This is a genomic window from Alphaproteobacteria bacterium, assembly GCA_024244705.1.
In the GTDB taxonomy this organism is placed as follows: domain Bacteria; phylum Pseudomonadota; class Alphaproteobacteria; order JAAEOK01; family JAAEOK01; genus JAAEOK01.
On record JAAEOK010000045.1, the window covers coordinates 1 to 115,343 of the forward strand.

A 115,343-nucleotide genomic window follows, 5' to 3' on the forward strand; every position below is an offset into this window, starting at 1 on the left:
CAGACAGATATTCCTGGGCAACTTGGCGCTTGAAAGCGATTGAATAGGTGCGATGCCTTGCCATGAGCTTCTCCTCTGAAGCCCGGACACCATAGTCAAAAATCACCAATCCCGCCTGTCCAGCCCCTGGGGGTCACTCCAGTTGATCGGTGAACTTGTCGTGGCGCGGTCAAGCGCCCCGCAGACCCAGTTTTTGTCGCGCTTCGTCCGGGCCGATGACGCGGGCGCCGAGCCGCTCGACTATTTCGACCGCTCGTTCGACCAATTGCCCGTTACTCGCCAACACGCCGCGATCGAGATAGATGTTGTCCTCGAGGCCGACCCGCGCATTGCCGCCGAGCAGCACGGCCTGCGCCACCATCGGCATTTGCATTCGTGAAATACCGAAGCCGGCCCATTGCGCGTTGGGCGGTAGCGAATCACGCATCGTCATCATCGATTTGGTATCCGCGCCTGCGCCCCATGTCAGGCCGAGGCAAATCTGGAACAGCGGCGGCTCGGCGATCAGCCCTTCGGCAACCATCTGCGATGCAAATCGGACGTGGCCAAGGTCGAAGACCTCAAGCTCGGGTTTTACGCCGCAGTCTCGGATCCGTTGCGCCATCGCTCGCAAATAGGCCGGCGGGCTGACATAGATGTCGGCGCCGTCGCTAAAATTCATCGTACCGCAATCGAGACTGCAAATGTCGGGCCGCAAGGCCTCGACGTGGGTAAGCCGTTCTTCCGGCCCCACCATGTCAGTGCCGGGGCCGCCGACGCTGGGATCGTCCTCGCTGGGCACCCAGTCGCCGCCCATGCCGGCGGTCAAGTTGATCACGACGTCGGTGCCGCTGGCGCGGACCAGTTCGACGGCCTGGCGAAAGAGCTCCGAATCGCGTGAGCCTTTGCCGGTCTCCGGGTTGCGGACGTGGATATGGGCGATCGCCGCGCCGGCCTGAGCGGCTTCGATCGCCGCGTCTGCCACTTGTTGCGGCGTGACCGGTACGCCCGGGTGCTTGTCCAAGGTGTCGCCGGCGCCGGTGACCGCGCATGTGATAATGACATCCCTGTTCATCGCCCCTCCAGGTCAAGCATCCGCATGTCCAAGGGATAAATTCTTGACGAAAATCCATGAACAGATTATTGGGTTTTCGCCGGATTTTGCGTTTTTTCGACGGATTCGCCCGATGCTCGTCCGTGACCGCGGTCGAGACCGCGCGGTCGGAACCAGATGACAACGGAGACGAGATTAGGACCATGGCAGCGCCAGAGGCGGAAACGCCACATCAAACCTTCGCTTTCGTATTGATCCCGCGATTCAACATGATGGCCCTGACGACCACATTGGAGCCACTGCGGATCGCCAACTATTTTCACGGACGGACGCTTTACGAATGGCGATTCCTGTCGGTCGATGGCGAGACCATAACCGCCAGCAACGGCATGTCATTGAAGACCGAGCCCTTGCACCACAACGACCGTCGTTGGGACGCGATTTTCGTTTGCGGCAGCTGGAACGCCCAACGTTACGAAAACGACAATCTATTGGGTTGGCTTCGCCGAATGGCACGATACGGAATTCCACTCGGCGCGATGGAGGTCGGCACCTTTATCCTCGCGCGGGCGAAGCTGCTATCCGGTTACCGTGTGACAACCCATCTCCATTGCATCCGTGCCTTTACCGAGGAATTCGCCGACACCATCGTCGAAGAGCGTTTGTTTGTGATCGACCGCGATCGGATGACCAGTGCGGGAGGCACTGCCGGGATCGATATGATGCTCGACGAAGTGCGGCAGCGTCATGGCCTTCAGCTCATGCTCCAGGTTGCCGAGCAGATCCTTCATTACCCGATCCGCGATTCGGCCACACCCCAACGTCGTACCGCCGGCGGTGCACCCAAGGTCCCGCATCCTGTTCTCCGTGAAGCGATCGCACTGATGGAAAACAACCTCGAAGAACCAATTGCGATACCCGACCTGGCGGACGCCATCGGCATCTCGCAACGCAAGCTCGAGCGGCTGTTCCGCAAGCATATGGGGGCGTCGATCATCGGGTTTTATCGGGTTATGCGATTGGAATTTGCGCGCGTCCTGCTGATGTACACAAACCTGACGATTCTTGAAGTGTCGGTGGCGTGCGGCTTTTCCAGCCTGTCCCATTTCGCCAAATCGTTTTCCGCTCAATTTGGCAAGCGGCCACGCGATCACCGCGAAGCCTGGCCCGAAGCAGAACCGATGCCGATCTGGCCGGGGACCAACGAACTGCTGGTCGAGGCCGCCAAAGTCGCCGCGCGCCGCGGCCGTCGGGGGCCACCGGTGGAACCGGGTGCGCCCGCCGCCTAATCGTCTTTCAGTGCCCGGGCGACGGCAACCAGAGCAGCGTCGCGTTCGCCGGCGAGTCGCGTAAAATCACGACCCGCAGCCTCGCGCAGACAGCCCGCGACCATGCGTTCGCGCAAATCCGAGGTAAGTTCAGGTGCCTCCAGTCGGGTCCAAGGCAACTTCAGGGCGGGCCCGAAATGGTCGAGAGTCGCGGCCATTCCACCTTCTCCGGCTGCCACATGAAAGGCCATGCAGGGACCCATGACCGCCCACCGCGGCCCCGGTCCGGTCGTGATCGCGAGATCGATCTGTTCGACGGTAGCCTCGCCATTGGCGACCATGTGCAGGGCTTCGCGCCATAGTGCCTCCTGCAGGCGGGTCGCAATGAAGCCGGGGATTTCCGTGTCCATTACCAAAGGCGCCTTGCCACTCAACCGGTAGAATTCGGCCAGCCAAACCACCGCTGCCGGGTCCGTCCTCGCGCCACCGACAATTTCGACCAACGGTAACAGATAGGGCGGGTTGAAGGGATGGGCGACCACCGTCCGCTCGGGTGATGGGCAGCGTGCCTGAATGTCTGTCATCGTCAAGCCCGAGGTGCTCGAGGCGATGACGACGTCATCGGGTACCAGGGTGCCGAGTTCGACATAAAGCGATTGTTTGAGTGCCAGGTTCTCGGGCGCACTTTCCTGGACGAACTCGGCATTGGCGACGGCCGCCGCCAAGTCGGAAGTGCACCGCAACGCGTTGGGCGATGCACCGTCGGCCAGCCCGAGCGATTCAAGGCTGGGCCAGGCGGTGTCGACGAATTGGCGCAGCGCTTCCTCCTCCGCGGCATCGTGGAGGTAGGTGGTGACCTGATATCCGTGGGCGAGAAAGTGCGCCGACCAGCCGCCGCCGATCGGGCCGGCACCGATGCAGGTCACGCGGCGGACGTCCCGTGGTTCTTTCCTGGCCATGTTCACTCCTAACGTCCCTTGAAAACCGGGTTACGCCGTTCGACAAAAGCGCGAATACCCTCTTCAGCGTCTTCCGAACGGAGCATTTGCCGGTAGACCGGCAGGTCGCCGGTGCGCATCGTCTGAAACGACTGTTCGATGGTGTTACCCTCGATAGCGCGCAACACCTCTTTCACTGTCTGCAGGGCGAGCGGCGCCGATTCGGCGAGTTGGTCGGCCCATTCCCGGGCCTTGTCGATCAATTCGCTGCCTGGAACAACCAAGTTGACAAGGCCATGATGGGCAGCTTCCGTCGCTGGCATCCGGCGGCCCAGGAGAAGCATCTCCATTGCCACGTTGTAGGGAATGCGTCGCGGCACGCGTTGAATGGCGCCGGCGTCGGGGACAATGCCGAGCGGCAATTCGGGCAAGGCAAATTCAGCGTGTTCGGCGGCGATGATCAGATCGCAGGCGATCGCCAACTCCAGTCCGCCGCCGATGGCCAGTCCGTTGACTGCCGCGATAACCGGCTTGTTGAGGTCCCACCGTTCGGTGATCCCGGCAAAGCCGCCCGGAGCCTGCTCGTCCTCCCACCATTCGTCCAACTTGGCATCGCCGCGTTCGACCTCCTTTAGATCCCAGCCCGCCGAGAAGATCCGATCGCCGGCCGCAGTCAAAATCGCGACGCGCAGTTCCGGGTCGTCGCGGAGCGTGTCGAAGGCGGCACCGAGTTGGCGGTTGGTCTCTTGACCGATGGCATTGACCTTGGGCCGATCGAGGGTGATTTCCAGAACATGGCCGCGCCGCACGACGCCTACCTCTTGCTTCATCGATCCGATCCTCCGCTGGCTTTCGGTGGTTTGTATGATCGGGGAATCCGCCTATCTCGGCATTACTGTTTCCGACAAAAACACGGTTAATTCGACATGCCGGCTGGGGCGGCGAAAACCTTTAAAAGATGTCGAATAGCTACAAATCCCGTGGCGTGAAATCCCCAATCATTAGGACGCGCTATTGCCATGACAGCGAGACCGGAGGCGCGCCATGGATTTTCACCTCACCGACGAGCAGCGCATTCTCGTCGGATCCTTGCAGGCGTTCTTGGAGGACGAAATTTATCCCCATGAGGCCGAAGTCGATCGTAGCGGCGAGGTCCCAGCGGAACTTGGCGAGCAGATCACCCGTAGGGCGATTGAGATGGGATTCTATGCGGCCAATCTGCCGGAATCGGTCGGCGGTGGTGGCCTCGACAATACGAGCTTGGCCTTGTTCGAGCGCGTGCTCGGCACATGCAGTCATGCATTGCACGGTTATATCGGCAGACCGACGGAATTACTGCTGGCCTGTGAAGGCGATCAGGTAGAACGCTACCTGAGACCCTGTGTGCGTGGCGACTTACGCGAATGCTTCGCCCTCAGTGAGCCCGGTGCGGGCTCCGACATCATGTCGATGACGACCCGCGCGGTGCGGGATGGTGGCGACTTTGTGATCAACGGATCGAAGCACTTCATCAGCTGCGTCGGCGTACCTGATTTCGCCATTGTGTTCGCCGCCACCAGCGTCGAGGACACGCCGAAGGGCGAGCGCAAACGGGCAACCGCATTCCTCGTCGATCGCGGTACCAAGGGCTTCGCCCTGGAACCGGGCTACGATTGCATCAGCATTCGCGGCTATAACAACTACCGACTGACCTTCGATGACTGCCGGGTCGGTTCCGGCCAAATCCTCGGCGAGGTCGACAACGGCCTCGATCTTGCGGAAACTTGGCTAAAGATGGGCCGGGTGTGGGTCGGAGCGACCTGCTGCGGCAAGGCCGAACGTCTGATCAATCTAGCGACCGAGTGGGCCGCGACACGCAAGCAGTTCGGCCAACCGATCGGCAAGTTTCAGGGTACATCGTTCAAGCTCGCCGACATGGCGACCGAGTTGCGGGCGGCCGATTTGCTGGTCATGAACACCGCCTGGAAGGCGGACCAAGGGGTCATGGAGCCGGCCGACGCGGCAATGGTAAAGCTTTATGGGTCGGAAATGCTTGGCCGCGTCGCGGACAATGCGGTGCAGATATTCGGCGGAATGGGGTTGATGTCGGAATTACCGATCGAACGCATGTGGCGCGATTCCAGGCTCGAGCGCATTTGGGACGGAACGTCGGAAATCCAGCGCCATATCATCGCCCGGTCGATGCTGCGCCCGCTCGGCGGATGACACCCGGCCAGCGCGATAATTTGCGCCGGTTGCTGGCCCCACGCCATGTTGCGTTGATCGGCGGCGACGACGCGGATGTCGCCGCGATTCAATGTGCGGCGGCCGGTTTCAAGGGCCCGATTTGGGGTGTCAACCCACGTCGCAAGGAACTCGGTGGCCGGCCCTGTTTCGCCCGGGTCGAAGACCTTCCCGAGGCCCCCGATGCGGTTTTTCTCGCCGTACCGAGGGCCGCCGTCGGCGACATCGTCGGGGCGCTGAGCCGCGTCGGTGCCGGTGGCGTTATTTGCTACACCGCCGGCGACCTCGCCTTGGTCGGCCCCAATTGCTACGGCTTGATCAACTACGTCCACGACGCCGTTCTCTGGCCGTATGGCCATGGCGGTACTCGGGTAAACCGCGGCGTCGCTTTGGTCTCGCAGAGCGGTATGTTGGGGACCAACCTGACGATGAACCGTCGATCGGTGCCCTTCGCCTATGTGATCAGCGCCGGCAACATGGCGATGCTCGGCGTCGAGGACTATCTCGAAGTCCTAATCGAAGACCCGGCGGTCGCCGCTATCGGACTCTACCTGGAGACGCTGCGCGACATCCCGCGTTTCGCCGATATCGCGGGCCGTACCCTCGAAGCCGGCATTCCCATCGTCGCGCTCAAGGCAGGGAGCTCCGAGATCGGCGCTCGCCTCACGGTCACCCATACCGGTTCCCTCGCAGGTGCCGACGATCTCTACCAGGCATTGTTCGACCGCCTCGGTGTCATACGCGTCGATACGCCCGTGACGCTGCTTGAAACGCTCAAGATGTTGATCGTTGCGGGTGCCCCTGCGGGTCGACGGGTGGCCGGTTTTACCTGCTCCGGCGGCGACGCGGCGATGCTGGCCGACGGCGCCGGCAAGGCAGGTATCTCATTCGACCAGCCGTCGCCGGGGGCGGCGAAGGACCTGGCGGACCGCCTGCCCAACATCGCCACCGTCTCCAACCCCCTCGATTACACGACCCCTTTGTGGGGCGACCCCGACCGCATGCCAGCGATCTTTCAGGCGCTGATCGGCGATGGCTACGACGCGGCGCTGCTGGTCCAAGATTATCCGGCGCCGGAAATCGACACCGATCGCGACAGCTATCTCACCGACGCCCGCAGCTTCGCGGCGGCGACCCGCGCGGCCGGGATTCCGGGGGCCATCTGCAGTGACCTGCCGGAAAACATCGACCGCAAGACACGCGATATCATGGTCGAGCTCGGCGTCGCTCCACTCCAGGGTATATCCGAGGCGATGACCGCAATGGCGGGCGCCGCATTCCTTGGTGAACGGCGCGCCGTGATGGCCGCCGCCGGCGGCGCGGCTGCATTCCGCCTGCGTACACCACCATTGCCACACGGTGATCTTGAAATCCTTGACGAATGGGCCGGCAAACAGCGGTTGGCGGCCGCCGGTATAGCGGTACCGGCGGGCCGACTGGTCGGCGCCGAGGCCGCACCCGCGGCAGCTGAGGAGATTGGCTTCCCGGTTGTCGCCAAATTGGCCGACCCGCGGATGCCGCACAAGAGCGAGGCCGGCGCGGTGCGGGTCGGCCTGAACAGTCCGGCCGCCGTCGCCGAAGCCGTGGCTGCAATCGCCAACTCGGTTGCCGACTATCAGCCCGGCTTCAATTGCGACGTTTTTCTCATCGAGCGCATGATAGTCGACGCGATCGCCGAACTCCTCATCGGTATTCGCCGCGATGATGTATTCGGGCACGTCATGGTGCTGGCCAGCGGTGGCGTTCTCGTGGAACTTGTCGGTGACGCCCGGGCGCTGCTGCTTCCAATCGACCGGGACGGCATTGCCAGGGCCTTGGCGTCGCTAAAGGTCTCAGAGCTGCTCGCCGGGTACCGCGGCGGTGCCGCGGCGGACATCGATGCGGTCGTCGACGCGGTGCTGAAAGTCGCTGAATTCGCGGACACCTATCGCGACAAACTCGAGGAACTCGACATCAACCCGTTGATGGTCCGGTGCGATGGCGTGGTGGCGGCAGACGTGCTGCTCCGGATCGCCAGGTAATCGAGCAACTCGAGGAAACGAGGCAGCCTGAGGCGATGGCGAAGGAACGCCCTATTTGAGAACCTCGGTTCTCTCCTGTGCGGCGCCTTCCAACGATTCGATCTCTTCCCGGTGCTCGGAGAGTTCACCGGCGAGAGAGCGCTCGACCGCATTGGCGACGGCCTTCGCGGCCTCGATTCTTTCGAGGTATACGAAGTCTGCACCGGCCGCATAGAGTCGCGGGATCTCTTCGATGGTGATCGCGTTTGCGATGATCGATGCCGTTGGGTTGAGCTGCCGAATCATGCGCACCAACTGGCGATTGGTGATGCCACGTAGAACATCGTCCGGAACCGTCGACACGACGATCTTGGCCCGGTCGATCCCGGCGTGCATCAATGTGTCCGAATTCGAAATGTCGCCGTATTCGGTGTGTACGCCGAGACGGCGTATTTCCCCATGCAGGCGCGCGTTGAAATCGACGACGAGGATCTCCTCCATAATCTCCGGATGCTTGCGGGCCACCTCGTGGAGCAATGACGACGAGACGCGATAGAAACCCAAGAGCGCGATCCGGAAACTCTTCGTTTCTTCGATGTCGGTGCCGCTCGGCGGTCTTATTCCCAAAGTCTCCAGCAAGGGGGAAAGGCGGTCGTGTAGCCAATAGGCGTGCTTGTAGATCGGCGGCGTCAGCAGTGCCGTTATCACAAACGCAAAGATGATGCTCGCGTTCAACCCTGCGCCGATATGCCCCAATTGAAATCCGAGATAGGCAATCACCAGGCCGAACTCGGATATCTGGGCCAAACGGGCCGAAGCGACAACCGAGGTCCGGCGATCGCAACCGGTGTAATAGAGTACCGGGAGGAAGATTGCGAAGCGGCAAAAAATCGCGAGCACCGAAATTAGGATCGCGAGGGTCAGAATATCCCAGTTTTCAATGGCCGGAATGGTCATCCCCACGCCGACGAAGAACAGCGTCACAAAGAAATCTTTGACGACGCTGACCTTCGTCAAAATCTCCTTGCTGTAAGGAAAACTAGCGATGCTGGCGCCGGCGATGAGCGCCGCCATCCCGGAACCGACCGCCAAATGCCAGTCGAAGCCGAAGGCCAATACCGTGAAGGTGTCAAAATGCAGACCAAGAAAGATGACCAGGAAGCACCACGAGACGGCGGCCAGCACGATAATCTCGGGTTTGTCCGCCATCGAACGGAAGATGGTGGACGCGACATATCTGGAAAACAGAATCGCCCCGAACGCCAAAATAACGATGCCCACCAGGGAGAGGACGACGGGGCCAATGCTCATACTTTCAAAGTCAGGCTGCACCGCCAGCACGATGACTGCCCAAATGTCTTGGAAGATCAATAGTCCAAGCGCGGCCCGCCCGGGTTCGGTATCGAGTTCGAGATTGGCCTGGAAGAGCTTGACGACCAGCAGTGTCGAGGAACCTGCAAGGACGATGCCGATATAGACGGCGGCGAACGGCGCATCGCCAAGGAGATCCGAGGCGAAACCCAGCCACAGGAAGATCTTCGTCATGACGACGCCGAATGCGACACAGAGGGGATATTGCAACAGTCCGGACGCGACCAATGCCTTGCCGCTCGACCTTACCTTCCGCAGATCGATTTCCAGGCCAATGATGAATAGCAGCAGGACGAAACCCAGCTGGGCGATCGTATCGATATTGGCCGGATCGGTAACAAGCCCCAGTCCGACGGGGCCGGCAATCATGCCGGCGACCAAGAAGCCGGCGATATCAGGGATCCGAATACGCGTGAACAAGACAGCGAGCCCGCCGGCCAACAACAGGCTGATCCCAATGTCGTTAACGAGCGGGGGGAGTTCTGCGCCGGCGGCCAAAGCCGATCGGCCGCCGAAGGACAAAATGCCGAATAGGCACAAGCCAGGGGCGACGGTTTTCGCAAGGGACCTAACGCGTGATACGGACATTAGTCGTCATATGATAATGGGGTGCCGTTCAATTCCAGATGCAGAGTTATTCTTTTCCAGTCGCGTGCAGTTTAGCCGCTTGTTTTTCTTAACAAAAGCCCGACAGAGAATGCATTTGACGTGTTCAGTGGAAAAGCGGGCCGCACTGAGGATGATTTCCAGCAACTGCCGGAGCTACAATTCCCGATCGGCAAGCAAGGGGTGGCCCTGAGATTGATATAGTCCCGTTCGAGACGCGGTATTGATGGCTTTGTGCGGACAGAGCGCTGGTGCTCACGGGTTTGCCCTAAAACCGCAGTCGCCAAACCAACGAGATGGTCATGCTTCGACCACGCTTTGATCCATGATGCGTCGCCGACGAAAGATGGCTGGTGTGCACTATGCCTGACAGATTTATTATTCGGGGCGGCCGCATCCTGGATGTCGCCACCGGTGTTGACCGTCCCGCCGACCTGCTGATCGACGGAACCACGATCGCGGAGATCGGGCCACCCGAAATGATCGCGCCCGTGGACGCAAAGCTGATCGATGCGACGGACCGGCTGTTGCTGCCGGGACTGATAAATGCCCATACCCACAGCCATGGTGGATTGGCCAAGGGCATGGTCGCCGATCGTGTGCCGCTCGAGGTGTTCCTGGCTTCGAGTGCCGGCCTTTACTGGGGCCGCACGCTCACGGACAAATATCTCAGCGCCCTGATCTCGGCGGTCGAGCTGGTCCGCAAGGGATGCACTGCGACCTACGATATGTTCGTCGAGATTCCGGTTCCCACCCGAGACGGCGCCGAAGCGGTTGCACAGGCCTATCACGATGTCGGCATGCGTGCCGTCGTCGCACCGATGATGGCGGACCGTACGCTCTATCAAGCGATGCCCGGGCTGATCGACGCGATGCCGGACCAAATTCGCCGGCAGGTCGAGAAAATCACCACCGCTCCCCAGGAGGCAAGTATCGAGGGATGCCGGACCATACTCAAGCACTGGCCGTTCGATCGCGATCGGGTGCGCCCTGCGGTGGCACCGACGATCCCGCTTCACTGTACCGACGAATTCCTTTCTGCTTGCGGAGATCTGGCCCGTGACTTCGATGTCGGAATGCAGACTCATCTCGCGGAATCCAAGACGCAGGCGCTGATCGGCCTGAGAAAGTACGGCAAAACCCTGACCGCGCACCTGTCGGACCTGGGTCTGCTCGGCCCGAGGTTTAGCGCTGCTCATGCGATTTGGGTTGATCGCGAGGATATCCTGCGCATGGCGGATGCCGGCGCCGGCGTCTCGCACAACGTTTTGAGCAATCTGCGTCTGGGCTCTGGAATGGCGCCGGTTCGGCTGATGATCGAAAACGGTCTACAGGTCGGTATCGGGACAGATGCGACCAATACATCGGATACGCAGAACATGTTCGAGGCGATGCGGCTCGCCGCCTATATTTCCCGTATCCAAGCGCCCGAATACGACCAATGGCTTTCGATCGAGGACGTGATCGCCATGGCGACAACGGGTAGCGCCGCAATTCTCGGATTTGCGGATCGTATCGGCCGCCTCGAGACCGGCTACAAGGCCGACATCGTATTCTTGAACCTCGCCGACATCACCTATGTGCCGGCCAACAACATCGCCCTCCAGCTCGTCAACGGTGAAAGCGGCGGTGCCGTTGATTCGGTGATGATTGGTGGCCGGATGGTCCTTGAGCATGGCCGAATGCTAACAGTCGACGAGGCGAAGCTGCGGATCGACATCGAGAAGGCGTCGGCCCGTCTGAACGTATCGAACGCGCGGAACGCGACACTCGCCCGGTCGATCGCGGATATCGTCGGGGCGTTTTGCGTCAGCCACTCGCGAATGCCGCTTCCCATCCATCGCCGGGCAGAGACCTGCGGTGCCTGAGGCGGCCGCAGGTCGGCACACGCCCTTTTGCGCTTGGCGGGGCGTGAATTCCGCTCCTCCGCATTATGGGCGCTCTTTTCTCACGGCAACGAACGACTCGTCATTGAACCATAGGCCGCCGTGGCGACGGAGGACGTCGGCAGTGGCCTCGAGATAGGTTCCGGCCTCCAGCGCCTTGGCCAGCCTACTATCCTCGATCTGCGCCACGTAGATGGCGGCATTCCATGCCGCGAGCAGGGTCGACGTGCCGATGCTTCCGCTGACCTCGGAAGGCAGCATGTACATATGGTATTGGAACTTGTACTCGGCCGCTGGGTCGGTGTGGAAATCGTAGTCGCCGGCGCTCTCGCCTAGTGCCTCGCGGAGGTCAGAAATCAGATCGGGGCATTTGTGCTCGAACGGAGTTTCGTCCGGCCAGATCCGGCGGATTATTTCCAACCCGGGATCGTCGCCGAAAGACTGCACGAGGAGCAGTCTGCCGCCCGGTGCCAGCGAACGGACCAACGGCTCGAGGATACGATCGACCTTGAAAGCGATCGACGCGCGGGCCCGGTACGGTTGCGAGACGATAACCAGGTCATAGGGAAACGGGACTTCGCCGCGGCGGGGTATGACGCGCTCGAGGGCGAACCGTTGATCGGCGCGATAGAGGACCAGGACCGACGGTTTTTCGTAGATCAGATTGTTTGTGGTTTTGCTCGGACGTACCTGCCAGCCGTCGGTAAGGGTCGTATGCAATTCTCGTATCTGGGCTGCAAACTCATGGGCGGAGGTCCCGTCAAGCGCGACCTCCGTCCAGTTGACGGATGACATATCGCCACTCTCGACGCGGAGCCAAGGAGCCTCGCGATAGAACATGTTGGTCGCGGTAAACACCATCTGCGGGTGTTCGAAAAAACGATCCGCCACTTTCTCGAGGGACATGCGCACGTCTTCCAGGCTGATTTCTTTGCCGACCACATGGAACGGCACCGTTGGAAACTGGGCATGGAGGTGACGCATCACGTTCGAAAGTACCGATCCATCGCCCATCCCGGCATCGAACACGCTGAGGCATGGGGGCGTGGGACGGAGATATGCAATCTCGCGACCGATCCGGCTGCCGATCACCCACTTCTCATCGCAGGTGGTCACGAACAGAAGATATTTCTGCCGATTGTCGTAGAATCGGAAGTTTCCCGAGCCGCCTCCGCCGTTTTCGTTTTCTGCGGCTTTTCGCATCGTTCACTCGTCTCTGCGGTCGCGTTGATCCATAGTATGCCGATTTCCGATATCGGTCGTCCATCGGACCATAAATCGTAATCGGTTCCCGGCTGACCAATTTTGCCCGAAGACAGATACGACGCGAGAATGGTCGCTCTCGCGAATTCTCAATGATGCAATCCAACCAATTCCGCTCCACCCCAGGAGGAGCGGACCCGGCGGACCGATTCCGGTAACCAGGACCGCTAAATTTGGGCCGCGACAGGCAGCTGATCGAAAAGGTATTACAAGCAATCGATTGTTTGAGTAGGTGCGGGGTACAAATCCATGACGGAGATGATGCGGGCGGTCTATCTGACCGGACACGATGGACTCGAATCAGTCGTTGTTGGTAAGCGGCAGAAGCCCGAGCCCGGACCCGGCGAGGTTTTGATCAAGGTCGCCGCCTCCAGTATTAACCGGGTCGATTTGTACATGGCTAACGATGGTTCCGGATTTCGTCATGAACTGCCGCTCACCTTGGGTGTGGATGGGGCCGGTGTCATTGAGGCGGTCGGACCCTACGTTCGAAGCCGCCAGCCCGGAGAACGAGTCGTCCTTTACTCGTCGCGATTCGGGCTCGACGAATTCAGCCGCCGCGGCGATCAGATGCTGTCCTACGCCCGCGAACTGACTGGGGAGAACATAGACGGGTGCATGGCCGACTATGTTGTGATGCCCGAAGAGTGTGCATTTCCGATTTCCGAAGCCATTAGTTTTCGTGACGCAGCGACCTTGTCGACCGCCTATTTGACCGCGTGGCGATCGGTGGTAACTCAAGGTCAAGTGACGCAGAAGGATTGGGTGCTCATACACGGTGTCGGCGGTGGCGCTTCCATGGCGGCACTTCAGTTCTGCGCCCTGCGCCGCGCGAAAACCATCGTTACGTCGTCCTCCGACGCGAAGTTGGAGATCGCCCGCGAACACGGCGCCACCCATGTCGTCAACTACCGCGAACAGAATGTATTGGAAGAGGTGCGGCGGCTGACCGAGAGGCGAGGTGTCGACGTCGTGATCGAGAACGTTGGTGCCGAGACCTGGGATACAAGCCTGCGCTCGGCGGTCGGTGGCGGCCGCATCGTCGTATTCGGTGCGACGACCGGCGCAAATCCGAAAATCGATCTGCAGCGCGTATTCATTCGCCAGCTGCATATCATCGGCGCGACGATCGGGAATTTTGAGGAATTCCGGACATTGATCGACGCGTTGGAGCGCAATCTGTTCGGTCCCCTTATCGATTCCGTTGTATCGCTCGAGGATGTGCCGAGGGGATTGGCACGCATGGCGGCAGGAGAACAGGTTGGTAAAATCAGTGTCCAAGTGAATGAATCTCTGGGACTCTAAGGCGGACGTCAAATTGGGACGGGAGCGAGTTACATGCGAGGTTTGGCGGACAAGAAGGTGATCATAACCGGCGGCGGCGGCGGAATCGGCCGTGCGATTTCGCTTAGATTGGCCGAGGAAGGCGCGGTTGTCGGAGTCCTCGATATCGACAAAGTGAGCGCGAACGAGACCGTCGAACAATTAGCCGGCTTGGGCGGAAACGCTTATGCGCACCAGGTCGACATCATTGATTACGATGCGGTCGAATCAGCGATCGCGGAATTCGAGGCCGCCACCGGGCCCGTCGACATCCTGATCAACAATGCCGGTTGGGACGAAGCACGCCCGTTTATCCGAACCGACCCCGAGCTGTGGCGCAAGATCATCGATATCAATCTCTATGGGCCCTTGAACCTCCACCATGTCGTGGTCAGGGGCATGGCCGAGCGCGGTCGCGGAAAGGTCATCAACATCGCTTCGGACGCCGGCCGCGTGGGATCGTCCGGTGAGGCGGTATATGCCGCCTGCAAGGGGGGAATCATTGCCTTTACCAAGACCCTGGCTCGGGAACTAGCACGGTCGAACGTTCAACTCAACGCGGTTTGTCCAGGGCCGACGGACACCGCTTTGTTCGCATCCTTCGCCGGCAACGACGAGGCGGGGCAACGGCTTGTCGAAGCCCTCAAGCGGTCGATCCCAATGCGGCGGCTCGGCCGTCCCGATGACATGCCGGGGATCGTAGCCTTTCTCGCCAGCGACGAGGCAGGTTATATTACCGGCCAGACGATAAGCGTTTCGGGCGGCCTGACGATGCACGGCTGAGGCAGCATTACGGGCGGTCGCCAGGCAATTGCCGACGGCATAATTGCGGTCGTCGATAGACCCGGTCATCGATGAACCATCGGCGGCAACTCAGTTTTGCCTTGACGCGATTGAACGGTTAGATTTTTCCGAGTGAGAGAATTCTCGCCCCGCCACATGGGAGGAATTATGGCCCTGGACCTTCCACCTGTTAGATCGAAGTATCGAGAGGTTCGATATGATAGGGGCCGCCATTGGCGGGCCAAGCTGGGCTTTGTCGTGCTGGAGATGGAGCAAACCGTCGAAGATGATGTCTTCCGTTTGACACCGCCTGGCGTCGGCGTGCATTTCAGCAGGCTCGCCATGTCCAACAGCGCCACGATCGAAACCTTGCGGCAAATGGCGCCCGGGATAGAGGCTTCGGCCCGGTCGATTCTGCCCGAAGATCGCCTCGATGTCGTTTGTTACACGTGTAACTGCGGGACGATGGTCATCGGCGAAGAGGCCGTCGCGGCGGCGCTGACCCGCGCCAAGCCGGAAGCCAAACCGACCACGGTCATGACCGGCGTCGTACGGTCGCTCAGGGCACTCGGCGCGAAGCGGATCGTGGTGGCGACACCGTATCTCGATGAAATCAACGCCTACGTATTGCAATTCCTTCAGTCGCACGGGTTCGATGTGCTGGAGCTTCAGGGTCTCAACATCGAGACGAACACCGATATCGATCTGGTCGATCCGGGATACATGCGCGAGTTCGCTGCCAGCCTCTACCGTTCGGATGCGGATGCCGTGTTCGTATGCTGCGGCGCACTGCGGACGCTCGATATCGTGGCCGCGCTCGAAGAAGATATCGGCAAGCCGGCCGTGGTCAGTAACCAGGCGATGATGTGGGACTGTCTGCGCAGTGCCGGGATCGACGACAGGATCGAAGGATTCGGCCGACTGTTTCAACTCGGCGTTCGTTCGGCCGACGCCGCCGCTTGAACGCTGGGCGGGTGGTGGCGCGGACCTATTCGGCCGCGGCCGGGATCTCACCCACATTCGCAATCAGATCGTCGATGAACGCATTGACGATCGAGTGGCGGGCACGGTTGCGGCGCGCGATCAATTCGATTTCGGCAAAGAATATCAGGGTATCCGGCCTGACCGCGCGCATTGCGCCGGATTTCACCCAGCGCTCCGCGTAGTGAGCGGGTAGGAATCCGAGGAATTGTCCGGATAGGACGAGAAGTGCGATGGCCTCGATATTCGAGGCCTGAGCGGTTGCATTGATCAATTCGCCGAACGGGTGGATGGAATCGGGAATGTAAGTGCGTTTAACGTGTTCGTATTGCCGCAACTGGTTCAGGTCGGAAAGCGTCTCAGCCGCTTCGTAGACCGGATGCTGCCGGCCGCAGTAAAGGTGAAGGCGTTCGCGGAAAAGCGTGAAGTATTCGATTCCGGTGGCCCGATTCGTGTATGTGCCCAGTCCGAGCTGAAGGCGCCCATCGACGATCGCGCGCTCGATGTCGTGCGGCGTTCCGACATGGATATTTATGCTTACGGCACTTTGCCGTCTCTTGAATCGGGCGATGGCGCTGCTGAGTGGAAAACGGATGTTGGTAATCACGTTATCGATGGTGCCAATATGAAGCTCACCGACCAACCGTCCCCTTAGCGCCTCGACCTCGGAAGTAAAGGTCTCGAGTGAGCGGAACACGCGCTGTGTGGCTTCGTAGACGTGTCGGCCGGTCTCCGTCAGCCGAAATCCGCTGCGGCCGCGGTCGCAAAGCCGCACACCCAATTTGGCCTCGAGGTCCGACATATGCGAGCTCACGGTAGACTGTCCGATACCAAGTTCGACTTGAGCAGAAGAAAAGCCGCCACAATCGACGATGGTCGCGAAAACACGCAGGAGACGAAGGTCGACCTGATCAAGCTTGGGGATCGGTATGGCCATTTCCGCCCTTCCGAAAGCAAATGCTATAAATCGATCATGATATTCTAATCATGCTGTTACATCAGGAGAAATCAATGTAAGAATCCTGACTTTGTTATTTTTCGAGTGCCGAAAAACTGCGAATATTTCTGCAGGGCGACCACCGAATTTCCGCGGTCGGGGTGAGATGATGCACGAAACCGTTCTCATGGCCGAGATATCCTGGGTCGAGTATGAACGCCGTCTGATTGTGGAGGACGCGATCGTATTGGTCCCGGTCGGCGCCGTTGAACAACACGGCCCGCATATGCCTTTGGGAACCGATGCCATCCTGTCGGGCGAAATGGCGCGCCGCGCGGCAGAGCGCGTAGGTGGCATCGTCGCGCCGACCCTCAGCTATGGTTACAAGTCGCAGCCGCGTACCGGTGGCGGTGATCATTTCCCGGGCTCAACAGGGCTCGATGGTGACAACCTCTCTCATCTGGTGACCGATGTCGTCGCCGAGCTCGGTCGCACCGGCGCCAAGAAAATTGCACTTATAGACGGGCACTATGAAAATCAATTCTTCCTGACCGAAGGTTGTGAACAGGCCATACGCAGGCTCGAAGCCAAGGGCATCGACGATGTCAAGGTCCTTAAGATGCGCTATCCGGAAACCGTGAAGCAGGAGACCCTCGATTATCTTGAGCAGTTCTATCCTGATGGGTATCCCGGTCTCGACCTCGAGCACGGAGGGATACTCGAGACTTCGATGATGCTCTATTTGTTTCCGCATCTCGTCGACATGAACAAGGTACCACAGGATCCACCGGCCTCTTTTCCGCCGTTCGACCTGTATCCCCACGAAGGGCGCGAGTGGGTACCGGAGTCCGGTGTGTTGACCCCGGCGACCAACTCCTCTGCCGAGATCGGCCGAATGCTGGTCGAAGAGTTCGTCGAGCTGGTGGCGGGAGCGTTGAGGTCGGCGTTCCGCTCAACCGATTCCTCGATGGTGGAAAGGCGAGTGTCGTGAGACGATTGCCGACCTAGCGGAATTTAAATGGAGGTACCAAATTGAGTTCGTCCGTCCCCGCCGATCCCTACGACTTTCCGTTTGACGGTGATCTCGGCGCCGAGAACACGGCGGTCATGGTCATCGATATGCAAAAGGATTTCTGCGATGAAGGGGGTTACTTCCATGCCATGGGCTATGACGTATCGGCGATGCGGGCATTGATCGAACCGATTGGCAAGGTCTTAGCGGCGGCGCGGACACAGGGCTTTCCCGTTATGCACACGCGTCAGGGAAAGCGACCGGACCTATCCGACGTCCCCGAGGTGGCACGATGGCGGAGCCGCAACGGCGGTGCCGAGATTGGTTCTCCCAGCCCCCTGGGCCGATTCATGATTCGAGGCGAGGCGGGATTCGAAATTGTCGATGAGTTGAGCCCGGTACCGGGCGAACCGGTCATCGACAAGGCTGGCGCCAGTGCATTCTTCGCCACCGATCTCGATCTCTTACTGCGCAGCCAGGGCATCCGGAACATCGTCTTCACCGGCATAACGACCGATGTCTGCGTTCACAGCACGATGCGGGCGGCGGCGGATCGCGGTTACGATGGATTGTTGCTGGAGGATTGCTGCGCCGCGACTGTCGCCAGCAATCACACGGCGGCCCTTAGCATGATCAAACAGGAAGGCGGCTATTTCGGTAGCGTCTCAAACGCGGCCGATTTCATTGGCGCGATATCGCTGGGTGATGAGGCCACGCGATTGGCAGGGTAGGGCAGGTTGGAATGATTGTCGTTCAACAACACACCAGAAGAGGGAGGCAAATGATGAAATTCACAAGGCGAATGGTTCTCGGTGCGGCGACGGTCTTGGTCGCCGCGTCAGCCTATGGCGGCGCAGCCAACGCGCAGGACAAGAAGGTCGCGATCGTGCTGCCCGGCAGCATCACCGACCAGGCTTTCAACCAGGTTCTTTATGAGGGCATCGTCCTCGTCGGCAAAGAGACGGGCATGGAGACCGCCTACAGCGAAAAGGTCAAGCAGGCGGATCAGTCCGAGCATCTGGAAGATTACGCCCGACGCGGCTATGGCTTGGTCTACGGTGCCGGCGGCGAGTTCGTCGATTCGACCAAGCGCGCGGCTCGACGCTATCCGGAGACATTGTTCGCGTGCCTCAATTGTTCTGCGGTCGAGGGTGTCGCGACGATCGGCTATGACAATGTGTCTATCGGCTACTTGCTTGGCTTTACGGCGGGCAAGATGGTTGAAACGGGCAAGATTGGGATCGTTGCCGGACAGAAAATCGCGCCGGTCCTGCAGCTTGTCGAGGGCATGACCGCCGGCATGAAGGATGCGATGGGTGGCGGCGAGGTGCTCGTGACCTATACCGAGGATTGGGACGACGTGGCCAAGGCCAAAGAGGCCACCTTCGGCCAGATCAGCCAAGGCGCCCAGGCCATTATTCCCTATCTGGACAACGGCATCGTCGGCGTCATGCAGGCGCTCGAAGAAAAGGGTATGTGGGGGCTTGGCGCAATCACCGATCTCGGTTCCAGCTGGCCGAAGACCAATCTCATCTCGGCCGTTCAAGATTGGCGCCAGGCTATTCTGTTCTATGCCAACGAGTACGAAAACGGCACCGCCGAGAAGAAGGTATATACCTTCGGCATCGGTACGACGCCGCTGAGCGTCGGCACAATGAACCCAGACATGCCGCCGAGTGTAAAGGCCGATGTCGAAAAACTCGTCGACGATATGAAAACCGGCAAGTTCAGCATGTAGCGAAACCTAACTCCCTGGGGCCCCGCGCGCTCGTGCGTGGGGCCCGTTCTTTTGCACCGCCGAACAGCCGGTGAGTCATGCCGACCGTGGCCAGTGAGCATCACCTCGTCGTCGACGGCGTAACCAAGACGTTTGGCGAATTGCGCGCCAATGACGACGTCAATCTTCATGTCCGAAGAGGATCGATCCACGCCATATTGGGTGAAAATGGGGCCGGCAAGACGACCCTCATGAACATCCTGTACGGGCTCTATCAACCTGATGAAGGGCGCATTCTGGTCGATGACCGCGAGGTCAAGATCGAGAGCCCGAAGGACGCGTTGGCCCAGGGCATCGGCATGGTGCATCAACATTTCATGCTGGTCCGGCCGTTGACCGTTACCGAAAACGTCATTCTTGGCATGAAACAGGGGAGGGTCGGCCTTGATCTAAAGGCCCATGCCACCCGGCTATCCGAACTCAGTGATTCATTTGGCTTCGAGATAGATCCCAATGAAGCCATCTGGAAGCTGCCGATGGGCATGCAGCAGCGGGTCGAAATCTTGAAGCTGCTCTATCACAACGTCGATATTCTTATATTCGATGAACCGACCAGCGTGCTGACGCCGAGCGAGACTGGCCCTTTTTTCGATGTCCTGAGGCGCCTGACCGAGGCCGACAAGACGATTCTGTTTATCACCCATAAGCTCGAGGAGGTGATATCGATCTCCGACCGGGTCACGGTGATGCGAAACGGCCAAGTGACGGCGGAGGTCGAGACAACCGATACGGATGCTCGGGAGTTAGCGCGGCTGATGATCGGTCGCGATGTCGTATTCGACATTCCCCACCGGGACATGGAAGCCGGACGGGAGATGCTGCGGGTGGAGAATGTTCGTGCCACCGGCGACAGAGGCATCGGCGCTCTCGACGACATTTCCCTGTCCGTGAAAAGTGGCGAAATTCTCGGAGTGGCCGGTGTCGACGGCAATGGTCAAGCGGAACTGGCCGAGGTCATCGCCGGTTTGAGGAAGCCCGAATCAGGTCATATTCGGGTTGGCGGTGAACTGATCGACGATGTTTCGGTGGCCGAACGCAAGCGTCGATGGAAAATCGGTTATGTTCCAGAGGACCGTCACGAAGTAGGTCTTGTCCTCGACCAATCTGTCGCCATGAATCTGGTCCTTAGGACCTTTCGTTGGCTGCCATTTGCAAACCACCATGTTCTCAATCCCGGAGCAATCCGCGCCAACGCCGAAAAGTTGGTCGACCAGTACAATGTACGCCTGCAAAGCATCGAACAAGAGACCCGGTATCTCTCGGGCGGCAATCAACAAAAGCTCATCCTCGCCCGAGAGATAGAAGACGGGCCGCAAGTCCTGGTCGTTGCGCAGCCAACCAAGGGACTGGACGTTGGCGCAATCGAATTCGTCCAGAAAACGCTTCTCGAGCAGCGGGCGAGGGGCGTCGCGATTCTTTATATTTCAACCGAGCTCGAGCATGTGCTCGAGGTAAGCGGCCGTATAGCGGTCATCTTTCGCGGCCGGATAACCGGCTTGCTCGATACCGCCGAGGCAACCCCGGAGCGCCTCGGCCTGCTAATGGCAGGCGCCGTCGGAGAAGCTGCCTGATGCTGGGCGCAATACGCTTCCTTTATATGTTCAAAAGCGTCTGGGCGGTTGTGGCTGCCTTGATCGTTGGCTCCTTCCTCATCAAGCTTGCCGGATCCGATCCAATCGAGGCCTATGTCGCTCTCTTCAAGGGCGCATTTACGGAATACTATGGCGTCGGTAGCACCCTGGTGAAGATGTCGCCGTTGGTGCTTGCGGGTCTGGCGGTCACCGTGCCGCTGCGGGCTGGGCAGTTCAACATTGGCGTCGAAGGGCAGATTTACATGGGCGCGCTGTTCGCGACGCTCGCGGCCCTTTATCTTCCCGCTATGCCGGGCTGGCTCCACATCCTGGCCGCGTCCTTGTCGGGGATGATTGGCGGGGCGTTTTGGGCCCTGATTCCCGCGATCCTCAAGGCGTACTACCGAGTCAACGAGATTATCGTCACCCTGCTGATGAACTATGTGGCGATCAACATAGTCAGTTACGCGGTAAGCGGCCCGATGATGGCGCCCGACGCGCCCTATCCCTACTCCCACGAGATACCCGAAGCCTTGTTCCTGCCTCATGTGCTGCCGCGGACCGACGCCCACCTCGGCGTCGTTATTGGGATCGTTCTCGCCATCGTCATATTCGCCGTATTTCGATACGGCACCTTCGGCTTCACCTTGTCCACCGTGGGCAAGAACGCACGGGCCGCCGAGTACGCCGGCGTCTCGGTACGCCGCACCATTGTCCTCGCCTTCGTGGTCGCCGGTGCCATGGGAGGATTGGCGGGGACGTATGAGGTGTTGGGACTGAAATATCGGCTGTTTCACCATTTCAGCCCGGGATACGGGTACGACGGTATCGTCATAACATTCCTCGCCGGCGCCAATCCCCTGTTCGTCGTCATCGCCGCGACCTTCCTGGCCGGCCTGAGAAGCGGTGCCGGTATCATGCAGCGCGCCGTCGGCGTCGATGCGACGGTAATCGAGGCAATCCAGGGCTTGGTCGTTATCTTTGTTGCGATGGGCCTCGCGTTTCGCTTCGACCGCACATATTGGGCCAAATTCCTCCATACGCGCAGGGCCGCCGACCGCGGTCTGGCGCCAGGGTCGGGGGGCGACAAGCCACCATGATCGAAATTTTTCTCGACCCACAGTTACTGACGGACTTTCTTCGGACCAGCCTGCGTCTCGCGGTACCGATCACCTTTGCCGCCGTCGGTGGGGTGCTGTCGGAACGGAGCGGGGTCTACAACATTGGCCTCGAAGGGATGATGCTGGCCGGCGCCTTCGGTGCGGCGGTCGGCGCGTTCTTTTTTGGGACCCCGTTCGCGGGTGTCGTGACCGGCGCGATGTGCGGCATGCTTGCGGCCCTAATACTCGCCGTCCTTGGTGTTTCCTTGGGCGTCAACCAAATCGTGACCGGGATCGCAATCAACCTCCTGGTGCTCGGATTGACGTCGTTCCTGTCACGCGTGGTTTTCGGCGCCCAGGCCAACACGCTCGATCTCGAAGGCTTCCGGCCATTGGCGATCCCGGTCCTGGTTTCGATCCCAGTCATAGGTCCGGTTTTCTTCGGCCAGGATGCGCTGGTCTATGCCATGTATGGGCTTGTGCCGATGATGTATTACATCATGTTCAAGACCCCCTGGGGGCTGAACATTCGAGCCGTCGGCGAGAACCCGCGGGCAGCCGATACAGCGGGTGTTCCGGTTAACCTCGTACGCTATGCCTGCGTTCTGGGAAGCGGCGTTTTTGCTGGGCTGGGCGGCTGTTTCCTCGTTCTATCCCAGGTCTTTCTGTTTTCGGAGAACATGAGCGCGGGCAAAGGCTTCATTGCCCTTGCCGCGGTTATTCTCGGGCGCTGGAATCCGATCGGTGCCCTATTGGCCTGTTTGCTCTTTGGATTTTTTGATTCGCTGCAACTTCGATTGCAATTCCTCAATCCCGACGTCCCGCACGAGATTTTCGTGGCGCTGCCCTACATGGTTTCGATATTGGCGCTGGTCGGGCTCGTCGGTCGGCCAACACCGCCCGCCGCTGCGGGTATCCCCTACCGACGGGAGGCGAAATGAGCATGTCCACAATCGATCCGGCCGCTCGGTCGTCTCGGCGAGACAGCCGATCCGAGGGTGCCGGTTGTTCAACCGCAGCCGGTGACGCGATCTATGTGCGATCAGAGTGGGGTGAGCTCAAGGAATGCATATACGGGTGGAGCGGTCAGTTCATTTTTCCAAAGTTTTTACAAGATGCCGACGTGCGGCCATCGGGCGATTTCCGGCAGTTCTGGTTTGAGAATCAGGAACGCGACGTGCGCGACGCCGACCCGGATTATTACCAACGCTGGAGTGCGCAGATCGAGGGCGCCGTCAAGTTTCTCGAGGGCGAGGGCGTGCGGGTGCATCAACCCACCTACATCAGCGAAGCAAACCTGCGATATCCGCGCGGCGAAAACCATGGCGTGTTGACCGGTTGGCTTCGCGATCCCTTCGTCACAATCGCCAATAGTGTTATCGAGTTGGCGCCCCGATCGCTCTTCCACCGGCGCCAACGCTTTTCCATACGTCACATACTGGCCGAGACGATGGATCGTGGCGCCCGCTACTTCGCCCAACCCGATGGTGGCGCAGACGATAGTCTCGATGGTCCCGGCTGGGGTTACCTCGAAGGCGGCGACATTTTCGTCCTCGGTAAAAAGATCTTGGTCGGTCACTCCGGCAATGCCAGCAACCCGGAAGGCGCGCGATGGCTTCAGCACGTCTTGGGAACCGATTACAATGTCGAGATGGTTGCGATCGATCCCAATTTCGCCCATCTCGATTGCGTGCTGTCGACGCCACGCGAAGGCGTGGCAGCGGTTTGCAAGTCAGCGATGATCGAAGGGATTCCAGATTGCCTCCGCGATTGGGACATCATCGACGTTCCGTTCGAGATCGCGAAAATCCATTTAGGCTGCAACAACCTGATAATGAACGACCGTCTCGTCGTCATGCCATCGGAGCAGGCGCACGACACGCTCGCCGCTGAGCTCGAGGCGCGCAAGTTCGACGTCGTTCGCCTGCCATATGGTGATGTATATGCGGTTGGCGGCTCGTTCCGCTGCGCACATCAGCCGCTGATTCGGTTGTAGGCATGGTTACCAACAGCAGCGTCCACACCATGCGCGCGGTCGTGGTTGATGAGCCTGGGAACATCGATCACCTGCACCTGAAAACCGTTCCGGTCCCCGAACCACAACCCGGTGAGATTCGGATCCAGGTTGCCTATGCCGGCTGCAACTGGAGCGACATTCAGAAGCGGCAGGGTGTCTACCCTGACCCGATCGTCTATCCGGCGATCCTTGGGCTCGAGGTATCGGGGCGAGTCGACGCGGTCGGCAAGGGCGTTCGTGGATTCCGCATCGGCGACCGAGTTGCGGCAATCACCGGCCCCTCTCATCTTGGCGGGTTTGCAGACTATTGCATGGTCGCCGCTCGGTATGCGATGCGAATGCCGGATTCTGTTTCGTTGGAACTCGGTGCCGCATTTCCTATGGTGGCGATGACCGCCTACCACCTGTTGTTCAGCGCCCATAGGCTGCGCAAGGGGGAGGTCCTTCTGGTCCACGCCATCGGCGGTGCGGTCGGCCTCATGTTGACCCAGATCGCGGTTCGCGAAGGCGCCATCGTGATCGGCACCGTCGGCACGGCGTCCAAGGCGCAGAAGGCTCTCGATTATGGCGCCGCCCTCGTCGTCGACAACACCGGCGAAGATTTCGTTGCCGCGGCGATGACATTCACCGAAGGTCGCGGCGTCGATCTGGTCATCGATTCGCTTGGCGGGACAATCTTGCCGCGTAGCTTCGATGCGCTTCGCACCTACGGCAAGATCATCAATATCGGCGAAGCGGCCGGTTACCCGGATTTCGATATTCGTCCGAAGCTTTACGAAAAGTCGACCTCGCTAGCCGGGTTCGAATTGCACCATGCGGACCCGGGCTCGACGCGGTGGCGGCGCGGCCTGCGATATGTCCTAGAGGGACTTAGCGCGGGCTGGCTCAGGGTTCCGATCGAAGGCATTTACGACCTCGAAGATTACGAGGCCGCGCAAAGACGATTGGAAAATCGCGGCGTCAGCGGGAAGTTGTTGCTAAGTGTCGATCCCAGCCTCAATTAGGAACGGGTCAGTCAAGAACTTCAAAATGGGCATCCTTCGGCGGCGCGCCGCCTTCGCCATGGATCGGCAGAATGTCCTGAGGACAGGTCGAGAAGGCAACGTAGCAGTCCATATCCGCGCGGAATGTGATGTATTGGCCCGGTTCGCATACGGTAGGTCGGAAATCGAGGCTGTTGCGATCATCGAGGACGGGAATGTTCATGAACACGTTGAATGAGGCGGCGATCGGGAAGGGCGGCGTGACGCCGAGTTCAAGCAGCCCTTCGAACATGTTGTCCTGGCAATTTCGATGATAGCCCTCGACCCCCAGTACCTGATAGCGATAGCGATCGCAGGCGGCCATGAAGGTGTCGTGAATGCCCGGCGTCGTGTCTTCGAGGATAGTAAGGATCGGCCGTCGTCGATTGGTAACCAACGAATCGCCGACTATGGGATTGAGACGCACATTCCAGACCCGGGTCGACTCCATCGACATGTACTCTTGGAGCTCGTAGGCGTTAAGCGCCCAGGTATCGACCACTTGGGTGCCGTGCGTGTTTATGAGTTTGACGCGCTGGCCAGCAGTCAGACGGGCGGCCTTGCCGTGACCGGCGGGGATCAAGACACGGTTTTCGGACATGATATGAGCCTCCTCAAATCGGTCGCGAGATCGATATGACAACAGACTAATACGGTAGCCGCTCGCCGACAATTGCCGTGCATCGCGTGGCATCGCACGAATCGAGTTAGGCTGCGAAATCGAAGACGGAGGGTCCATTGACAGAAATACTGACAATCGAACCGCGGGGTCTCGATTTTGAAACCATGCGACGGGTTTCGGCCGGCGGGTTGGCCTTGGACCTGTCCCCCGAGGCGCGATCGGAAATCGACGCCGGTTACGACGTCGTGCGTCGTGTGGTCGGCGAGGGAAGGCGAACATATGGCGTCAACACGGGGTTCGGTGCGCTGGCCGATCGGGTCATACCGGAAGAGGACCTGGAGGAGCTGCAAAGACGCCTGGTGCTGTCCAACGCATGCGGCACCGGGGGTCCGCTTCCGGATCAGATCGTTCGCAAGATTCTCGTCCTAAAGATCGCCGCTCTGGCGAGCGGCCGGTCCGGCGTTCGGCGAGACCTCGTCACCGCGCTGATCGCCCTTTACAACGCCGACATCCTGCCCTGCGTGCCGGCCCAGGGCTCGGTTGGCGCCTCCGGCGACTTGGCGCCGTTGGCCCATATCGCCGCGGTCCTCATCGGCGCCGGCGAGGTTCGCGCTGGAGATCGGATTCTCTCGGCAGCCGAAGGTCTCGAAATGGCGGGGATCAGCAATTTTCGATTCGCGCCGAAGGAAGGCTTGGCGATGGTCAACGGTACGCAAGTCTCGACTGCGCTCGCGCTTGCCGGGCTGTTCGCGTCCGAAGCCGTGTTCGCCGCCGCCGCCGTGTCCGGCATGTTGAGCGTCGAAGCGGCTCTCGGCCAGGATATGGCCTTCGACCCCCGTATTCAGGAGGCCCGCGGCCAGGCCGGACAACGGGACATGGCAGCAGCCTACCGTGCCCTGCTCGATGGTAGCGGTTTGCGCGACCGTGCGGCACGCGATGGACGCATCCAGGACCCCTACAGCCTGCGTTGTCAGCCGCAAGTGATGGGTGCCGCGCTTGATATCTTGCGGAACACATCAACGACATTGGCGCAGGAAATCAACGCACTCACCGACAACCCTCTGGTCTTCGCCGAGGACGATGCAATTCTGTTCGGCGGTAATTTTCACGCCGAGCCGGTCGGGCTCGCCAGCGATATGATCGCGCTCGCGCTTGCGGAGATGGGGGCCATTGCGGAGCGCCGGATTGCGCTTCTGACCGACAGCAATATCAGCGGCCTGCCGGCATTCCTTGTGGAAAGCAGTGGACTCGATTCCGGGTTCATGGTGGCGCAGGTCGTCGCCGCCGCCTTGGTCAGCGAAAACAAGAGCCGGGCGTTTCCGGCGAGCGTCGACAGCATTCCGACAGTGGCGAACTTTGAAGATTTTGTCAGCATGGCAACCCACGGGGCGCGGCGTCTCGGCGAGATGGCGGACAATGCAGCCGGGGTCGTCGCGATCGAGTTGCTGGCGGCCTGCCAGGGGCTGGAATTCCGCCGTCCGGACCGCTCCAGCGAGGTCCTCGAACGCGCCGTCGCCGCCGTTCACGAACGCGTTCCCTCCTATGACACCGATCGCTTTTTCGCGCCCGATGTGGCGGCCATCAAGGACCTGGTCAAAAGCGGCTACTTCCTTGACCTGGTTCCGGAAAATCTACGGTTTGCGATCTGATCAGGTAGCCTTCCCGCGTTCCGCGAGCCATGCCTCGCGGCGCTCGGCCCACCAAGGCTGAGCACAAATACGGCCGAGGAATTCGATGACCGTATGGGCGCCGAGATAGGCGGTCACACCGGTGCCGACATCGAGTTGCGGGTTTACTTCGACGAAATCGAACCCAACGATCCGCGTGCGTTCCGCGATCGCGGTCAAGGTGTCTCGCAATTCCGCATAGGCCATGCCATTGGGCTCCGCGGATACGCAGCCAGGGACGAGCGAAATATCGAGCACATCGATATCGATACTGACGTAACAATTTTCGCCCTCGGGTACCAGCGCGGCCAGACCCTTCGGGCCGATTTCATGAAACTCGTTCATGGTGACGATTCGATTTCCGTCGACAATGGAATCCTCGATCCAATCGCGGCCATGGCGAAGGCTGCGAATTCCGGCCTGGATCAAATTCTTGACGTGAGGCATCGGTGACAGATGACGGAATGCATGCCCGTTGGTGAAACGCAGGTCATGGATGAAAGGCGCATAGTCGTTGTGAGCATCGAAGTGCACGATATGCATGGGTTCCGTGAACACCCGCGCCACCGGATAGGTGATTGAGTGGTCACCGCCGAGAATGATCGGAAGGGCGCCGCGGTCGAGGACACGGCGAACGAGGCTGCTGATGTTGTCGAAGGTCTGCTTGACGTCGGTGGGCCAGATCTCGGCGTCGCCGACATCTGCGATCATGCCATGCGCCATTTCCGGGACCAGGTATTCTTCGCTTGTTTCCGGATCGTAGTAGCCATGGCCCATGGCGAATCTCAGCGAATGTTCGCGGAGCGCCCGCGGTCCAAAGCGGGACCCGGCCATGAATGGCGAGCCTTCGTCGGTCGGAACGCCGATCACGGCGATGGCGGCGTCCAACTCGTCGACATTCGTGCAGATCGGGGCGCGCAGGAACGATGGAATTCCGACGAACGGCCACATCAGGCTGGGGTTGGCATCCTTGTCATCAGAAGACATCGCTGGGCTCCGTTGATTGGTCCGGCCGGATCGGCGCCACAAGTCAGGCGTCGAGGCGAAGGATACGAACCGCGTTGGCGCCGATGATGGCCTCTTTTTCTTCGACCGACAGCAATGGCAATTCCATTACCCGGTCAATCGTGCGGTCGAGATCGTACCAAGGAAAATCCGAACCCATCATGACGCGGTCGCTGCCGACGTTCACTATCAATTGGGCGAGTTCCTGGTCGTTGGGTCCATTGTCGCTCTCGGTCCATTCGATTATTTCGCAACAATCGAAGTAGGCGTTGGCGTGGATCTCCGCGATTTCACGTGCCTGCTGCCACGTCGCGCCACCCATGTGCGCCAGTACGATCGGGAGATCCGGAAAGGCGGCGAGGGCGTCGCCAAAGGCGCGCGGTTCCGCGAAACCCTTGCCATCGAGGTCCGGGCCGGAATGGCCAACCACCGGCAATCCGAGTTCCTGACACAAGGCATAGGTCGGCCACAATCGTTTGTCGCCCATATGGAATTCCTGGGCCGGGCCATGCAATTTAATACCTCGCGCACCATCGCTTTCGGCCAGATCTCGCAGGTGGTCGGCATTTTCCTGGTCGCTGAGCAAATTCACATCGGCGCAAATGAAAGTAACAATTTCCGGATGATCGCGGCCGATTTCGCAGGCCCAACGGTTGAAGGCAACGAAGTCCTGGCGTAGGCGTTCCTCGATTTCGCCAAGGGCCTTCTCCCGCTGGCTCGGTCCCAGGTCCGAGGGCAAGGCGTCGATGAATTCCTGCCGCACGACCTCGGCGATAAACAGATTGACCAGGACCGACCGCGAAATGTTCGCGGTTTTCATGGCCCCGAGTAGATCTTGTACGGTCCCGGCCAAACCGCTAATCGCGACATCGGCCTGCCGACCGTATTCCCAGATTTCATAACCTTCCTTGGCGGCAATTCCGGACTGCGCATCCTGATAGATATGAATGTGAGAATCGATTCTGACCGGACTGCTCATGCGCTGGGCTCCTTATTCCGATCCGCCGGATACCCGAGGATCGCAATTCTCCGATGTCGGCGTCATCCCTGAGCGGGGCGCCGATCCGATCCCCAGTGTAGCGGATTTTGAGGGTGAATGTTTACTATGGCAGAGCCCTTGTCATGGATTATCGCAAGCTCTCCCGGCGGTCCAATGCGAAAGCCCGGTGAAGGAAATCAGCCAGTTCGCCGTTCGACCGCGCCCTTACGTCATCATTGCGCCCGATCAGATAGCCCTCGTCGTCGGCGCAGAGAGCGAGGATGATCTTGCGCGTGAAGGAGTTGGTCATCGGCAACAGGAGGTCGCGGTCGCGGACGGTGCCGTCACGCTCCACGATCAAGTCGCATTCAGCCAGGTTGCGCCCGATCTTGCGCGGACCGGCGAAGCGTCCGTCCCATTGGTGGTAAGCGTCGTCGTAGATGACCATTTGGACATTGCCACCGCCATCGCGCAACGCATCGGCCACCGATTGACAACGCGTCCGGTCGACAATCGCGTCCTTGGCGCCGAACAGCATCAGGAGCGGCGCCCCGGTTGACCGGTTGTCCTCGAAGCTCGCGATACAGGGTGCGTAAAAGGCGACATGGCCGGCGAACCGCAAGCCGTTCGTCATATAGCGTTCGGCGACCTGTTCGAACGCGGCATAGGTCGTGGCCATGCCGCCGTAGGAAAAGCCTATCAGTGCAATCCGGGTCGAATCGATATCGTTGCGCGTGGCGAGATATTCCAGTGCCGAATAGGCGTCGGCGAGGATCATCGCTTCGGTGATGTTCATCAGACGATCGATGAATCCGTTGGCCCAGTCGCGCCGCGCGGCGAAGACATCGACTACGAGAGCGGCAACCCCCATCGACGCAAACTGCCGGCCATAGGTCATTTCGCGTGAAGACAGAACGCCGGCGGCTCCATGCAATAAAACGATTGCCGGGAGTGGCGTTTTGGGTGTGGCGTTCGGCGGCAGGAACAGCGTCCCCACGGCCGAGGTCGCCGGATCGTTGTCCGGCCCATCGCCGACATCGGCGATCGAAAACGGGCTGTGACTCGGAAAGGTAATGCGAACCCCGTCGATCGGCGCGAGCTCTGAGATATCGGGCCAAGGCGGCGTCAGGTCCGGCGACGGTGATAGGGAAGCGGCGTTCGAGGTCGCGGCGACCGCCGCTGAAAACAAACATGAGAGGGCGGCATATCGGATTTTCTTCGCAATGGTATTCATGCTTTTTCGTTACCATTTCCGGCGCGATGAATTCAATGTTGGCGCGAGGCGCGGCTTGCCTTCGACGCCACCTATTGCGAACATGTCGGGCAACGGAGATCACAAGAACGGGGAGGCAGAGATGGAATCCAGAGCCGCAGTCGCCTGGGAGGCGGGCAAGCCACTGTCGATCGAAACGGTGATGCTCGAAGGCCCGAAGGACGGCGAGGTGCTGGTCGAGATCAAGGCGACCGGAATATGCCACACCGACGAATTCACCTTGTCGGGGGCCGATCCGGAGGGCCTCTTTCCGGCGGTTCTTGGCCACGAAGGGGCGGGTATCGTCGTCGATGTCGGCCGCGGCGTTACCAGCGTCGCCAAGGGTGACCATGTGATCCCGCTTTATACGCCTGAATGCCGGCAATGCGAGTACTGCACCTCCGGCAAGACCAATCTGTGTCAGGCGATTCGCGTCACCCAGGGCCAGGGTGTGATGCCGGACGGAACGAGCCGATTCTCGATCGGTAGCGACAAGGTCTATCACTACATGGGCACGTCGACGTTCTCGAACTTCACGGTGTTGCCGGAAATCGCGGTGGCCAAGATCCGCGAGGACGCGCCGTTCGACAAGGTTTGCTATATTGGTTGCGGCGTAACCACCGGACTCGGCGCGGTGATGAATACCGCGAAAGTCGAACCGGGTGCGAACGTCGTCGTCTTTGGACTCGGCGGTATCGGGCTCAACGTTATCCAGGGAGCGCGCCTCGTCGGCGCCGATATGATCGTGGGCGTCGACCTCAATGCGACGAAGGCCCCGTTGGCGGAAAAATTCGGCATGACCCATTTCGTCAATCCGGCCGAAGTCGAGGGCGACCTGGTGCCGTATCTGGTCGATTTGACCAAAGGTGGGGCCGACTACTCGTTCGAGTGCATCGGCAATGTGGACGTCATGCGGACCGCCTTGGAATGCTGCCACAAGGGCTGGGGCGAGAGCATCATCATCGGCGTAGCCGGCGCCGGTCAGGAGATATCGACTCGCCCGTTTCAACTGGTGACGGGTCGGGTTTGGCGAGGCACCGCGTTCGGTGGCGCCAAGGGCCGCACACAAGTTCCCAAGATCGTCGACTGGTACATGGAGGGTAAGATCAATATCGACGATTTGATCACGCACACCATGCCCCTCGACGAAATCAATTCCGCCTTCGATCTCATGCACGCTGGCGAATCCATTCGCAGTGTAGCCACCTTCTGAGTGCGAAATCGGATGCCGATTCACGGCGGGAGCGTTGGAATAAAGTGAATACCGGTGCCAACTTCGTATAAGATGGCAAAGGCATGCAGAGTTGGGCCCGCGTCACGTTACCGAAGAAAGAGTTCGAATATGGAAAAGGCACTTCTCATCGACCCGGAGAAATGTACGAGCTGCCTGCAATGCGAGCTTGCGTGCTCGTTCGAGCACGAGGGCGTGTTCAATCCGGCCAAGTCGCGGATCAAGATTTTCGAATTCGAACACGGCGCCCGCGCCATTCCCTATACCTGCACCCAATGCGCGGAAGCCTGGTGCTTGCACGCCTGTCCGGTCGAGGCGCTGACCCGTAACCCGGCGACCAATGCGGTCGAGGTCAACGAAGACATTTGCGTCGGTTGCAAGGTGTGCACAATCGCCTGCCCATTCGGGACGGTGAATTACAATCAGGACAGCGGCAAGGTCATCAAATGCGATCTCTGCGGCGGCGACCCTGAATGCGCCAAGGCATGCCCGACCGATGCGATCACCTATGTCGATGCCAGTTGGACCGGCTATGAGCGAATGAAGGATTGGGCGGTTCGCGGTCATGGTCGGCCGGCCTAGTTCGGCGCGAGCCTGAGATAAAGGATAGCAAGCGATGAGTTGGCAAAGGAAAGTCCTTCGGGTCGATTTGAGCAAAATGACCCATGAAGTCGAGCCCCTGAACATGGACTGGGCCTTGGACTATATAGGCGAGCGCGGGTTGGCCACGAAGTACCTGTGGGAAAACATGGATCCGGCCACCGACGCGATGGATCCGGGCAATGTCCTGATCTTTGCGACCGGCCCATTGACCGGAACCATGGCGTCGACCAGCGGGCGCTATGCGGTTGTCACCAAGGGGCCCCTGACCGGCGCCATTGCGTGCTCCAACTCGGGCGGTAAATTCGGCGCCGAGTTGAAATTTGCCGGCTACGACCTGCTGATCATCGAGGGTCGCGCGCCGGGCCCGGTTTACCTTCACATCGTTGACGACAAGGTCGAGATTCTACCCGCCGATCAGATTTGGGGCACCACGGTATGGCATACCGAGGAATGGCTGAAAGCCCACCATCATGAGCCTCAGTTGAAGGTTGCGTCGATTGGCGTGGCCGGCGAATGCGGCGTACGGTACGCCTGCGTCGTCAACGACCTTCACCGCGCCGCCGGGCGTTCCGGCGTCGGTGCCGTCATGGGCTCGAAGAACCTCAAGGCGATCGCCGTGCGCGGCTCGGTCGGTGTCAGCGTCAATGATCCCAAGGCGTTCATGACCACTGTCCAGCGCGTGAACAAGATGCTCGCCGAGAGTCACGGCCGGATGGAACTGACCGAACTGGGCACCAACGCCATGATGGATGTCATGAACGAGTTCGGCGGGCTACCGACTCGCAACAATCAACAGGTGCAGTTCGAGGGGACGAGCAAGATCAACGCAACGGCCATGTTGGATACCCGAGACGATGGCCACAGAAACCTCGTTGCCAACAAGGCCTGTTTTGGCTGCACGATCGCCTGCGGACGTATCGCTCATATCCATCAAGGACATTTCACGGTCGTCAACCGCATGCAGTATTGGCATGCTTCGGGTGGGCTCGAATATGAGACCGCCTTCGCTTTCGGACCGCTGATCGGTGTCGACGACATCGACGCTTTGACCTTTGCCGGCTACCTCATGAACGAACATGGCATGGATCCGATTTCGTTCGGCGGCACGCTGGCCTCGGCCATGGAGCTGTTTGAGATGGGCGTCATCACCGTGGACGACACCGATGGGATTCCGCTCAATTTCGGCAACCCGGAAGCCCTTACCTTGATGGCGGAGAAGACCGGCACCTACGAGGGTTTCGGTCAGGTCCTGGGCTTGGGGTCCCGTTTGATGTGCGAAAAGTACGGCCACCCCGAGTTGTCGATGACCGTCAAGGGTCAGGAGTTTGCCGGCTATGACGGCCGTGCCCTGCAGGGCATGGGGCTCGGTTACGCGACCAGCAACCGCGGGGCCTGCCACCTCAAACATGCGGTCTTTTCGGAGGACATGGACGATCAGACCGGAAAGGGAAAGGCAAAGCCGTGCAAGGACTCCCAGGATCGGATCGCAGTCATCGATTCGACCGGGCTTTGTCTCTTTTCCGGTGAAGGTGGCTGGGATACCGAAGAATATCGCGAACTCCTCGATACGGCTTGCGAGGGGGATTGGACGACCGAACGGGTATTGGCGTGCGGCGAGCGGATCTGGAACTTGGAGCGGATGTTCAATCTCAAGGCCGGTCTCTCGAAGGCCGACGATACGCTTCCCCCGCGGATCTTGGAAACGCCGGCGCCATCCGGGACCGCCAAGGGGAAGGTCAGTCAGTTGGACATCATGCTGCCCGAATATTACGAGTACCGCGGCTGGAATAGTGATGGAGTGCCGACCAAGGACACTCTCGATCGGCTTGGTATTCAAGAGACCAAGGGGTAGCGAGCGGTGGAATACGTCGTCATCGGAACCGGACCTTCGGGGGTGATCGCCGCGGAAACACTGCGCCGCACCGACCCTTCCGGCCATGTGAGAATCCTCGGTGACGAAGTCGAACCACCTTATTCTCGGATGGCGTTACCCTATTTTCTGGCGGAAAACATCACCGAGAGCGGCACCTATTTGCGCCACGGAGAGGGTCACTACGACGCACTCGGCATCGCGGTCGAACAAGGGCGAGTAGCGAGAATTGCACCCGCCGAAAAGTCGATATCGTTGGAAGGTGGCGGGGAGGTCTCTTACGACCGGCTGCTGATCGCCACGGGCTCCCATGCGATTCGCCCTCCCATCCCGGGAATCGACCTGCCCGGGATCGAGAATTGCTGGACCCTCGACGATGGCCGTCGAATCGCCGCATCGACCTCGAAAGGGTCTCGCGTGTTGCTGTTGGGCGCCGGATTTATCGGATGCATCGTCTTGGAGGCGCTGGTGGCGCGTGGGGTCGAACTCACGTTGGTCGAGATGGAAGATCGCGTTGTTCCGCGCATGATGGACCACACCGGCGGCGATATGATCAAAACATGGTGCGAGTCCAAGGGCGTATCCGTTCGCACATCGACGCGCGTCACGGGCATCGAGAAATCGGGAGACGCCTTCGACGTGAGTTTTGACGGTGGTGACGGTGTTACGGTCGATGTTGTCGTCTGTGCAACGGGGGTGAAGCCGAATATCGCATTCCTCGAAGGAAGTGGGATCTCGACCGACGACGGTGTTTTGGTCGACCACCACCTGCAGACCAATGTCGATCATATCTACGCCGCCGGTGATGTCGCCCAAGGGCCGGAATTCTTCACCGGCAAGCAGGAAATTCATGCAATCCAGCCGACCGCTTCCGAACACGGTCGGATCGCCGCACTCAATATGGCCGGCCGCGAGACCTACTATCGTGGCAGCTTGTCGATGAACGTCCTGAACACACTGGGATTGATATCCAGTTCGTTCGGCTTGTGGATGGGGATCGAGGGCGGGAGCGAGGCGCGGGTCGCCGATGCCGAGCGCTCCCGTTATCTCAAGCTTGTGTTTCGCGACGATGTCATTGTCGGCGCGCTCGCCCTCGGCTTGACCCAGCATGTCGGCGTCATCCGCGGTTTGATGCAGGCGAAGACTGGGCTCGGGCACTGGAAGGAGAGGCTGATCAAGGACCCCTATCGGGTCATGGAAGCCTATCTTGCTCGCACCCAGGGCTCATCAAGCGGATATTGAGGGCGGTTCGGCCGCAATGCGAATCACCGTTCGGACCGGCGGAATACTCCACCGTTATCTCCCGGCAGGCAGTACAAACAACACCGCAGTGCTCGAGATCGAGGAGGGAGACGGGCCGCTTGACGTCCTTCGCAGGCTGGGATTTCCGGAGGGGCAACGGTTTCTGGTCACGGTGAATGGAATCTCGATTCCGACCACGGAACGCGAAGCGACCCGCTTGGCCGAATCAGACGATCTCGGGATTTTTCCCCCGCTTAAGGGCGGATAAGCACACCCGTCCCTTGACGATCTTTACGTGAATTGGGCGACCACGGGACCGAGTAGGTCCTCGGTTGGTGTCACCCCGATCCCAGGTGTATTCGGTGCGACCGCCACTCCGTCGATGTTGCGCGAGCCCTGTCCCGGGGCGATATCCACGGTAAGCATATCGTGGCACATCCAGGTCGCGCGACGGTGGGTCTCGGGGGTCGAATGGGCCAAATGGAGCGATCCCATGTCGGCCGAGACACTGCCTCCCGTTTCTTCGATGTTCATGCGCAGACCCACGGCGACGCAGAAATCGCGCATGCGCCGAGCCTTGGTGAGGCCGCCGACGCGATTGATCTTCAGCCCGATGAGCTCACAGGCTTGGTCCGTATGGGCGCGGACCAGATCGGCGAAGGTCTGAATCGATTCGTCGAGGATGATGGGTTGTCGCGTCCGGCGGCGCACGTTTAGACATTCGGCATAGGTCTCACACGGCTGCTCGAAATGCCCGCGACAATCTTCGACCGAATTCATCACCTGAATCGCCGTATCCGCCAGCCATGCCCGATTGACGTCGAAGGTGAGGGAGACGCCCGCGGCGCGGTTCTCGTCCAGCGCCCGGATACGCGCAACATCGAGCTCAACGTCGGTGCCGCCAACCTTCGGCGAATGAATTCGGTATCCCTTGGTATGTGCCGTCGCCATCGCGGCGACCATCTCTTCCGGTGTGCCGGTCGGCACGGAGCTGTGAAGGCGCACGGGTGTCTTTGTGCGGCCACCGAGGAGTTCGCAGACCGCCATGCCGGTCGATTGCCCTAAAATGTCCCAACATGCGATGTCGAGGGGCGACTTGGCGTAGGGATGGCCGGGCAGGGCGGAATCCATGGCCCGGTCGATGGCGTCGAAATGGCGCGGGTCCCTGCCGATCAAATACCCCGCAATTTCGGCGATCGCGGCACGCAGGCCGCCGCCGAACGCGGGCAGGTAGGTCGAGCCCCAAGGACAGCCTTCTCCCCAGCCGGTCAAACCGGTGTCGGTATCGATGGCGATGATCGTAGAATCGAGTTTTTCGAAAAGGAGACGGTCGCCGGAGAGGCGGTAAGGGTGGGTCAGCGGCAATGTGACCTGGTAGACCCGGATGCTTTCGATCCTCATCGGTCCGGCTTGGGCAGAACGGCGAAATTGCCCACATGCTTTTTGGCCAGAAATGCCTCCTGCGCCGCTTGCAAATCTTCCAAAGGCCATGTCCGGGCTAGCAGCGGCTTGATTTCGCCGCGTTCGATATAGCCGACGAGACGCGCGAATAGATCCGGCGGAACGATGGTCGCACCCAAGAATGTCAGGTTGTTGAGGTAGAACGGCCGAAGATCGAATTTGACGATCGGGCCGGCTATGGCTCCAGAGCACACATAGCGGCCGGCGCGGCGCAGGACTCCGATAATCTGCGGCCACAGTGGACCGCCCACAACATCCGCGACCACGTCGACCTGACTGCTGCCCATCGCGGACTTCAGATCACGACCCAGATCGTCCGGCGTTCGCGGTAGAACCGCCTCGGCGCCGATGGCGCGCACGTCGTCCGCCTTGCTTTCGCTGCACATCGCGATAGGCCGTGCTCCGCGGCGGCGCACCAGCTGAATCAGTGCCGATCCGACGCCGCCCGATGCTCCCGGGATAAGAACCGTTTCGCCGGCATCGACGCCGCTCATATGCAGCATGTTTTCGGCCGTGACATAGGATGTCGCAAAGGTCGCCAGCTCGGCGTCCGAATGTTGGCTATCGATCGGGTGCACATTCCGTGACGGTGCCGTCGTGTACTCGGCGAAGCCACCATCGCATTCGGATCCAAAATAGCCGGTGGCTTCCAGATTGCGCGGGTCGCTCCAGTCGCGCAACCACGTGTCGATCAGGACACGCTTGCCCATGAGGTCACCCGCCACGCCATCACCGAGCGCCACCACGCGACCGCAAACATCGGCGCCCTGGATGCGGGGGAAGTTGATACCAGCACCGCCCCAGTCGCCGCTGTCGTCATCCGCCTTATCGAACCCGGCGACGCCACCTTCGGCCGTCGTGCCAACCTCGACCGAGCTGGCGTACCAGCCCGTGCGGGTATTGATATCGGTGTTGTTCATCCCGCAGGCACCGACTTCGATAAGGACTTCCCCCGGACCGGCAGACGGCACAGGCCAGCTTTCGTGGAATTCGAGCTTGTCGAGTCCGCCGTGGCCGGTCAAGACCACCGCACGCATACGCTTCGGCGACACTAAGCCGCCTCCAGTTCGGCGAAAGCCCGTTTCGCGATCCGCATGCATTCGACACCGACCGGAACGCCGCAATAGATCGCGATGACATGAATGATCGCTTGCAGCTCATCTTTCGTGACGCCATTTTTTATTGCGCCCTTGAAATGCAGCTCCCATTCATGCATCCGGTTGAGGGCTGCAATCATGGTCAGGTTCATCATCGAACGGGTCTTATCGTCGATCCGATCGTCGCCCCAACATCCACCCCAGCAAAACTCGGTCAACATCTCCTGGAACGGGAGGCTGAATTCGTCGGCCTGGGCCAACATGTTGTCGACATATTCCGTCCCAAGGACCTGTTTTCGCTTGGCTAGGCCCTTTTCGAAGAGTTGCTTGTCCATCCTTGTCCTCCCTAATGCGATCCGCCTTAATAGTTGTACCGTCGCCGCATGTAAATCCGTGTGCCTGTCTCACGCGATCGCGGCACAGGATTCGTCGAGGGCGCTGACGGTTTCAGCCAAATCCTCATCCGTATTGACGACGGCGAGAAAGCGACGGACCCCGGGCAGCACGTAGATCCCGCGTCGCAGCAATTCGGTATCGAGGGCGACCATCCGCGCGCGGTCGCTGTTGAGGATGTCGATCTGATTGGCCGGTGGCCGTTCCATGAACAGGATCTGCCAAAACGAATTTGACCCGGCTACCAGCGCGGGAACGCGATGACGGTTGAGAACCTCCTGGAGTGCCGTCTTGTACCTCTCGGTCTTGTCGGCGAGATCCTTGTGCAATCCCGGCCGTTCCAATTCTTCGATCGTTGCCAGACCGGCCGCTGCGGCGACCGGATTGCCGTGCAACGTGCCGTTGATATAGGCGTAATCGGGCTTGTCCATATTGCGAGGACTCGTGTGGTCGAGGATTTCGGCCGGTCCGGCGACGCATCCCAGCGGGCCGCCACCGCCAACGATCTTGCCATAAGCTGCGAGGTCGGGCTGGACTCCGAAGTGTTCCTGGGCGCCGCCGAGGGCAAGGCGAAAACCGGTCACCACCTCGTCAAAGATGAGAAGAATACGATTTTCGTCGGCGATCCGGCGCAACCCTTCCAAGAAACCCGGCTCGGGGAAGATGATCCGCTGTATGGGCTCGACGATGATCGCAGCCAGATCGTCCTTGTGCGTCTTAGCGATTCCCTCGACCACGTCGAGATCGTTGTAGGGTGCGACCAGCATGGTGTCCTGAAGCGCCGACGGCACACCTCCGGAGCTTGCCGTCGCCTGGGGATAGTTGGCGGCCGACTTCGGAAACTGGCTGAACGAGGCGTAATCGTGATTACCGTGGTAGGCGCCCTCGAATTTCAGAACCATGTCCCGCCCCGTATAGGCCCGTGCAAGACGCAACGCATAAGCCGTCGCCTCGGACCCCGTCGTCGTAAAGGCGATCTTTTCGGCGCAGGGGATGGTGGCAACCAGTTTTTCGGACAGGGTAATCGCGATATTGGAAAGCGTTCCGAAAAAATGAATGCCATTCGCCACCTGCGCTTGAACAGCCGCCGTCACCGCCGGATGAGCGTGCCCCAAAATATTGGCGCCGGCGCCACCGACATAATCGATGTACCAGCGTCCATCGACGGATTGGACCCGCGAACCCTCACCACGCTCGATGACGAATCGTACCTCTTCGGGTAGGGAATAGCCGCCGAGACCGGCGCCGGGCAAGGTGCGCTCGGCGATTTCGTAATAGTCCGTCTGCGAATGAGCGAGCGCGGGGACAGGGGAGAGGGAAGTAGTGGTCATGATCGGTTCCCGTTTGGTCAGCTGCGTGGGCGCGAATTCCGGGGATCATAAGCGGGTTCGGCGAGAATCCGCGCCGGACGGCGTTCGCCGAGAATCATGACTTCGAGCTCGGCACCGGGTTCGGCCATGGCGGGATCCAGATAGGCGAAGGCGAGAGTCTCGCCGACATGATGGCCATAGCCGCCGGAACTGACGGCGCCGATCTTGTGGCCGTTCTTGAAGACCGCCTCCGAACCGTGGCAATCGGCATCTTCCGTGTCGATGGCCAGATAGGTACAGATCCAAGGCAGGTCGCCATTCATGCTCCGCTCCGTCGCGTTTCGGCCGATAAAATCCTTATCGAGTTTGACGAAGCGCATGACATCGGCTTCGGGCAACGTTACCTCGGTGGTCAATTCGTGGGCGCCCTTGAAGCCCTTCTCCAGGCGCATCGAATTCATCGCATAGGAGCCATAGTTGGCGATACCAAGCGAAGAACCGGCCTGCCACAGCGCATCATAGACCGCCGGCAACCGGTCCATCGGCATGTGGAGTTCCCAGCCGAGTTCCCCGGAATAGGACATTCGCAGCGCGCGCAACGGAGCGCCGGCAATCTCGACCGTCTGGGCGGTGAGCCACGGGAAGCTTTCATTATCCAGCGGCGCTTGACAGACCCGTCGCAGGACATCGCGGGCGAGCGGTCCCTGTAACGCAAGCGCGCCATAGATCTCGGACGCGTTGACGATCGATATCTCTTCATCGTCGTGCCTGTGCTGGTTGAGCCAATCGAAGACACGAAGCTCCGAAAAGGCGGCAAACACGAAATAGAATCGATCGTCGCCGATTTTGATCACTGTTGTTTCGGCTTCGATGGTGCCTTTTTCATTGAGGATATGGGTGAGCACCAAGCGTCCTGCCTTGACTGGCGTTCGATTGGCGATGACACGATCGACGAAAGTCCCAGCATCCGGCCCCGAGACCTCGATCTTCGCGAACGAGGATAGGTCCATAACACCGAGTCGATTGCGTACGGCATCGATCTCGCGAGCCACGCAATCGTGCCACACCGTGCGTCGGAACGAATGCATATCGCGCTGCGGAACGCCATCATGGGCGAACCAGCGCGGTCGCTCCCAGCCGAATATTTCCTCGTAAACCGCCCCTTCCGCCAGTAGTCGGTCATAGAGCGGGCTGGTCTTGACCGGCCGCCCCTCGGTTCGGTTGAGGCCCGGGAACGGAATCTCGTGGCGAAGCAGATAGTCTTCCTTCGCCTTTGCGACCGCATAGCCGGCGTCGGCAAAATCGCCGTAGCGACGCGGGTCGAATTCGCGCATGTTGATCTCCGCCGCCCCATGGACCATCCATTGCGCCAGGAACTTGCCGGCACCGGGCCCCCAGGCGATGCCGATCTGGGATCCGCAGCAGCACCAGAAATCGCAAAGACCGGGAGCCGGGCCGAGCAGCATATTCCCGTCCGGCGGGTGGGTGATGGCGCCGTGAACCGCCCGCTTGATACCCTTGTCGGCGAGCACCGGCATGCGTTCGAGCGCATTTTCGAGCCATGGCGAGATGCGGTCATAGTCGGGCTCGAACAGTTCGTGTTCCGCCTCCCATGGCGTCCCTTCGAGCCACACCGTGTTCGGATTGGCTTTCTCGTAAATACCGATCAGCCCCGACTTCTGCTCCATGCGGACATAGCCCGAAACCATGCGATCGTCGCGGACGACGGGCAGTTCATGATCAAGGCCTTCGAATTCGGTAACCGTGTCGGTAACCAGGTAGTGGTGGGTCATGCAGGTAATCGGCAGGTTCAGTCCGACCCAGGCGCCGATCTGCTTGGCGTAGGTTCCGCCGGCGTTGACGACGATCTCGCAGGCAATTTCGCCCTGTTCGGTCGAGACACGCCATCCGCCGTCGGGCCGCTTGGCGATATTCGTGACGCGATTGTGACGGATGATCTTTGCGCCGAGATTGCGCGCACCGCGCGCCAGAGCATGGGTCGCGCCGGCCGGGTCGACATGACCGTCGGCCGGTGTGTGTAGCGCAGCGCGGACGCCCTCCAGGTTATAGAATGGGTGGAGCGCTCGAATCTCGTCGACGCCAATAATCTCCATCGGATGATCGAGTGTCGCGCCGACGCTCATCGTATGTTTCAGCCAATCGAGTTCGTCCGCGGTATAGGCCAGACGCAGCGATCCGCAGTCATGAAAGCTGACCGATTGCTCGGTTTCCTCTTCGATGCGTTTATAAAGTTCGATGCCGTAACCGGCCATCTTGCCGAGGGCGTAGCTCGAGGTCGAATGCGTGATCTGGCCGGCGGCATGCCAGGTCGAGCCTGAGGTCAGCTCGGCCTTTTCGATCAAGACGCAGTCGTGCCACCCTTCCTTGGCCAGGTGGTAGAGCAGACTGCAGCCCATGATTCCGCCGCCGACGATGACCACCCTGGCATGGCTTGGGACCATAGGATCTGCCTCGACCCAGTTCCGAATTCTCTGGACAGGTTTATGGGACAATCATACAATAGTCAACAATGAATGATACGGATGTACCATACACCGGTGACCCTCATCTGACCGCACCGGTTCTTGGTCGGATCGTCGATGGTCTGTCGGCGATGAGCCCGCAACTGCGCAAAGCCGCGCAGTACGTCCTCGACAATCCGACCGATGTGGGTGTGAGCTCGATCCGCGAAATCGCGATTGCGGCCCAAGTCAAGCCGAATACGCTGGTTCGCATGGCGCGCGCCGTCGGTTTTGATGGTTACGACGACATGCGCGCGCCGTTCCGCGAGGCGTTGAGGACGGGCCGGGAATCGTTTCCTGACCGGGCTCGCTGGCTGCAGTCGATAGCGAGAGGGGAGCGGTTTGGTGGCCTCATGCGCGATATGGCGGCGTCCGTGCTGGCCAATGTCGAGGCGTTGTACGCCGGTATCGACGCCGCCGCGATGAAGGGAGCCGCCGATCGCATCGTCGCCGCGCGGCATACCTATGTGCTGGGACTCGGAGTCTCTCATGCACTGGCTCACAACATCGCCTATCTAGCCCACATGGCGCTTGACAGCGTTACGGCTATCCCCCGCGATGGCAGCCTGCCGGTCGACGATCTCGTCACCGCCGGTCGGCACGACGTCTTGATCGCCATGACCTTTGCACCATACCGAAGCGAAGTCGTATCAGCCGTCGAGATGGCGAAAGAACAAGGCATGGCGATCATTGCCGTGACCGATAGCCTGGGGTCCCCGATCGCGCTTGGCGCCGATCATGCATTCGTGGTCCCGACCGAAACGCCACAATTCTTCACCTCCACGGTCGCCGCCGCGGCTTTGCTCGAAACCCTGGTCGCATTCGTCGTCGCGGAGGCCGGTACCGGCGCCGTTCGCAACATCGAGCGGATGCACGACCGCCGCCAACGGCTCGGCGTGTACTATTAGCGTTGGGACTGGATTATGAACCGCAAGGCAGGCGCCGCGAAGACCGATGGGCTGATCCGCGGACTCGAACCGGCCTACTACACGGATCCGGCGATTTTCGAACGCGAGAGAGAGCGTATCTTCTATCGCACCTGGCAGCACGCGTGCCATGTCAGCGACGTCGAATCCTCCGGCGACTATGTGGTCTTCGAAATCGCCGACCAAAGCCTCTTCGTTATTCGCGACGGTGAGGGTGGTCTGCGCTGCTTCTATAATGTCTGCCAGCATCGCGCCCACCATTTGTTGCAGGGCGCCGGCACCTGCCGCAAGATCGTTTGCCCCTATCATGCCTGGGCCTATGAGCTCGACGGCCGTCTTGTCGGTGCTCCCAATTCAAAAGCCGTACCGGGTTTTGATGTTAGTGAGATATGTCTATCCGAAGTCGGGCTGGAGGTGTTTTGCGGATTTGTCTTCGTCAATCTCGATCGAAACGCCGCGCCCATGGATATGTGGTATCCGGGTGCGCGCGCAGCATTGCAGGCACGGGTCCCCAAGGTCGACCAATACAGCCCCATATGGACACATGAGGCGGAGGAGCTCTGCAACTGGAAAGTCGCGGTTGAAAACTACAACGAGTGCTATCACTGCAAGCACGTGCACCGCGCCTTCACCACCGGCGTTATCGATCCGTTATCGGTCGATATCGTCCCGGATGGGTACACCCTGAGACATAGCGGCCGCGCCGCCGTTGGCGACTCGGTTGCCTACGAATTCGACGATGCGGCCTATGGAGCGATCTATTTCTGGCCCACCATGTCGGTGCAGATCTACCCTGGCAGGGTCGTTAACACGTACTATTGGAGAACAAATACATACGATTTAACAATAGTATATAGGAGTTGGTTAACGCTAAATGGAAACTCGGATCCTGAAACAATGGGGATCGCGGAAATCGATCGCGACACGACTTTCGCCGAGGACATACCGCTGGTCAATTCGGTCCAGCGCGGCTTGGCCAGCCGCGGTTACCGGCCGGGTCCCCTGATCATCGATCCGGCCGGTGGGGTGGCCAGCGAACTGTCGGTGCACACTTTTCACAACTGGGTCCGCGAGGCTTTGGACGAGGCCTAATCTTCGGCAAAGTGTTTCGAAAAATCGAGGGTAACCGCGCGTCGAATTGTCGACATGGACTCGGACGCGCATCTCGGGCAGAGCCAGTCGTCAAAGGGGAAATGAAATTGCCGGAATTCGAGGCATGAAATCTTGTCGCCAGCGAGACCGGCACCGCAGGTTCGAGCCGGCGCGATGAGTAAATTCGACCCACTGGATATACTCTTTGTCGGCGCGGTGAGACCGTCAATTGACGGCGACGCGGTCTGCGGCACCGAACTCATCAACATTCTCGCGCAACGAGGGCATCGTGTTCGTGCGGTGGCGCCGCGGTCGCAGTCGGCCGGCGATGACGATTTGGCGAACGATGCCGAGCTTCATCCTGGGGTCTTGCTTGAGCGCTTGAGGTCGGACGCGATCGAATTGATCTATGCACCGTCCTGGTTAATATACGAGGCCTGCCAAGCAGAGATCGAAGCCACGCTGCGCCGATTGATAACCGTACGCCAACCGGATGTGCTCATGGTCGGGTCCCCGCGCTGCGCAGCCGGGGTCGGTGAGATTGCCGAACGGGTTGGGATCCCATGGCTTTGTTGGGCCCATGGCGAGTTCGAGACGGCCGACATAGACGGGTTCGACTCCACCATACGAGACCGGATCTCGACGGAAGTGATCACGGCCGATCGCGTTGTCTCCTGCGCCCGACACCATGGCGAATGGCTGGCGAGGCGGGGATTCACACGGATCACCACTATCCCCAACGGGATCGACGTTGCGAATTTTGCTCCGGCGCCGAAAAACCTAGAGCTGTTGGCACAAATGAGCCTCAACTCCGACCAAATTGTAATCGGTCATATTTCGCGACTGGACGAAAACAAGCGTCCACGCGATATCATCCGGTCCGCGGCGAACGTGGCCCGAAGCGAGCCCCGGATTCGTTACGTCATCGTGGGCGGGCGGGCGCAAATTCCCGCGCTTAGGGAAGATTGTCGACGGAACGCCGTCGACGACAAATTCCGCTTCATCGAATGGCAGGACTATTCGCGCATACCCGATCTTGTTCGCCTTGCGGACATAATGGTCATGCCGTCATCCATCGAGTGCATGAACCGTGTCTATTTGGAAACCCAGGCCAGTGGGCGGGTCTTGCTCGCCAGCGACATCGTGGCCGCACGCGAGGTTGTGGTGGACGATCGGACGGGCGTTCTGTTTCGTGCCGGGGACATCGCCGACCTCACAGCCAAGATTGTCTCGCTGGCAAGAGATGCCAAGCGCCGTGAGCGTATTGGAAAATCGGCGCGCGCTTATGCCGAATCGGCACACGACATCCAATCCACCGCGACGCGCTTCGAATATGTGCTGGCCGAGATTGCCGAAAACAGGAAACGCGACCCGGCAATCGCCCACGCATCGGCCTGAGACTTTCGATCTTGCCCTAAGGCCGCCGTGCCGCCGTCGGCGAAAGGTTGAAACGGGCCCGGAAGGCGCGGGCCAAAGCCGAGGCGGAATTGAACCCGCAGCGCACGGCGATTTCGGCCACCGTCCATTTGGTTTGACGCAACATGCGGTGAGCGAGCCGAAGCCTGAGATCCAGGTAATATCGCATCGGCGTTGTCATGAGATATTTCTTGAACAGCCGCTCCAGGTCACGCTGATTGGCGTCGACCCGCCTCGCGATGTTCGCCACGGTGACCGGTTCCTCGATCTGCGATTCCATGAGCTCGATTGCCCTGGCTAGTGGCGGGCTGCTGATCTCGAGCTGTTGGATGGACACACTGTGCTGAGGATCGGTCGACGGCATGTCATGGCCGTAGATGAGCTGGCCCGCCGTGTCGAGTGCCAGGCGGAGGCCGTGCTGCACGCGTACCAAATGGAGCATGAGATCGAGACTCGTCGTCCCGCCGCCGGCCGTAAACCGATTGCGGTCGATCACGTAGCGATCGGGCAACACCTCGACATTCGGGAATGCCTCGCCGAAGGTGGTGAGATCTTCCCAATGTATGGTCGCCTTGTAGCCATCGAGCAGACCGGCTCTCGCCAGGATATGGCTGCCGGTGTCGAGGCCGCCGAATTGCGTGCCGCGGCGCGACAGGTGCCGAAGTATTCCAATCAGGCGAGGCGTACACGCGTGGTCCGGGTTGAAGCTCGCGATGACGAACAATACTGGTGGACATGCCGCGGTGGTCAGCGGTCCGTCGACCGCAATCCGAAATCCGCTGCTGGCCGCAACGCTTTCGCCTTCCGTTGTGTACAAGCGCCAGCGATAAAGCGCTTGATCCGCCATCCGGTTGGTTGCCCGCAAGGGCTCGAGCGTCGACGCAAAGCAGATATTGGAGAATTCCGGAACCAGCAAGAATCCGATTTCTTGGAAGGGATTGCTTGGTGTGCCATCGAATAGATGGGTCATTTTGCGAAAACCGTATAAGTGCCGCCCAAAACTGTATCAAATTACCACCGGATCGTCGGTACCATATCCAAGAAATACGAGCCAGCGCCGACTTGCGCTGCGGCCGTTTTGCGAGGAGACGATATGAACTGGGATGTCTTCATTACCTGCGCCGTCACCGGTGCCGGCGATACGTTCGGCAAACACCCCGATCTTCCGGTAACCCCGGCACAGATCGCATCGGCGGCGCTCGAGGCGGCAAGTGCCGGCGCGGCCATCGCGCATTGCCATGTGCGTGATCCGGCGACCGGGCAGGGAAGTCGAGACGTCGCGCTCTACCGGGAAGTCGTCGAGCGCATTCGAGAAAGCGATACGGATGTGGTGATCAACTTGACTGCCGGCATGGGCGGCGACCTCTATGTCGGCACCGAAGGGGTCAAGGATACGCCGGCGGATGGAACCGACCTTGTGGGCCCAATCGAGCGCCTAGCCCATATCGAGGAATTGACGCCGGAGATTTGCACGTTGGATTGCGGGAGTCTCAATTTCGGCGATGGCAGCATGGTCTATATTTCCCCGCCGTCATATCTTCGGAAGGGCGCTCAGCGGATTCGGGAATTGGGCGTCAAACCGGAGCTTGAAATCTTCGATACCGGTCATCTGTGGTTTGTCAATCAGATGGTCTCGGAGGGTCTCGTCGATGCTCCGCCGATGATTCAGCTTTGCCTCGGGATCCCCTATGGTGCACCGGCGGACACGACGACAATGAAATCGATGGTCGACAATCTGCCGACCGATTGCGTGTGGAGCGGTTTCGGCATCGGCCGCATGCAGATGCCGATGGTGGCCCAGGCCGCGCTGCTTGGCGGCAATGTCCGTGTCGGCCTCGAAGACAATCTGTATCTCGAACGCGGTGTGTTCGCATCAAACGGTCAGCTCGTCGAAAAGGCGCAGGCAATTCTCGAACGCATGGGTGCGAACGTGCTGACACCGGATCAGGCGCGTCAGAAGCTGGGCTTGCGCAAGACCTGACCAGGATTGGGCACGGGAATGCAGTCGCTCGATAGCGGGTCCGGCAGCTCGGCGCAGACAAACCGTCGGAATGGGGGTGTGGATGACCGCGAATAGGGTCGAGAAAGTCGCCGTCGTCGGTACCGGCGTCATCGGGGCCGGTTGGGCGGCGCGGCTGTTGCATTTCGGTATCGATGTGGTCGCCGCGGATCCGGCGCCGGGCGCAGAAGATCGGCTGCGGGCAAGTGTCGCCAACGCCGAGCCGGCGCTCGCGAAACTAACCCTGGTTCCGATCGGCAAGAAGGGCACGCTAGAATTCGTAAATGACCTGAAAGACGCAGTAGAAGATGCTGATCTTATTCAAGAAAGTGCCTCCGAAAATGAGGCCCTCAAACGCGATCTCTTAGCCCAGGTCAGTCGTGCGGCGCGGCCGGACGCGATAATCGCGTCGAGCTCGTCGGGCCTTTTGCCGAGCCGTATTCAAGCCGATTGCGTCAATCCGGCGCGGGTCCTTATCGGACACCCTTTCAATCCGGTTTACCTACTTCCGCTTGTCGAGTTGGTCGGTGGTGAACAGACCTCCGGACAGACCATCGAGCAGGCGACCGAGTTCTATCGCGCAATCGGCATGCATCCGCTCCATGTTCGCAACGAGATCGAAGGCTATATTTCGGACCGTCTGCAAGAGGCTCTGTGGCGGGAGGCGCTTCACCTCGTCAACGACGGTGTCGCGACCACCGACGAGATCGACCAGGCGGTCATCTACGGTCCGGGCCTACGCTGGGCGTTCATGGGTACATGTCTGACATTTCACCTTGCGGGTGGCGAGGAGGGAATGCGCCACATGTTGCGGCAATTTGGACCGGCGCTGAAACTGCCGTGGACGAAGCTCGAAGCGCCCGACCTGACGGATCGGCTGGTCGATCGTATGGTCGAGCAGACCCAAGAGCAGGCTGAGTCGAAGTCGATCCGCGAACTCGAACAACTGCGCGACGATTGCCTCGTCGCCATAATGCAGTCACTGCGAGAGTTCGACTATGCGTCGGGACGGACCTTGAACGCCCAGGATCGGCGGCTCTATCGGGGCATGAATTTTCGTCGATTCGATGCAAAAGACGATTTCTCGGCGCCGTTGCGCCTGCATGAAGCCTTCGTTCGTCCTGAATGGGTGGATTATAACGGCCACATGACCGAATCGCGATACCTGCAGATCTTCGGTGATGCCTCTGACGCCCTGTTCCGATTTGTCGGCGTCGACGACGACTATCACGCCCGGGGGTTTTCCTACTATACGGTCGAAACCCATATCATGAACCTGCGCGAGGTGGCGGCCAACGAGCCGCTCTACGTCACCACCCAAATCTTGGGCGTCGACGAGAAGCGGCTCCATTTTTTCCATTCCATGCATCATGCCGACAGCGATGAAAATTTGGCGACGGCGGAGCAAATGGTTCTCCATGTCGACATGGAGGCCGGCAAGACCTGTCCGGCGCCGGCCGATGTCCTCGAGAAACTGCAAGCGATTTTTGAAGGCCATCGTGATATCGCGCCGCCCTCGGCAGCGGGCCGCTCGGTCGGCGCGGCAAAGACACGGACGTTGAGCGCATGACCGCGTCAGCCGCGCGGGTGCTGGTCACCGCGGGCGCGTCGGGTATCGGACGGGCCATTTCAGAGGCGTTTCTGGCTGAGGGCGCGTTGGTGCATATATGCGATATCGACGAAAAGGTTCTGCGTGAGTTTTGCGGCCAACACAACCGACTCGAAGGGTCGGTAGTCGATGTCGCAAACGCCGATGACGTGGACACGCTACTCGACGATTTCCTTGTTCGCCAGGGCGGTATCGATGTCCTCGTCAATAATGCTGGTGTCGCCGGCCCGACGGCACCGGTCGAAGCGATTTCCTACGCCGATTGGCGGCATTGCCTGGCGGTTAACTTGGACGCGGCCTATTTGTGCGCACGCCGCGCCGCGCCGAGCATGAAGGCGCAGGGCGCGGGATCGATTGTCAACATTTCTTCGACCGCCGGTTTCATGGGCTATCCTTTGCGGACACCGTATGCCGCGGCCAAATGGGCGTTGATCGGGCTCACGAAGTCCTTGGCCATGGAACTCGGACCCTATGGTATTCGCGTAAACGCGGTTTGTCCGGGACCAGTTCAGGGCGACCGCATGCAAAGAATTATTGCGTCCGAGGCCGAGGCCACCGGCAAGGATGTAGAGGAGGTTGCGGCTGCGTATGTGCGGAGCACGTCGTTGCGCACTTTCATCGAGGCCGCAGATATCGCGGCGACGGTATCGTTTCTTTGTTCACCGGCCGGAGCGAAGATCACGGGACAGGCGGTTCCCGTCGACGGCCACACTGAAAGCCTTACGGGATAGGACGAAGGGGCTGATCATGGATTTCGGTCTCACCGAAGAACAGCAAATGGTGGTCGATACGGTTCGGGGTTTTGTCGAACGGGAGCTCTACCCGCTCGAAGCCGAGGTCGAGCTGAGCGGCCGGGTGGCCAATGAAATCGGCCGTGACATACAGCGAAAGGTTCTCGGCCTGGGGTTCTACGCGGCGAATATACCTCAGGAATTCGGCGGCGGCGGGCTGGATCATCTGACCTTTACACTCCTCGAGCGGGAACTGGGCCGCGGATCGATGGCGCTGAGCACGTTTTTCGGCCGGCCCTCGAACATTCTTTGTGCCTGCAGTGACGAGCAAAAGGAACGCTACCTCTACCCAGCGGTGCGGGGCGAAATGATGGATTGCTTGGCAATGACAGAGCCGGGGGCGGGTTCAGACATCCGCTCGATGAAGACGGTGGCGCGACGAGACGGTGACGATTTCGTCATAAACGGGTCCAAGCACTTCATCAGCCACGCCGATATCGCCGATTTTGCCATCGTCTTCGTCGCAACGGGCAGCGAAGACACGCCGCACGGCAATAAGCAGCAGATCACATGTTTCCTGATCGACCGGGGCACGCCCGGCTTCGAAGTGAGGGATGGCTACAAGAGTGTTTCTCATCGCGGCTATCACAATTGCATTCTCACGTTTGACGATTGCCGGGTGCCGGCGACCCAGGTACTCGGCGGGGTAGGGCAGGGCTTCCAGTTGATGAATACCTGGCTCTACGCCACCCGGTTGACGGTCGCGGCGATGAGTGTCGGACGGGCGCGCCGCGTTTTCGATTTGTGCGCCGAATGGTGTGCGACACGAAAGCAATTCGGCCAATCAATTGGCAAGTTTCAAGGTACGTCGTTCAAACTCGCCGATATGGCGACGGAAATCGACGCAGCCGACTATCTGAACCTGGGCGCGGCGTGGATGCTCGACAATGGACGCGACGCCAACCGAGCCATCGCGCAGGCAAAACTGTTCGCGACCGAAATGCTCGCGCGGGCGACAGATAATGCCGTTCAAATCTTCGGCGGAATGGGTTTGATGGACGAACTACCAATCGAGCGATTTTGGCGTGATGCTCGGGTCGAACGTATCTGGGATGGCACCAGTGAGATCCAGCGCCACATCATATCCCGCGACATCCTGCGCCCGCTCGAAGATTAACGGCGATGGCGCGAGCCGCGACCCGACGTAACCTGAAACGGCTGCTTTCGCCGAAGAGCATTGCGGTCGTTGGCGGCGATCTCGCCGCAAGGGTCATCCGTTTGACCCGCGACTTTGGCTTCGCAGGTCCCATTCACGCTGTGCACCCGACGCGGAACGAACTTACCGGGGTTCCCTGCGTGCGATCGATTGCGGACCTCCCATCCGCCCCCGATGCAGTTTTCCTCGGCGTGTCCCGAGAGGCAACGCTAGCGAGCGTCAAAGAATTGTCGGCGCTCGGTGCGGGCGGAGCGGTTTGCTATGCCTCGGGCTTTTCCGAAGTTTCCGATGGGGACCGCTTGGAACGCGATTTGATCGCCAGCGCCGGCGATATGGCGCTGATCGGTCCGAACTGCCACGGTGTTATCAACGGGCTCGATGGGATCGCGCTGTGGCCCGACGAACACGGTATCGCGCCGACAACTGCGGGCGCTGCCATCATCACGCAGAGCGGCAATATCGGTATCACGCTGACCATGCAGGAGCGGGGCCTCGACATCGCCTACATGCTCTCGGTGGGCAATCAAGCCGTGCTCAAGGTCCACGACTACCTCGATGTGCTCGCCGATGATCCGCGGATTGGCGCGATCGGTCTCTATATCGAGGCCGTAGAGGAGGTCGGCGATTTCGCCGAGGCCGTTCTGAAATGTGCCCGCAGGCGACTTCCTATCGTGGCGATCAAGGCCGGACGTTCGGAGGCGGCGGTCCAGACGGCGCTGAGCCACACGTCATCGCTCGCCGGGTCCGACGCGTTGGTCGATGCATTCTTTCACCGTTACGGAATCGTCCGCGTCGACAGTCTCGCCGAACTCGTTGAAACCCTGAAATTCCTGTCGCTGGCGGGACCGATTGACGGTCCACGCATCGCATCATTGAGTTGTTCGGGCGGTGATGCGGCCATGCTCGCCGACTTGGCACATCCACTTGGGCTGGATCTGGCACCGCTCCCGGACAGAACCCGTGGCCGTTTGACCGATCTATTGGGCGCACGGGTCGCGATTTCCAATCCCCTCGACTATCACACCTACATTTGGGGCGACCGGGAGCGTTTGACGGCGTGCTTCGGCGCCGTTTGCGAGGCCGGCTACGATGCGACAATGCTGGTCCATGACTATCCGCGACCGGATGCCAACGATGTCGCGGCATGGGACGTCACGACCGAGGCAATGATTGCCGCGCACCGCACCCATGGCGGCGTCGGGATTGTCGTGTCCTCGCTTCCCGAGGCCATGCCCGCCCATGCGCGTCGAATGCTGAACGAAGCCGGCCTCACCGCGATGCAGGGTCTGCCGGAATGCCTGAAGGCGGTCGCGGCGTCAGTCCGCCTCGGCCGGGCATGGCGACGGTTCGACTGTCATCCGCCGTCCATGCCAATTGACAGTCCGCCGCTTCCGCTCGACGGCAAACCTGTGGTGGCGACGGAGCCGGCGGCCAAGGCGTTGTTTACGGCTCATGGGATACGGGTACCCGAGGGGCGCCGGGTGGCGATTTCCCAGGCATCGGCGGCGGCCGCCGAAATCGGATTTCCGGTTGTCGTCAAGACCGCGGCCGCGGTCGGTCATAAGACCGAATTGGGTGGCGTCGCGCTGGATCTCGAAGACACCGTTGCGGTACATGCCGCTGCCGTTCGAATGTCATCCCTGAGCCCGGAGGTTTATGTCGAGCGCATGTTGCCATCGCCCCTCGTCGAGTTGATCGTCGGCGTGAAATCCGATCGCCAATTCGGACCCGTTCTGGTCGTGGGGGAGGGAGGCATCCGGGTCGAGCTTCAGGACGACAACCGGTTCATATTGTTACCGACCGACCCAGCGGAAATCCGCGACGCGCTTCAGGCTTTGCGGATATGGCCGATACTTGAGGGTTACCGGGGTGCCGCCGGTGCCGATATTGATTCGCTCGTCGACGCAATCTCTCGGTTGGCCACCCTCGCGATCGCCCAACGCAAGTCCATTTTCGAGATCGAAATAAACCCGCTGATGGTTTATCCAGCGCCGGATGGCGCCATCGCAGCCGATGCCTTGGTGTGCACGAGCGAATCACTCAACATCGAAGAAGTCGGGTAGGGAGGGTTAAGATGAGCGAACCGGTGCGAACCTCCAGAAATGGACAGATCCTGGAGGTCGTTCTCGATCGTCCGAAAGCCAATGCTATCGACGTCGCGACCAGTCGCGAGCTGGGCTCGGTGTTTGAAAAATTCCTCGCCGCGCCCGAACTACGGGTTGCCATTCTGACTGGCGGCGGCGACAGGTTTTTCAGCGCCGGCTGGGATCTTATCAGCGCAAGCGAAGGCGAAGCCGCGGATTCGGATTATGGAATCGGTGGCTTCGGCGGTATCACCGAGCTTAAGGATCGGACCAAGCCCATCATTGCCGCGGTCAACGGTATGGCCGTCGGAGGCGGGTTCGAATTGGTGCTTGCCGCCGATTTCGTAATCGCCGCCGAGGATGCGCAGTTCTTTCTGCCCGAAGTGCAACGCGGTCTGGTTGCCGATGCGGCTTCCTTTCGGTTGCCGAAGCGTCTGCCGCGGGCGCTCGCGATGGAGTTGCTGCTTACCGGGCGCCGGATGAGCGCCGCTGAAGCCTGCGACCGTGGCCTGATCAACCAAGTCGTGCCCAAGGCGGCGGTCATGGAAACGGCACGTTCGCTCGCCCAAGAGATCCTGAAGGCGGCGCCGTTATCGATCGCCGCCGTCATGGAAATCGTCCGCGAGACCGAGGCGATGCCGTTGGAGGCGTGCTACGCGGCGATGCGCAACGGAAAATGGCAACACTACGAGACTATGCTCAAAAGCGACGACGCCGTCGAGGGGCCGCGCGCCTTCGCGGAAAAACGCGACCCGGTTTGGACCGGAAAATGATTTGGCCGGAAGGAAGCCGTTCAGCTGTCGTAAAGCCCGGCGACGCTGCCGCGTTGTTGAACCAGTGCCAGCACGGTGTCGATATAGGGCGTTTCGGTGTCGGTTAGCCGGCCCAGTTCCTGAACGGCGGTCACCAGCGCGTCGATTTCCATCGCGCGGCCGTGGTCCAGATCCTGCAGCATCGATGTTCGGTGAGCGCCGACCGCCGCCGCGCCATCAATCCTTTCGTCGACATCGATGCGGAACTCGACGCCCAGCTTCTCACCGATTTCCTTTGCTTCGAGCATCATGTTGCGGGCCACGGCCCTGGTTCCCGAATCGGTAGCCACGATGTCGAGAGTGGCATGGGTCAGCGCGCTGATCGGATTGAAACAGAGATTTCCCCACAACTTCTTCCAAATGTCGTCGCGGATGTTGGTGCGGATCGGCGCCTGCAATCCTGAATCGATCATCGCCCGGCTCAGCGTTTCGCAGCGGGTCGATACCTCACCGTTCGGTTCGCCGAGAGTGAATTTGTTGCCGTAGACGTGCCGGACGATTCCCGGCGCTTCGATCTCCGTCGCCGGAAAAACAACGCAGCCGATTGCCCGCTCGGGATGGAGCGTCCGCCATTGGCGCCCCCCGGGATCGACCGATTCAACGTAGCGGCCATCGTAGGGGCCGCCGAGTTTGTAGAAATACCACCAGGGAACGCCGTTCTGCGCGGTCACGAGAGACGTATCATTGCCGAACAGAGGCAGCATCTGCTCAACGATATCGCATGCTTGGTGAGATTTGAGGGTGACGATGACGTAGTCCTGCGGTCCCGCCTCGGTAGGATCGTCGGTGCAGAACGGACGCGTCACCCGTTCTTCGCCGTCGATCTTAAGGCGCAGACCGTTCGCCCTCATCGCTTCGAGGTGAGCACCGCGGGCTATCAAGGAAACATCGAGGCCGCTGATAGCAAGCTGTGCGCCAAGATAGCCGCCGATCGCGCCCGCACCATAGATGCAGATCTTCATGCTTTTCGATCCCCCAGGTGCACTCGTAACGGCGCGTTCAGATTTCCGGGGAGCCTTGTCGCCGATCAGGCGTTGGGCCCCGTCTCGGATTCGGCCGGTCGAATTCTGTGCCCTTGCGACGCTGTTTAGCGAGATTCGGGCGCAAAATCAAACCGTGCGGATCGCTCCCGCACAACCCTGCATCCTGAGTCGGCGAGGCGCCGATCTATCCATTGAGCGCATCGCGCACTGTGCTGCCAACCTCGGCAGCGGAGGGAGCGATAAGGACGCCCGCTGCACGCAAGGCGTCGATCTTTACTGACGCCGTGCCGCGACCGAAGACATTGACGGTTCCGGCGTGCCCCATGCGGCGTTCGGTCGGTGCGTGGACACCCGCGACATACGCTACAATCGGCTTCGTCGGCTTTGATTGCTGAATATATTCGGCAGCCTCTTCTTCGGCGGTGCCGCCAATTTCTCCAAGCATGATGATGGCGGTCGTTTCTGGATCGGCGAAAAATAGCTCCAGGCAATCGACGAAGCCCATGCCATAGACCGGGTCGCCGCCGATACCGACGGAAGTCGATTGCCCGAGCCGGTATGCGGTTACCTGATCCACGACTTCGGACGTCAGCGACGCCGACCGGGACACGATGCCGACACCTCCCGGGCGCTCGAGGTGAGCCGGCATGACACCTATCTTGCATCGTCCGGGAACGATAATTCCTTGCGAATTCGGACCGATGAGCCGAGTCTTCGATCCTTCGAGGCGCCGCTTGACGCGAACCATGTCGAGCACCGGCACCCGTTCCGTTACACAAACAGCCAACGGGATCTCCGCCTCCACCGCTTCGATGATGGCAGCGGCGGCCGATTGCGGCGGTACGAAGACTGCGCTTGCGGTGGCGCCGGTTTCGGCAACCGCCTGAGCAACCGAATCGAAAACCGGCAGGCCAAGATGTTTTTGCCCACCCTTTCCAGGAACAACTCCGCCGACAACGTTGGTGCCGTAGGCAATGGCACGTTCCATGTGATAGGTGGCCACGTGTCCGGTTAGGCCCTGGCAAATAACTTTGGTATCCGAATTGATCAGAATGGCCATCCCGTCATGCCCTCTTCGCGGCGGCAATTACTTTGTCCGCAGCGTCCATCATATCGCGGGCAAAAACCACAGGAACGCCACGTGCGGTGAGCGCCTTTTCGGCTAGTTCCTTGTTCGTACCGGCGGTCCGAACGATAAGCGGTACCCGCAATCCGAGCTCCTTGCACGACGCGGCGACACCTTCGGTGACCGTGTCGCAACGCAGAATGCCGCCGCCATAGATGTTGACCAAGATGGCCCTGATCTTCGGGTTGGAAAGCAGCATCTTGAATCCCGTCGCGATTTGGTCGCGTGTTGCGACCGGCCGAATATCCATGAAATCAGCCGGGTCTCCACCACGTTCCTTCAACAGGTCGACCGTCGCCAACGCCAATCCGGCACCGTTGACCATCACGCCGATATCGCCGCCCAGTTTTACATAGTTTAACTCGAACCGCTTCGCCTCGACCTCGCTTGGGTCAACCTCGTTGACATCGCGCAATGAATCGAGCTCGCGATGACGGTACAAAGCGTTGTCGTCGAGCACCATCTTGACGTCGAGCGCAACCAAGGTTCCTTGGTTGGTTACGACAAGGGGATTGATTTCGATCAGGCTGGCATCGTTTTCGATAAACGCGTCGTAGGTTCCCTTCATGACATCGGCCGCCGACGCGGCGAGGTCGCCATCGAGCCCGAGTTTAGCAGCGAATGCCATCGCCGCGCTTCGGTCGAATCCGACGTCAGGATCGATAACCAACCGCGCGATCCGGTCCGGGTGCGCGATCGCCGTTTCCTCGATGTCTTCGCCGCCTTCTTTCGCGCCGATGAATGCCACCCGCCCGGCCGAGCGGTCGACCAGGGCGGCAAGATAAACTTCCTGAACGATGCCGACCGCCTGTTCGATATATACCTGATGGACGGCCTTGCCCTCCGGACCGGTCTGGTCCGTGACGATCCGATTGCCGAGGAGGTCGCGTGCGGCGGCGGTAACCTCTTCCGTCGTCTTTACCAGGCGGACACCCCGTGCCTTTCCGCGTCCGCCGGCATGAACCTGCACCTTCACCGCCCAGGCGCGGCCGTCGATCTTGCGCGCGACGGATGCGGCGTCCGCCGGGGTTTCCGCGACTTCACCGGCGGGGATAGGTATGCCGTAGCCCGCGAGGATCTTCTTTGCCTGATATTCGTGAATGTTCATGGCTTGAACCTCCAGCAGGTGCGGGCAAATTGTGGGTATCGGTGTTCTTGGTATACCATATGCCAGATGTTTGTTAGCCGCAATTTTTTTGTCCGATACGGTGCCACGGTACGACGAGAACCTGACACAAGCCACCGCAACATCCCACTCGAATCCCGTGACCACATCCGCGTCCGCAACGTCAACCGTGACGGCGGAATGCCGGCAAGCCCGGATCGGTACGGAAACTCAAACGCCGGGATCCACTTTCGGTCTTGAGGCGGGATTCGGCCTTACGATCGGTACGATGCCATAGAATCAACCGTTGCCCGAATGGCAGCTGCAAGCAATAGCATCGTTCAATTCGACATAATGGGCGCGCTGACCATGGGAGCGCGGCCGCGCGCCGCACCGATGCCCGAACCCTAAACCGAGTGGCGGCATCGCAGTTAGGTCGTAACTTTTTCCTTGATTCTTGCTTCCGCGGACAAGGCGGCATCACTCGACCTGAGATCGCGCTCGTGGAAAATGAACCCGAGGAAATTCAGCAACAATTGCGCGGCCAGGAATGTCGTCGTGCCGTCACGGTCATAGTCGGGCGCGACTTCGACGAGATCAATGCCGACGACGTCTCCCTGTCTGACCAATCCCTGGAGGATTTCGAGAATTTCGTAATAGAGGAATCCGCCATGGCTCGGCGTGCCGGTCCCCGGGGCGATCGACGGATCGAAGCCATCGATATCGATGGTGCAATAATAGCGAACGCCTTTCGGGATTCGTTCGAGTACGCCGTCGCGGCCAAGGTGGCGCACATGGCGCACCGACAGGATGTCCGATCCGGCCGCGCGCGCCGCGTCGTAGTCCGACCGGTTCGACGAAGATACGTTGCGGATGCCCAGTTGGGTCATACCGGTCACGTGCTTCATTTCGGAGGCACGGCGCAGCGGATTGCCGTGGCCATATCGAACGCCATGACGCTCGTCGACGAAATCGAGGTGTGCATCGACGTGAATCAAATGAACCGGCGGCTTGTCGTTGAAGGCCTTGATGCAGGGGATATGAACGGAATGATCGCCGCCCAGCACGACCGGTAGCGCATCGGCATCGAGTATCTTACGGACGGCGAATTCGATATTGTCGTGGCTCTTGATCGTATCGGTATGAACCATATCGGCGTCACCCATATCGACCATATGCACTTTATCCGCCGGTAAATACGTGACGTCGTCTTCGAAGTCATAGGCGCCGCTGTGGCCGAAGGAAAAAAGCGTGGATGCCTCACGAATCGCACGCGGCCCAAACCGCGCGCCGGCGCGATATTGGGTCCCCATGTCGAAGGGCGCACCAAGAATTGCCACATCGGCATCGATCGCGTTCCAGTCGAGGCAGATCGGCTGCTTCCCGAAAGTACAGTGGCCGACAAACGGCAGGTCCAACCGCCCGCTTTCGTATCCGTGTTCGCTCATGGCTAGCCTCGATCGTTGCTGATCCAAGTCACAGGATTTCGAACTTCCCTTCGGTATGCTGGATCGAAATTAGTATAGCCGGAAATATTCCATTGTTATCGGATTCGTGAAAGGCTGGGTGAACCAGGTGTTTCCAAGAAATATTGCCCGTCAAATGCGATTCATCGACGCCCGCCAAGTCTATGAAGCTGGCGATTTCAGCGCATTGATGGATGCGCTCGAGCGCGATCATCAGGCCCCGGTGCCAATGGTCGAGCGTGTCCTTCTTGAAACCGAAGCACGGGACAAGACGCGCAACGGGTTCCTCATCTGGCCGGCCTGGCAGCCGGGCGAAATTCTGGGCGCGAAGTTGGTGACCATTTTTCCAGGTAATGACACGCAGTCTGCAGGGGTTCCTTCGGTACAGGCGATCTACAATTTGTTCGACGGTGGGGATGGGCGATTGCTGGCGGCGATCGACGGCACCGCCCTGACTTACCTGAAAACGGCCGCCGATTCGGCGCTCGGCGCGCGTTTTCTTGCGCGACGCGATAGTCGCCATCTGGTCATGGTCGGAGCCGGCGCCCTGGCACCCCACTTGATCGAAGCGCATCTGATTTCGTGCTCGTCGGTCGAGCGGGTAACTTTGTGGAACCGTACCGCAGAGCGCGCGGTGGCGCTTTGCGATCGGTTAGTACGCCCGGGGCTGGAGGTCACGGCGGCGGAAGACTTGGAAGAATCGGTTCGTGCAGGCGACATCATTTGCTGTGCGACGATGGCGCAGGATCCGTTGATCCAGGCGGAGTGGCTCGCTCCGGGGAGCCATCTCGACCTGGTCGGCTCGTTCACGACGGAAATGGCGGAGGCAGCGCCTCGGGTCGCTGCAATGGCCGACGTCTATGTCGATACCCGTTGGTTCACGGTTGGCCATTGCGGCGATTTGGACCGTGCCATCGAGCAGGGTCTGATGGCGCCGGAAGACATTAGAGGCGATCTTTTCGAACTCTGTGCAGCCAAGGTTGCGGGGCGCATCTCCGCGGATCAAATCACCATGTTCAAGAATGCCGGCGGCGCGCATCTCGACCTGATGACGGCTCGGTTCCTGTGGGAAAAGGTGCGTGATCAGGCGCCCGGACATGACGGCTGAACATTCAACGCGCCACCCGATGGGCCCGGATGCCGCCTCTCCTGACGGATGGCTCAAATGCCCGCCGCAGGGGAATTACTCTTCGTTTTCGGGTAGAATCGAATGTTGCTCAATGGAGGTGTCGAATGGCGGGTGACCGACAGGGGTTTGGCGACAAACGGGTAAAATCATTCGAGTTCCGCTGCGATCAATGTGGCGAAGTCCACACCGGTTCACCGTCATTCGCTTATGCGCGACCCCACCAATACTTCCTGGTTCCCAAATCCGAGCGGGAGCACCGCATCCGAATTGATCGCGATACCTGTGTCATTGATGAAGACACATTTTTCGTACGTGGTTTATTGGAAATTCCAATTCGGGACACGCAAGATCCGTTCTTGTGGGGAGTTTGGGTCAGCCAGAGCCCCGAGAGTTTCGCGCGTTATGTCGAAACCTTCGATCAAGATCAAAGCGGCGACGGCAGCTTCGGTTGGCTCACGGTGACCATGCCGGGTTACGTTCGAACCCCAAATGGCGAGGAATTGGAGAATTTGGCCTGTGACATCAGGTGGCAGGATGTGGGACAACGCCCTCTGATCGCGCCGCACGAATGTGACCACCCCCTGTATCGTGACTTCACGAATGGAATTGATTGGGACCGGGCTATCGAACTCGCTCAGCTGGTCTTGCACAGCGATTAACCGCCGGACATCGACCGCGCCTAAAGAGAAAGTCCCAACCGCCGGCCCTCGTAGATCGCCGCCGGCGCGTGGCGCGGAGCGACACAATCGCCAATGCTATGAAGCTCTAGCTCGGTATCGGCGAGATCCGCGGCGAGGCCCGATTGGGCGGCATTTGGTGTCGCCAGGACGAGGCTATCAAAGGAACGGTGCTCGGTCTGGCCATCGAGCAGATCGAGAAGGGTGGCGGCATCGCCGTGCCACTCCCGTAGCGCCGTATTTATCAACATCTCTGTGCCCAACTGCTTGAGCTTCTCACGAAGCGGGTAGTCGGCGCTTGTGCGCACGAGTTCGCGGCCGATCATAGGATCGGGGGATGCGAGGGTCACGTCGTAGCCGGCCTCGGCGAGATGCCATGCGGTGCCGCAGCCGCGCCAATTGCCGCCATCGTCGATCACGAGTATGCGCCGGCCAAGCCGAGCCGCCTTTCCCATCACATCCTCGACCGACCATGTGTTTCCGCGTTCGATCCCCGGCAACGAATCGAATTGTGGCAACGCCCGCTGAAAGCCGGTGCCCGAAGGCCACGAACCGGTGGCGACAATTACCGCATCCGGAGCGAAGGCGACGACATCCGCGGCGTCGACGAATGCGTTCAACTGGATCGTTACTTGATGTTTTCGCAGCTGGCCTTCGTACCATTCCAGCAAGTCGAGGATCTGACCCCGCCGCGGCTGCAGCCCTGCCAGGCGAAATTGCCCGCCCAAGTCGTTGGCCGCCTCGGTTAGGGTCACTTGATGGCCCCGTTCGGCCAACACCCGCGCGGCCTCGATCCCGGCCGGGCCGCCGCCGATGACCAAGATCCGGCGCGGGATCGGCGAGGGCGTGAATCGGTCACCGCCCCACTCGAACTCACGGCCGGCCGACGGATTAACCAAGCATGAGATCCAATAGTCGCGGGAGCGACGTCCCCAGCACATCTGGTTGCACGAGATGCACCGACGAATGTCTTCGGGGCGTCCTTCGCGAGCTTTGTTCGCAAGATGGGGATCGGCAATTTGGCCACGCACGATACTGACCATGTCGGCCTGATTGGAGGCGATTACGTAGTCCGCATTTTCCGGAGTACGTATGTGGCTTTCGGCCTGGACCTTGGCGTGGATCACGGCTTGCTTGAGTGCCTCGGCGAAGGGCGGACCCAGGTTCTCCGCATAGAGGAACGTTGGGATGAGCTGGGGAAAGTCGAAATAGCCGCCGGTGCCGCAGGTTACATAGTCGACCAGCCCCCGAGCGTCATGCCAAGCGACCACCTCCTGGAGGGCTTCGATCGACAACGACACTTCGGTCGTTGGGTCGAGGCTCAAGGCCATGCCTATGACGAAATCGGGCCCGGTTGCTTCGCGAATGCGCCGTAGCACTTCGGCGGAAAACCTGGTTCGATTCTCGAGACTTCCGCCCCACCGATCGTCGCGTCGGTTCGACCATGGCGTCCAGAATTGCTCGGGCAACGAGTGATAGGCGGCAAAAATCTCGACGCCGTCGAAGCCCGATTCCCTGGCCCGTAGGGCTGCCGCGACGAAGCCCTCAATGAGCTCTTCGATCTCAGACTCGCTGACGGAGTGGCTGCCGTCGCTGTCGTGATAGGACGGTAATCCGGACGGTGACCAGTTGGGCTCGTACGAATTGTCATAATCGCCGTGCTGGCCGACATGGTAAAGCTGGTGAATCATGACCGCGCCGATGCCGTGGCAAGTGTCGGTGATCCTACGGAAGGCCGGAATAATGGAATCGTCGTCGTGGCGAAGATTGCCCCGGGTTAAAACCCCGGTGCGGTGAATCGGCACCGGTTCGACGACGATCATCGCCGCTCCACCACGCGCGCGCTCTTCGTAGTAGCCACGCATTCGCTCGCCGGGCAGCCCGTCGACCGACATGTTGTTGGTATGGGCGCCGAAATTGAGCCGATGCTTGAGCGTTACCGATCCGACCTTCAGCGGCTCGAATAGGTGCGGGAAGGGTGTCGTCATCGTTCCGCCTTCGAAGCAATGCGGGGGCCGGTTTCCAGGCACCGGGTGGCTAAATTTCGCACGCTTGGAAGAGGCGAGCCACCGCGAAATGCTAGGGCGAGACGCCCTGGACGGTTACAATGGACGACCAATGCGGTGACGAAGGAAAGCGTTGTGGCAGGCGGTGACTTTGATTCCCTCGAATACCGGAAGGCGCTGGGCTGTTTTCTGACCGGTGTCACGGTCGTCACGACTGTCGACGAATTGGGCAGACCTCGCGGGTTCACGGCGAATTCCTTTACCTCCGTATCGATGGATCCGCCGCTTGTGCTGATTTGTATCGGCAACCACGCCCATAGCTATGGCGTATTTTCCGAGGCGGAGCATTTCGGCGTCAATATCTTGAGCGAGCATCATCGCGAGGTTTCCAATATTTTTGCTTCCAAGCACCCGGAAAAATTCGCCCAGGTCGGCTGGAATCCGGGCGGACGCGGCTGTCCCTTGTTCGAGGATGCGGTCGCCTGGCTCGATTGCGTTGTGCACCAACGCGTCGAGGCGGGCGATCATATGATCCTGATCGGACGAGTCCTCGACTTCACCCACTCGACACGCAGCCCGCTCGGCTATTGCCGAAGCAACTATGTTTCCCCGGGTCTCGACCAGGTGGCGGTCGGCCGGTCTGAGGGGCGAAAACGGCAGGTCGGTGCGATTCTGGAAACAGACGGAAGGTTACTCTTCCTGGTCGATCCCGGAACCGGCCATCTCACTCTGCCGGTCAGCGCCAGCTTGGGCGATGGGAGTGCCGATTCGGGCGGTCTTCTGGGCCTCCTCGCCGAGAATGGGGTCCACGCCGAGATCGAGTTTCTGTTCTCGGTCTATGACGACGACAATCACGGGCTGCAGGTCTTCTATCGCGGCACGGTGTTAAAGGATTTCGTGCCGGACCCAAAACAGACCCGGTTGTGCGGCTTCGACGAAATCCCGTGGGATGATCTTACGGACCAGGCTACGCAGACAATGCTCCGCCGATATATCGACGAGCGGCGCAATGATCTGTTCGGCGTCTATGTCGGCGATTCCGACGCCGGGGATGTTCGCCGTCTGCAGCAGCCCGCCTGATATCGTCGGATGTTTCGGTAATACCGACCTTCAAGACAATTGTGAGAGCGGGCCAATTTTTTTGGTTCTCCGATGACCCCCGCGAAACGGCACCCATTCTCCCAATCGCGATCGGCCCAAGTCGCCACCCCTATCGGGACGGTCCCAATCTTGCTATAGGGGTCGGCCGTTCAAACGCATTTCACCGGGACTCAATCCTATGACCGAGTCGCAAGTCCTGCCGTCACGCCAGCGGGTCATCCTCGCCGGTTTGGTGGGGAATGTAATGGAGTGGTACGATTTCGCCGTCTACGGCTACTTCGCGACCGTCATCGGACAGCTTTTCTTCCCCTCCGAGGATCCCGCCGTTTCCTTGATCGCAGCGTTCGGCGCCTTCGCCGCCGGATTTCTGGTTCGTCCGTTGGGCGGCCTGGTTTTTGGGCGCATTGGCGATCTCGTTGGCCGCAAGCGGGCGTTGATCCTATCCATGCTAGCGATGGCATTGCCGACCGTGTTGATCGGCTGCCTGCCATCCTACCAGACGATCGGAATTGCGGCGCCGGTCTTGATCGTCCTGTTGCGCATCGTGCAGGGCCTCTCGGTCGGGGGCGAATATACGGGTTCGGTCGTTTTCCTGGTCGAAAACGCACCCGCCAATAGTCGTGCGACAAACGCGATCTGGGGCCCTTGGGGCGCGGTCTTGGGCATTCTGATCGGGTCGGGGATCGGCGATCTGTTGACCACGGTACTGACCGAGCAGCAAATCACCAGCTGGGGTTGGCGGCTGCCGTTCTTCGCCGGAATTCTTGTCGCGGGCGTCGGTTTCGTTATTCGAAACTCGCTGCAAATAGTGGAACCAGGCGGTCAGACCAGGAGTCCGATTCGCGATTCGTTCGGCGTGCATCGCTGGGCCGTGATCAAGGTGGCATTGCTCAATGTGGGCAATGGCGTCGGCTTCTACGCTGCCTTCGTGTACGCGGTGACCTACATCCGCGACATCGACAATTTGCCGGAGAACGTCGCGTTCAATCTGAATACCGGTGCAATGACGCTACTGCTGCTTATCATGCCGCTGGCGGCCTGGGCGGCGGACCGTATAGGGCGAAAGCCGATGGTGATCGCCGGTGCAACATTGCTCGCGTTTGGCGCGGTCCCTTTCTTTATGCTGATCCACACCACCGATCCGCCGACGATTTTCCTGGGAGAACTCGGGTTCGTACTTGCACTCGGTCTGTTGGCCGGAGGGATCGTTCCCGCCATGGTCGAAATGATTCCGCACGCCGTACGCTGCACCGGGCTGGCCTTTGCCTACAATGCCTCGATCGGCTATTTCGGTGGCACCACGCCGCTGATTGCCGCTTGGCTCATCACCGCGACCGGCAATCCGATCGCGCCCGCATTCTGGATCGCGGGATGCGGGGCGGTGACTCTGATCACCGCGATATTCCTGATGCACGAAACCCGATTCGAGCCTTTACGATAATGCCGGCCAGGCCATGGCCATGGGTTCGGTTTGCGGCCCGCCTAGGTATCGGCCAATAGCTCGCGGCAGGCATCGTCGAAGAACGCGGTGAAGCCCGGATGCCGGCCCGGTGAGGCGACGCAATGCCCCCATGACGAGTCGAAGATCCGCAGCTCGGCGCTACGCATCTGTTGAATCTCGATCATGTTGTCTTCCGGCGGGAAATAGAGGTCGGTCGTGCATGGCATGACGATCGCGCGCGCTTGGATCGCGTCGAGCGCACGTGCGAAGTCTCCGTCATAGAGAGCATTGGCGCTAATATCGCCTTGCTGCCACGTCCACAGCATCGCCAGTAGATCGTTGGCGTCCCAATTCAGATGGTCCTCCTCCCAGTCCAGCAGCAGTTCCTCTACGCTATCGAATCCGAGCTCGCGGTACTGCCCTTCACGGTAGAAGGTTTGCGAGTAGGCCCAGCCGGCATAGACGCGACCAAAGGCCCTGAGGCCGACTTCGGGAGGCGCGCTGTATTCTCCGCCATTCCAAGCGCAATCCGCTTGCAACGCCACCCGGATACCGTCGAGAAAAACGAAATTGTGTGGCGACGTCTTCGCCGAGCCGCAAAACGGCAAGATGCTCCGTACCATGTCGGGAAACTGGGCGGCCCACTGGTAGGATTGGCAACCGCCCATCGACCACCCGGTAACCAGGGCGATGCGCTCGACGCCGAGCTCCTCGGTCAACAGCCGATGCTGGCACGCGACGTTGTCGTAGAAAGTCGTCCTCGGAAAACGAGGACCATCGAACGGCGCGGCGGTATTGCTGGGCGATGACGACAAGCCGTTGCCGAACAGGTTTGGCGATACGATGAAATGTCGGGCGGGGTCTATCGCACGGCCTTCGCCGATATAGCCGGCGCAGTCACGGTGGGTACCGGTGTAGTAGGTCGGAAGGACGACGACGTTGTCACCGGCGCCATTCAGTTCGCCCCAGGTCCGATAGACAAGTTTCGCGGCCGGCAACACCGCGCCCGATTGCAGGCTGACGTCACCAAGTTCGAAGGTCGTATATTCATCGACCGCAACGTTCATCTAGCTCCTCCCAAAGATCTCGTCCCGTCGCCATCGACTACGACAGGGTGAAGTTCCGTCAATTTCCGAAAACCTTAGGATAACCGGGAATGCCCGTCGATATCCGATGAGTCGGTCGCGGCGTCTGTATCGGCATTGTCCAGGCCCCCCATTCGAGGTGCGGGGCACGGAGTGGTTCAATAGAAACCGAGGCGGCCGCTAGCCGAGGATTTGGCGGGCGATGATGTTGCGTTGGACTTCGGACGCGCCTTCGAAGATACGCATGATTCGGACATCGCGCACATAGCGCTCCAAGGGCAATGCGCGGCTAAACCCGTAGCCGCCATGCAATTGTAAAGCCAAGTCGGTCACCTTTGCCGCCATTTCGGAGGCGAACAGTTTTGCCATCGATGCCTCCTTGGAGAAACGTGCACCTTGTTGGCGGAGGCTCGCCGCGTTCTCGGCAAGGAGTCGCGCAGCGTCGCATTGGGTTGCCATATCGGCCAGCATCCACTGCACGCCCTGATATTCGGCGAGTTGCATGCCTCCGACCTTGCGTTCCTCGACCCAGGACAGCGTGGCATCGATTGCGGCTTGGGTGATACCGAGACACATTCCGGCGACTTCGACGCGTCCATTGTCGAGCACCCGCATGGCTGTTCCAAATCCGCTACCTTCCGTTCCGACCAGGTTTTCGATCGGGACGATGCAATCGAACGACAATTCGAAGATATGTCCGCCGCGAACGCCCATTGTCGGTTCGGCAGGGCCGTATGTCAGGCCGGGGGACCCACGATCGACGATAAATGCGCTGATGCCGCGGTGACCGGCATCAGCATCGGTGACGGCAAAGACCACAATGAAATCCGCCACCGCACCGTTCGAAATAAAGTGCTTGGTGCCGGCAATATGATATCCGTTCTCCGACCTTGTCGCCCGCGTCCGCATGTCCGCCGGGTTTGATCCGGCCCCCGGCTCGGTTAGCGCGAATGCGCCAAGATTGCGGCCCGTCGCTGCGTCGGGCAGATACCGCTGACGGATGTCATCGTCGCCGCCGATCAGTATTGAGTCCGAAGCGAGAAAATGCGCGGTGACCGCGGAGGCAGTCGCGGCGCATGCTCCGGCAATGCTCTCGACCGCTCTCAACAGGGCCGGCGCGGACATCCCTGGCCCGCCCCACTGCTCGGGTAAATTCATGCCCATGATGCCGAGCTCCGACAGCCCCGCCAAATGTCGGGCAATAAACTCTTCCCTTTCGTCGATCTCCTGCGCTGCCGGGGCGAGCCTATCGGTGGCATAGGCGGCGACCGCGTCGCACATCGCCCGGTCCGTATCCGAGAGCCCCGTCGTCATGGCCTCTCTCCCATCGGTATTGCGCCAGATTCGGCAAGGGCATCGATACGTTCCCTCGAATAGCCCAGCATATCCGAGAGTATCGAGTAAGTATCCTGCCCCAAATCAGGGGCCGGTCGCGATGGGCCCGGCGCGATGCCGCCGAATTGGACCGGCTGCCTGATCGCCGGAATTTCGCCCAGCCGCGGGTGGGATAGCGTTGACAGAAGCCGCCGCGCCACCACCTGCATGCCTGTCGCGACCTCGTCGACGGACAAGACCGGTGCCGCTGGGACATCGGCGTCGGTCAATATTTCGACGATGTTCGCCACGGAGTGCTTCCGGCTCCATTGCTCAATGATGTCGCGCAAGATGGGCTCATGACGCGTACGGTCTTCATCGGAAGAAAACCTCTCGTCCTCGCCGATCTCCGTTCGTCCGATTACCTCGGTGAACCGGGTAAATTGGGCATTGCTCAATACGGCAATCACGACATGCCCGTCGGCCGCGCCAAATGTCCCGAATGGGGTCGACAGGGGATGGCGATTCCCGACCCGCTTCGGGAGCTGTCCGGCAAATAGCCATTGGCTAAGGGCCATCGGCATGAATGTAAAAAGCGCATCGACCATGGCGACATCGATATGTGTGCCGAGGCCCGATCTTTCACGACCGAGGAGGGCAATCGCGATCGCCCATGAGGCATAGAGCCCGGCGCAAAGATCGCCGATTGACTCGCCGACCATGAATGGCGGCCCCTCGGGGTCCCCCGTTACCGACATCAGGCCGGACATCGCCTGCGCGATCAGGTCATAGGCAGGTCGTTCGGAGAAGGGTCCTGACTGGCCGAATCCGGACACACTCACGTAGACGAGGTCCGGTTTGATTTCGGATAGGCGTGCATAGCCAATCCCCAGCCGTGCTGCCACGCCCGGCTTGAAATTCTCGACGACGACATCGGACTGGGCCGCCAGTTCCCGAGCCAAGGCCGCGCCCTGCGCGGTTTTCAGGTCGATGACGACGCTTTTCTTGCCGCGGTTCATCATCTGGAACAGCGCGCTCTCACCATCCTTGAACGGACCAATCGATCGGTAATCATCACCCCGTGGGGATTCGATCTTGATAACCTCCGCGCCAAGGTCGGCAAGCAGCGCCGTACAGAATGGGCCGGCCAGAACCCGCGTGAAATCCAAGATGCGAATACCGGAAAGCGGTGCCCAATCGGTTTCGGTGGGGCTGCTCAAATCGCGCTCCCTGAGGTTTCCGCGCGATACCCGCGCCGAAATCCTGTCAATGCATCTCGTCGGTTCACGTCAGCCATTTGGAAATGATCTCGATGAAAAATTTGATCGTCGCCGCATTCAAGATGTCGATGAAAAACGCGCCGACCAAGGGCACAACCAAGAATGCCTTTGACGAAGGCCCGAAGTTGCGGGTGATGGAGTCCATGTTCGCGATTGCCACGGGTGTTGCACCGAGACCGAGGCCGACGAAACCAGCGGTGATCACGCTTGCATCGTAGTCCCGCCCCATGGCACGAAAAACGATAAGAACCGCGAAGAGCGTCATGACCAGGACCTGGATCATCAGCACCACGACGATGGCCACCGCGGCATTGGACAGAATCCATAATTGCATGCTCATCAGGCTCATGCTGAGGAAGATGTTAAGGCTGACGTCGCCGATCCGATCGATGATCACGCGGTGGATCCGAAAGCGGAAGACGTCGGAAAGGTTCGTGATGACGATGCCGACAAACATGGAAGTCAGAAACCCAGGCAGCACTACTCCGTGTTCAAACAAGGCCTCGTTCACGAAGCCGCCAAGCGCGACGCAGATCGTTAGAACCAAAATGGCGGTCAGGCTATCGAACAGCGTGGTCGTATCGCCTTCGGGCCTGGGCGCCGCGTCGATTATCGTGGTCTCCCGGCCCTCCGGTCCACGCAGCTTGTGCTTTGTAATCAATCGCTTCGCAATCGGACCGCCGAGAAGACCGCCGGCAATCAATCCGAATGTGGCAAACGCGATGCCAATTTCGTTAGCGCCTTCTAGTCCCGCCGCCGCGGCTTCATCACTCCAAGCGATTGCGGTGCCGTGACCACCGGCAAGTGAAACGCTTCCACCCATCAAGCCGAAGCCCGGATCGACGCCGAGAAGCATCGCAAGGCCGATACCCGTGATATCCTGGACGACCAGGAAGACCCCGGCGATGACGGTGAGTAAGGCGAGCGCCTTGCCGCCAGCGACGAGTGTTCTGAATTTCGCCGATATCCCGATAGTGCTGAAGAAGACGAGCAAGAGAATATCGCGAAGCTGCAGATCGAATCGTATTTCGAGGTCGGCGAAGCTGTAGATCAGGGCGACAACGGCACTGCAGATGAGCCCACCGGTCACGGCGGGCGGAATGTAGTAGTCGCTGAGGAATCGGATCTTTCGGTTCAGGAACATGCCGAGATAGAGCACAAGGATACTCAGCATCAGGACATCCTGTACATCGAGCTGGTATTGGGAGACAACACCCGAATCCAAGTCGACTACTCCATATTGGCCTCGATTAACCGGACCGGCAGCCGGGCTTGAAATCGCGGCTATAGGCGCCCCGTCTTGTGTTCGGCGCCATGGTAAAGAATATCCCGCACGACGCCGGCCGCCTTGCGATGGAATTCGACGGCATCGGGATCAAGATCACGTACCGGCTGCGGTGTGTGATGGAAGTTGCGGTGACTGTCCGTGCCCCGTACCAGAGCGGCGCTATCCCAGCCGACAACGCTCTGATAGGCCGAAGTCGGAATGAAATGCATCGACACACCTATGCGTCGGTCATCCGACACGTTGGGGCCCGAAGCGTGCGCGAGCCGAACATTGTGGAGCGACATCTCTCCCGGACTAAGCGGCATGGCGACCGTCGCCGAGTCTTCGATTTTCTCGACAATCTCTTGGCCCCGGGTCAGCATATTCGAATCGGCGTAGCGATCCTCGTGCTGCATGATGTCCCCAATGTGGGAGCCTGGGAGCACGCGCATGCAACCGCTTTCAAGCGTTGCCGGAGAAAGAGCAAGCCAAGCCGAAACGACTTCGCCGCCGGCCAGCCCCCAATAGGTAATGTCCTGGTGCCAGGAGACAAAACTCGGCGCATGGGCCTCTTTGATCCACAGCAATGTGTTCCAGCAGAGGATGTTGGGACCGAGGATATCTTCGATTGGGTCGACAACACACGGGTCCCGGATCAGATCGTCCAACCATTTGAATAACAGGTGGGATTTGTTGCGCTGTTCGGGTCTCAGCGCGCCACCTTGAGCGGCCTCGAATGTTTCGAGCTGGTTGCGAAGGTCGGCGACCAACGTTTGTGAAAGCACTGGCACCGGGAAGAAGTAGCCGTCGTTTCGAAACTGGGTCAGTGCTGTGTCGGACAGCGCGCGCGCCATGTTCTATTCCCCCTAACGCCCAAACGAGCGCTTACCTGGCTTCATACCGATCATCACGTCAAGATGACGACGCCAAACGCGACGGTTCCGGCTCCGACGGCTCCCTGGATTACCTTGCTGCCCAAGGTGAGGAACCGAGACGCAAGGGCAAGTGGTAGCGCGATCAATGCAGAGAGCAATGCCATGCCAAGAACCGAACCAAGCGCGAAGAAAACGATATAGGTCATGCCGAGGGCCGGCTCGTCGACCGCGGCGGTTGACAAGACGAGCAGTGCCGCCGACCCCGCCATGCCATGCATCATACCGACCAACAGCGTTCTGAACGGGATACCGCGTGCATGGGTGTGGTCGTGGCCGAGCAGTCGGTGCGAACCTGATTCGCCGGCATGTGAATGGGCGTGAAAATGCACCTTGCCGTCGGCATGACGATGGGTGTGGAAGTGAATGCGGTCACGCCAAAGGCGGTAGAGCAGGTGCCCGCCAAGGGCGACGAGCATGACCCCGACACCGCGTTCGAGCCAAAGCGCCATATCGTGTCCTATGGCGGCATTGAGCAGGACCGCCGCTCCGGCGAAACCCATCAGTGTCACGGTATGGCCGATGCCCCAGACGGTTCCATGACGAACGGCCCTGCCAACGGAAGATTCCCTGGCCACGAGACTACTCACCGCGGCCACGTGGTCCGCCTCCAGCGCATGCTGCATGCCGATGAGGAAACCAAGGAACAGGATGGACAACATGATGAACCCGGCCTTGCTCTTTGTGCTTGATGGCCCGCGAGCCGATTCATTATCGGCATTGCCGTGCGGCGGACTACCTTAGCGACGGGTTTCTACGCGCGCTAGATGATTCCGCCACGGTTTCGCCACTTACTCATTCCCGGCCATCAAGTGGCGAAAGTCATCGCGCTCGAGGATCCACGAAGTTGCGAATCCGAACACAAGACCCCAGAATGGGGCGCCGATATTGAAGATCGAGATATCGGCAACCGTCACCAGAAAAGTCATCAGCGCACCGAGCGTAAAGCGTCCCCGAAAGGAGACATTGAAGGACGTCTGAAGGACACGCAACATCGCCAGACCGGCGAGGGCGGCGATGAATGATGGCGGCGTTGCGAGCATGAATCGCGTAAAAATTGGCGCAAGAATGCCGAATACCAATGCGATGAACGCGACAAAGAGGCCTGCGGTGTATTGGCGGCTCTTTTCGCCGCTGCCGGCTAGAATGGCATTGACCGGGCCGGTGAGGCAGGTCGGCGCCGTGCCGACCACGGCGACCGCCATCGATCCGAAACCGCAGGCGCTGGCGATGGCGTTGATCGGAGGCTTGTGGCCGGCGGCGGTCAAAACCGCGAAACCTTGACCGTTTTGAACGACCAGCACGGTGATGGCCAATGGCACGACAAGCTCGACCATGGCCTGCCACGAGAAATCGGGCATCTGGATCGTTGGCGGGGCCAAAGCAAGGGGTGCTGCGCCGAACGGCGCGAAGGCGTCCAGAGCGATCATCGCAATGATGCCGACGACAAGGGCTCCAATTAGCGGCGGTAAATATCGGCCGAGGCGCGGCAATCCTGTCAAGGCGACGAAAGCTGCGGCCATCGGCGCTGCTATCCAGAAATCGTCCCGCATCGCGAATATGAGATCGATGCCGAACTTGAGAAATACGCCGGCGACCATCGCCATGACGATGGGCATTGGAATAGCAGACATCGGTTTTTTCACCCAGCCGGTCAGGCCGAGCAGCAGCATTAATACACCCGTGGCATAGAAGGCGCCGATGACCTCAGGGAATGTCAGGGTCTCCAATGCCGGGCCGACCAAGACCGTTCCTGGAATGGTCCAGAAAAAGACCAACGGCTGGCGATAGATCAGACAGAATGGGATGGTGACCAGACTGTTGATGAAAAAGCAGCCAAACAGCCACGACGCCATATCCGATTCCGATAGTCCCCCTTGCGCTCCGACCGACAGGACAACGGCCACCGGTCCCGAGGCCGCGAACACGAACGCAACGAAAGCGCTGGCAGCGTAAGTCGTGCCAAAGTCGCGCCAAATCTCACCGGGGCGCGGTAGCGGCCATTGTCCTCCCTCAATGGTCATTTGTTGCCGAATGGAACGCGGGGGCAAATCAAGATCGTCCCGTTTAGCGTCAGTAAGACCAGCCGCAATAGAGCACCGGCGGCCGCTTGGGCAAGCGATTTTCGGTCGCCGCGCCGCAAGCAAACTCCGACTATCCTTTCGGCAGCGGGATGAAATCGGACTCGCCGTGAATTTTCGGAAAGCGGTTATTGGCCCAATCTTCCTTGGCCCGGTCGATGCGTTGCTGGGAGCTGGCGACAAAATTCCACCATATCAAGCGCTTGCCATCGATCTGCGCACCGCCGAGAAGCATCAATTTGGATGGAATCTCGGCATGGACAGTGACTTCCAGGCCCGGAGATAGGACCGCCAATTGGGTGCTGGCCATTCTGTGGTCTCCGATCGATATGGCCCCGTCAACGACATATATTGCTCGCTCGGCGTGCTCTTCGGGGATTGTCAGTGCGCTTATCGCTGGCATGTCCACGTCGAGGTAAAACGTGTCCATAGGGGTTTCCACCGGTGAGGTTTCGCCGAAGGCCGTGCCGGCGATTAGGCGCATACGAACATCGTCGCGCTCGATCGACGGCAAAGAATCCGCCGGGTGATGGTGGAATTCCGGTTCGGCATCTTCGGCTTGCCGGGGCAACGCAACCCATGACTGGATTCCATGCATGCATTGTCCCGAACTCCTTTCTGCCGGGCCGGTACGCTCAGAATGGGCAATGCCGCGCCCCGCAGTCATCCAGTTTACGTCGCCGGGGTGTATTTCCTGTACCACGCCCAAGCTGTCACGATGCGTCATCGCGCCTTCGAACAGGTAGGTTACGGTGGCGAGTCCGATGTGCGGGTGTGGCCGTACATCGATCCCCGTGCCCGCCTCGAAGTCGACCGGTCCATAGTGGTCGAAGAATATGAATGGCCCGACCATCTGCCGCTTGGCGGACGGAAGTACGCGTCGGACGACGAGATCGCCGATATCGCGTTCCCGGGGTGCGATGATGAGTTCGATGACGTCGGTCACGATGAATGCCTTTCGTCCAGAAATCCCGCCAATGGATGAGCATTGTATAGGCGGACACGAAACCGAGGTCGACCCCGCGATGCGTCGCTCCTCGGTGGACCTGTCACGTCCGTCTAAGGAACGCGCGCCGCTCTGTCTCGACAACCGGACCAAATTCGCCTACGCAAGCGGTGGCCCCAATATGGTCCTGATCCCACGATGAACGTATCGAATGAACGACAAAGTTACCTTGGATGATATCTATCTTGCGCGGACGGCTCTCGCCGGTCGCTTGCGACGCACGCCGTTGGTTTTATCGGCTTCGCTCAGCGCGTTGTGCGGCGCTCCGGTCTACCTCAAGCTCGAGCATCAGCAGATCACCGGCAGCTTCAAACTGCGCGGCGCCACGAATGCCGTTAGTCGGTTGACGGAGGAACAACGACGCCGGGGAATCGTCGGCGTATCGACCGGCAACCATGGGCGCGGGTTGGCCTACGCAGCAAAGCAAGCGAATCTTCATTGTATTATCTGTATGTCCAGCCTCGTGCCGCGTAACAAGATTGACGGAATCGAGGCGCTTGGTGCCGAGGTACGGATCGTCGGTGATTCTCAGGACGACGCGCAGCGCGAGGTCGATCGGCTGATCAGCGAGCAGGGCATGACCATGGTACCGCCGTTCGATCATCGCGACGTCATCGCCGGTCAGGGAACGCTGGGCCTTGAAATCGTCGAGGACCTGGCCGAGGTCGCAACTATCATCGTCCCGCTATCGGGTGGCGGACTGATCAGCGGCATCGCCCTAGCAACGAAAGCGGCCAATCCGGACGTCAGGGTGATCGGAGTCACGATGGAAAAGGGCGCCGCGATGTATGAAAGCCAGCGCGCCGGCAAGCCGGTCGAAGTCGAAGAGCTGCCGACGCTTGCCGATTCTCTCGGTGGCGGTGTCGGCGCCGACAATCGTTACACATTCAAGATGGTCCGCGATCTGGTCGACGACATCGTTTTGATTTCCGAGCATGATATCGCGGCCGGCATACGCCATGCCTATTGGAGCGAGCAACAGGTCATCGAGGGCGGTGGGGCGGTCGGCTTGGGCGCGTTGCTGGCGGGGCGGGTCGAGATCCACGGGCCGACTGCCGTCGTCGTTAGCGGTTGCAACATCGATATGGCCGGGCACGCCGAAATCATCGCCGCCGGGCCGCGGACCCCGGTCGCCGATACGCCGTCGAGCTAGGAATTGGAGCAATGCCGGACATCAATATTCTGACCGAATCCGAACTTCGCCAATGTGTCGTACTCGACCTCGAAACGGTGCAATGCGTCGAGGACTGCTTTCGCGCGCTGGCCACCGAGGACATCGCAATGCCGCCGATACTCAGTATGAATATTGCGGATCACAATGGTGAGATCGATGTCAAGACGGCCTATGTACCAGGTCTGGATAGCTTTGCCGTCAAGATCAGTCCCGGGTTCTTCGATAATCCAAAGCTCGGGCTGCCAAGTGTAAACGGCCTCATGGTCGCGCTCAGCGCCAAAACGGGCTTGGTCGAGGCGGTGCTCTTGGACAATGGCTATTTGACCGATATCAGGACCGCGGCGGCGGGTGCGGTCGCCGCCAAATGGCTCGCCCGATCCGATTGCCGAAGCGTCGGCATCGTCGGGGCCGGAGTGCAGGCGGGCCTTCAACTGCGGGCGCTTACCCTTGTGCGCGAAATCGAAGCCGTTAGCGTCTGGGCACGCGATTTCGAGAAAGCATCAAATTTCGCCGCTGAATTAGAGTCGTCGCTGGATATTGCCGTGACGCCCCGCGCTACGCCACGAGAGGTGATTGAAGGCCATGACATCGTGGTCACGACGACTCCATCGACCGTGCCGTTGATCGAGGCCGATTGGCTGTTGCCTGGCCAACATATCACCACGATGGGCTCGGATGCGGAACATAAGAACGAACTCGATCCGGCCGCCGTCTCGCGGGCCGATCTATTCGTCTGCGATCGCCTTGGTCAAAGCCGTGTTGTTGGCGAGGTCCATCATGCGATCGAGGCTGGTGTCGTGGCCGCGGATGAAGCTTTTCCAGAGCTCGGACAGGTCATCGCGGGACAGGTTGGGGGGCGATCCTCGGACGCGGAAATCACGATTTGCGATTTGACCGGGACCGGTGTTCAGGATACCGCGATCGCGACATTTGCCCTTGCCCGTGCCTCCGCGGCTGAGCTCGGCACGCTATTTAGTTCTTGAGCGGGGATCGATATGGCCGACATGACACTCAATTTCGAACGCAGCGAATATGACGAGCGAATCGCCAAAACACGGTCGGCGATGGCGGCGCGCGATATCGACCTATTGATCGTGACCGATCCCTCCAACATGGCATGGCTTACCGGCTATGACGGGTGGTCGTTCTATGTTCACCAGTGCGTCCTGCTCGCGCTCGAGGACGAGCCGGTTTGGTATGGCCGGGGCCAGGACGCAAACGGCGCCAAGCGTACGGTCTTCATGGCCCACAGCAATATCATCGGGTATCCGGACAACTACGTTCAATCGACCGAGCGTCACCCCATGGACCTGCTTAGCACGATTATTGGCGACCGGGGCTGGAGCAAGGCGACAATTGGCGTCGAGATGGAGAACTATTACTTCAGCGCCGCCGCCTTTGTCGCTTTGCAACGGGGCCTTCCGGATGCCGTGCTGAGAGACGCGACGGCGCTGGTCAATTGGCAGCGGGCGATCAAGTCGCCCCGGGAATTAGACTATATGCGCACCGCCGGTCGCATCGTCAGCGCCATGCATCAACGCATTCTCGAACTCGTCGAGCCGGGAATGCGTAAGAACGAATTGGTCGCAGAAATCTATCGCGCCGGCATTCGTGGTGTTCAGGGCGCCGGCGGAGATTATCCCGCCATCGTTCCCATGTTGCCGACGGGCCGTGATGCTTCGGCGCCGCACTTGACCTGGGACGATCGGCCGATGGAATCGGGTGCGGGGACTTTCTTTGAGATCAGTGGCTGTTACAGACGCTATCATTGTCCGTTGTCCCGGACGATCTATCTCGGCACGCCGCCGCAAAAGGTCCGGGACGCGGAACGGGCACAACTCGAGGGTATCGAAGCGGCGCTCGAAGCGGCACGGCCGGGCAACACGTGTGAAGAGGTCGAGGCCGCGTGGCGCCGGGTCATCGCCAGCCACGGCATCGAAAAAGAAAGTCGTTGCGGTTACTCGATTGGCCTTAGCTATCCGCCGGACTGGGGCGAGCGTACGATGAGTCTGCGACCTGGAGACAAGACAGTGATCGAGGAGGGCATGACCTTTCATTTTATTCCCGCCTTGTGGTTCGACGATTGGGGCCTCGAAATCACCGAGAGTATCGCAATCACGGCGGCGGGAAACGAGCTCCTGGCCGACGTTCCGCGCCATCTCTTCGTGAAGGATTGATCGATATGAAACCGTCGCCGATCAAGCCGACAGTCGATTTTGACCGTGACGGTGTTCAACACGGGTTCCTGAGATTGCCCTATTCGCGGGATGATTCCGCCTGGGGCGCGATCATGATTCCGATCACCGTCGTGCGAAACGGGGAGGGGCCAACGGCACTCTTGACGGGAGCCAATCATGGCGACGAATTCGAGGGCCCGATCGCGCTCTTCGATCTTGCAAATGGACTTCGCGCCGACGAAATCACCGGTCGCGTGATCATCGTGCCGGGCATGAATCACCCGGCATTCTGCGCCGGACGAAGAACGTCACCGATCGACAACGGAAATCTGAATCGGTCCTTCCCGGGACGGCCGGACGGGACCGTGACCGAGCGGATCGCCGACTATTTTCAGCGGTTCCTATTGCCCGGCGCCAATATCGTCCTCGATATTCACTCCGGTGGGCGCACCCTGGAATTCATACCCTACGCGGCGATTCACGCGTTGGATGACGCCGGGCAGCAGGCGCGGTGCCAGGCGGCGATGGATGCATTCAATGCACCCTATAGTCTGAAGCTGATCGAACTCGATGTGATCGGCATGTACGACACCGCAGCCGAGGAAATGGGCAAGGTGTTTCTTTCGACCGAACTCGGCGGTGGCGGTACGGCAAGCGCACATACTGTCGAGATCGCCAAACGCGGCATTCGGAACGTTCTCAAGCACGTGGGGATCTTGTCAGGGGAACCGGAGCGCAGCGAAACGGTCAATCTCGATATGCCGGATGACAGCTGCTACGTAATCAGCCACAGCAGCGGCCTGTTGGAGATGTGCGTCGACCTCGGCGCGATGGTTAGCAAGGGCGATGTCATCGGGCGTGTTTTTGATGTGACGCGAACGGGCGTTGAACCGGTCGAGTATCGAGCCGGCATCGATGGTCTTCTCGCCGGACGGCATTTTCCAGGCCATGTCAAAATGGGCGATTTTCTTGCCCTGGTGGCGGTCCCGCAAGACTGAGCACTTTCCGCTGAGGTGAGAGCCGCGGCGCAACCGCCTCGCCGATTCGGTGGTTGGCGATTTCCATCCGGCATAACTGCCAAGATTTTCCACTACAGGAGAACAAATCCGATGTATTTCGTACTGCTCAAGTTTTCGGACAACAAAGGTAAAGTCGGCCAGTTCCTGGAAGGCCACAAAGAATGGATCAAGCGCGGTTTCGATGACGGCGTGTTCTTGTTGGTCGGTAGTCTGCAGCCCAATTTGGGCGGTGGGATTGTGGCACACAATTCATCACTGTCGGATCTGCAAAGCAGAGTGGATCGTGATCCGTTTGTGGCTGAAAAGGTGGTGAAAGCTGAAATCTTGGAAATCGCCCCGTCAAAAGCCGATGCACGGCTGAATTTTTTGCTCGATTGAGCAATTTTCATCCCTAAAGGTTTCTGGAATGAAATCGGATAACCGAGGGGCAATAAACGTGGGAATGTCGGCATATGAGCGCGACGATATCAGGCCCAGATGGGAAATTGCGTTGCCGCTGGTGCGGTGCCGCGCCGGATTTTCTCGACTATCACGATACCGAATGGGGTTTCCCAGTCAGTGATGATCATCGCTTATTTGAGAAATTGAGCCTGGAGAGTTTTCAATCCGGATTGAGCTGGCGCACCATCCTCGCCAAGCGCGAGAACTTTCGCGCAGCGTTTCATGAATTCGATTTCGATAGGGTAGCGCGCTTTACTCAGCGCGACGTCGATCGTCTGCTCAAGGACAAAGGCATCGTCCGCCATCGTGGCAAGATCGAGGCGGTCATCAACAATGCACGACGAGCCCACGAACTTGTCAAACAGGAAGGCTCGCTCGCAGCGTTCATATGGCGTTACGAACCTGACATCGAGTTGCTGGCAAAACCGCAGACTGTGTCGACCTCAGCGGAATCGCTTGTCCTGTCGAAGGATCTCAAGAAGCAAGGCTGGAAATTTGTCGGACCGACTACGGTTTTTGCCTTCATGGAAGCAATGGGGTTGATCAACGATCATGTTGAGGACTGCGTGATCAGAGCCAAAGTTGAACGCGCGCGGAAGAGTTTTAGGCGGCCAGGGCACTAAGAGACCGTTCGAGAAAGGGTTCGACGGCGGATGGTGCGCGGGAGCCACCTACCGGGATCCGCGGTGGTGTGCTTGATTCCAAACACCGACGACGCATTGGAATTTGTATACAAAATTACTATAATCATGTATCCAATATTTGATCAGGGTCATCCTTGCCCCTTGTCCCTTATACGGAGCGCACCGTGACCGAAACCGAATCTGGAACAATTGCGACCGACGGTCGATTGGGCGCGGAGATCATGGACCGGTTGCATCAACTGGCCGGCCACTCGGAATCGGCGGAAGGGTTGACGCGGGTTTATCTGAGCGTGGAGGAAAAGGCTGCCGGCGAGCTCCTGATTGGATGGATGAAGGAGGCGGGGATGTCCGCCGACTTCGACGCCGTCGGCAATGTCGTCGGGCGATATGAGGGGATGACACCGGGCCTCCCTGCCGTCGTGACCGGTTCCCATTACGACGCGGTTCGCAATGCGGGAAGCTATGATGGCATGCTCGGCGTCGTGCTGCCGATATCGTGCGTGAAGATTATGCACGAGGCCGGCGAGCGCCTGCCCCATGCGATCGAGGTCATCGGCTTCGCCGACGAGGAAGGGGTCCGCTTTCAATCGACGTTACTTGGCAGCCGTGCCATTGCCGGAACACTCGCCCCCGAGACCCTCAACAAGAAGGACAGCGATGGGATGACGATGGCCGAGGCTTTGACCGCCTTCGGCCTCGACCCAGCCCGGATCGCTGATGCCGCGCACCGCCCGGAAGACGTACTCGCCTATGTCGAGGTCCACATCGAACAGGGCCCGGTATTGGAGCAGGAAGGGTTGCCGGTTGGTATCGTGACTTCGATCGCCGGGGCCAATCGCTTCGTCGTTCGCGTCCGTGGCCAGGCCGGCCATGCCGGCACGGTTCCGATGATGCTGCGCCGTGACGCGGCGACGGCGGCGTCGGAGATGGTGTTGGAGATAGAGAAAAGATGCCAGGGTATCGATGGCCTCGTTGGCACCGCTGGGCAGCTCTTCGTCCCCGACGGTGCCACAAACGTAATTCCGGGTGCGGCCGAGTTTACTATCGACATTCGTGCCGGCGAAGATCGAGAGCGGGAGGCGGCGGTTGGCGATGTCATGAAGTCGATCGACGCGATCGCCGACCGGCGCGGCGTCACCGTCGAAGTCGAGACATCCCACGAGGAGCGCAGCGCCAATTGTGCGGCTTGGCTTATGAACATGTTGCGCGAGTCCGTGGCTCGCGCCGGTATCGTGCCGCGGGACCTCATGAGTGGCGCTGGTCACGATGCGATGGCAATTGCCGATATCGCCGACATATCCATGCTGTTTGTTCGCTGTGGGAACGGCGGAATTAGTCACCATTCCGATGAGACGATGACGGCGGAGGACGCGGACATCTCGGCAGCAATCCTTCTCGATTTCTTCCGCAGGTTTCGACCCAAAACGAACTGAATCTGCCCCTGCTCAGAAAACATGGCAGAGACGTATGGCGTCGTATATCGCGGCGTGGATATTACGGCTCGCCACGGCGTCACCGATGCGATACAGCCTAAATTTGCCGGTTGGGTTGGCCGTAAGTTGCTGAGGCTTGCAGGCGATTAGGGCATCGATGTCGATTTCACCCCCGTTCACGGAGCCCCCGACAAGGTCGAAGTAGAGCTCGTCGACCGGCAGCGAACCGTGTTCGACGACAATTTGATCGACGTGGCGCTTGGACATCGTCTTGGCGTATTCGTTGAAGAGCTCCGCGACGAATTTGTTGCCCTCTCGGCGTACACCGATCAGCCGTTCGTTGAGCGTGATTCTGACTTGGTGCTTCGCGAAGGCGCGAAAATACGCTGGATAGTTTATGCCGCCAACGTCCGGTGCGATGACGCGTTCCGGCGAGACGATCTCTAGCGCGGCCCCGGATTCCGCGATCAGTTCTGCGCAGCTCATCCCCGGATGAGCGCCGTTATCGTCGAACAGCAACACGTCGTCCGCTGGCCTGACGTCGCGATTGAGAATATCCCATGTCGTCGTGACGAGGTCCTCACCACGGGCGAGAAACGACGAATTCGGCAGACCGCCGGTGGCAATAATGACGATATCAGGGTCTTCGGCCTGTACGTCATCGGCCTCCGCGAGCGCGTTGAAGCGCATCGCGACATCATGATGCTCGAGTTCATGAAGGCGCCAGTCGATAATCCCCATGATCTCGCGTCGACGCCTTAAGCCCGCCGCCAAACGAACCTGCCCCCCGGCCTCGTCCTGGGCCTCGAAAAGCACGACCTTGTGACCCCTTTCGGCGGACACGCGCGCCGCCTCGAGCCCGGCCGGGCCGGCGCCAACGACGACGACTTTCAAGCTCGGATTGGCGCTGCGTGAGACGACCTGCGGGATGTCGCGTTCGCGGCCGGTCGCCGGATTGTGAATGCACAGAGCCTCGCCACTCTCGTAGATGCGGTCGATGCAATAGCCGGCGCCGACGCAGGGGCGAATTCGATCCTCCTCGCCACGCTCGATCTTGGCGACGATGTGCGGGTCGGCCATATGCGCCCGCGTCATGCCGACCATGTCGAGGTAACCCGACGCGATCGCATGGCGCGCCGTCGCGATGTCGTTGATTCGCGCGGCGTGAAAAACCGGGACGCCGAGTTCGGCCTTGATCTCGCCGGCGAATTCCAAGTGCGGCGCCGCCGGGGTGCCCATACCCGGTATGACGTGGGACAGCGCCTCATCGGTTTCGATATGGCCGCGGATAACGCTGATAAAGTCGACGAGGTCGGCTCCGACCAACCGGCGCGCGATTTCAGTTCCCTCATCGCGGGACAATCCCTGGTCCCAATTCTCGTCGAGCACCATGCGAATACCGACGATGAAATCCGGTCCGACCTTTTCCCTTATGGTCTCGAGGATTCCGACGATGACGCGCATCCGGTTGTCGAGGCTGCCGCCATAGCCGTCTTGACGCCGGTTGGTCGCCGGCGACCAGAAACTGTCGGCGAAATGGCCATAGGCCTCGATCTCGACACCGTCGAGTCCACCGTCCCTGCAGCGCCTTGCCGCTTCGCCATAGGCGCTCACGATCCGGCGGATATCGAATTCCTCGGCTTCCTTCGGAAAGGCGCGGTGCGCGGGCTCGCGGATTGGCGAGGCGGAGATCACCGGCAGCCAATCGTCGGTATTCCAACTGGTACGCCGGCCGAGATGGGTGATTTGGCACATGACGGCACAGCCATGGGCGTGGACCGCCTCGGAAAGCGCACCAAACCAGGGCACGATCTCGTCCTTGTAGATGTGCAAATTGCCGAAGGCCGCTGGGCTGTCCGGCGTCACGATCGAAGACCCGCCGATCATGGTCAGCGCGATGCCGCCCTTCGCCTTTTCCTCGTGGTAGAGACGATAGCGTTCCGCAGGCATGCCATCTTCGGAATAGGCCGGTTCGTGGCTGGTGCTCATGACCCGGTTCTTCAGGGTCAAATGCTTAAGTTGGAATGGCTGCAGGAGTGGGTCGTTCGCTGGCATCCTATCGATCCGTCAATCGGTTTGCGTCTGGCAACGGACGTCTATGCGGCCCGTGTAGTCAATACCACGCGTCGGGCATGGCTTCTTTTTTCTTGGTGATGAAAGACACAAGCGCCTCGTCGACTCCTGGGTCGATCGATGGCGGCTCGTAGGCGGCGAGCATTTCCTTCCATCGCGCGTTGGCGCGGGTTTCGGCATCTTTCTCGCCGGCATCCCGCCACTGCTCCCACGAGTTGTTGTCGGCCAAATCGGAATCATAGAAGGCGTCGGTATAATTCGCCATCGTGTGGGCACAACCGAGGAAATGCTTGCCGGGGCCGACCTCGCGGAAGGCGTCGAGGGCGAAGGCATTGTCGTCCAAGCTGAGTCCCTGGAGGAAAACATGCATCATGCCGAGATGATCGGCGTCGAGCATGAATTTTTCATAGCTCATTACCAGGGCGCCCTCCAGCCAACCGGCGGCGTGAAGGATGAAACTGGCGCCGGAGAGAAGGGCAGGCATCAGCGAATCGGCACTTTCCTGGGCGGCTTGGGCGTCGGCCGTCTTGGCGCTGGTCAACGCGCCCCCGCAACGCAACGGGACACCCAGGCGCCGCGCCAATTGGCCGACGGCAAGGTACGCCAGCGCCGGCTCCGGCATGCCAAAGGTCGGGGCGCCGGAACGCAGCGACATGGAGCTTAGGAAATTTCCATAGATGGCCGGCGCCCCGGGCCGGACCAATTGGGTCAGCGCAACCCCGACCATGGCCTCGGCATGCGCCTGTGCCAGCGCCCCGGCGGTGGTGACCGGCCCCATTGCACCGCCGAGGATGAAGGGCACGACGACAGTGGCCTGGTTGGCGGCGGCATAAGCACGCAGGGAGCCGCTCATGGCGATGTCGTAGACGAGGGGCGAGTTGACATTGATGTTGCTAAGGATCACGCAATTCTTGTCGACGAAATCGGCGCCGAACAGGACCCGGCACATATCGATCGAATCCTCCGCTCTCTCAGGCTGGGTCACGGAGCCCATGAACGGTTTGTCCGACAACCGCATGTGGGCATAGACCATATCGAGGTGCCGCTTGTTGACGGGGACGTCAACCGGTTCGCAAATCGTGCCGCCGGAATGGTGCAGCCACCGCGACATGTAGGCGAGCTTGATAAAATTCTCGAAATCCTCGAGCGTGCCGTAGCGTCGCCCCTTGTCGAGATCACGCACGAACGGTGAGCCGTAGGCAGGGGAGAAGACGACGGTATCGGCACCGTAGGAAACCGAGCGCGCGGGATTGCGCGCATGCTGGGTAAAAGTCGAGGGCGTGGTGCGCTGGACGATGTCGCGAACCATGCCGCGATCGAAGCGGACGCGCTCCTCCTTCACGTCGGCGCCCGCCTCGCGCCAAAGGCGTAAGGTCTCAGGATCGTTGCGGAACTCGATTCCGATCTCTTGCAACAAGATATCCGCATTGTCTTCGATCGCGGCGAGGCCGTCTTCGCTGAGCAGCTCGAAAAAGGGAATTTTCCGCGTGATATACGGCGGTGCGGCGACCGAAGACGCCGCACGAGTCTTGGGTCCGCGCCGCGGACGGCGCCTTCGACGTTTGTTTGCCGTAGTAGATTGCTCTTGGCTCATTGACGATCCGCCGAATGGGCTGGGGTGATTTGGCCGACATGTGCAACGTTCATGATAAACCTACGCCAAGTTGGTCCCTTTGTGACCGTTGAATACGCGGTCGGTCGACCGTTTTCGGGTCTGCAAGTTTTTCGCGAGCCGATCGCGTCGTCTCATACGCTGTTCGCTTCCGTCGCGGGTGGATCGGCTTTGGACGGGGTCAAGCAAGCTCGACAGGCCTTGGCAGCTCACGCTTGAAGGGCGGGGCGTCGCCCAGCTCGGGCCCATCCAACTCCTGCGCGTAGCGGTGTCCGGCATAGACGGCATGGGCGATTGTCGCCGGCGCGGCGGCGTCGCCGATCGTCTGCACCGAACGTATCCCCGCGTCGGCCCATTCCTCGCGACGCGACTGAAGATCGAGATAGAGTTGATTTTCGGGCAGGCGTGCGGTTACCAGAACACAGCAGTCAGACGTGGATTCTCTTTTTCGCCCGGTGTAGACGCAGGCGCTCTCGACTCGGTCGCGGCGGACCGCGGTTACGGCACGCAGGGCGACGATTTCAACGCCAAGCTCCAGCAGGCGTGTCTGAATCCGCGCTTGTTCCAGCGTGTTGTGGGTCCAATTTGAAACATCCGCCGCCGGCGTGATCAGAGTTACGGTGTTTCCTTCCGAAACCAGCAACTCCGCCAGCACCCCACCCATGTAGTAGTGGTCATCGTCATAGACAACGACATGTCCCTCGGGGCGTTGACCGGAGAAGAGATCGTCGGGTGCAAGGACGATGGCATCGTCCGCGATCTCAATCGGTTGCATATGGAACCGGGCGATGCCGTCCGCGCGCCATGTAGCGCCGGTCGCCACGACGACATGGTCAAAGCCGAATTCAAGCACGTGACCGGCGTCGAGGGCACTATCGTAAAAGACCTCCACATTCGGCAGGCGATGGAGTGCCTGGACACGGTAATCGCGCACCCGCCCCCACGCCGCCAGGCCGGGAAGCCCGCACTCCTTCGCGACACGACCGCCGGGCTCGGTAGATGCCTCCGCGAGGGCCACCTCGTAGCCACGAAGGCCGAGGGCGCGAGCGCATTCGAGTCCGGACGGCCCGGTACCGATCACCAAGACTTTGGTGTCCGATTCCTTGGCACGGATGCGTTCGGGATGCCAGCCGCGCCGCCACTCTTCACCCATCGTCGGGTTTTGTGTGCAGCGGATCGGCGACATCGTGTTGTCGCCGGACACGCATATGTTGCAACCAATGCATTCGCGGATCTCGTCGATCCGGCCTTCTTCGATCTTGCGCGGTAAAAAAGGATCCGCGATCGATGGGCGCGCGGCGCCGATCAAATCGAGGATACCGCGCCTGATCTGAGAAACCATGGCGTCGGGAGAGGTGAATCTACCGACACCGACAACCGGTTTTGTGGTCAGTGACTTGATGCCCGCAACGAAGGGCTCCTGGAAGCCTTCCGGCGAAAATCGTGATGTTTGAGAGTCGTTTGACCAGCCGCTCATGACGATATCCCAAAGATCGGGCAATTCGGCCAGCATCGCGATCACTTCAAGCGATTCTTCTTTGGTTATGCCCTCGGAACCGAGCATTTCGTCCACCGACATGCGGACCGCGACGGCGCAGGTATCGCCGATGGTGTCCTTCGTGTCCTCGATGATTTCGCGGAACAGGCGGGCGCGGTTTTCCAGGTTCCCGCCATATTCGTCGGTGCGGTCATTGTGGCGCCGTGAAAGAAAATGCTGGGTCGTGGTCATGTTGTGCCCGGCATAGGCGTAAACGATATCGAACCCCGCCTTTCGCGCGCGCAAGGCCGCGTTGCGGTGCCAGCGGCGAAAGTTGGCGATATCTTGCCGGTCCATGGCGCGGGCCTGCACCGGTTCGTGGTTCGACGTTTCGATCGGCCGATGGGCGGGCCCCAGAGGGACTTCTCTTGTGAATGAATTGGGGACGTGCATCCCATTGTGGACCAATTCGATACCCGCCAACGCGCCATGGGCGTGAACCGCATCGACCATTCTCGACAGCATCGGAATATCGCGGTCGTCCCAAATGCGCAGTTCGATATAGGGTGTCAGGTCGGCACTGTGGTGAATTTCCGTTTCTTCCGTGCACACGACTCCCCAGCCGCCCTCCGCTTTGACGCCCCGCATTGCCGCCATACCGGACGGGTCGCGATGGCCCATGCCATTGCAGTGGGGCACTTGATAGAAGCGGTTGCGCGTTGTGACCGGACCGATTCTTACCGGCTCGAAAAGAATGTCGTAACGCGAATCTTTTGTCATGAAACCACCATTCGCTCTTTCCGATGTCGAGAACGGGACCGCGACGTTAGGTCAGATCAACTATGAAAGCGGCCATGACGGACAGCATCTCGTCCGCCAACTCAATATGCGGGTCGTGACCGCAATCGGGACTGAGTGCCGTAAGCGGGCAACGCGCTAGGGCGCAAAGGCGCTCCAACTGGGCTCCCGTCCCGTAGACGTCGTGGCGGCCGCGGATGGCCAGGATGGGACACCTCACTTTGGGCACATGTTCTTCGATGTTCCAGTTTTCGTATCCCGCCTGCAGCCAGGATTCGTTCCAGCCATAGAAGGCGCCGTCGACATTCTCACCGTGATGGCGCTGGAGCTTCTCGCGCAGGTCCTGCTTTTCGAAGGCGTCGCGTGCCTCGGCAATGGCGTTCAACGTTGCCGGCTCCGCATTCATGTGGGCTGCCTCAACGATGACCCCCCGCACCCCCGTCGCCCCCGATGCCGCATAGACCAAAGCCATTGACGCGCCGTCCGAATGTCCGATCAGTACCATGTCGTCGATCGATGCCGCGTCCAGAACCTTCGGGAACGTGCTGAGCGCATCGTCCTGTATGTAGTTGATTTGACGCCGCCAAGGTTTCGGAGCGGGATCCGAGGTTCCGTATCCGAGTCGGCTGTAGACAAAGGCAGGACATTCGGTCGCCTGCGACAAGCGTTGCGGAAAATCACGCCACAAGGCGACACATCCGAGGCCGTGGTGCAGAAACACAAGTGTCGGTCGCCCCGGGCTCATGGTACCGAAGCGAGCGTATTCCAATCTGTGACCGTCAACGGATAGGAGCGGCATAGTCCATACGAATGAGGGAAGGCCTGACGACTGCGCAGAAAATCAACATCGACATGCGGTTCTGTCAACAATACAGGCCGAAAGCCCGGACCGGGGTTCGGCACTGCCTTGGTACGGAATACAGCGGCCACCGACTGTCAAATATATCTTCCGGTTACGCGCCAGGGTCGTAGCCGTGTGTTTCCAGCCAATCCCATCCAGGGCCGACCCACCGATAAAGCTCAAGATCGAGACGACCCCGGCGATCGAACTTGATCCCCTCGGCCTGGAGCAAACGGCGTTGTTGAGCCTCGCCGCCGCCTTCTCGCCGGACGCTGATTTTCCCGGCACTATTGACGACGCGTTGCCAGGGGACGACGTCCCCATTGGGTACTGCGGCCATCGCAAAGCCGACGACACGCGGGGTGCATCCCACGATTCGCGCAATCTGCCCGTACGTCGCGACCGATCCCGGTGGAATTTCGTTCACGAGTTCATAAATTCGCGGGTACAAATTGGATCGCTTGTTCCCGTCATCGCCCATCGGTCAATACCGGAATTCGGCCGATGACGGCGTCGCCGGCCTTATTTGATTTCGACTTCGACAAAGACGAACTCAAACTCGTTGGGGTTGGTGACATCGTGCTCGACGCCGGCTTCGCGGGAGTAAGCCAGTCCGCTCGTCAATTCGGCCTCATGGGTTCCCCCCTCGGGCCCAATCATCCTGAGCCGCCCCGTCGTTTGCGGTACGACGACGTAGTCGAATTCATGGCGGTGGTAGCCGGTCGCGGCACCCGGGGCGAAACGCCATTCGGTGACGCGCACGCGATCATTCTCGAACTGGATCGTGGGAACGGCCTTTGCCGTCATGTGCGAAGTCCCCCTTTTACCGATGCATGCCAATCGAGTTTTGGTGTGATCGGCGATGCTTTCGACCTAAGCGTATGGCAAGGCGTCGACGCCGTCAAACAACGGGTTTCTAGCGGCCTACAGTTAGCATTTACATGCCTTGAGATCGACGGATCTGGCTTTTCCTGGACCGAGCCTTTAATCGTTTAATCGTCGGTCCGTTTCGGTCCAAGATGGAGCACAATAATGGGAATTTCGATCGCCGAGAGGAGGAGAATGTCTTGAACGAGTCCGCGCCGAGCACGAGTGCGTTCGATACTGGTCTCGATCGACGAGCAGCCAACTTCGCGCCTCTGACGCCGCTAACGTTCCTGGCCCGCAGCGCCGACGTATTCCCTCACAAGACAGCGGTCATTCATGGCGACCTTCGCCTGAGTTATGGTGAGCTATATGCCAGGTGCAGGCAATTTGCGTCGGCCCTGGCGAAGCGTGGAATTGGCCGAAACGAAACGGTTTCGATCATCGCGCCAAACATTCCGGCGCTGCTGGAGGCGCATTACGGCCCGGCAATGGTCGGAGCGGTGCTGAATCCCATCAACATTCGCCTTGACCCGGCAACAATAGCCTTCACGCTCGAACACGCCCAGTCGAAGCTGTTCATCGTCGACCGTGAATTCAACGCCGCGGCGAAAGAGGCCATCGCGCTGATGGCGAGCCCGCCGCCCGTGATCGACATCGATGATCCAATGTTCGATGTCGGTGCAGGTGACCGCGCCAATTTGATTGGCGATACCGAGTATGAAGGCTTTTTGGCCGAAGGGGATCCGGACTTCGAATGGCGCCGACCATCCGATGAATGGGATGCCATCAGCCTCAACTACACGTCGGGGACCACCGGCAACCCCAAAGGCGTCGTCGTTCATCATCGGGGCGCCTACCTGAACGGACTGGGCCAGGTACTCGTTCACGGCCTCCGTCCCGACAGCCGATATCTTTGGACGTTGCCGATGTTTCACTGCAACGGATGGACGTACACCTGGGGGGTCACGGCAATCGGGGGAACTCATGTTTGCCTGCGGCGGGTCGAATCAGCACCAATCTTTGCCGCGATTGCCGACAACGGAATCACTCACATGTGCGGTGCGCCGATTGTCCTCAACATGTTGGCCAATTCAGACGCCGAAGACCGCCGCCCCTTTGACCAGCTTGTCGACGTCGCGACCGGCGGCGCGGCCCCCCCGAGTGCCGTGATCTCGGCGATGGAGGCGATGGGATTCCACGTTACCCATCTTTACGGCACCACGGAGGCTTACGGCCCGGCGACCGTATGCGCCTGGCGGGACGAGTGGGACGAACTTCCAGCCGACGCTCGAGCCGAGAAAACAGCGCGCCAAGGCGTGCGTTATCCAACTCTCGAGGAGGTCGAAGTGCTCGACCCTGAAACCATGGAGCCGGTTCCGCACGACGGGGAAACGATCGGGGAAATCATGTTGCGCGGAAATACCGTGATGAAGGGATATCTGAAGAATCCCGAAGCGACCGAAGCGGCATTCATGGGCGACTGGTATCACAGCGGCGATCTGGCCGTGGTTTATCCGGACGGCTATATCGAGGTCAAAGACCGATCGAAGGACATTATTATTTCCGGCGGCGAAAACATTTCCACGCTCGAGGTCGAAAGTGTTCTCTATCGTCATCCCGCCGTTCTCGAGGCCGCCGTCGTCGCCCGTCCGGACGAGAAGTGGGGCGAAACGCCGTGCGCGTTCGTGACGCTGAAGCAGGGGGCGGAAGTCGGAGACGGTGAGATCATCGACCATTGCCGCAATAACATGGCCCGCTTCAAGGTCCCCAAGACGATTGTGTTCGGGCCGTTGCCAAAAACATCGACCGGAAAAGTTCAGAAATACGAATTGCGTGAACGAGCCCGCGGCATGTGAAGGATCGCCACATCGGATGTTCGTTACCGCCGTCGAGCCTGGCGCCGGGTATACATCCCGCATCCAAACGCCCGACAGCGGCGGAATTGACGGTCGGCTGGTCTCGGTCCACGCTGCTCCGCCTTCGATCGCATGATGGCGAATCGATAATCCAGGAGGACGAAGATGCATATCATCGACCTTTCCTTGCCGGTAGAGGACGGCGCCGGTCGCCTTAAGGTCGATGTTTCGTTTTCGACGCCCTATCGCCATGACGAATGCGGTTGGCAAGGATCGACGTTTACGATGTTTTGCCATTACGCCACGCATGTCGACGCGCCCGTGCACTTCATTCCCGGCGGTGAAAGCATCGACCGCGTTCCGCTCGGCAAGCTCATCGGACCGGCGGCGGTGATCGATCTATCGGACCATGGTGAGAACATGGGGATCACCGGCGATACGCTCGAGGAGCGGGGCCGGCATGTCGTTGGCGGCGACATCGCCATCCTGCGCACCGGTTGGACCGATGCGTGTTGGGGCACGGACCCGTTTTGGACGACAGGGCCTTTCCTCGACGGCGACGGCGCCGATTGGCTCGTGGAGCGCGGCGTCAATGCGGTCGTTTATGACTTTTCCGAGGAGTTTGTCGTGCGAGAGCCGGGTTTTCGTGGTGAGGATTGCGAAATTCACCACAAGATCCTGGGCCGCGACATTTACAACATCGAATATGTCCACAACCTCTCGGCCATTACCCGGCCGCGCTGCACGATCGTGGCGCTGCCATTGAAACTCGCCGGACTCGATGGCGCGCCGGCGCGGGTGCTCGCAATCGAAGGGTTGGACCTGCCGGGTGAGTTCAAGGTCTCTTCGTAGTTGCACCGACTACCAGTCGTTGCGGAGCTCGCGCAACTTTAGGAAAACGGTTTTCGGATCCGGATCTTCGGATAGGTCGGGAAAGGTTACGCGCAGTCGACGGATGACCGTCGGGCTATGGAGGCGGAAAAAGGTATTGATTTCCTTCTCCAGGCCCAGCGTCGATACCAAGGCGGCGTTCGGATCCTGGCTGTCGACGTCGTTCAGCAGCGTTCGCGCGTGGGAATTGTCGGGCTCCCGATCGAGCGTGAACTGCAGGTTGATGGCGATATAATCATGACCCGGATAGATCAATGTATCGTCCTGCAACTTGCTCAATTGGGTGGCGAAAGTCGTATAGAGTTCGTTGGGGTGGCCGCCGTTATGACAATTGCCGGCGCCGGCATTGAATAACGTATCGCCGCAGAATAGCGACGGCTGGTCGGTGCGGGAGAGCAGGCATACGTGGCTCATGGTGTGGCCCGGTGTATCGAGCGATTCGAGCTCGACGATCTTGCCGACCCGGATCACGTCACCGGCATTCAAGCCGCGGTCAACGCCCGGTATCCTTCCGGCCGCATTGGCATGAGCCAAGAGCGTGGCGCCGGTCGCCGCGACCATCGCCTTGTTGCCTCCGGTGTGGTCCCCGTGCTCGTGCGTGTTGACGATCTGAGTAATGTGCCAGTCATTGCGTTTGGCTGCGGCCAAGCACTTTTCATGGTCCAGGGGATCAACGGCCAGGGCTTCGCCGGATTCGGGGCAAACGATGAGGTAATTGAAGTTTCGATAGGCGTTGCCGGTCCATATCTGTTCGACGATCACGCTACTCTCCTTGTCTTGCCGGTTTCCCAAGGCTGGGTGGCTACCAATCCCACGCCCAGGGCACACTACCCCAAATTAGGCACTCCTGCCCCGGCTTTTGAGTTGCCCGATGTGGCCAGGTCAACCGGGCTGGCGGACCACACATTTGCCTCGATGCGACCTTCGTATACACTTCGTCGTTGAACCGCCAACAGGGAGGGTGCCGTGCCGCTGTGGCAAAGAGTGATCGTGACCATCGCCGCGATGCTGATCGTCAGCTTCATAGCCGGCTTGGTGTGGTTCGCCGCGTTCAATATCGAACTGCCGAGCTATATCGGCGGCCTGATCGGGGGGCTCGTCACGTTGCCGACTTGGGAGTTCCTGAAGCGGATCAAGCCGCGCCAGGGAGTCGGCTAACCGACGCCAATCGATAATCTTTTGTGGCCCGAAATCAAGTACTTGGGTATGGCCGCACGGATCGCGAGGGTGCAAATGTCTGATCGAAGCGAGCGGCATGAATCGGAAGAGGCACGGCCGCTAACCGGGCTCAGATTTACCCGCAACCTCGATTGGAACCTGCTCAAGACCTTTCATGAAATCGTCGAGGCCGGCGGCCTCAGCAACGCCGCACAGCGCATCGGCCGCAAGCAGCCGGCATTGAGTATGGCGCTACGCCGTTTGGAGGCTCACGTCGGTGTCAGCCTCTGTCGCCGCGGCCCCGGCGGTTTCGTGCTATCCCACGCCGGCGAGCAGGTTGCGGAAGTCTGCGCCGAAATGTTTGGAAAAGTTTCCAACGTTCCCCGCCGCGTCGCCGACATGGCGGAGGAGGTAAGGGGCCGGGTCAGAATGCAGTTGATCAGCAACCTGGTCGACCGGCGCATAGACGATGCGATCGATCGGTTTCATCGTGCGCACCCCCTGGTCGAAATTTATGTCAGCGTGGCGACCTGGGATGTCGTCAGCCGGGCAGTTCTTCGTGCCGAGGCGGAGATCGGCATTGCGCCGGTTCATCATCGCGACCCGGCACTCACCTATGAATCGCTGTTTCGTGAAGTACACCGGCCGTATTGCGGTCGTGCTCATCCGCTTTTTGGACGAACAGTCGCCAATCCGCGCGATCTCGGCGCCGAAATGTTCATATTGACCGGCGCTGACGAGCCCGAGCAGCTTACCAAATACCGGCGAAGACATGGTCTCGGCCATCGCGTCGCGGGCCTGTCCGAGCATCTCGAAGAAGCCCGCCGGTTGGCGGTGCTCGGTGTCGGCATCTGCTTTCTGCCCGATGCATTCGTTGCACGCGAAGTCGCGGACGGCCTTCTACATCCGCTGTTGCCGGACGCCGACGAGCCGGCCATGGACATTCTGATCATTACCAATCCGGGGGCGCCCACCCACGCCGCGAGAGACCGCCTGCTCGACGAATTTCGCCATCGGTCAACGGGCTGAACGTGTATCTCTTGCGTCGTACGCACCGATTGGCGATGGCACATAAACATCAATTTGGGTGATGTTTAGCATTGAAAAATTGCCGCTTTTTATAATGAAATTTAACGGAGAGAATCGTTCCGAGTTGGCGTTGTAGTGACCTTGAATGCGATCCCTGATCAACGGCCTTGGGGCATACGAAAGGTCGCACGCAAAATACCGGTAGGAACTTTTCTGCTGCGCGTCGGCGCCGAAAAGGAAACGGGAGGAGAAGTATGAATCTCGAAACCAGTCTAAAAAAGATGGTCGCCAGCGCTGTGTTGAGTGTCGCGCTGATGGCCGGTGGGGTCGCTAGCACGGTCGCGCAGGAGACCGTCAATATCGCGATCATTTCCTTCTCGCCCTATGCCCCTTGGTACATCGTCCAGGACAAGAAGATGGCCAAGGGTATAGACCTCAATATCCAACTCATAGAGGACATCACGGCCAAGAACGCGGGCATCGTGAGCGGCCAGATTCAATGCATGCTGAATACGCTGGACTCGGTGGTCGTCGCCCGTGGTGCCGGCGTGCCGATGAAGGTGATCGCGATACCCGCGATGTCGTATGGTCTCGATGAAATGATCGCCGACGCATCGATCACTGACGTTTCGCAGTTTCCGGGTAAGAGTTACGGCGCGGATTATGCATTCCTCAACCACATGTGGATGCTACTGACGCTGAAAGATGCCGGCATTGCATTTGACGCGGTCGAACACCGAATCATGCTGCCTCAGGAAAGCGCTGCCGCATTCATCAGCGGTGGCCTCGACATAGATGTGAACTACCAGCCGTTTTCAAGCCAGTCGTTGGAGCGAGAGGGAGCGCATATCCTCAAGACCAGCCTTACCGACCGTACCTGGGAGCGGGGCTTGATCTCGGAATCGATTGCCTGCAACGAACAATGGCTCAGCGAAAAGCCTGACGTTGCCAAGGAGCTGATGCGGGCTTGGTTCGAGGCCGTCAACTGGTGGAAAGAAAACCCCGACGAGGGAAATGCCCTGGTTGCCAAGGGTCTCGATTGGCCGATCGAGGATGTCAAGCTTACCCAATACGGTGCCGTCATGTTGACGCTCGATCAAGACTTGGGTGCTTTCGGCATCGGCGATGGCAAGCCGCTGTGTATGAGCCTGCCCGAGGGCGCTCCCGAACCGCCGGCCGAGCCGAGCGGCTGGGGCAAGACGCTTTTCGGCGGTCAGCCCGACTGCCAGCCCGGTTATGTAGCGGCCACGTGGGAACTTTTCGGCCAAGTCTACAAAGACGCCGGCGTTGCCGAGGAAACCGCGCCGGCGAGCGAGGGCGTCGATCCCGGCATTCTTGAACAGCTCGCCAATGAGGGCTATGCCAAGAAGTACGGTTCCAACAAGTGGATCGGTCGCGTCGGACTTTGATCCGGACGGCCACGACACTTGGCGGTGTCGTCGTTTCGAAGTCGCTTTCGTATCGAAGCGCGGCCACTGCCAGTCCGACATGGGGAGTATAGGAATGCCGGATCCGAAATCGGATGAGTTCCGCGGCAACCGAAACCTGAAGCGGTTAAGCCGAATCTCGCAAAAGAAACAGGATGAAGAAATTCGGCGTTGCCTCGAGTTGGGGCTGGAAGCCGCTGATTCGATTAACGATCGCACGATCTCACTTTTCAGTCGCGGCCACCAGCCGGCTTTCGCTGGGATCAATACCTTCATGAAGTCGCCCTATTGTGAGGACGTAAAAAAGGTCGGGGAGTACGAGGCGGCATTTCTGGGCATACCGTTCGACACCGGCACGACCTATCGTTCCGGAACCCGCTTCGGTCCACAGGCGGTCCGTCGCATCTCGGCTGTCTATGACGGCTATTCGGTCGATGGCGGCGTCGACCTGTTCGAGGAATTGGATATCTGCGATGCCGGCGACGTCTTCGTCATCCCAGGCAATATCGAAAAGACCTTCGATCAGGTTTCGAAAGCGGTCTCGCATGTCTATACCTCGGGTGCCTTTCCCATTCTCCTCGGCGGCGATCATTCATTGGGCTATCCCAACGTGCGCGGTATCGCTCCCCATATGGACGGCAATGTCGGAATCATTCATTTCGACCGCCATATCGACATGCAGGAGATCGATATGGATGAGCGCATGCACACCACGCCGTGGTTCTGGACCAGCAACGCCCACGAAAGCGTGCAGCCGACGACCCACCACGATCACAGCCATATGCACGACGTCGGGCTCGACAATTGTCCACCGAAGAACCTGGTGCAGATCGGGATCGGCGGGTGGTACGGGTCGCGTCCCGGTTCGGAAGTTGCGCGCGAGCGAGGTACCAGCGTGATGACGATGACCGACGTCGAGGAACTCGGTACGAAGAAGGCCGCGGAACGCGCACTCGAGCTTGCCTGGGATGGTGCCAAGGCGGTCTACCTTTCGTTCGATATCGATTCCATCGATCCGGGCTTCGCTCCCGGGACCGGGACCCCCGAACCGGGCGGGTTCACGCCACGAGAGGCATTGGAAATGGTTCGCTTGATCGCCCGTGAAGGGCTCTGCGGCATGGAAGTCGTCGAGGTCTCGCCGCCCTATGACGTCAACGACAATACCTCGCAGCTTGCCTGCCGGGTCATTCTCGATGCGCTGGGAACGATGGTTGTCGAAGGCAAGCTTGGCCACCGAAGCGAAGTCATGGTACCGGAATAGGGACCGGCGCCGTTCCAATCGCATGACGGCGCGACGCAAGGGAACGCCCGAAATGTTGATGAAGCCCGACCGGTCGTCGCTGCTTGTCATAGATTTACAGGAAAAATTGGTCCCGGCCATCGAAGACGGCGTGCGCGTGGTGGCTAACGCGACGACCCTGGTCAACGCGGCGGAACGACTTGGGATTCCGGTGACCGTCACGGAACATTGCCCCGATCGTATCGGCCATACGGTACCGGGATTGCGCGCGGCGGTGGCGGACGGGTCGGTCATTAGCAAGGTTCACTTTTCGGGTCTTGCCGAACCAACGTTAGACGAGCGATTCCGCGCACTCGGTCGCGATCGGATCATTGTTGCCGGCACCGAGACCCATGTCTGCGTCCTGCAGACGACAATGGATATCAAGGCCGCTGGCTATCGACCCTGTCTGGTCGTGGATGCGACCGGCACACGACACGGGATCGACAAGGAAACCGCGATCGCCCGGTTGAGATCCGAGGGCGTGGACGTTGTCACCACCGAGATGGTTTTGTTCGAGTGGTGCGAGCGCGGCGACACCGCGCTATTCCAATCCGTGCTGCCGCTGATCAAGGCAACTAACTCCTAGGGAATCTCCCGTCGCCATCCGGTGGTTTGATTGGTGGCCGAGGCGTATGCGGTACCTACTTCAGGTGCCAACCGCGTTCCGGCAGCTGGCTCATTAATTAATGAACAGGTATAAAGACGAGCTTTAACCACCGAATTTGTAGTCATTAATTGAAATTCAGATTTAGCCCAGGAGGAATCTATCTGGTCTGGCGCTGGGCCATGAAGGCGTAGATTTTCTTTTTCCTAACAGTAAAATTATGTGAACATGGGTTGAAATGTGTTCGACAAATTGTTACACTGCGCAAACAATCTCAGCGCCGGGAGATGAGGTAATGTGCGGGATCGTCGGGCTCTATCTAAAGAACCCCAATCTTTATGAAAAATTGGGCGAACACCTCCAGACCATGCTGGTGGGAATGACCGAACGCGGGCCAGACAGTGCGGGGTTTGCCGTTTATGGAGACCAGTTGTCGGCCGGATTGGTTAAATTGACGTTGTACGATCCGGCCCAGGCGACAAACTGGGACGGGCTCGCACACCGATTGCAGGATGATCTGAACGCCACCGCCGAGGTGACAGCTCGAGCCTCGCATGCGGTGCTGATCGCCGATACGACCCATGATGCCGTCGCGAATTGGCTCCGTACCTACGCTCCGGCTATTCGGGTGATGAGCCATGGGGACCGAATCGAAATATACAAAGACATGGGCCTGCCGGTTGACGTGGCCAATCGTTTCGGCCTTGCCGCCATGGTTGGAAGCCACGGCATCGGACATACCCGCATGGCGACGGAGAGTGCCGTTACGACCGAGCATTCGCACCCCTTCATCGCCGGTGCCGATTTGTGCCTCGTGCACAACGGATCGCTGAGCAACTACAACCGACTCCGCGCCTGGCTATCGCGACGCGGCCGGATATTCGCGACCGACAACGACAGTGAGGTGGCGGCCCAATACTTCGCCTTTCGCCTCGGTCAGGGCTTGCCGCTGAGCGAGGCGCTTCGGGCGGGCCTACGCGATCTGGATGGGTTCTATACTTTCGCCGTGGGCACACGTGACGGATTCGCAGTTTTGCGCGATGGCATCGCGTGCAAGCCGGCGGTCCTGGCTGAGAACGATGATTGGGTGGCGATGGCTTCCGAATTCCGGAGCCTGTCGGCGCTACCGGGAATCGATCGGGCCCGAGTCTGGGAACCGGCACCGGCAGTCGTTTACAGCTGGGAGGCCGAGCGCATGGATCGTGCCGCGTGACGGTCCAGGATTCGATCACGGTCGACCTCGCCGAGGTCAGCGTTCGGGACCTAAACCAGCGCCTCCATCACTTGACCGACGGAGGCGATGCGGATTGGCAGATCTTGAACCCGCGTGGACAGCACGCCATTGCTGTCGGTTTGATGGATCCGGTGCAAATCACGATCGACGGGCCGGTTGGTTATTATTGCGGCGGCATGAACCAGAATGCGCAAATCGTCGTCAACGGACATTCCGGTTGGGGCGTCGCCGAGAACATTATGTCCGGCGTTGTCCGAGTTCGTGGCAATGCCTCGGAGTCGGCGGCGGCCACCGGCCGAGCCGGCTTGGTTGTGATCGAAGGGGACGCGAGCTCGCGCTGCGGGGTCTCGATGAAGGGGGTCGACATCGTGGTCGGCGGTTCGGTCGGCCACATGAGCGGCTTTCTGGCTCAAACCGGCCGCATGGCCGTTTGCGGCGATGCCGGGGCCGACCTCGGTTCGTCGATTTATGAGGCCGTCATTTATGTCCGCGGCGACGTTGAAAGCCTGGGCGCCGACTGTATCGAAAAAGAAATGACCGACGCACACATTAGCGAGCTCGCGGAATTGTTGACCCGCGCCGAGGTCGCGGCGGATCCATCCGAATTCCGCCGCTACGGCTCGGCGCGAAACCTTTACCACTTCAAGGTCGATCATGCCGACGCCTACTAGGCCGACACTGGCGGGAGAAAAGGCTTGACCGTTGATCGTCGTACAGTCCGCGAATCGGCGACATTTCCGCCTTCCGTGATTGCCGAAATTCAACGCGCCGCAGACCAGGGTATTTACGATATCCGCGGATTCGGCGGCAAGCGGCGGCTGCCGAATTTCGACGACTTGGTATTTCTGGGTGCGTCGACATCGCGCTATCCGCTCGAGGGCTATCGTGAGCGCTGCGATACGTCGGTTACGTTGGGAGCGCGCCACGCGAAAAAGCCGATCGAACTCAAGATCCCGATCACCATCGCCGGTATGAGCTTCGGCGCCTTGGGTGCTCACGCCAAGGAAGCAATCGGCCGTGCAGCTACCGAAATGGGGACCAGCACGACGACCGGTGACGGCGGTATGACCGAAGAGGAGCGCAACAGCTCCAAGACCCTTGTCTATCAGGTCCTGCCCTCCCGCTACGGCATGAATCCGGACGATCTTCGTCGTTGCGACGCGATAGAGGTTGTCGTGGGGCAGGGGGCCAAACCCGGCGGCGGCGGCATGTTATTGGGCCAGAAAATCACCGAGCGCGTGGCCGAGATGCGTACGTTGCCTGTCGGCATCGATCAGCGCAGTGCCTGCCGTCATCCCGATTGGACCGGCCCCGACGATCTGGCGATCAAGATACGCGAATTGCGCGAAATCACGGATTGGGAAAAACCGATCTACGTCAAGGTGGGCGCGACGCGGACCCGATACGACGTTGCGCTCGCCGCCAAGGCCGGCGCCGACGTGATTGTCGTCGACGGAATGCAGGGCGGGACCGCCGCGACGCAGGACGTATTTATTGAACATGTCGGAATACCGACCCTGCCGGCGGTGCGCCTGGCCGTCGAGAGTCTGAAGGAGCTCGATCTTCACCGTGAGGTCCAGCTCATCGTGTCGGGCGGGATCCGAACTGGTGCCGATGTGGCCAAGGCTTTGGCGTTAGGGGCGGACGCGGTCGCGATTGGCTCGGCGGCGATGCTTGCGCTCGGGTGCAACAAGCCTGTCCATGAAGAGGATTATCGCGCAATCGGCGCTGAGCCCGGTTATTGCCATCATTGTCATACCGGTCGCTGCCCGGTCGGCATCACCACCCAGGACCCTGACCTCGAACGACGCCTACCACCGGAAGTCGGTGCGCGTCATTTGCGCAACTATCTCACCGTTATGGTCCTTGAGTTGCAAACCCTGGCCCGCGCATGCGGCAAGAGTCATATTCACAATCTCGAGCCCGAGGATATGGTCGCGCTAACGATCGAGGCCGCCGCCATGGCCGGAGTGCCACTTGCCGGGACCGACTGGATTCCTGGCCGCACTGCTTTTTGACCTAACTGCCGAAAACGCGAAAAGCGCTCCCTGGGCCTATTCTGTCCCTTTCGGCCGCCTCGTAGCCTCGATGATTCGATCCATTGCCATCAAACGAGCCAAAAAACCGGCTGTACCGCCAAACCTCTAGTGTAGTATCCGACCGTCAACGCATCGGGGGTGGCGTCTCGTGCCGGGGCTTGTATTCTAGGGGCCACGGGCGGAGGCAAAGGCATATGACCCAATCCACGGTTGCGCCCCATATCGAGTTGGACCTGCACGGGGGGCAACTCCTTGATAATCCCCTCTACAACAAGGGTACGGCGTTCTCCAAGGACGAGCGTAAAGAGTTCGACCTCGTCGGTCTCCTGCCACCCCATATCGACGACATGGAGACTCAGGCCGAGCGCGCCTACGCGGCCTACCAACGAAAAACGGAAGACCTCGAACGCCACATTTTCCTCCGCGGCCTCCAGGACACGAATGAAACGCTGTTTTACCGTTTGGTGCTCGATCATCTGCCCGAGATGATGCCGATGATCTATACCCCGGTCGTCGGCGCCGCCTGTCAACAGTTCAGCGAGATATACCGGCGACCGCGTGGCTTGTTCATATCCTACCCGGAACGGGAAAAGATCGACGTCATGCTGGATAACGCGCCGGTTCCCAACGTCGAAGCCATCGTCGTGACCGACGGAGAAAGAATTCTCGGTCTCGGGGATCAGGGTGCCGGCGGCATGGGCATTCCGATCGGCAAATTGTCTCTCTATACGGCATGCGGCGGAATCACGCCGACCGGCACGTTGCCGATCCTCCTCGACGTGGGGACCAATAACGAGGAGCGATTGAACGACCCCATGTATGTCGGCTGGCGTCACGAGCGCGTGACGGGTGACGACTACTATGACTTTGTCGACATGTTTGTGCAGGCGGTGAAGCGGAAATTTCCACACGTTCTGCTCCAGTTCGAGGATTTCGCGCAGACCCACGCGGCCCCGTTGCTGGCCAAATATCGCGACCAGTTGTGCACCTTCAACGATGACATTCAGGGGACGGCGGCGGTCACGGTGGGAACGCTGCTCGCCGCCTGTAAGGTCACCGGCGGCAAACTATCGGGTCAGACAGTAGCCATGTTTGGTGCCGGGTCCGCGGGCTGCGGCATCGCCGAACAGATGGTCGCCGCGATGGTCAGGGAAGGTTTATCGGAGAAAGACGCGCGGGCTCGTTTCTATATGATCGACCGGCCCGGCCTGCTCCACGACAAAGTCGAGGACTTGCTGCCTTTCCAAACGAAGCTATTGCAGCCGCACGACAAGGTTGCGAGTTGGGGAACCGGGAAGGGTGGGGAGATAACGTTTCTCGACGTGATCAAGAACGCGCATCCGACAATCCTCATAGGGGTCTCGGGCCAGCCCGGGAAATTCACCGAAGAAATAATCCGGGAAATGGCGAGCCACACCGATCGCCCCATCATCTTTCCGCTGTCCAATCCGACGTCCCGCATCGAGGGCGTTCCTGCGGACTTGATTTCGTGGACCGATGGACGGGCCCTGATCGCGACCGGGAGCCCGTTCGGTCCGGTGGATTTCAAAGGACACACCTACCCGGTCGCCCAATGCAACAACAGCTATATCTTTCCAGCGATGGGGCTGGGAATCCTTGGGATCGGCGCGCGGCGAGTTTCCGACGGCATGTTCATGGCGGCGTCGGAAGAACTCAGCCGCCACGCGCCCGCGCTGAAGAACCCCGAGGGGTCACTTTTACCGTCGCTGGAGCAGGTGCGGGAGATTTCCGCTGACATTGCCTATGCCGTGGCGGCTCAGGCCCAGTCCGAGGGGCTTGCCGAGGACACGCCGAAATCGGAGATGAAAGAACGGGTTGACGCAAAACGGTGGCAACCGGTCTATTCCGCCCTCAAGCGGCGGTCCCGCAACTAGCTTTACAGTGAGCCGAGGCGAAACGGCAAACGGAGGACGACAATGAGCCTGGACATCATGACCGTGGCGCCGAAAGGCGATAAGAAAAATTCCGATTTCTTCAACGAATATCGATTGAAGGTCTATGAACGGCGGAAGTCGAGCGGGCTGGAGGATCTTCTCGGCACGATGCGAGGCATCGTAATCCAGGTCGAGCATGGCGATGCGCTTCCTTATCTGGAAGAACTTTATACGATGTCGCCCTATCGGTTCGAGGCCGCCCGTCTGAACGAGACTCACAAGATCTATTTTCTTCGAACCACGCCCGACCAACCGCGTCTTATCGTGCTCGAGCCGCTCAATGCCAACTACGTCGACGATATCACGCGCTTCAATATGCTATATCCGCGCGCCCGCCCGAAACCAAACGCGCGCTATGTCGGCGAGCTTTTTGCCACCAAGGACCTCGGCGAAACCCAAAAAATACTGGAATCGCACGAAATTAGATTCCACACCGCGGCGGAGGAGACAAACTCGCTATTCGCCAACGAGCATTTCAGTTTCACCGTGCCGTCCGATTTCACCGGGAATCGGGTTGGCTATACCTCGATCGATCTAAACGATGTCGACCAGATCGGCGCGGGCCAGGGTCTTGAATTGGCCAACGATGAGGTCAACCGCCTGAAGAAGGCCGACGACGAAATCCAAAAGACAGATATTCCAAAGGTGGTCCTGGGCCCCGATCACATGGCAACGCGCATCCTGTCCGGCGAACGCGAGGACGCGATCCTCGAGTTTCTAACATTGTCGAATTACTATTTCTGGGGCGCTTACAACATCAGCGACATGAATTCGTCGACCAACGTCAACCGCAATCCGAATGTCGACGACGAAAAGCAATCTCCCGCAAAGGTCTTTACCGCGAACAATACGCCGTCATTCGTCAATTCCTTCGAGGGATTGCCGATGCCGACCGAGAACTTCGTACGGAACTTTGGCCGCAGAATGCATCACATGGCCTATCAGGTTCTCGACGGAGACCATTCCAGCAAGCAAAAGAACATCGATTACGTCGTCGAGGAGCTCAAGAAACGGAAAGTTGCATTTCTCGCCCACGTTGTCGGCGAATGTGGCGATGAGCCGGACCTCAAGCAGATCTTTTCTAAGCACTCGGAATATTCGATTCTGATCACCGAATACATTGAACGCTGCAACGGCTACCAAGGGTTCTTTACCAAACAGAACGTCGCGGCGTTGACCGAGGCAGCCGGGCTCGACGAGCGCTACGAGCACGGCCACGTTTTCGATTAATCGAGGTAGTAGATGCTTGGTCAAGTTGATTGGTTGAGGCCGTTCCTGCGGTTCGTTCCATTCGCCCTCTGCGCCACGTTGTCGGTGGTATTCTTTATCTTGTGGGTGTCGTCGAGCGGCGGCTATTTCTGGCTTTTCCTCGCTGCGATTGTCCTAACCGGGATGGGTGTGTGGGACTATTTCCAGGAACGCCACAACCTGATGCGCAACTATCCGGTTGCCGGCCGCCTGCGGTGGGTCTTGGAAGGCATCCGGCCGCAAATAAGGCAATACTTCATCGAGAGCGATATCGATGGCGCACCGTTCAACCGAAACGAACGAACGCTTGTTTACGAACGCGCCAAGAACATCCACGCGGAGGAGCCCTTCGGCACCGAGCGTGACGTCTATGCGCCGGGGTACGAATGGTTTGCGCATTCGATCGCACCCGTTCCAGCGTCCGAGACTCACTTTCGGGTCGACATCGGCGGGCCCGGCTGTAGCCAGCCGTACGCGATGGCGCTATTGAACGTCTCGGCAATGAGTTTCGGTGCGCTCAGCGCTAATGCCATAAGTGCCTTGAACCTGGGCGCCAAATTGGGCGGCTTCGCCCACGATACCGGGGAGGGAGGTCTGACCGACCACCATCTTGAACACGGCGGCGATTTGATATGGGAAATCGCCAGCGGCTATTTCGGCTGCCGGACCGCGGACGGGAAATTCGACCCGGACAAATTCAAAGTCAAGGTGAACGTCGATTCCGTCAAATGCGTCAGCATCAAATTGTCGCAGGGTGCGAAACCGGGCCTCGGCGGCGTCATGCCGGCGGCCAAGGTGACGCCGGAAATCGCCCGCATTCGGGGCGTCCCGGTCGGCGTCAAATGCATCTCGCCGCCCTATCACACGGCTTTTTCCACGCCGCGCGAGTTGATCGAGTTCGTCGCCAAGCTTCGCGAACTGGCTAACGGCCGGCCGACGGGTTTCAAGTTCTGCGTTGGCCATGGTTCCGAATTTCTCGGCATTTGCAAGGCGATGATCGACCTCGACGTGTATCCCGATTTCGTTATCGTCGACGGCGGCGAAGGCGGCACGGGTGCGGCGCCCTTGGAATTCGAGAACCATGTCGGGTCGCCTTTGACCGAGGGACTGATATTCGTCAACAATGCCCTCGTCGGATGCAATTTGCGTGACCACATCAAGATCGGCTGCAGCGGCAAGATCAATTCGGGTTTTGCCATCGCCCAGAAAATTGCCCAGGGGGCAGACTACTGCAACGCGGCCCGAGCCATGATGTTCGCGCTTGGATGCGTGCAGTCGCAAAAGTGCCAAACCAATCGCTGCCCGACCGGCGTAGCGACCCAGGATCCGCGGCGTAGCAGGGCGATCGTCGTCCCAACCAAGGCCGACCGAGTGCACCAGTTTCAAAGGCAGACCGTCGAAAGCTTTAACGAATTTATCGCTGCTATGGGTCTCGACGATCCCAGTCAGTTGAAACCGTCGATGCTGTTCCGTCGCGTCGATGAGAAATCGATTCTCCCCTACAGCGAAATATACAGCTATCTGGAGCCCGGAGAGTTGCTCGGAGGAACTTCGAATGCGCGATTTCGACAGTATTGGGAAGCAGCGGACCCCGATAGATTCCGAACCGGCTAATCGGCAAATTGTCATAGCGGGCGCTTCATGGTCGATGGATCGCCGGACGGCAACGAGCCGCCTCCACCGAACACGCCGTGGTCTAAATAGACAGCACGAAAACGGGAGCACAAACAATGAGTGATTCCAGCACAGTCGGCGGATATCTCGCCAGCCGGTTACAGGATATTGGTCTGCGGCAGTATTTCGCCGTGCCCGGCGACTACAACCTTGTCCTCTTGGATGAGCTGTTGAAAAACAAGAACCTGCAGATGATCAGCTGCTGCAACGAATTGAACGCGGGCTACGCGGCCGATGGTTATTCGCGTGCGACAGGCGGACCCGCCGCGGCTGTCGTGACTTACAGTGTCGGCGGGCTGAGCCTGCTGAACGCCGTTGCGGGTGCCTATGCGGAAGATATCCCCGTCATCGCCATTTCTGGCGGGCCAAATACCAACTCCGAAGCCGAGTACGAGTACCTCCACCATACCTTGGGCGAGGTCGACTATAGTTATCAAAGGGATCTGTTTAGTCGCGTAACCGTCGAGTCGGTTGTCCTCCATCACCCGATGCTGGCGCCGGCCCAGATCGACAATGCGATCGAGATGGCTTTGTCGCGACGCAAGCCCGTCTACATCGAAGTTGCCAGCAATATTGCGGGGGCGTCGACGTCGGCACCGAGCAGCCGGGGGTTCGGCGAGCCCTCGGCGAGCGATCCACGGTCGCTGAAAACGGCGGTCGAGCATGCCGCCAAATTCCTCAACGCTGCGGAAAAACCGGTTCTCGTTGCCGGATCGAGGATCCGCGCGGGTCAGGCCGAGGCGTCATTTCGGGCCCTCGCGGACACCAGCGGATATGCCGTCGCCAGCATGCCCAACGCGAAGAGTTTCGTTTCGGAACACCAAGAAAACTACATGGGGATCTATTGGGGCCCGGTGAGCAGCACCGGATGTAGCGAGGTAGTAGAAGCTTCAGACGCCGCCCTTTTCGCCGGACCCATCTTTACCGACTACACGACGACCGGGCACCAACTCGGCGTCAATCGCAAGAACATGGTCGTCGTCGCACCGAACTCGGTTCTGCTGCAGGGTGCGCTCTACAGTCAGGTAAGAATGGATGATTTCTTGAGCAAGCTTGCGCCCAAGCTGAATAAGAGCGATGGCGCGATGGTCGCCTTCGATCGCATTCGCGAGGATGTTCCGGAACTCGAACCCACCGGCGGTGAGGCGCCGCTCACCGTGCGGCAACTCTTCGCCCGCGTGCAGAAAATGCTCGACGGCGATTCGACACTACTCGTTGAGACCGGTGATTCCTGGTTCAACGGCATGGACATCAAGCTGCCGGCCGATGCGCGATTCGAAATTCAAATGCAATACGGGTCGATCGGCTGGTCCGTTGGGGCGACGCTGGGTTACGCGTTGGGCAAGTCCAAGGGCCGGCTCATTTCGTGTATTGGCGACGGTTCGTTCCAGATGACCGCGCAGGAACTGTCCACCATGATCCGATACGGCGTGAACCCGATTATCTTTCTGATCAACAATGGCGGCTACACAATCGAGGTGGAAATACACGACGGCCCCTACAATACGATCAAGAATTGGCGCTACGCGGATTTGGTTGATGTTTTCGGCGCTGGCGAAGGGAATGGATGGAGTGGCCGCGCGTCGACTGAAGGGGAATTGGACGACGCGATCGCCAAGGCCCTCGGCCATGATGGACTCTGTCTCATCGAGGTCATGATCGATCGTGATGATTGCAATCGAAACCTGCTGCGCTGGGGCAATCGGGTTGCCCAGAACAATGGGCGACCGCCGCGCTGTGAATGAGTGAGGTTCGCCGATAGAGCCCGAAAGCATCCCGTGCCGCACGCTGCGGTCCAGATAGCAGACACCAATGACGGGAGCACGGACAATGAGTGATTCCAGCACAGTCGGCGGATACCTCGCCAGCCGGTTGCAGGATATTGGTCTTGGACAGTATTTCGCCGTACCCGGCGACTACAATCTTGTCCTCTTGGATGAGCTGTTGAAGAACAAGAACCTGCAGATGATAAGCTGCTGCAACGAATTGAACGCGGGCTATGCGGCGGACGGATATTCACGGGCAACGGGCGGACCCGCCGCGGCCGTTGTGACCTACAGTGTCGGCGGGCTAAGCCTGCTGAACGCGGTTGCCGGCGCCTATGCGGAAGACCTCCCCGTCATCGCCATTTCTGGCGGGCCAAATACCAACTCCGAAGCCGAATACGAGTACCTGCACCATACCTTGGGCGAGGTCGACTACGGTTACCAAAGAGATATATTTAGCCGCGTAACGGTCGAGTCCGTTGTCCTCCATCACCCGATGCTGGCGCCGGACCAAATCGACAATGCGATCGAGATGGCCTTGTCGCGCCGCAAGCCCGTCTACATCGAAATCGCCAGCAATATTGCGGGGGCGTCGACTTCGGCACCGAGCCGCCGGGGGTTCGGCGAGCCCTCGGCGAGTGATCCGCAGTCGCTGAAAGCGGCAGTCGAACATGCCGCCAAATTCCTCAACGCGGCGGAAAAACCGGTTCTCGTTGCCGGGTCGAGGATTCGCGCGGGCGGAGCCGAGGCGTCATTTCGTGCTCTCGCGGATACCAGCGGATATGCCGTAGCCAGCATGCCCAACGCAAAGGGCTTCGTTTCGGAACAGCACGAAAACTATATCGGGATCTATTGGGGCCCGGTGAGCAGCACCGGGTGTAGCGAGGTGGTGGAAGCCTCGGATGCGGCCCTTTTCGCGGGACCCAACTTTAACGACTACGCGACGGCCGGTCACCAGTTTGGCGTCAATCGCAAGAACATGATCGTCGCCGCACCGACCTCGGTTCTGCTGCAGGGTGCGCTCTACAGCCAGGTAAGAATGGATGAATTCCTGAGCAAACTTGCGCCCAAGCTGAATAGGAACGGCGGTGCGATGGTCACGTTCGATCGCATTCGCGAGGACGTTCCGGACCTCGAACCGACCGGCGGTGAGGCTCCGCTCACCGTGCGGCAACTCTTCGCCCGAGTGCAGAGAATGCTCGACGGCGACTCGACACTGCTCGTCGAAATCGGCGATTCCTGGTTCAACGGCATGGACCTCAGGCTCCCGGACAACGCGCGGTTCGAAATTCAAATGCAGTACGGGTCGATCGGCTGGTCCGTTGGGGCCACGCTGGGTTATGCGTTGGGCAAGCCGAAGGGCCGGCTCATTTCGTGCATCGGCGACGGTTCGTTCCAGATGACCGCGCAGGAACTGTCAACCATGATCCGGTACGACGCGAACCCGATTATATTTTTGATCAATAACGGGGGTTACACGATCGAAGCGGAGATTCACGACGGCCCCTACAATACGATCAGGAATTGGCGCTACGCGGATTTGGTTGACGTCTTTGGCGCCGGCGAAGGGAATGGATGGAGCGGCCGCGTGTCGACGGAAGGGGAATTGGACGACGCGATCGCCAAGGCCCTCGGCCATGATGGGCTTTGCCTTATCGAGGTTATGATCGATCGCGGCGATTGCAATCGAAACCTGCTGCGTTGGGGCAATCGGGTTGCTCAGAACAATGGGCGCCCGCCACGCTGCGAATGAGTGAGGTTCGCCGATAGAGCCTGAAAGAATCCCACGGTCGCGGTGTCGTTGCGCTTGAATCAAATTTCTGGGTAGGCGACTGCCTCGAACCTGCAGCGGCCATTGACCGCGCACGAATATGGGTTTTTGATCTTGCCCGGGAAACTGGCCGCCGCGCTTGCGGGGCTCGGTCACAAGTTCCCAGAATGTCGGGGGGAGCTAATCGAATGGCGGACATTTACCAACAACGTGTGGCCGATCTGCAGGAACGGATGAGGGCGGCGGGCCACGATTCCTTCGTCGTCTATGACGCCGACACGATCTATTACCTGTCGGGATACTGGGGTTATCTGGGAATGGAATTCGATCGCGCCACTTTGATCGTCGTGCCGGCTACCGGAAATCCGGTCTTGATCACGCCGGCCATGGAAGCGGAAATGGCCCGCAACATGACTTCGATCGCAGACGTGCGGGAATGGATGGATGGTGTGGATGGCGAGTGGATGCGCCACCTTGCCGATATTCTCGAGGCCCGGCCGACGCGCTCGGTGGCGGTTGAGCGCTATAAGACACATTCTCGCGTCATGGAAACCCTAGGCAAGCTCGTATCCGAAGCGGCGTTGGTCGACGCGGCATCTATCATCGGCGAGATGCGAATCGTCAAGAGCGCGGAAGATATCGCGGTCATGCGGCAAGCTGGGCAAGTCGCGGCGGCAATGGCTCGCGCCGGACAGGAGGCCATCGGCGAAGGGGTCCCGGAATATGAGATGGCATTGGCTGTCATCAATGCGGGATCGCGCAAAGGCGCTGAGTTGCTGGAAGCCGTGGGCGAAGACCACCTGGCTTCGCCGATGATCTACAACCTTCAGATCATGCAATCCGGCCAACATACTTGCATGGTTCACCGCCGATCGACAGTTAAGCGCCTGGTCCGCGGTGACCCGGTCTATTTTTGCTTTTGTGGTATCGCCAATTTCAAGCAATTCAAGCTCGGCTTCGACCGCTCGTTTTTCGTGAGTGAGGTTACCGATGAGCAGGCGAGAATCTACGAACTGGCATTGGCTGCCCAGCAGACCGCACTGGCCCAAATTCGCCCGGGAGCGATTGCGGAAGAGGTCCATGCCGCCGCCGAGGAAGTCTATCGATCCGCTGGATTCAGCGCGGGCTACCGGACGGGGCGCGGAGTTGGGTATTCCTTTCTTGAGAATCCCCAACTGAAGGCCGGCGACCGGACGATCCTGATGCCGGGCATGACCATGGCCGTCGACGGCGGCATAAATGTACCGGGGGACTTCGGCGCCCGTATTGGCGATTCAATCGTGGTGACGGAGAGCGGTTTCGATTATCTCACCGACTATCCTCGCGACTTAACCGTCGCCTAAAGAATGAGGTGAGGCGGTCATGAAGCGAATCGAAAGACGAACGCTGAAGCGCGTCTCGGAGCAGCTCGCGGGCCGCGAATGGGATGGCGAGGCGCTCGATGAGTTGGTCGCACCGGCCCACGGCGTCATCATCGGATTTCAGGAACTCCTGGATGAATTGGCCGATCTGAGCCGGGTAGATCTCGGCGACACGCGTCCGGCCGGCTTGCCTCACTCGCCGAAGAGCTAGTCATGCCCGGCAGCGAATTGGCATTCCTGCCGGTGTCCGATATCGCCCGGTTGATGGCCAATGGTGCGGTTTCGCCGGTCTCATTGACACAGTATTTCCTCGATCGCATCGATAAATACGATGCCGGTCTGCACGCGTTCATCACGGTTATGGGCCGGCCGGCCCTGGCCGCGGCCGCCCGGGCCGAGGACGCGGCATCATCCGGTCCGCTATGGGGTATTCCTTTCGCCTGCAAAGACATGATTCAGGCGCGGGGGGCGCCAACGACGGCGGGTTCCGCGGTGCTCGCCGATTGGATGCCCGAAGCGGACGCGACCGTGGTTGAGCGGATGACGGCGGCCGGCGCGATATTGATCGGCAAGAATAACCTCCATGAGTTTGCCTATGGAGCGATGGGCGAGAACGCGATTTACGGGACCCCGCCAAACCCATTTGATCGCGAACGCTTGGCCGGAGGCTCGAGCAGCGGTTCGGCGGCGGCCGTTGCTGCCGGTCTGGTTCCCGCCGCGATCGGTACCGATACCGGCGGCTCGGTCCGCGTGCCGGCCGCGCTCTGTGGCCTCGTCGGACTAAAGCCGACGCTGGGGCGGATCAGCACTTACGGAATCATTCCTTTCGCCTGGACGCTGGACCATGTCGGCTTGCTGACCCGCACCATCGAAGACAGCGCATTGTTGCTCGAAATTCTATCCGGATTCGACCCACGGGATTCCGGTAGCGTAGATGTGGCGAATGAGGATTCGATTGGCACCCCGCGGGCGGATGTCGCGGGACTGAAGGTTGGCGTGCCACGGCGTTTTTTTTACGAACGGGCAGATCCCGAGATCCTGGACGCAACGGATCGCGCGCTGGCGACACTGGAGAAAGCCGGCGCCACTTGCATCGAAATCGAACTGCCTGCGATGGACCATGCCAGGACCGTGTCGTTGACGATCCAGCTATCCGAGGCGCTTTCCTACCATAGCCGTTACCTTGAAACCGGCCGCGACGCCTATGGCGAAGATCTCCTTGCCGGGCTTGCGGCTGGGCAGTTCATTCTGGCCGAGCACTACGTTCGTGCCAGGCGGTTCGTGCAGCAATTTCGGGAGTCGACCAACCTGGTTTTCGAAACGGCGGATATCATCGTAACGCCAACGACACCATTTGTCGCACCAATGATCGGAACAACGGAAGTCGAGACGGACGGCCTGACCGAGGCGGTCGGGAACGGGCTGACGCGATACACGACGTTCTTCAATATGTCGGGACATCCGGCCGTGAGCATGCCCGCGGGCCTTCACTCGACCGGCTTGCCGATGGGTGTGCAAATCGTTGGACGCCATTTCGAAGAGAAAACCATACTTGGCGCCGGGGCGGTGATCGAACGAGAACCAGATTTCGCCATTCCGATGCCTAAGGCGTTCCTGGATTAAGCCAGGAAAGGTTACAACCATCGGCCTAGTCAAATCAAACATCCGGCGATTGAGGGCCGGTATCGAGAGATTCCGGCTCAGCTATCGGTCGCGTGCGGCTTGGAAACAACAATGCGCTATGCCAGACTGCACCCTTTGGAGCCGCGATGAAGGTGAGGTTTATGATCATCAGATCTCGACGAGCGAATAGGTCATTTGCCACGGACCGCCAAGGCGCCGCGACAGGGGTGGCGACTTCCATTTTGCAGATTTTGGCCGCCCGGCGACGAGGTGAAATCGGCAAACGGATTTGGTTGGGACTTGCTTGCACGGCGATGATCGTTATTGGCGGATCGGTACCGGACGGGGCCGCTCTCGCACTCGAATGCCCGGTCGCGGAGGTGCAGCCTAATCAGCACGTGTTGCGCGAATCTCAACAGCGGATCGAAGAACTGTCGGAGCTTCTTTCAACGGGTGATGTGGCCAACCGCATGGGCGAGATCGTGACCGAAATGCGGCGGACCTATCCCGCCGTAACCGATGCCGAACTCGTCAATTACTTTGTCACGGCCTATTGTCCGGTCGTCAATTCGATGGGCGGCCTCAGCGACGACGAGAAGCGATCTCGCCTCGACCGATTCTCAGGTCAGGTGTTTCAGGCCGTAGAGGCGGGCAGCTAGACCGCTCGGTTGCGTTGGGTCGATTCCACTCCGGATCGTCCCCTGACGCTTCAATGACAATCGTGAAAGCCGGCCGGCGCCGGTTTTCTTCAAGAAGCTATAAGGGACCTGGGTGGTGGGCGCTGACGGCACGATATTGGTAACCGGAGGTGCCGGCTATATCGGCAGCCATGTCGTATTGGCTTTGCAGGACGCCGGGCGGCCGGTCGTCGTCGTCGATGATCTCTCCAACGGATCGAAGGATTTGATCCCCTCCGGCGTGCCACTAATTGTCGGCGATGTTGGGGATGCGGCTTTGATTGGAGACGCTCTCGGCGATCACCGGGTGAGCGCGGTGATGCATTTCGCGGCCAATATTTCGGTCGCCGAATCGATGACCACGCCGCTGGTCTATTATCGCAACAACACCGTCGCCAGTCGAACGCTGATCGATAGTTGTGTTAAGGCGCGCATACGCGACTTCGTGTTTTCGTCGACCGCCGCCGTATACGGGATGCTCGATAAGGTGCCGGTAAGGGAAGATGCGCCACCGCGTCCGATAAATCCCTACGGCCGCTCCAAGCTGATGACCGAGTGGATGCTGGCCGATGCCGCTTCAGCTCACGGCCTGCGATACGCGGCGCTAAGATATTTCAATGTTGCGGGTGCGGATCCGCGAGGACGAAGCGGGGAGTACGCGACGCATGTCGGACATTTGCTCAAGGTCGCGGGCGAAGTCGCGGCCGGAACGCGACAATTCTTAGAGATATTCGGCGAGGACTACGACACGCCGGACGGGACCTGCATCCGCGACTACATTCATGTCAGCGACCTAGCCGACGCACACATGCTGATTCTCGACCGATTGGCCGGCAGCGAGGAATCGTTGATCGTGAATTGCGGCTATGGGCATGGGTTCTCGGTCCGTGAGGTGATACGCGCGGTCGAAAAGACACTCGGCCGAAAAGTCGAGTGGCGAGGCGCGCCGCGGCGGGCCGGTGATCCGCCGATATTGGTCGCCGATGCGTCCAGAATGCGGTCCTTCGGCTGGCGACCGCGGTTCGACGATTTGTCGGCAATCGTGCAGACTGCCATCGACTGGGAGCTGAAACGTTCCTCGCCGCAGCGCGCGGAGGGTTAGACGAAATTGTAACGTTGGCCGATGGGGCCGAACTGTGGAAGGCAGGTCGCGCGCACCGATTTGGCCGATCGCGGACTTGTCCGGGCAACTTCGCAACGCGTTCGGAACATGCCTAGCCCGGAGTCGGTCACTGCGACCCTATGCCGCCGAAGTTGATCCAAGCTTTGCGTCTTGGTGGATCATGTCCGCCGCTTTCTCCGCGATCATGATCGTCGGCGAGTTTGTATTGCCCGAGGTGATGGTCGGCATGATCGAGGCATCAACCACGCGTAAGCCCTGAATGCCGTGGACGCGCAGCCGGTCGTCCACGACCGCGCGGTCGTCCCGCCCCATCTTGCAGGTCCCGACCGGGTGGAAGATCGTCGTACCAATCGTTCCTGCCGCCGTCGCCAGTTCTTCATCGCTCTGGTGTTCGACCCCGGGCCGGAATTCCTCGGGCTCGAAAGGTGCCAATGCAATGGCATCACATATTCGACGTGTCAGCCGAATCGCATTGGCGGCGACCCTGCGGTCGACCTGATCGGAGAGATAATTGGGCCGAATGGAGGGAGGGGCGAGTGGATCGGGCGATTTTATCGAGACCGATCCTCGACTTGCCGGCCTGAGGTTGCAGACTGAGGCGGTGAACGCCGGAAAGCGGTGTAATTCGGAGCCGAGTTTGTCCGTGCTAAGGGGTTGGACGTGATATTCGAGGTCGGGGGTTTCGAGGCTCGGATCGCTCTTAGTGAAGCACCCCAATTGGCTCGGCGCCATGGTCAAGGGCCCGCGGCGAAATAGACAATATTCGAGACCCATCGCGAGGCGTCCCACGGCACTATTGGCGCGTTCGTTGAGGGTCACGGTGTTCTTGACCTTGAACACGGTCCGTATTTGAAGGTGGTCCTGAAGATTACTGCCAACGCCGGCAAGGTGGTGTCGCACCGTAATGCCGTGGGCGCCGAGAAGGTCCGCGGGGCCGACGCCTGAGAGCTGAAGCAGTTGCGGCGAGCCAATCGACCCGGTCGCCAATATGAGCTCGCCGCTAACGTTGGCCGTCTTGCGGGCGTCGCCATGCAGAAATTCAATGCCAATTGCGCGGCGGCCTTCGAAATTGATTCTCGTTGATTGCGCCTTGGTAAGCACCTTTAGGTTTTGGCGGTTCATGACCGGGCGCAAGAAGGCCTTTGATGTGTTCCAACGAACCCCCTGTTTCTGATTGACCTGGAAATAGCCGCAGCCCTCGTTGTTGCCGCGATTGAAGTCGTTCGTCAGGGGAATGCCGGTCTCCGCCGCTGCAGCGCGAAAGGCGTCTAGGATTTCCCACGACAGAGACATGTTCTCCACGCGCCATTCGCCGCCTTCGCCGTGGAAATCGTCACCGCCGGGTCGATAATCCTCGGAACGCCGGAAATAAGGAAGGATATCGTCCCAACCCCACCCGATATTGCCCATTTGCCGCCATTGATCGTAATCGCGTGCCTGCCCGCGCATATAGATCATGCCGTTTATCGATGAACACCCGCCCAACGTCTTGCCTCTGGCGTAGTTGAGGGCACGGCCGTTGAGGCCGGCCTCGGGCTCGGTCATGAAACACCAATCGGTCTTGGGATTGTTCAGCGTATAGAGGTAGCCGATGGGGATATGGATCCATAAATAGTTGTCTTTGCCGCCCGCTTCGAGGAGCAGGACCGAAACGCTCGGATCGGCGGAAAGCCGGTTGGCCAGCACGCATCCGGCCGAGCCGGCGCCGACGATGATGTAGTCAAAAGTCCCGATGGAGTCCCCAATTTGGTCGGTCATTCTCAATTCCCAATCCGGCTGGTCATCGGTACGGTAGCGGCCGTCGATCGCTGAGCATAATA

Annotated in this window: 97 protein-coding genes; 60 read left to right on the forward strand and 37 right to left on the reverse strand. The window is 59.8% G+C overall.

The window, feature by feature from the left end:
• Positions 1 to 169: 169 nt before the first annotated feature.
• Entirely contained in the window at positions 170 to 1,054 is an 885-nt protein-coding gene (locus GY791_07065; GenBank protein ID MCP4328178.1) for a 3-keto-5-aminohexanoate cleavage protein, read from the reverse strand.
• A gap of 182 nt (positions 1,055 to 1,236) precedes the next feature.
• On the opposite strand from GY791_07065, the gene GY791_07070 reads away from it, so the two are divergent.
• Entirely contained in the window at positions 1,237 to 2,322 is a 1,086-nt protein-coding gene (locus GY791_07070; GenBank protein MCP4328179.1) for a GlxA family transcriptional regulator, read from the forward strand.
• Here GY791_07070 and GY791_07075 read toward each other — a convergent pair.
• Positions 2,319 to 3,260: a 3-hydroxybutyryl-CoA dehydrogenase gene (locus GY791_07075; protein MCP4328180.1), complete on the reverse strand. Its 942-nt coding sequence runs from the start codon at positions 3,258 to 3,260 to the stop codon at positions 2,319 to 2,321. The genes GY791_07070 and GY791_07075 overlap by 4 nt on opposite strands.
• Before the next feature lie 8 nt (positions 3,261 to 3,268).
• Entirely contained in the window at positions 3,269 to 4,069 is an 801-nt protein-coding gene (gene caiD / locus GY791_07080; protein ID MCP4328181.1) for a crotonobetainyl-CoA hydratase, read from the reverse strand.
• A gap of 214 nt (positions 4,070 to 4,283) precedes the next feature.
• Here caiD (GY791_07080) and GY791_07085 point away from each other — a divergent pair, with 214 nt between their 5' ends.
• Positions 4,284 to 5,444, forward strand: a complete 1,161-nt coding sequence (locus tag GY791_07085; GenBank protein ID MCP4328182.1) for an acyl-CoA dehydrogenase — start codon at positions 4,284 to 4,286, stop codon at positions 5,442 to 5,444.
• Positions 5,441 to 7,483 (forward strand): acetate--CoA ligase family protein, encoded by a 2,043-nt coding sequence (locus GY791_07090; GenBank protein ID MCP4328183.1) that lies wholly within the window; start codon positions 5,441 to 5,443, stop codon positions 7,481 to 7,483. Before GY791_07085 ends, GY791_07090 begins: the two co-directional genes overlap by 4 nt.
• Positions 7,484 to 7,534: 51 nt before the next feature.
• Here GY791_07090 and GY791_07095 read toward each other — a convergent pair whose 3' ends face one another.
• Positions 7,535 to 9,331 (reverse strand): hypothetical protein, encoded by a 1,797-nt coding sequence (locus GY791_07095; GenBank protein MCP4328184.1) that lies wholly within the window; start codon positions 9,329 to 9,331, stop codon positions 7,535 to 7,537.
• Between the two features lie 470 nt (positions 9,332 to 9,801).
• Between GY791_07095 and GY791_07100 the strand changes: the two genes are divergently transcribed.
• Positions 9,802 to 11,307, forward strand: a complete 1,506-nt coding sequence (locus tag GY791_07100; protein ID MCP4328185.1) for an amidohydrolase family protein — start codon at positions 9,802 to 9,804, stop codon at positions 11,305 to 11,307.
• A gap of 63 nt (positions 11,308 to 11,370) precedes the next feature.
• Here the strand turns inward: GY791_07100 and GY791_07105 are convergent, their stop codons facing one another.
• Positions 11,371 to 12,528, reverse strand: coding sequence for a hypothetical protein (locus tag GY791_07105; protein ID MCP4328186.1), 1,158 nt, complete (start codon positions 12,526 to 12,528; stop codon positions 11,371 to 11,373).
• A gap of 309 nt (positions 12,529 to 12,837) precedes the next feature.
• On the opposite strand from GY791_07105, the gene GY791_07110 reads away from it, so the two are divergent.
• The 3 genes from GY791_07110 to GY791_07120 all read left to right on the forward strand — a co-directional run bounded on the left by GY791_07110 (position 12,838) and on the right by GY791_07120 (position 15,657).
• Positions 12,838 to 13,893 carry a zinc-binding dehydrogenase gene (locus GY791_07110; protein MCP4328187.1) on the forward strand — a complete coding sequence of 352 codons (1,056 nt, stop codon included), beginning with the start codon at positions 12,838 to 12,840 and terminating at the stop codon, positions 13,891 to 13,893.
• 33 nt (positions 13,894 to 13,926) lie between these two features.
• Positions 13,927 to 14,694, forward strand: coding sequence for a glucose 1-dehydrogenase (locus tag GY791_07115; GenBank protein MCP4328188.1), 768 nt, complete (start codon positions 13,927 to 13,929; stop codon positions 14,692 to 14,694).
• A gap of 168 nt (positions 14,695 to 14,862) precedes the next feature.
• Positions 14,863 to 15,657, forward strand: coding sequence for an arylmalonate decarboxylase (locus GY791_07120; protein MCP4328189.1), 795 nt, complete (start codon positions 14,863 to 14,865; stop codon positions 15,655 to 15,657).
• A 25-nt stretch (positions 15,658 to 15,682) separates the two neighbouring features.
• On the opposite strand, the gene GY791_07125 is transcribed toward GY791_07120, so the two are convergent.
• A complete protein-coding gene (locus GY791_07125) occupies positions 15,683 to 16,612 on the reverse strand; it encodes a LysR family transcriptional regulator (GenBank protein MCP4328190.1) in 930 nt (309 codons plus the stop codon).
• Positions 16,613 to 16,778: 166 nt separating this feature from the next.
• Between GY791_07125 and GY791_07130 the strand changes: the two genes are divergently transcribed.
• The 8 genes from GY791_07130 to GY791_07165 all read left to right on the forward strand — a co-directional run bounded on the left by GY791_07130 (position 16,779) and on the right by GY791_07165 (position 25,093).
• On the forward strand, positions 16,779 to 17,603 hold the full coding sequence (locus tag GY791_07130) for a creatininase (protein ID MCP4328191.1): 825 nt from the start codon (positions 16,779 to 16,781) through the stop codon (positions 17,601 to 17,603).
• A 116-nt stretch (positions 17,604 to 17,719) separates the two neighbouring features.
• Positions 17,720 to 18,355 carry a cysteine hydrolase gene (locus GY791_07135; protein MCP4328192.1) on the forward strand — a complete coding sequence of 212 codons (636 nt, stop codon included), beginning with the start codon at positions 17,720 to 17,722 and terminating at the stop codon, positions 18,353 to 18,355.
• 53 nt (positions 18,356 to 18,408) lie between these two features.
• Positions 18,409 to 19,362 (forward strand): BMP family ABC transporter substrate-binding protein, encoded by a 954-nt coding sequence (locus GY791_07140; protein ID MCP4328193.1) that lies wholly within the window; start codon positions 18,409 to 18,411, stop codon positions 19,360 to 19,362.
• Between the two features lie 77 nt (positions 19,363 to 19,439).
• The gene (locus GY791_07145; protein MCP4328194.1) at positions 19,440 to 20,972 is read left to right on the forward strand and encodes an ABC transporter ATP-binding protein; all 1,533 of its coding nucleotides are present in this window, start codon (positions 19,440 to 19,442) and stop codon (positions 20,970 to 20,972) included.
• Positions 20,972 to 22,072: an ABC transporter permease gene (locus tag GY791_07150; GenBank protein ID MCP4328195.1), complete on the forward strand. Its 1,101-nt coding sequence runs from the start codon at positions 20,972 to 20,974 to the stop codon at positions 22,070 to 22,072. Before GY791_07145 ends, GY791_07150 begins: the two co-directional genes overlap by 1 nt.
• Positions 22,069 to 23,013: an ABC transporter permease gene (locus tag GY791_07155; protein MCP4328196.1), complete on the forward strand. Its 945-nt coding sequence runs from the start codon at positions 22,069 to 22,071 to the stop codon at positions 23,011 to 23,013. The genes GY791_07150 and GY791_07155 overlap by 4 nt, the downstream gene beginning before the upstream one ends.
• The gene (locus GY791_07160) at positions 23,010 to 24,068 is read left to right on the forward strand and encodes a hypothetical protein (protein MCP4328197.1); all 1,059 of its coding nucleotides are present in this window, start codon (positions 23,010 to 23,012) and stop codon (positions 24,066 to 24,068) included. Before GY791_07155 ends, GY791_07160 begins: the two co-directional genes overlap by 4 nt.
• Before the next feature lie 2 nt (positions 24,069 to 24,070).
• Complete coding sequence (locus GY791_07165; protein ID MCP4328198.1) at positions 24,071 to 25,093, forward strand: zinc-binding dehydrogenase; 1,023 nt, start codon at positions 24,071 to 24,073, stop codon at positions 25,091 to 25,093.
• Between the two features lie 7 nt (positions 25,094 to 25,100).
• Here GY791_07165 and GY791_07170 read toward each other — a convergent pair whose 3' ends face one another.
• Positions 25,101 to 25,712, reverse strand: coding sequence for an urea carboxylase-associated family protein (locus GY791_07170; GenBank protein MCP4328199.1), 612 nt, complete (start codon positions 25,710 to 25,712; stop codon positions 25,101 to 25,103).
• Between the two features lie 137 nt (positions 25,713 to 25,849).
• On the opposite strand from GY791_07170, the gene hutH reads away from it, so the two are divergent.
• Positions 25,850 to 27,382, forward strand: a complete 1,533-nt coding sequence (hutH, locus tag GY791_07175) for a histidine ammonia-lyase (protein ID MCP4328200.1) — start codon at positions 25,850 to 25,852, stop codon at positions 27,380 to 27,382.
• Here hutH and GY791_07180 read toward each other — a convergent pair whose 3' ends face one another.
• The 3 genes from GY791_07180 to GY791_07190 all read right to left on the reverse strand — a co-directional run bounded on the left by GY791_07180 (position 27,383) and on the right by GY791_07190 (position 30,597).
• On the reverse strand, positions 27,383 to 28,351 hold the full coding sequence (locus tag GY791_07180) for an arginase (protein ID MCP4328201.1): 969 nt from the start codon (positions 28,349 to 28,351) through the stop codon (positions 27,383 to 27,385). It lies immediately after the preceding gene.
• Positions 28,352 to 28,430: 79 nt separating this feature from the next.
• Positions 28,431 to 29,384, reverse strand: a complete 954-nt coding sequence (locus tag GY791_07185; GenBank protein ID MCP4328202.1) for an amidohydrolase — start codon at positions 29,382 to 29,384, stop codon at positions 28,431 to 28,433.
• A 148-nt stretch (positions 29,385 to 29,532) separates the two neighbouring features.
• Positions 29,533 to 30,597: a prolyl oligopeptidase family serine peptidase gene (locus GY791_07190; protein ID MCP4328203.1), complete on the reverse strand. Its 1,065-nt coding sequence runs from the start codon at positions 30,595 to 30,597 to the stop codon at positions 29,533 to 29,535.
• 142 nt (positions 30,598 to 30,739) lie between these two features.
• Between GY791_07190 and GY791_07195 the strand changes: the two genes are divergently transcribed.
• From GY791_07195 to GY791_07215, 5 genes are all read left to right on the forward strand, one after another.
• Positions 30,740 to 31,849: an S-(hydroxymethyl)glutathione dehydrogenase/class III alcohol dehydrogenase gene (locus tag GY791_07195; GenBank protein ID MCP4328204.1), complete on the forward strand. Its 1,110-nt coding sequence runs from the start codon at positions 30,740 to 30,742 to the stop codon at positions 31,847 to 31,849.
• Positions 31,850 to 31,978: 129 nt separating this feature from the next.
• The gene (locus GY791_07200; protein ID MCP4328205.1) at positions 31,979 to 32,449 is read left to right on the forward strand and encodes a 4Fe-4S dicluster domain-containing protein; all 471 of its coding nucleotides are present in this window, start codon (positions 31,979 to 31,981) and stop codon (positions 32,447 to 32,449) included.
• Between the two features lie 34 nt (positions 32,450 to 32,483).
• Positions 32,484 to 34,322 carry an aldehyde ferredoxin oxidoreductase family protein gene (locus tag GY791_07205; GenBank protein MCP4328206.1) on the forward strand — a complete coding sequence of 613 codons (1,839 nt, stop codon included), beginning with the start codon at positions 32,484 to 32,486 and terminating at the stop codon, positions 34,320 to 34,322.
• Between the two features lie 6 nt (positions 34,323 to 34,328).
• The gene (locus GY791_07210) at positions 34,329 to 35,582 is read left to right on the forward strand and encodes an NAD(P)/FAD-dependent oxidoreductase (GenBank protein ID MCP4328207.1); all 1,254 of its coding nucleotides are present in this window, start codon (positions 34,329 to 34,331) and stop codon (positions 35,580 to 35,582) included.
• 16 nt (positions 35,583 to 35,598) lie between these two features.
• Positions 35,599 to 35,850: a MoaD/ThiS family protein gene (locus GY791_07215; GenBank protein MCP4328208.1), complete on the forward strand. Its 252-nt coding sequence runs from the start codon at positions 35,599 to 35,601 to the stop codon at positions 35,848 to 35,850.
• 23 nt (positions 35,851 to 35,873) lie between these two features.
• On the opposite strand, the gene GY791_07220 is transcribed toward GY791_07215, so the two are convergent.
• From GY791_07220 to GY791_07240, 5 genes are all read right to left on the reverse strand, one after another.
• Entirely contained in the window at positions 35,874 to 36,983 is a 1,110-nt protein-coding gene (locus GY791_07220) for a mandelate racemase/muconate lactonizing enzyme family protein (GenBank protein ID MCP4328209.1), read from the reverse strand.
• Entirely contained in the window at positions 36,980 to 38,080 is a 1,101-nt protein-coding gene (locus tag GY791_07225; protein MCP4328210.1) for a zinc-binding dehydrogenase, read from the reverse strand. Before GY791_07225 ends, GY791_07220 begins: the two co-directional genes overlap by 4 nt.
• A 14-nt stretch (positions 38,081 to 38,094) precedes the next feature.
• Complete coding sequence (locus tag GY791_07230) at positions 38,095 to 38,475, reverse strand: 4-carboxymuconolactone decarboxylase (protein ID MCP4328211.1); 381 nt, start codon at positions 38,473 to 38,475, stop codon at positions 38,095 to 38,097.
• A 69-nt stretch (positions 38,476 to 38,544) separates the two neighbouring features.
• Entirely contained in the window at positions 38,545 to 39,864 is a 1,320-nt protein-coding gene (locus GY791_07235; GenBank protein MCP4328212.1) for an aspartate aminotransferase family protein, read from the reverse strand.
• 17 nt (positions 39,865 to 39,881) lie between these two features.
• Positions 39,882 to 42,305, reverse strand: coding sequence for an FAD-dependent oxidoreductase (locus GY791_07240; GenBank protein ID MCP4328213.1), 2,424 nt, complete (start codon positions 42,303 to 42,305; stop codon positions 39,882 to 39,884).
• Between the two features lie 68 nt (positions 42,306 to 42,373).
• Here GY791_07240 and GY791_07245 point away from each other — a divergent pair, with 68 nt between their 5' ends.
• From GY791_07245 to GY791_07255, 3 genes are all read left to right on the forward strand, one after another.
• On the forward strand, positions 42,374 to 43,273 hold the full coding sequence (locus GY791_07245; protein MCP4328214.1) for a MurR/RpiR family transcriptional regulator: 900 nt from the start codon (positions 42,374 to 42,376) through the stop codon (positions 43,271 to 43,273).
• Positions 43,274 to 43,288: 15 nt separating this feature from the next.
• A complete protein-coding gene (locus GY791_07250; protein ID MCP4328215.1) occupies positions 43,289 to 44,383 on the forward strand; it encodes an aromatic ring-hydroxylating dioxygenase subunit alpha in 1,095 nt (364 codons plus the stop codon).
• 174 nt (positions 44,384 to 44,557) lie between these two features.
• On the forward strand, positions 44,558 to 45,781 hold the full coding sequence (locus GY791_07255; GenBank protein MCP4328216.1) for a glycosyltransferase family 4 protein: 1,224 nt from the start codon (positions 44,558 to 44,560) through the stop codon (positions 45,779 to 45,781).
• Between the two features lie 16 nt (positions 45,782 to 45,797).
• On the opposite strand, the gene GY791_07260 is transcribed toward GY791_07255, so the two are convergent.
• Entirely contained in the window at positions 45,798 to 46,769 is a 972-nt protein-coding gene (locus GY791_07260) for a GlxA family transcriptional regulator (GenBank protein MCP4328217.1), read from the reverse strand.
• 123 nt (positions 46,770 to 46,892) lie between these two features.
• Between GY791_07260 and GY791_07265 the strand changes: the two genes are divergently transcribed.
• The 6 genes from GY791_07265 to caiD (GY791_07290) all read left to right on the forward strand — a co-directional run bounded on the left by GY791_07265 (position 46,893) and on the right by caiD (GY791_07290) (position 54,211).
• Positions 46,893 to 47,780, forward strand: a complete 888-nt coding sequence (locus GY791_07265; GenBank protein ID MCP4328218.1) for a 3-keto-5-aminohexanoate cleavage protein — start codon at positions 46,893 to 46,895, stop codon at positions 47,778 to 47,780.
• A gap of 82 nt (positions 47,781 to 47,862) precedes the next feature.
• A complete protein-coding gene (locus tag GY791_07270; GenBank protein ID MCP4328219.1) occupies positions 47,863 to 49,368 on the forward strand; it encodes a carnitine 3-dehydrogenase in 1,506 nt (501 codons plus the stop codon).
• Positions 49,365 to 50,138 carry an SDR family oxidoreductase gene (locus GY791_07275; protein MCP4328220.1) on the forward strand — a complete coding sequence of 258 codons (774 nt, stop codon included), beginning with the start codon at positions 49,365 to 49,367 and terminating at the stop codon, positions 50,136 to 50,138. Before GY791_07270 ends, GY791_07275 begins: the two co-directional genes overlap by 4 nt.
• Before the next feature lie 16 nt (positions 50,139 to 50,154).
• Positions 50,155 to 51,315, forward strand: a complete 1,161-nt coding sequence (locus GY791_07280; protein MCP4328221.1) for an acyl-CoA dehydrogenase — start codon at positions 50,155 to 50,157, stop codon at positions 51,313 to 51,315.
• Between the two features lie 5 nt (positions 51,316 to 51,320).
• A complete protein-coding gene (locus GY791_07285) occupies positions 51,321 to 53,417 on the forward strand; it encodes an acetate--CoA ligase family protein (GenBank protein ID MCP4328222.1) in 2,097 nt (698 codons plus the stop codon).
• A gap of 11 nt (positions 53,418 to 53,428) precedes the next feature.
• Entirely contained in the window at positions 53,429 to 54,211 is a 783-nt protein-coding gene (gene caiD, locus GY791_07290) for a crotonobetainyl-CoA hydratase (GenBank protein ID MCP4328223.1), read from the forward strand.
• Between the two features lie 20 nt (positions 54,212 to 54,231).
• Here caiD (GY791_07290) and GY791_07295 read toward each other — a convergent pair whose 3' ends face one another.
• From GY791_07295 to speB, 4 genes are all read right to left on the reverse strand, one after another.
• Positions 54,232 to 55,212: a 2-dehydropantoate 2-reductase gene (locus GY791_07295; GenBank protein MCP4328224.1), complete on the reverse strand. Its 981-nt coding sequence runs from the start codon at positions 55,210 to 55,212 to the stop codon at positions 54,232 to 54,234.
• Positions 55,213 to 55,417: 205 nt separating this feature from the next.
• On the reverse strand, positions 55,418 to 56,293 hold the full coding sequence (gene sucD, locus GY791_07300; GenBank protein ID MCP4328225.1) for a succinate--CoA ligase subunit alpha: 876 nt from the start codon (positions 56,291 to 56,293) through the stop codon (positions 55,418 to 55,420).
• 4 nt (positions 56,294 to 56,297) lie between these two features.
• Positions 56,298 to 57,467 (reverse strand): ADP-forming succinate--CoA ligase subunit beta, encoded by a 1,170-nt coding sequence (sucC, locus tag GY791_07305; protein ID MCP4328226.1) that lies wholly within the window; start codon positions 57,465 to 57,467, stop codon positions 56,298 to 56,300.
• A 428-nt stretch (positions 57,468 to 57,895) separates the two neighbouring features.
• Positions 57,896 to 58,912 carry an agmatinase gene (gene speB / locus GY791_07310; protein MCP4328227.1) on the reverse strand — a complete coding sequence of 339 codons (1,017 nt, stop codon included), beginning with the start codon at positions 58,910 to 58,912 and terminating at the stop codon, positions 57,896 to 57,898.
• Between the two features lie 154 nt (positions 58,913 to 59,066).
• On the opposite strand from speB, the gene GY791_07315 reads away from it, so the two are divergent.
• Both GY791_07315 and GY791_07320 read left to right on the forward strand, forming a co-directional pair.
• A complete protein-coding gene (locus GY791_07315; GenBank protein ID MCP4328228.1) occupies positions 59,067 to 60,038 on the forward strand; it encodes an ornithine cyclodeaminase in 972 nt (323 codons plus the stop codon).
• Positions 60,039 to 60,163: 125 nt separating this feature from the next.
• Positions 60,164 to 60,718 (forward strand): DUF2199 domain-containing protein, encoded by a 555-nt coding sequence (locus GY791_07320; GenBank protein ID MCP4328229.1) that lies wholly within the window; start codon positions 60,164 to 60,166, stop codon positions 60,716 to 60,718.
• A 20-nt stretch (positions 60,719 to 60,738) separates the two neighbouring features.
• Here the strand turns inward: GY791_07320 and GY791_07325 are convergent, their stop codons facing one another.
• Positions 60,739 to 62,724, reverse strand: coding sequence for an FAD-dependent oxidoreductase (locus GY791_07325; GenBank protein MCP4328230.1), 1,986 nt, complete (start codon positions 62,722 to 62,724; stop codon positions 60,739 to 60,741).
• 18 nt (positions 62,725 to 62,742) lie between these two features.
• Between GY791_07325 and GY791_07330 the strand changes: the two genes are divergently transcribed.
• Positions 62,743 to 63,822: a flavin reductase gene (locus GY791_07330; GenBank protein ID MCP4328231.1), complete on the forward strand. Its 1,080-nt coding sequence runs from the start codon at positions 62,743 to 62,745 to the stop codon at positions 63,820 to 63,822.
• Between the two features lie 199 nt (positions 63,823 to 64,021).
• Positions 64,022 to 65,284 carry an MHS family MFS transporter gene (locus GY791_07335; GenBank protein MCP4328232.1) on the forward strand — a complete coding sequence of 421 codons (1,263 nt, stop codon included), beginning with the start codon at positions 64,022 to 64,024 and terminating at the stop codon, positions 65,282 to 65,284.
• 41 nt (positions 65,285 to 65,325) lie between these two features.
• Here GY791_07335 and GY791_07340 read toward each other — a convergent pair whose 3' ends face one another.
• From GY791_07340 to GY791_07375, 8 genes are all read right to left on the reverse strand, one after another.
• Positions 65,326 to 66,351 (reverse strand): alpha/beta fold hydrolase, encoded by a 1,026-nt coding sequence (locus GY791_07340; GenBank protein ID MCP4328233.1) that lies wholly within the window; start codon positions 66,349 to 66,351, stop codon positions 65,326 to 65,328.
• A gap of 198 nt (positions 66,352 to 66,549) precedes the next feature.
• Positions 66,550 to 67,683 carry an acyl-CoA dehydrogenase gene (locus GY791_07345; GenBank protein ID MCP4328234.1) on the reverse strand — a complete coding sequence of 378 codons (1,134 nt, stop codon included), beginning with the start codon at positions 67,681 to 67,683 and terminating at the stop codon, positions 66,550 to 66,552.
• Entirely contained in the window at positions 67,680 to 68,903 is a 1,224-nt protein-coding gene (locus GY791_07350) for a CoA transferase (protein ID MCP4328235.1), read from the reverse strand. The genes GY791_07345 and GY791_07350 overlap by 4 nt, the downstream gene beginning before the upstream one ends.
• Positions 68,904 to 68,967: 64 nt before the next feature.
• The gene (gltS, locus tag GY791_07355) at positions 68,968 to 70,137 is read right to left on the reverse strand and encodes a sodium/glutamate symporter (GenBank protein ID MCP4328236.1); all 1,170 of its coding nucleotides are present in this window, start codon (positions 70,135 to 70,137) and stop codon (positions 68,968 to 68,970) included.
• Between the two features lie 110 nt (positions 70,138 to 70,247).
• Positions 70,248 to 71,084 (reverse strand): phytanoyl-CoA dioxygenase family protein, encoded by an 837-nt coding sequence (locus GY791_07360; GenBank protein ID MCP4328237.1) that lies wholly within the window; start codon positions 71,082 to 71,084, stop codon positions 70,248 to 70,250.
• Between the two features lie 53 nt (positions 71,085 to 71,137).
• Positions 71,138 to 71,824: an urease accessory protein gene (locus tag GY791_07365; protein ID MCP4328238.1), complete on the reverse strand. Its 687-nt coding sequence runs from the start codon at positions 71,822 to 71,824 to the stop codon at positions 71,138 to 71,140.
• Positions 71,825 to 71,953: 129 nt separating this feature from the next.
• Entirely contained in the window at positions 71,954 to 73,186 is a 1,233-nt protein-coding gene (locus tag GY791_07370; GenBank protein MCP4328239.1) for a benzoate transporter, read from the reverse strand.
• Between the two features lie 130 nt (positions 73,187 to 73,316).
• Positions 73,317 to 74,189, reverse strand: a complete 873-nt coding sequence (locus tag GY791_07375; protein ID MCP4328240.1) for a pirin family protein — start codon at positions 74,187 to 74,189, stop codon at positions 73,317 to 73,319.
• A 211-nt stretch (positions 74,190 to 74,400) separates the two neighbouring features.
• Here GY791_07375 and eutB point away from each other — a divergent pair, with 211 nt between their 5' ends.
• The 7 genes from eutB to GY791_07410 all read left to right on the forward strand — a co-directional run bounded on the left by eutB (position 74,401) and on the right by GY791_07410 (position 81,137).
• Positions 74,401 to 75,402, forward strand: a complete 1,002-nt coding sequence (gene eutB, locus GY791_07380; protein ID MCP4328241.1) for a hydroxyectoine utilization dehydratase EutB — start codon at positions 74,401 to 74,403, stop codon at positions 75,400 to 75,402.
• 11 nt (positions 75,403 to 75,413) lie between these two features.
• Complete coding sequence (locus GY791_07385; protein ID MCP4328242.1) at positions 75,414 to 76,406, forward strand: cyclodeaminase; 993 nt, start codon at positions 75,414 to 75,416, stop codon at positions 76,404 to 76,406.
• Between the two features lie 12 nt (positions 76,407 to 76,418).
• Entirely contained in the window at positions 76,419 to 77,600 is a 1,182-nt protein-coding gene (doeA, locus tag GY791_07390) for an ectoine hydrolase DoeA (protein ID MCP4328243.1), read from the forward strand.
• Between the two features lie 5 nt (positions 77,601 to 77,605).
• Positions 77,606 to 78,598: an N-alpha-acetyl diaminobutyric acid deacetylase DoeB gene (gene doeB, locus GY791_07395; protein MCP4328244.1), complete on the forward strand. Its 993-nt coding sequence runs from the start codon at positions 77,606 to 77,608 to the stop codon at positions 78,596 to 78,598.
• A 111-nt stretch (positions 78,599 to 78,709) separates the two neighbouring features.
• Positions 78,710 to 78,997, forward strand: a complete 288-nt coding sequence (locus GY791_07400; GenBank protein MCP4328245.1) for a hypothetical protein — start codon at positions 78,710 to 78,712, stop codon at positions 78,995 to 78,997.
• Positions 78,998 to 79,071: 74 nt separating this feature from the next.
• Positions 79,072 to 79,683 (forward strand): DNA-3-methyladenine glycosylase I, encoded by a 612-nt coding sequence (locus GY791_07405; GenBank protein ID MCP4328246.1) that lies wholly within the window; start codon positions 79,072 to 79,074, stop codon positions 79,681 to 79,683.
• Between the two features lie 242 nt (positions 79,684 to 79,925).
• The gene (locus GY791_07410) at positions 79,926 to 81,137 is read left to right on the forward strand and encodes an allantoate amidohydrolase (protein ID MCP4328247.1); all 1,212 of its coding nucleotides are present in this window, start codon (positions 79,926 to 79,928) and stop codon (positions 81,135 to 81,137) included.
• A gap of 12 nt (positions 81,138 to 81,149) precedes the next feature.
• On the opposite strand, the gene GY791_07415 is transcribed toward GY791_07410, so the two are convergent.
• The 6 genes from GY791_07415 to GY791_07440 form a co-directional block, all read right to left on the reverse strand.
• Positions 81,150 to 83,192 (reverse strand): FAD-dependent oxidoreductase, encoded by a 2,043-nt coding sequence (locus GY791_07415; protein ID MCP4328248.1) that lies wholly within the window; start codon positions 83,190 to 83,192, stop codon positions 81,150 to 81,152.
• Between the two features lie 58 nt (positions 83,193 to 83,250).
• Positions 83,251 to 84,804 (reverse strand): trimethylamine methyltransferase family protein, encoded by a 1,554-nt coding sequence (locus GY791_07420; protein MCP4328249.1) that lies wholly within the window; start codon positions 84,802 to 84,804, stop codon positions 83,251 to 83,253.
• A gap of 199 nt (positions 84,805 to 85,003) precedes the next feature.
• On the reverse strand, positions 85,004 to 87,079 hold the full coding sequence (locus tag GY791_07425; GenBank protein ID MCP4328250.1) for an NADH:flavin oxidoreductase: 2,076 nt from the start codon (positions 87,077 to 87,079) through the stop codon (positions 85,004 to 85,006).
• A 46-nt stretch (positions 87,080 to 87,125) separates the two neighbouring features.
• The gene (locus tag GY791_07430; protein MCP4328251.1) at positions 87,126 to 87,785 is read right to left on the reverse strand and encodes an alpha/beta hydrolase; all 660 of its coding nucleotides are present in this window, start codon (positions 87,783 to 87,785) and stop codon (positions 87,126 to 87,128) included.
• A gap of 265 nt (positions 87,786 to 88,050) precedes the next feature.
• Positions 88,051 to 88,419: a cysteine methyltransferase gene (locus GY791_07435; protein MCP4328252.1), complete on the reverse strand. Its 369-nt coding sequence runs from the start codon at positions 88,417 to 88,419 to the stop codon at positions 88,051 to 88,053.
• 41 nt (positions 88,420 to 88,460) lie between these two features.
• Positions 88,461 to 88,745 carry a cupin gene (locus GY791_07440; GenBank protein ID MCP4328253.1) on the reverse strand — a complete coding sequence of 95 codons (285 nt, stop codon included), beginning with the start codon at positions 88,743 to 88,745 and terminating at the stop codon, positions 88,461 to 88,463.
• A 212-nt stretch (positions 88,746 to 88,957) separates the two neighbouring features.
• Here GY791_07440 and GY791_07445 point away from each other — a divergent pair, with 212 nt between their 5' ends.
• Positions 88,958 to 90,661 (forward strand): acyl-CoA synthetase, encoded by a 1,704-nt coding sequence (locus GY791_07445; protein MCP4328254.1) that lies wholly within the window; start codon positions 88,958 to 88,960, stop codon positions 90,659 to 90,661.
• A 165-nt stretch (positions 90,662 to 90,826) separates the two neighbouring features.
• Positions 90,827 to 91,513, forward strand: coding sequence for a cyclase family protein (locus GY791_07450; protein MCP4328255.1), 687 nt, complete (start codon positions 90,827 to 90,829; stop codon positions 91,511 to 91,513).
• Positions 91,514 to 91,522: 9 nt separating this feature from the next.
• Here the strand turns inward: GY791_07450 and GY791_07455 are convergent, their stop codons facing one another.
• Positions 91,523 to 92,314, reverse strand: a complete 792-nt coding sequence (locus tag GY791_07455; protein ID MCP4328256.1) for a hydroxyacylglutathione hydrolase — start codon at positions 92,312 to 92,314, stop codon at positions 91,523 to 91,525.
• Positions 92,315 to 92,785: 471 nt separating this feature from the next.
• Between GY791_07455 and GY791_07460 the strand changes: the two genes are divergently transcribed.
• The 17 genes from GY791_07460 to galE all read left to right on the forward strand — a co-directional run bounded on the left by GY791_07460 (position 92,786) and on the right by galE (position 113,502).
• On the forward strand, positions 92,786 to 93,739 hold the full coding sequence (locus GY791_07460; protein MCP4328257.1) for a LysR family transcriptional regulator: 954 nt from the start codon (positions 92,786 to 92,788) through the stop codon (positions 93,737 to 93,739).
• 254 nt (positions 93,740 to 93,993) lie between these two features.
• Positions 93,994 to 95,148 carry an ABC transporter substrate-binding protein gene (locus tag GY791_07465; GenBank protein MCP4328258.1) on the forward strand — a complete coding sequence of 385 codons (1,155 nt, stop codon included), beginning with the start codon at positions 93,994 to 93,996 and terminating at the stop codon, positions 95,146 to 95,148.
• Between the two features lie 94 nt (positions 95,149 to 95,242).
• Complete coding sequence (locus GY791_07470) at positions 95,243 to 96,427, forward strand: agmatinase family protein (protein ID MCP4328259.1); 1,185 nt, start codon at positions 95,243 to 95,245, stop codon at positions 96,425 to 96,427.
• Positions 96,428 to 96,479: 52 nt separating this feature from the next.
• Positions 96,480 to 97,034, forward strand: a complete 555-nt coding sequence (locus GY791_07475) for an isochorismatase family protein (protein MCP4328260.1) — start codon at positions 96,480 to 96,482, stop codon at positions 97,032 to 97,034.
• A gap of 313 nt (positions 97,035 to 97,347) precedes the next feature.
• Positions 97,348 to 98,265 (forward strand): glutamine amidotransferase family protein, encoded by a 918-nt coding sequence (locus GY791_07480; GenBank protein MCP4328261.1) that lies wholly within the window; start codon positions 97,348 to 97,350, stop codon positions 98,263 to 98,265.
• Entirely contained in the window at positions 98,262 to 98,957 is a 696-nt protein-coding gene (locus tag GY791_07485) for a glutamate synthase (GenBank protein ID MCP4328262.1), read from the forward strand. Before GY791_07480 ends, GY791_07485 begins: the two co-directional genes overlap by 4 nt.
• Positions 98,958 to 98,981: 24 nt before the next feature.
• Positions 98,982 to 100,304, forward strand: a complete 1,323-nt coding sequence (locus GY791_07490; protein MCP4328263.1) for an FMN-binding glutamate synthase family protein — start codon at positions 98,982 to 98,984, stop codon at positions 100,302 to 100,304.
• Between the two features lie 215 nt (positions 100,305 to 100,519).
• Positions 100,520 to 102,220 (forward strand): NAD-dependent malic enzyme, encoded by a 1,701-nt coding sequence (locus tag GY791_07495; GenBank protein MCP4328264.1) that lies wholly within the window; start codon positions 100,520 to 100,522, stop codon positions 102,218 to 102,220.
• A 42-nt stretch (positions 102,221 to 102,262) separates the two neighbouring features.
• Positions 102,263 to 103,510, forward strand: coding sequence for a hypothetical protein (locus GY791_07500; protein MCP4328265.1), 1,248 nt, complete (start codon positions 102,263 to 102,265; stop codon positions 103,508 to 103,510).
• A 12-nt stretch (positions 103,511 to 103,522) separates the two neighbouring features.
• Positions 103,523 to 105,142: an FMN-binding glutamate synthase family protein gene (locus GY791_07505; GenBank protein ID MCP4328266.1), complete on the forward strand. Its 1,620-nt coding sequence runs from the start codon at positions 103,523 to 103,525 to the stop codon at positions 105,140 to 105,142.
• Between the two features lie 116 nt (positions 105,143 to 105,258).
• Positions 105,259 to 106,947 carry a pyruvate decarboxylase gene (locus tag GY791_07510; GenBank protein ID MCP4328267.1) on the forward strand — a complete coding sequence of 563 codons (1,689 nt, stop codon included), beginning with the start codon at positions 105,259 to 105,261 and terminating at the stop codon, positions 106,945 to 106,947.
• A gap of 85 nt (positions 106,948 to 107,032) precedes the next feature.
• Entirely contained in the window at positions 107,033 to 108,721 is a 1,689-nt protein-coding gene (locus GY791_07515) for a pyruvate decarboxylase (GenBank protein MCP4328268.1), read from the forward strand.
• 206 nt (positions 108,722 to 108,927) lie between these two features.
• Complete coding sequence (locus GY791_07520; protein ID MCP4328269.1) at positions 108,928 to 110,082, forward strand: aminopeptidase P family protein; 1,155 nt, start codon at positions 108,928 to 108,930, stop codon at positions 110,080 to 110,082.
• A gap of 19 nt (positions 110,083 to 110,101) precedes the next feature.
• A complete protein-coding gene (locus tag GY791_07525; protein MCP4328270.1) occupies positions 110,102 to 110,311 on the forward strand; it encodes a hypothetical protein in 210 nt (69 codons plus the stop codon).
• 2 nt (positions 110,312 to 110,313) lie between these two features.
• Positions 110,314 to 111,723, forward strand: a complete 1,410-nt coding sequence (gene gatA, locus GY791_07530; protein ID MCP4328271.1) for an Asp-tRNA(Asn)/Glu-tRNA(Gln) amidotransferase subunit GatA — start codon at positions 110,314 to 110,316, stop codon at positions 111,721 to 111,723.
• A 242-nt stretch (positions 111,724 to 111,965) separates the two neighbouring features.
• A complete protein-coding gene (locus tag GY791_07535; protein MCP4328272.1) occupies positions 111,966 to 112,382 on the forward strand; it encodes a hypothetical protein in 417 nt (138 codons plus the stop codon).
• Positions 112,383 to 112,515: 133 nt separating this feature from the next.
• A complete protein-coding gene (gene galE / locus GY791_07540) occupies positions 112,516 to 113,502 on the forward strand; it encodes a UDP-glucose 4-epimerase GalE (GenBank protein ID MCP4328273.1) in 987 nt (328 codons plus the stop codon).
• A 138-nt stretch (positions 113,503 to 113,640) separates the two neighbouring features.
• Here the strand turns inward: galE and GY791_07545 are convergent, their stop codons facing one another.
• On the reverse strand, positions 113,641 to 115,281 hold the full coding sequence (locus GY791_07545) for a choline dehydrogenase (GenBank protein ID MCP4328274.1): 1,641 nt from the start codon (positions 115,279 to 115,281) through the stop codon (positions 113,641 to 113,643).
• Positions 115,282 to 115,343: the final 62 nt, after the last annotated feature.

What these genes read in the sequence shown, in the direction of transcription:
- GY791_07155 (MCP4328196.1), top strand. Translation starts at nt 22,069, where the DNA reads ATGATCGAAATTTTTCTCGACCCACAGTTACTGACGGACTTTCTTCGG.
- sucD (MCP4328225.1), bottom strand. Translation starts at nt 56,293, where the DNA reads ATGGCCATTCTGATCAATTCGGATACCAAAGTTATTTGCCAGGGCCTA.
- GY791_07110 (MCP4328187.1), top strand. Translation starts at nt 12,838, where the DNA reads ATGACGGAGATGATGCGGGCGGTCTATCTGACCGGACACGATGGACTC.
- GY791_07075 (MCP4328180.1), bottom strand. Translation starts at nt 3,260, where the DNA reads ATGGCCAGGAAAGAACCACGGGACGTCCGCCGCGTGACCTGCATCGGT.
- doeB (MCP4328244.1), top strand. Translation starts at nt 77,606, where the DNA reads ATGAAACCGTCGCCGATCAAGCCGACAGTCGATTTTGACCGTGACGGT.
- GY791_07365 (MCP4328238.1), bottom strand. Translation starts at nt 71,824, where the DNA reads ATGTTGTCCATCCTGTTCCTTGGTTTCCTCATCGGCATGCAGCATGCG.
- GY791_07335 (MCP4328232.1), top strand. Translation starts at nt 64,022, where the DNA reads ATGACCGAGTCGCAAGTCCTGCCGTCACGCCAGCGGGTCATCCTCGCC.
- gatA (MCP4328271.1), top strand. Translation starts at nt 110,314, where the DNA reads ATGCCCGGCAGCGAATTGGCATTCCTGCCGGTGTCCGATATCGCCCGG.
- GY791_07330 (MCP4328231.1), top strand. Translation starts at nt 62,743, where the DNA reads ATGCGGGGGCCGGTTTCCAGGCACCGGGTGGCTAAATTTCGCACGCTT.
- GY791_07085 (MCP4328182.1), top strand. Translation starts at nt 4,284, where the DNA reads ATGGATTTTCACCTCACCGACGAGCAGCGCATTCTCGTCGGATCCTTG.
- GY791_07285 (MCP4328222.1), top strand. Translation starts at nt 51,321, where the DNA reads ATGGCGCGAGCCGCGACCCGACGTAACCTGAAACGGCTGCTTTCGCCG.
- GY791_07270 (MCP4328219.1), top strand. Translation starts at nt 47,863, where the DNA reads ATGACCGCGAATAGGGTCGAGAAAGTCGCCGTCGTCGGTACCGGCGTC.
- GY791_07180 (MCP4328201.1), bottom strand. Translation starts at nt 28,351, where the DNA reads ATGTGGCCGTTCGTCGGAATTCCATCGTTCCTGCGCGCCCCGATCTGC.
- GY791_07525 (MCP4328270.1), top strand. Translation starts at nt 110,102, where the DNA reads ATGAAGCGAATCGAAAGACGAACGCTGAAGCGCGTCTCGGAGCAGCTC.
- GY791_07120 (MCP4328189.1), top strand. Translation starts at nt 14,863, where the DNA reads ATGGCCCTGGACCTTCCACCTGTTAGATCGAAGTATCGAGAGGTTCGA.
- GY791_07200 (MCP4328205.1), top strand. Translation starts at nt 31,979, where the DNA reads ATGGAAAAGGCACTTCTCATCGACCCGGAGAAATGTACGAGCTGCCTG.
- GY791_07480 (MCP4328261.1), top strand. Translation starts at nt 97,348, where the DNA reads ATGTGCGGGATCGTCGGGCTCTATCTAAAGAACCCCAATCTTTATGAA.
- GY791_07165 (MCP4328198.1), top strand. Translation starts at nt 24,071, where the DNA reads ATGGTTACCAACAGCAGCGTCCACACCATGCGCGCGGTCGTGGTTGAT.
- GY791_07160 (MCP4328197.1), top strand. Translation starts at nt 23,010, where the DNA reads ATGAGCATGTCCACAATCGATCCGGCCGCTCGGTCGTCTCGGCGAGAC.
- GY791_07460 (MCP4328257.1), top strand. Translation starts at nt 92,786, where the DNA reads ATGTCTGATCGAAGCGAGCGGCATGAATCGGAAGAGGCACGGCCGCTA.
- GY791_07405 (MCP4328246.1), top strand. Translation starts at nt 79,072, where the DNA reads ATGAGCGCGACGATATCAGGCCCAGATGGGAAATTGCGTTGCCGCTGG.
- GY791_07445 (MCP4328254.1), top strand. Translation starts at nt 88,958, where the DNA reads ATGGAGCACAATAATGGGAATTTCGATCGCCGAGAGGAGGAGAATGTC.
- GY791_07150 (MCP4328195.1), top strand. Translation starts at nt 20,972, where the DNA reads ATGCTGGGCGCAATACGCTTCCTTTATATGTTCAAAAGCGTCTGGGCG.
- GY791_07425 (MCP4328250.1), bottom strand. Translation starts at nt 87,079, where the DNA reads ATGACAAAAGATTCGCGTTACGACATTCTTTTCGAGCCGGTAAGAATC.
- GY791_07195 (MCP4328204.1), top strand. Translation starts at nt 30,740, where the DNA reads ATGGAATCCAGAGCCGCAGTCGCCTGGGAGGCGGGCAAGCCACTGTCG.
- GY791_07090 (MCP4328183.1), top strand. Translation starts at nt 5,441, where the DNA reads ATGACACCCGGCCAGCGCGATAATTTGCGCCGGTTGCTGGCCCCACGC.
- GY791_07065 (MCP4328178.1), bottom strand. Translation starts at nt 1,054, where the DNA reads ATGAACAGGGATGTCATTATCACATGCGCGGTCACCGGCGCCGGCGAC.
- GY791_07505 (MCP4328266.1), top strand. Translation starts at nt 103,523, where the DNA reads ATGCTTGGTCAAGTTGATTGGTTGAGGCCGTTCCTGCGGTTCGTTCCA.
- GY791_07265 (MCP4328218.1), top strand. Translation starts at nt 46,893, where the DNA reads ATGAACTGGGATGTCTTCATTACCTGCGCCGTCACCGGTGCCGGCGAT.
- GY791_07340 (MCP4328233.1), bottom strand. Translation starts at nt 66,351, where the DNA reads ATGAACGTTGCGGTCGATGAATATACGACCTTCGAACTTGGTGACGTC.
- GY791_07100 (MCP4328185.1), top strand. Translation starts at nt 9,802, where the DNA reads ATGCCTGACAGATTTATTATTCGGGGCGGCCGCATCCTGGATGTCGCC.
- GY791_07500 (MCP4328265.1), top strand. Translation starts at nt 102,263, where the DNA reads ATGAGCCTGGACATCATGACCGTGGCGCCGAAAGGCGATAAGAAAAAT.
- speB (MCP4328227.1), bottom strand. Translation starts at nt 58,912, where the DNA reads ATGAGCGAACACGGATACGAAAGCGGGCGGTTGGACCTGCCGTTTGTC.
- GY791_07260 (MCP4328217.1), bottom strand. Translation starts at nt 46,769, where the DNA reads ATGACCCATCTATTCGATGGCACACCAAGCAATCCCTTCCAAGAAATC.
- GY791_07520 (MCP4328269.1), top strand. Translation starts at nt 108,928, where the DNA reads ATGGCGGACATTTACCAACAACGTGTGGCCGATCTGCAGGAACGGATG.
- GY791_07245 (MCP4328214.1), top strand. Translation starts at nt 42,374, where the DNA reads ATGAATGATACGGATGTACCATACACCGGTGACCCTCATCTGACCGCA.
- GY791_07515 (MCP4328268.1), top strand. Translation starts at nt 107,033, where the DNA reads ATGAGTGATTCCAGCACAGTCGGCGGATACCTCGCCAGCCGGTTGCAG.
- GY791_07205 (MCP4328206.1), top strand. Translation starts at nt 32,484, where the DNA reads ATGAGTTGGCAAAGGAAAGTCCTTCGGGTCGATTTGAGCAAAATGACC.
- GY791_07370 (MCP4328239.1), bottom strand. Translation starts at nt 73,186, where the DNA reads ATGACCATTGAGGGAGGACAATGGCCGCTACCGCGCCCCGGTGAGATT.
- GY791_07295 (MCP4328224.1), bottom strand. Translation starts at nt 55,212, where the DNA reads ATGAAGATCTGCATCTATGGTGCGGGCGCGATCGGCGGCTATCTTGGC.
- GY791_07170 (MCP4328199.1), bottom strand. Translation starts at nt 25,712, where the DNA reads ATGTCCGAAAACCGTGTCTTGATCCCCGCCGGTCACGGCAAGGCCGCC.
- caiD (MCP4328223.1), top strand. Translation starts at nt 53,429, where the DNA reads ATGAGCGAACCGGTGCGAACCTCCAGAAATGGACAGATCCTGGAGGTC.
- GY791_07415 (MCP4328248.1), bottom strand. Translation starts at nt 83,192, where the DNA reads ATGCCAGCGAACGACCCACTCCTGCAGCCATTCCAACTTAAGCATTTG.
- GY791_07185 (MCP4328202.1), bottom strand. Translation starts at nt 29,384, where the DNA reads ATGAGCAGTCCGGTCAGAATCGATTCTCACATTCATATCTATCAGGAT.
- caiD (MCP4328181.1), bottom strand. Translation starts at nt 4,069, where the DNA reads ATGAAGCAAGAGGTAGGCGTCGTGCGGCGCGGCCATGTTCTGGAAATC.
- GY791_07240 (MCP4328213.1), bottom strand. Translation starts at nt 42,305, where the DNA reads ATGGTCCCAAGCCATGCCAGGGTGGTCATCGTCGGCGGCGGAATCATG.
- GY791_07135 (MCP4328192.1), top strand. Translation starts at nt 17,720, where the DNA reads ATGGTCATCGATATGCAAAAGGATTTCTGCGATGAAGGGGGTTACTTC.
- GY791_07070 (MCP4328179.1), top strand. Translation starts at nt 1,237, where the DNA reads ATGGCAGCGCCAGAGGCGGAAACGCCACATCAAACCTTCGCTTTCGTA.
- GY791_07360 (MCP4328237.1), bottom strand. Translation starts at nt 71,084, where the DNA reads ATGGCGCGCGCGCTGTCCGACACAGCACTGACCCAGTTTCGAAACGAC.
- GY791_07225 (MCP4328210.1), bottom strand. Translation starts at nt 38,080, where the DNA reads ATGCGTGCGGTGGTCTTGACCGGCCACGGCGGACTCGACAAGCTCGAA.
- GY791_07435 (MCP4328252.1), bottom strand. Translation starts at nt 88,419, where the DNA reads ATGGGCGATGACGGGAACAAGCGATCCAATTTGTACCCGCGAATTTAT.
- GY791_07255 (MCP4328216.1), top strand. Translation starts at nt 44,558, where the DNA reads ATGAGTAAATTCGACCCACTGGATATACTCTTTGTCGGCGCGGTGAGA.
- GY791_07400 (MCP4328245.1), top strand. Translation starts at nt 78,710, where the DNA reads ATGTATTTCGTACTGCTCAAGTTTTCGGACAACAAAGGTAAAGTCGGC.
- GY791_07250 (MCP4328215.1), top strand. Translation starts at nt 43,289, where the DNA reads ATGAACCGCAAGGCAGGCGCCGCGAAGACCGATGGGCTGATCCGCGGA.
- GY791_07345 (MCP4328234.1), bottom strand. Translation starts at nt 67,683, where the DNA reads ATGACGACGGGGCTCTCGGATACGGACCGGGCGATGTGCGACGCGGTC.
- GY791_07105 (MCP4328186.1), bottom strand. Translation starts at nt 12,528, where the DNA reads ATGCGAAAAGCCGCAGAAAACGAAAACGGCGGAGGCGGCTCGGGAAAC.
- GY791_07450 (MCP4328255.1), top strand. Translation starts at nt 90,827, where the DNA reads ATGCATATCATCGACCTTTCCTTGCCGGTAGAGGACGGCGCCGGTCGC.
- GY791_07440 (MCP4328253.1), bottom strand. Translation starts at nt 88,745, where the DNA reads ATGACGGCAAAGGCCGTTCCCACGATCCAGTTCGAGAATGATCGCGTG.
- GY791_07130 (MCP4328191.1), top strand. Translation starts at nt 16,779, where the DNA reads ATGATGCACGAAACCGTTCTCATGGCCGAGATATCCTGGGTCGAGTAT.
- GY791_07125 (MCP4328190.1), bottom strand. Translation starts at nt 16,612, where the DNA reads ATGGCCATACCGATCCCCAAGCTTGATCAGGTCGACCTTCGTCTCCTG.
- GY791_07475 (MCP4328260.1), top strand. Translation starts at nt 96,480, where the DNA reads ATGTTGATGAAGCCCGACCGGTCGTCGCTGCTTGTCATAGATTTACAG.
- GY791_07410 (MCP4328247.1), top strand. Translation starts at nt 79,926, where the DNA reads ATGGACCGGTTGCATCAACTGGCCGGCCACTCGGAATCGGCGGAAGGG.
- GY791_07545 (MCP4328274.1), bottom strand. Translation starts at nt 115,281, where the DNA reads ATGACCGACCAAATTGGGGACTCCATCGGGACTTTTGACTACATCATC.
- GY791_07145 (MCP4328194.1), top strand. Translation starts at nt 19,440, where the DNA reads ATGCCGACCGTGGCCAGTGAGCATCACCTCGTCGTCGACGGCGTAACC.
- GY791_07115 (MCP4328188.1), top strand. Translation starts at nt 13,927, where the DNA reads ATGCGAGGTTTGGCGGACAAGAAGGTGATCATAACCGGCGGCGGCGGC.
- GY791_07140 (MCP4328193.1), top strand. Translation starts at nt 18,409, where the DNA reads ATGAAATTCACAAGGCGAATGGTTCTCGGTGCGGCGACGGTCTTGGTC.
- GY791_07315 (MCP4328228.1), top strand. Translation starts at nt 59,067, where the DNA reads ATGCGATTCATCGACGCCCGCCAAGTCTATGAAGCTGGCGATTTCAGC.
- GY791_07420 (MCP4328249.1), bottom strand. Translation starts at nt 84,804, where the DNA reads ATGAGCCAAGAGCAATCTACTACGGCAAACAAACGTCGAAGGCGCCGT.
- GY791_07325 (MCP4328230.1), bottom strand. Translation starts at nt 62,724, where the DNA reads ATGACGACACCCTTCCCGCACCTATTCGAGCCGCTGAAGGTCGGATCG.
- GY791_07320 (MCP4328229.1), top strand. Translation starts at nt 60,164, where the DNA reads ATGGCGGGTGACCGACAGGGGTTTGGCGACAAACGGGTAAAATCATTC.
- GY791_07220 (MCP4328209.1), bottom strand. Translation starts at nt 36,983, where the DNA reads ATGAGGATCGAAAGCATCCGGGTCTACCAGGTCACATTGCCGCTGACC.
- eutB (MCP4328241.1), top strand. Translation starts at nt 74,401, where the DNA reads ATGAACGACAAAGTTACCTTGGATGATATCTATCTTGCGCGGACGGCT.
- GY791_07280 (MCP4328221.1), top strand. Translation starts at nt 50,155, where the DNA reads ATGGATTTCGGTCTCACCGAAGAACAGCAAATGGTGGTCGATACGGTT.
- GY791_07235 (MCP4328212.1), bottom strand. Translation starts at nt 39,864, where the DNA reads ATGACCACTACTTCCCTCTCCCCTGTCCCCGCGCTCGCTCATTCGCAG.
- GY791_07510 (MCP4328267.1), top strand. Translation starts at nt 105,259, where the DNA reads ATGAGTGATTCCAGCACAGTCGGCGGATATCTCGCCAGCCGGTTACAG.
- GY791_07465 (MCP4328258.1), top strand. Translation starts at nt 93,994, where the DNA reads ATGAATCTCGAAACCAGTCTAAAAAAGATGGTCGCCAGCGCTGTGTTG.
- GY791_07470 (MCP4328259.1), top strand. Translation starts at nt 95,243, where the DNA reads ATGCCGGATCCGAAATCGGATGAGTTCCGCGGCAACCGAAACCTGAAG.
- GY791_07275 (MCP4328220.1), top strand. Translation starts at nt 49,365, where the DNA reads ATGACCGCGTCAGCCGCGCGGGTGCTGGTCACCGCGGGCGCGTCGGGT.
- GY791_07215 (MCP4328208.1), top strand. Translation starts at nt 35,599, where the DNA reads ATGCGAATCACCGTTCGGACCGGCGGAATACTCCACCGTTATCTCCCG.
- sucC (MCP4328226.1), bottom strand. Translation starts at nt 57,467, where the DNA reads ATGAACATTCACGAATATCAGGCAAAGAAGATCCTCGCGGGCTACGGC.
- gltS (MCP4328236.1), bottom strand. Translation starts at nt 70,137, where the DNA reads ATGCTGAGTATCCTTGTGCTCTATCTCGGCATGTTCCTGAACCGAAAG.
- doeA (MCP4328243.1), top strand. Translation starts at nt 76,419, where the DNA reads ATGGCCGACATGACACTCAATTTCGAACGCAGCGAATATGACGAGCGA.
- GY791_07495 (MCP4328264.1), top strand. Translation starts at nt 100,520, where the DNA reads ATGACCCAATCCACGGTTGCGCCCCATATCGAGTTGGACCTGCACGGG.
- GY791_07385 (MCP4328242.1), top strand. Translation starts at nt 75,414, where the DNA reads ATGCCGGACATCAATATTCTGACCGAATCCGAACTTCGCCAATGTGTC.
- GY791_07230 (MCP4328211.1), bottom strand. Translation starts at nt 38,475, where the DNA reads ATGGACAAGCAACTCTTCGAAAAGGGCCTAGCCAAGCGAAAACAGGTC.